At 61.1% G+C, this 107,645-nt stretch carries 127 protein-coding genes, 1 tRNA gene and 2 pseudogenes (2 of these 130 running past the window's edge); 51 read left to right on the top strand and 79 right to left on the bottom strand.

What is annotated here, in order from left to right; genetic code table 11:
- Both V6617_RS09655 and V6617_RS09660 read right to left on the bottom strand, forming a co-directional pair.
- Positions 1 to 419: the 5' portion of a type 1 glutamine amidotransferase domain-containing protein gene (locus tag V6617_RS09655; RefSeq protein WP_338606777.1), read on the bottom strand. Its footprint begins 142 nt before the window's first position; the window shows 419 of its 561 coding nt (coding positions 1-419); it begins with the start codon at positions 417 to 419; its stop codon lies beyond the left edge, outside the window.
- A gap of 140 nt (positions 420 to 559) precedes the next feature.
- Positions 560 to 709 (bottom strand): DUF1127 domain-containing protein, encoded by a 150-nt coding sequence (locus V6617_RS09660; RefSeq protein WP_338606778.1) that lies wholly within the window; start codon positions 707 to 709, stop codon positions 560 to 562.
- A gap of 141 nt (positions 710 to 850) precedes the next feature.
- Between V6617_RS09660 and V6617_RS09665 the strand changes: the two genes are divergently transcribed.
- On the top strand, positions 851 to 1,501 hold the full coding sequence (locus V6617_RS09665; RefSeq protein ID WP_338606779.1) for a glutathione S-transferase family protein: 651 nt from the start codon (positions 851 to 853) through the stop codon (positions 1,499 to 1,501).
- A gap of 65 nt (positions 1,502 to 1,566) precedes the next feature.
- On the opposite strand, the gene V6617_RS09670 is transcribed toward V6617_RS09665, so the two are convergent.
- Positions 1,567 to 1,716 (bottom strand): DUF1127 domain-containing protein, encoded by a 150-nt coding sequence (locus V6617_RS09670; protein WP_338606780.1) that lies wholly within the window; start codon positions 1,714 to 1,716, stop codon positions 1,567 to 1,569.
- Between the two features lie 463 nt (positions 1,717 to 2,179).
- The gene (gene uvrA, locus V6617_RS09675; protein ID WP_338606781.1) at positions 2,180 to 5,071 is read right to left on the bottom strand and encodes an excinuclease ABC subunit UvrA; all 2,892 of its coding nucleotides are present in this window, start codon (positions 5,069 to 5,071) and stop codon (positions 2,180 to 2,182) included.
- A 318-nt stretch (positions 5,072 to 5,389) separates the two neighbouring features.
- Here uvrA and ssb point away from each other — a divergent pair, with 318 nt between their 5' ends.
- Positions 5,390 to 5,866: a single-stranded DNA-binding protein gene (gene ssb / locus V6617_RS09680; protein ID WP_090832385.1), complete on the top strand. Its 477-nt coding sequence runs from the start codon at positions 5,390 to 5,392 to the stop codon at positions 5,864 to 5,866.
- A 57-nt stretch (positions 5,867 to 5,923) separates the two neighbouring features.
- Here the strand turns inward: ssb and V6617_RS09685 are convergent, their stop codons facing one another.
- The 3 genes from V6617_RS09685 to V6617_RS09695 form a co-directional block, all read right to left on the bottom strand.
- Entirely contained in the window at positions 5,924 to 6,448 is a 525-nt protein-coding gene (locus tag V6617_RS09685) for a hypothetical protein (protein WP_338606782.1), read from the bottom strand.
- Positions 6,432 to 8,690 carry an efflux RND transporter permease subunit gene (locus V6617_RS09690; RefSeq protein ID WP_338606783.1) on the bottom strand — a complete coding sequence of 753 codons (2,259 nt, stop codon included), beginning with the start codon at positions 8,688 to 8,690 and terminating at the stop codon, positions 6,432 to 6,434. Before V6617_RS09690 ends, V6617_RS09685 begins: the two co-directional genes overlap by 17 nt.
- Before the next feature lie 94 nt (positions 8,691 to 8,784).
- Positions 8,785 to 9,219 carry an Lrp/AsnC family transcriptional regulator gene (locus V6617_RS09695; protein ID WP_338606784.1) on the bottom strand — a complete coding sequence of 145 codons (435 nt, stop codon included), beginning with the start codon at positions 9,217 to 9,219 and terminating at the stop codon, positions 8,785 to 8,787.
- 117 nt (positions 9,220 to 9,336) lie between these two features.
- On the opposite strand from V6617_RS09695, the gene rocF reads away from it, so the two are divergent.
- Positions 9,337 to 10,263, top strand: coding sequence for an arginase (gene rocF / locus V6617_RS09700; RefSeq protein ID WP_338606785.1), 927 nt, complete (start codon positions 9,337 to 9,339; stop codon positions 10,261 to 10,263).
- A gap of 12 nt (positions 10,264 to 10,275) precedes the next feature.
- Complete coding sequence (rocD, locus tag V6617_RS09705) at positions 10,276 to 11,478, top strand: ornithine--oxo-acid transaminase (protein ID WP_338606786.1); 1,203 nt, start codon at positions 10,276 to 10,278, stop codon at positions 11,476 to 11,478.
- On the opposite strand, the gene V6617_RS09710 is transcribed toward rocD, so the two are convergent.
- The 3 genes from V6617_RS09710 to V6617_RS09720 form a co-directional block, all read right to left on the bottom strand.
- Entirely contained in the window at positions 11,475 to 12,404 is a 930-nt protein-coding gene (locus V6617_RS09710) for a YihY/virulence factor BrkB family protein (protein ID WP_338606787.1), read from the bottom strand. The two genes, rocD and V6617_RS09710, sit on opposite strands and share 4 nt — an antisense overlap.
- A gap of 4 nt (positions 12,405 to 12,408) precedes the next feature.
- Positions 12,409 to 12,864 (bottom strand): host attachment family protein, encoded by a 456-nt coding sequence (locus V6617_RS09715; protein WP_338606788.1) that lies wholly within the window; start codon positions 12,862 to 12,864, stop codon positions 12,409 to 12,411.
- A gap of 66 nt (positions 12,865 to 12,930) precedes the next feature.
- Complete coding sequence (locus V6617_RS09720) at positions 12,931 to 14,121, bottom strand: MFS transporter (protein WP_338610669.1); 1,191 nt, start codon at positions 14,119 to 14,121, stop codon at positions 12,931 to 12,933.
- A gap of 285 nt (positions 14,122 to 14,406) precedes the next feature.
- On the opposite strand from V6617_RS09720, the gene gyrA reads away from it, so the two are divergent.
- The 9 genes from gyrA (at position 14,407) to map (ending at position 24,095) form a co-directional block, all read left to right on the top strand.
- Positions 14,407 to 17,094: a DNA gyrase subunit A gene (gene gyrA / locus V6617_RS09725; RefSeq protein WP_338610670.1), complete on the top strand. Its 2,688-nt coding sequence runs from the start codon at positions 14,407 to 14,409 to the stop codon at positions 17,092 to 17,094.
- Positions 17,095 to 17,168: 74 nt separating this feature from the next.
- Positions 17,169 to 17,789, top strand: a complete 621-nt coding sequence (locus tag V6617_RS09730; protein WP_338606789.1) for a LysE family translocator — start codon at positions 17,169 to 17,171, stop codon at positions 17,787 to 17,789.
- A gap of 12 nt (positions 17,790 to 17,801) precedes the next feature.
- Positions 17,802 to 18,290, top strand: a complete 489-nt coding sequence (gene coaD, locus V6617_RS09735) for a pantetheine-phosphate adenylyltransferase (RefSeq protein WP_338606790.1) — start codon at positions 17,802 to 17,804, stop codon at positions 18,288 to 18,290.
- Positions 18,290 to 18,904 carry a peptidylprolyl isomerase gene (locus V6617_RS09740; RefSeq protein WP_338606791.1) on the top strand — a complete coding sequence of 205 codons (615 nt, stop codon included), beginning with the start codon at positions 18,290 to 18,292 and terminating at the stop codon, positions 18,902 to 18,904. Before coaD ends, V6617_RS09740 begins: the two co-directional genes overlap by 1 nt.
- A gap of 27 nt (positions 18,905 to 18,931) precedes the next feature.
- Entirely contained in the window at positions 18,932 to 19,408 is a 477-nt protein-coding gene (locus V6617_RS09745; protein WP_338606792.1) for a peptidylprolyl isomerase, read from the top strand.
- Positions 19,409 to 19,477: 69 nt separating this feature from the next.
- Positions 19,478 to 20,551: a tRNA preQ1(34) S-adenosylmethionine ribosyltransferase-isomerase QueA gene (gene queA / locus V6617_RS09750; protein ID WP_338606793.1), complete on the top strand. Its 1,074-nt coding sequence runs from the start codon at positions 19,478 to 19,480 to the stop codon at positions 20,549 to 20,551.
- On the top strand, positions 20,548 to 21,687 hold the full coding sequence (tgt, locus tag V6617_RS09755; RefSeq protein ID WP_338606794.1) for a tRNA guanosine(34) transglycosylase Tgt: 1,140 nt from the start codon (positions 20,548 to 20,550) through the stop codon (positions 21,685 to 21,687). The genes queA and tgt overlap by 4 nt, the downstream gene beginning before the upstream one ends.
- A 5-nt stretch (positions 21,688 to 21,692) precedes the next feature.
- Positions 21,693 to 23,333 (top strand): glucose-6-phosphate isomerase, encoded by a 1,641-nt coding sequence (pgi, locus tag V6617_RS09760; RefSeq protein WP_338606795.1) that lies wholly within the window; start codon positions 21,693 to 21,695, stop codon positions 23,331 to 23,333.
- 3 nt (positions 23,334 to 23,336) lie between these two features.
- On the top strand, positions 23,337 to 24,095 hold the full coding sequence (gene map, locus V6617_RS09765; RefSeq protein WP_338606796.1) for a type I methionyl aminopeptidase: 759 nt from the start codon (positions 23,337 to 23,339) through the stop codon (positions 24,093 to 24,095).
- Between the two features lie 37 nt (positions 24,096 to 24,132).
- Here map and V6617_RS09770 read toward each other — a convergent pair whose 3' ends face one another.
- The 5 genes from V6617_RS09770 to motA form a co-directional block, all read right to left on the bottom strand.
- Positions 24,133 to 24,663: a hypothetical protein gene (locus V6617_RS09770; RefSeq protein ID WP_338606797.1), complete on the bottom strand. Its 531-nt coding sequence runs from the start codon at positions 24,661 to 24,663 to the stop codon at positions 24,133 to 24,135.
- Positions 24,664 to 24,817: 154 nt separating this feature from the next.
- Positions 24,818 to 25,345 (bottom strand): hypothetical protein, encoded by a 528-nt coding sequence (locus V6617_RS09775; RefSeq protein WP_338606798.1) that lies wholly within the window; start codon positions 25,343 to 25,345, stop codon positions 24,818 to 24,820.
- A 3-nt stretch (positions 25,346 to 25,348) separates the two neighbouring features.
- Entirely contained in the window at positions 25,349 to 25,855 is a 507-nt protein-coding gene (locus V6617_RS09780) for a hypothetical protein (protein WP_338606799.1), read from the bottom strand.
- A 47-nt stretch (positions 25,856 to 25,902) separates the two neighbouring features.
- Entirely contained in the window at positions 25,903 to 26,799 is an 897-nt protein-coding gene (locus tag V6617_RS09785) for a flagellar motor protein MotB (protein ID WP_338606800.1), read from the bottom strand.
- A gap of 24 nt (positions 26,800 to 26,823) precedes the next feature.
- Positions 26,824 to 27,687, bottom strand: a complete 864-nt coding sequence (motA, locus tag V6617_RS09790) for a flagellar motor stator protein MotA (RefSeq protein WP_338606801.1) — start codon at positions 27,685 to 27,687, stop codon at positions 26,824 to 26,826.
- A 270-nt stretch (positions 27,688 to 27,957) separates the two neighbouring features.
- Here motA and V6617_RS09795 point away from each other — a divergent pair, with 270 nt between their 5' ends.
- Positions 27,958 to 28,254: a hypothetical protein gene (locus V6617_RS09795; protein WP_338606802.1), complete on the top strand. Its 297-nt coding sequence runs from the start codon at positions 27,958 to 27,960 to the stop codon at positions 28,252 to 28,254.
- Positions 28,255 to 28,320: 66 nt separating this feature from the next.
- Here the strand turns inward: V6617_RS09795 and V6617_RS09800 are convergent, their stop codons facing one another.
- The 3 genes from V6617_RS09800 to V6617_RS09810 all read right to left on the bottom strand — a co-directional run bounded on the left by V6617_RS09800 (position 28,321) and on the right by V6617_RS09810 (position 29,759).
- Entirely contained in the window at positions 28,321 to 28,539 is a 219-nt protein-coding gene (locus tag V6617_RS09800) for a hypothetical protein (protein ID WP_338606803.1), read from the bottom strand.
- Positions 28,540 to 28,779: 240 nt separating this feature from the next.
- A tRNA-Lys gene (locus V6617_RS09805) sits at positions 28,780 to 28,855 on the bottom strand.
- A gap of 88 nt (positions 28,856 to 28,943) precedes the next feature.
- Entirely contained in the window at positions 28,944 to 29,759 is an 816-nt protein-coding gene (locus tag V6617_RS09810) for a hypothetical protein (RefSeq protein ID WP_338606804.1), read from the bottom strand.
- Between the two features lie 159 nt (positions 29,760 to 29,918).
- On the opposite strand from V6617_RS09810, the gene glmU reads away from it, so the two are divergent.
- The 3 genes from glmU (at position 29,919) to V6617_RS09825 (ending at position 33,921) form a co-directional block, all read left to right on the top strand.
- Complete coding sequence (gene glmU, locus V6617_RS09815) at positions 29,919 to 31,265, top strand: bifunctional UDP-N-acetylglucosamine diphosphorylase/glucosamine-1-phosphate N-acetyltransferase GlmU (RefSeq protein ID WP_338606805.1); 1,347 nt, start codon at positions 29,919 to 29,921, stop codon at positions 31,263 to 31,265.
- Positions 31,266 to 31,276: 11 nt separating this feature from the next.
- Positions 31,277 to 33,103, top strand: a complete 1,827-nt coding sequence (gene glmS / locus V6617_RS09820; protein WP_338606806.1) for a glutamine--fructose-6-phosphate transaminase (isomerizing) — start codon at positions 31,277 to 31,279, stop codon at positions 33,101 to 33,103.
- A gap of 98 nt (positions 33,104 to 33,201) precedes the next feature.
- Positions 33,202 to 33,921 carry a nucleotidyltransferase family protein gene (locus tag V6617_RS09825; RefSeq protein WP_338606807.1) on the top strand — a complete coding sequence of 240 codons (720 nt, stop codon included), beginning with the start codon at positions 33,202 to 33,204 and terminating at the stop codon, positions 33,919 to 33,921.
- A 144-nt stretch (positions 33,922 to 34,065) separates the two neighbouring features.
- On the opposite strand, the gene V6617_RS09830 is transcribed toward V6617_RS09825, so the two are convergent.
- Positions 34,066 to 35,637 (bottom strand): ABC transporter substrate-binding protein, encoded by a 1,572-nt coding sequence (locus V6617_RS09830; protein ID WP_338606808.1) that lies wholly within the window; start codon positions 35,635 to 35,637, stop codon positions 34,066 to 34,068.
- A gap of 109 nt (positions 35,638 to 35,746) precedes the next feature.
- Between V6617_RS09830 and V6617_RS09835 the strand changes: the two genes are divergently transcribed.
- Positions 35,747 to 36,109, top strand: coding sequence for a DUF4180 domain-containing protein (locus V6617_RS09835; RefSeq protein WP_338606809.1), 363 nt, complete (start codon positions 35,747 to 35,749; stop codon positions 36,107 to 36,109).
- A 1-nt stretch (position 36,110) separates the two neighbouring features.
- Here the strand turns inward: V6617_RS09835 and V6617_RS09840 are convergent, their stop codons facing one another.
- The 11 genes from V6617_RS09840 to V6617_RS09890 all read right to left on the bottom strand — a co-directional run bounded on the left by V6617_RS09840 (position 36,111) and on the right by V6617_RS09890 (position 47,228).
- Positions 36,111 to 37,523, bottom strand: coding sequence for an MFS transporter (locus tag V6617_RS09840; protein WP_338606810.1), 1,413 nt, complete (start codon positions 37,521 to 37,523; stop codon positions 36,111 to 36,113).
- Between the two features lie 35 nt (positions 37,524 to 37,558).
- A complete protein-coding gene (locus tag V6617_RS09845) occupies positions 37,559 to 38,383 on the bottom strand; it encodes an MBL fold metallo-hydrolase (protein WP_338606811.1) in 825 nt (274 codons plus the stop codon).
- Positions 38,380 to 39,162 carry a TatD family hydrolase gene (locus V6617_RS09850; protein WP_338606812.1) on the bottom strand — a complete coding sequence of 261 codons (783 nt, stop codon included), beginning with the start codon at positions 39,160 to 39,162 and terminating at the stop codon, positions 38,380 to 38,382. Before V6617_RS09850 ends, V6617_RS09845 begins: the two co-directional genes overlap by 4 nt.
- On the bottom strand, positions 39,162 to 40,715 hold the full coding sequence (gene metG, locus V6617_RS09855) for a methionine--tRNA ligase (RefSeq protein ID WP_338606813.1): 1,554 nt from the start codon (positions 40,713 to 40,715) through the stop codon (positions 39,162 to 39,164). The genes V6617_RS09850 and metG overlap by 1 nt, the downstream gene beginning before the upstream one ends.
- Positions 40,716 to 40,722: 7 nt before the next feature.
- Entirely contained in the window at positions 40,723 to 41,754 is a 1,032-nt protein-coding gene (locus tag V6617_RS09860; RefSeq protein WP_338606814.1) for an AAA family ATPase, read from the bottom strand.
- The gene (tmk, locus tag V6617_RS09865) at positions 41,751 to 42,443 is read right to left on the bottom strand and encodes a dTMP kinase (protein ID WP_338606815.1); all 693 of its coding nucleotides are present in this window, start codon (positions 42,441 to 42,443) and stop codon (positions 41,751 to 41,753) included. Before tmk ends, V6617_RS09860 begins: the two co-directional genes overlap by 4 nt.
- 53 nt (positions 42,444 to 42,496) lie before the next feature.
- On the bottom strand, positions 42,497 to 43,663 hold the full coding sequence (locus V6617_RS09870) for a D-alanyl-D-alanine carboxypeptidase family protein (RefSeq protein WP_338606816.1): 1,167 nt from the start codon (positions 43,661 to 43,663) through the stop codon (positions 42,497 to 42,499).
- Between the two features lie 49 nt (positions 43,664 to 43,712).
- Entirely contained in the window at positions 43,713 to 44,774 is a 1,062-nt protein-coding gene (locus V6617_RS09875; RefSeq protein WP_338606817.1) for a septal ring lytic transglycosylase RlpA family protein, read from the bottom strand.
- A 173-nt stretch (positions 44,775 to 44,947) separates the two neighbouring features.
- The gene (locus V6617_RS09880) at positions 44,948 to 45,679 is read right to left on the bottom strand and encodes a 5-oxoprolinase subunit PxpA (protein ID WP_338606818.1); all 732 of its coding nucleotides are present in this window, start codon (positions 45,677 to 45,679) and stop codon (positions 44,948 to 44,950) included.
- Positions 45,667 to 46,569, bottom strand: a complete 903-nt coding sequence (locus V6617_RS09885) for a biotin-dependent carboxyltransferase family protein (RefSeq protein ID WP_338606819.1) — start codon at positions 46,567 to 46,569, stop codon at positions 45,667 to 45,669. Before V6617_RS09885 ends, V6617_RS09880 begins: the two co-directional genes overlap by 13 nt.
- Positions 46,566 to 47,228, bottom strand: a complete 663-nt coding sequence (locus V6617_RS09890; RefSeq protein WP_338606820.1) for a 5-oxoprolinase subunit B family protein — start codon at positions 47,226 to 47,228, stop codon at positions 46,566 to 46,568. Before V6617_RS09890 ends, V6617_RS09885 begins: the two co-directional genes overlap by 4 nt.
- Positions 47,229 to 47,328: 100 nt before the next feature.
- On the opposite strand from V6617_RS09890, the gene V6617_RS09895 reads away from it, so the two are divergent.
- From V6617_RS09895 to V6617_RS09910, 4 genes are all read left to right on the top strand, one after another.
- Positions 47,329 to 47,532, top strand: coding sequence for a hypothetical protein (locus V6617_RS09895; protein WP_338606821.1), 204 nt, complete (start codon positions 47,329 to 47,331; stop codon positions 47,530 to 47,532).
- An 84-nt stretch (positions 47,533 to 47,616) separates the two neighbouring features.
- On the top strand, positions 47,617 to 47,856 hold the full coding sequence (locus V6617_RS09900; RefSeq protein ID WP_338606822.1) for a hypothetical protein: 240 nt from the start codon (positions 47,617 to 47,619) through the stop codon (positions 47,854 to 47,856).
- Between the two features lie 98 nt (positions 47,857 to 47,954).
- On the top strand, positions 47,955 to 48,200 hold the full coding sequence (locus tag V6617_RS09905; protein WP_338606823.1) for a hypothetical protein: 246 nt from the start codon (positions 47,955 to 47,957) through the stop codon (positions 48,198 to 48,200).
- A gap of 117 nt (positions 48,201 to 48,317) precedes the next feature.
- Positions 48,318 to 48,617 (top strand): PRC-barrel domain containing protein, encoded by a 300-nt coding sequence (locus V6617_RS09910; protein ID WP_338610672.1) that lies wholly within the window; start codon positions 48,318 to 48,320, stop codon positions 48,615 to 48,617.
- 74 nt (positions 48,618 to 48,691) lie between these two features.
- On the opposite strand, the gene V6617_RS09915 is transcribed toward V6617_RS09910, so the two are convergent.
- Entirely contained in the window at positions 48,692 to 49,597 is a 906-nt protein-coding gene (locus tag V6617_RS09915; protein ID WP_338606824.1) for a LysR family transcriptional regulator, read from the bottom strand.
- A 102-nt stretch (positions 49,598 to 49,699) separates the two neighbouring features.
- On the opposite strand from V6617_RS09915, the gene V6617_RS09920 reads away from it, so the two are divergent.
- Positions 49,700 to 50,881: an MFS transporter gene (locus tag V6617_RS09920; protein ID WP_338606825.1), complete on the top strand. Its 1,182-nt coding sequence runs from the start codon at positions 49,700 to 49,702 to the stop codon at positions 50,879 to 50,881.
- 12 nt (positions 50,882 to 50,893) lie between these two features.
- Positions 50,894 to 51,928, top strand: coding sequence for an aldo/keto reductase (locus V6617_RS09925; protein ID WP_338606826.1), 1,035 nt, complete (start codon positions 50,894 to 50,896; stop codon positions 51,926 to 51,928).
- A 181-nt stretch (positions 51,929 to 52,109) separates the two neighbouring features.
- On the opposite strand, the gene V6617_RS09930 is transcribed toward V6617_RS09925, so the two are convergent.
- Positions 52,110 to 54,371 (bottom strand): S8 family serine peptidase, encoded by a 2,262-nt coding sequence (locus tag V6617_RS09930; RefSeq protein WP_338606827.1) that lies wholly within the window; start codon positions 54,369 to 54,371, stop codon positions 52,110 to 52,112.
- A gap of 4 nt (positions 54,372 to 54,375) precedes the next feature.
- Complete coding sequence (locus V6617_RS09935; RefSeq protein WP_338606828.1) at positions 54,376 to 55,482, bottom strand: ATP-binding protein; 1,107 nt, start codon at positions 55,480 to 55,482, stop codon at positions 54,376 to 54,378.
- Positions 55,483 to 55,607: 125 nt separating this feature from the next.
- Between V6617_RS09935 and V6617_RS09940 the strand changes: the two are divergent.
- The 4 genes and pseudogenes from V6617_RS09940 to tnpC form a co-directional block, all read left to right on the top strand.
- A pseudogene (locus V6617_RS09940) lies at positions 55,608 to 55,715 on the top strand (DUF2188 domain-containing protein); the annotation flags it as partial.
- Positions 55,716 to 55,779: 64 nt separating this feature from the next.
- Complete coding sequence (tnpA, locus tag V6617_RS09945; protein WP_338606829.1) at positions 55,780 to 56,190, top strand: IS66-like element accessory protein TnpA; 411 nt, start codon at positions 55,780 to 55,782, stop codon at positions 56,188 to 56,190.
- Positions 56,187 to 56,534, top strand: a complete 348-nt coding sequence (gene tnpB / locus V6617_RS09950; protein WP_338606830.1) for an IS66 family insertion sequence element accessory protein TnpB — start codon at positions 56,187 to 56,189, stop codon at positions 56,532 to 56,534. The genes tnpA and tnpB overlap by 4 nt, the downstream gene beginning before the upstream one ends.
- An 89-nt stretch (positions 56,535 to 56,623) precedes the next feature.
- Positions 56,624 to 58,252 (top strand): IS66 family transposase, encoded by a 1,629-nt coding sequence (gene tnpC / locus V6617_RS09955; protein WP_338606831.1) that lies wholly within the window; start codon positions 56,624 to 56,626, stop codon positions 58,250 to 58,252.
- Here tnpC and V6617_RS09960 read toward each other — a convergent pair.
- Entirely contained in the window at positions 58,240 to 58,464 is a 225-nt protein-coding gene (locus tag V6617_RS09960) for a hypothetical protein (protein WP_338606832.1), read from the bottom strand. The two genes, tnpC and V6617_RS09960, sit on opposite strands and share 13 nt — an antisense overlap.
- Before the next feature lie 45 nt (positions 58,465 to 58,509).
- Between V6617_RS09960 and V6617_RS09965 the strand changes: the two are divergent.
- Positions 58,510 to 58,629: pseudogene (locus V6617_RS09965) on the top strand (DUF2188 domain-containing protein); the annotation flags it as partial.
- A gap of 437 nt (positions 58,630 to 59,066) precedes the next feature.
- Here V6617_RS09965 and V6617_RS09970 read toward each other — a convergent pair.
- Positions 59,067 to 59,783, bottom strand: a complete 717-nt coding sequence (locus V6617_RS09970; protein ID WP_338606833.1) for a DUF3800 domain-containing protein — start codon at positions 59,781 to 59,783, stop codon at positions 59,067 to 59,069.
- A gap of 239 nt (positions 59,784 to 60,022) precedes the next feature.
- On the bottom strand, positions 60,023 to 60,856 hold the full coding sequence (locus V6617_RS09975) for a DNA adenine methylase (RefSeq protein WP_338606834.1): 834 nt from the start codon (positions 60,854 to 60,856) through the stop codon (positions 60,023 to 60,025).
- A gap of 164 nt (positions 60,857 to 61,020) precedes the next feature.
- Between V6617_RS09975 and V6617_RS09980 the strand changes: the two genes are divergently transcribed.
- The gene (locus V6617_RS09980; protein WP_338606835.1) at positions 61,021 to 61,785 is read left to right on the top strand and encodes a hypothetical protein; all 765 of its coding nucleotides are present in this window, start codon (positions 61,021 to 61,023) and stop codon (positions 61,783 to 61,785) included.
- A gap of 32 nt (positions 61,786 to 61,817) precedes the next feature.
- On the opposite strand, the gene V6617_RS09985 is transcribed toward V6617_RS09980, so the two are convergent.
- Together V6617_RS09985 and V6617_RS09990 are read right to left on the bottom strand one after the other, a co-directional pair.
- Positions 61,818 to 62,168, bottom strand: coding sequence for a hypothetical protein (locus tag V6617_RS09985; RefSeq protein WP_338606836.1), 351 nt, complete (start codon positions 62,166 to 62,168; stop codon positions 61,818 to 61,820).
- 4 nt (positions 62,169 to 62,172) lie between these two features.
- Positions 62,173 to 62,400 carry a hypothetical protein gene (locus V6617_RS09990; RefSeq protein ID WP_338606837.1) on the bottom strand — a complete coding sequence of 76 codons (228 nt, stop codon included), beginning with the start codon at positions 62,398 to 62,400 and terminating at the stop codon, positions 62,173 to 62,175.
- A 417-nt stretch (positions 62,401 to 62,817) separates the two neighbouring features.
- Between V6617_RS09990 and V6617_RS09995 the strand changes: the two genes are divergently transcribed.
- The 4 genes from V6617_RS09995 to V6617_RS10010 are packed head-to-tail and all read left to right on the top strand — an operon-like array spanning position 62,818 to position 64,323.
- Positions 62,818 to 63,510 carry an SOS response-associated peptidase gene (locus V6617_RS09995; RefSeq protein WP_338610673.1) on the top strand — a complete coding sequence of 231 codons (693 nt, stop codon included), beginning with the start codon at positions 62,818 to 62,820 and terminating at the stop codon, positions 63,508 to 63,510.
- Positions 63,507 to 63,899, top strand: a complete 393-nt coding sequence (locus tag V6617_RS10000) for a hypothetical protein (RefSeq protein ID WP_338606838.1) — start codon at positions 63,507 to 63,509, stop codon at positions 63,897 to 63,899. Before V6617_RS09995 ends, V6617_RS10000 begins: the two co-directional genes overlap by 4 nt.
- On the top strand, positions 63,899 to 64,075 hold the full coding sequence (locus V6617_RS10005; protein ID WP_338606839.1) for a hypothetical protein: 177 nt from the start codon (positions 63,899 to 63,901) through the stop codon (positions 64,073 to 64,075). The genes V6617_RS10000 and V6617_RS10005 overlap by 1 nt, the downstream gene beginning before the upstream one ends.
- Complete coding sequence (locus V6617_RS10010; protein WP_338606840.1) at positions 64,072 to 64,323, top strand: hypothetical protein; 252 nt, start codon at positions 64,072 to 64,074, stop codon at positions 64,321 to 64,323. The genes V6617_RS10005 and V6617_RS10010 overlap by 4 nt, the downstream gene beginning before the upstream one ends.
- A 39-nt stretch (positions 64,324 to 64,362) precedes the next feature.
- On the opposite strand, the gene V6617_RS10015 is transcribed toward V6617_RS10010, so the two are convergent.
- The 4 genes from V6617_RS10015 to V6617_RS10030 all read right to left on the bottom strand — a co-directional run bounded on the left by V6617_RS10015 (position 64,363) and on the right by V6617_RS10030 (position 66,349).
- Positions 64,363 to 64,521, bottom strand: coding sequence for a hypothetical protein (locus V6617_RS10015; RefSeq protein WP_338606841.1), 159 nt, complete (start codon positions 64,519 to 64,521; stop codon positions 64,363 to 64,365).
- A 339-nt stretch (positions 64,522 to 64,860) separates the two neighbouring features.
- Entirely contained in the window at positions 64,861 to 65,244 is a 384-nt protein-coding gene (locus tag V6617_RS10020; protein ID WP_338606842.1) for a hypothetical protein, read from the bottom strand.
- A gap of 58 nt (positions 65,245 to 65,302) precedes the next feature.
- Positions 65,303 to 65,578 carry a hypothetical protein gene (locus V6617_RS10025; protein WP_338606843.1) on the bottom strand — a complete coding sequence of 92 codons (276 nt, stop codon included), beginning with the start codon at positions 65,576 to 65,578 and terminating at the stop codon, positions 65,303 to 65,305.
- 63 nt (positions 65,579 to 65,641) lie between these two features.
- Positions 65,642 to 66,349 (bottom strand): lysozyme, encoded by a 708-nt coding sequence (locus V6617_RS10030; protein WP_338606844.1) that lies wholly within the window; start codon positions 66,347 to 66,349, stop codon positions 65,642 to 65,644.
- A 168-nt stretch (positions 66,350 to 66,517) separates the two neighbouring features.
- On the opposite strand from V6617_RS10030, the gene V6617_RS10035 reads away from it, so the two are divergent.
- Positions 66,518 to 66,739, top strand: a complete 222-nt coding sequence (locus tag V6617_RS10035; RefSeq protein ID WP_338610675.1) for a hypothetical protein — start codon at positions 66,518 to 66,520, stop codon at positions 66,737 to 66,739.
- Positions 66,740 to 67,113: 374 nt separating this feature from the next.
- Positions 67,114 to 67,305, top strand: a complete 192-nt coding sequence (locus tag V6617_RS10040; RefSeq protein WP_338606845.1) for a hypothetical protein — start codon at positions 67,114 to 67,116, stop codon at positions 67,303 to 67,305.
- A 43-nt stretch (positions 67,306 to 67,348) separates the two neighbouring features.
- On the opposite strand, the gene V6617_RS10045 is transcribed toward V6617_RS10040, so the two are convergent.
- From V6617_RS10045 to V6617_RS10060, 4 genes are read right to left on the bottom strand one after another with little or no spacing between them, the layout of a single operon-like run.
- Entirely contained in the window at positions 67,349 to 68,362 is a 1,014-nt protein-coding gene (locus V6617_RS10045; protein WP_338606846.1) for a late control D family protein, read from the bottom strand.
- Positions 68,363 to 68,365: 3 nt separating this feature from the next.
- Positions 68,366 to 68,587, bottom strand: coding sequence for a tail protein X (locus V6617_RS10050; protein WP_338606847.1), 222 nt, complete (start codon positions 68,585 to 68,587; stop codon positions 68,366 to 68,368).
- Positions 68,587 to 69,027 carry a phage tail protein gene (locus tag V6617_RS10055; RefSeq protein ID WP_338606848.1) on the bottom strand — a complete coding sequence of 147 codons (441 nt, stop codon included), beginning with the start codon at positions 69,025 to 69,027 and terminating at the stop codon, positions 68,587 to 68,589. The genes V6617_RS10050 and V6617_RS10055 overlap by 1 nt, the downstream gene beginning before the upstream one ends.
- 3 nt (positions 69,028 to 69,030) lie before the next feature.
- On the bottom strand, positions 69,031 to 71,358 hold the full coding sequence (locus V6617_RS10060; RefSeq protein ID WP_338606849.1) for a phage tail tape measure protein: 2,328 nt from the start codon (positions 71,356 to 71,358) through the stop codon (positions 69,031 to 69,033).
- 68 nt (positions 71,359 to 71,426) lie between these two features.
- Here V6617_RS10060 and V6617_RS10065 point away from each other — a divergent pair, with 68 nt between their 5' ends.
- Positions 71,427 to 71,864: a hypothetical protein gene (locus V6617_RS10065; protein ID WP_338606850.1), complete on the top strand. Its 438-nt coding sequence runs from the start codon at positions 71,427 to 71,429 to the stop codon at positions 71,862 to 71,864.
- Positions 71,865 to 71,988: 124 nt separating this feature from the next.
- On the opposite strand, the gene V6617_RS10070 is transcribed toward V6617_RS10065, so the two are convergent.
- The 27 genes from V6617_RS10070 to V6617_RS10200 form a co-directional block, all read right to left on the bottom strand.
- Entirely contained in the window at positions 71,989 to 72,348 is a 360-nt protein-coding gene (locus tag V6617_RS10070; protein ID WP_338606851.1) for a phage tail assembly protein, read from the bottom strand.
- Between the two features lie 61 nt (positions 72,349 to 72,409).
- Complete coding sequence (locus V6617_RS10075; protein WP_338606852.1) at positions 72,410 to 72,928, bottom strand: phage major tail tube protein; 519 nt, start codon at positions 72,926 to 72,928, stop codon at positions 72,410 to 72,412.
- Between the two features lie 60 nt (positions 72,929 to 72,988).
- The gene (locus V6617_RS10080; protein WP_338606853.1) at positions 72,989 to 74,215 is read right to left on the bottom strand and encodes a phage tail protein; all 1,227 of its coding nucleotides are present in this window, start codon (positions 74,213 to 74,215) and stop codon (positions 72,989 to 72,991) included.
- Between the two features lie 309 nt (positions 74,216 to 74,524).
- Positions 74,525 to 75,028: a hypothetical protein gene (locus V6617_RS10085; RefSeq protein ID WP_338606854.1), complete on the bottom strand. Its 504-nt coding sequence runs from the start codon at positions 75,026 to 75,028 to the stop codon at positions 74,525 to 74,527.
- A 240-nt stretch (positions 75,029 to 75,268) separates the two neighbouring features.
- Positions 75,269 to 76,261: a phage tail protein gene (locus tag V6617_RS10090; RefSeq protein WP_338606855.1), complete on the bottom strand. Its 993-nt coding sequence runs from the start codon at positions 76,259 to 76,261 to the stop codon at positions 75,269 to 75,271.
- An 11-nt stretch (positions 76,262 to 76,272) separates the two neighbouring features.
- Positions 76,273 to 79,512: a DUF4815 domain-containing protein gene (locus V6617_RS10095; protein ID WP_338606856.1), complete on the bottom strand. Its 3,240-nt coding sequence runs from the start codon at positions 79,510 to 79,512 to the stop codon at positions 76,273 to 76,275.
- 108 nt (positions 79,513 to 79,620) lie between these two features.
- On the bottom strand, positions 79,621 to 80,769 hold the full coding sequence (locus V6617_RS10100; RefSeq protein ID WP_338606857.1) for a phage tail protein: 1,149 nt from the start codon (positions 80,767 to 80,769) through the stop codon (positions 79,621 to 79,623).
- Positions 80,766 to 81,623: a baseplate J/gp47 family protein gene (locus tag V6617_RS10105; RefSeq protein WP_338606858.1), complete on the bottom strand. Its 858-nt coding sequence runs from the start codon at positions 81,621 to 81,623 to the stop codon at positions 80,766 to 80,768. The genes V6617_RS10100 and V6617_RS10105 overlap by 4 nt, the downstream gene beginning before the upstream one ends.
- Entirely contained in the window at positions 81,620 to 82,012 is a 393-nt protein-coding gene (locus tag V6617_RS10110) for a GPW/gp25 family protein (protein WP_338606859.1), read from the bottom strand. Before V6617_RS10110 ends, V6617_RS10105 begins: the two co-directional genes overlap by 4 nt.
- Entirely contained in the window at positions 82,009 to 82,188 is a 180-nt protein-coding gene (locus tag V6617_RS10115) for a hypothetical protein (protein ID WP_338606860.1), read from the bottom strand. Before V6617_RS10115 ends, V6617_RS10110 begins: the two co-directional genes overlap by 4 nt.
- Positions 82,189 to 82,202: 14 nt before the next feature.
- Positions 82,203 to 82,721 (bottom strand): baseplate assembly protein, encoded by a 519-nt coding sequence (locus V6617_RS10120; RefSeq protein ID WP_338606861.1) that lies wholly within the window; start codon positions 82,719 to 82,721, stop codon positions 82,203 to 82,205.
- Positions 82,722 to 82,741: 20 nt separating this feature from the next.
- Positions 82,742 to 83,551, bottom strand: a complete 810-nt coding sequence (locus V6617_RS10125) for a hypothetical protein (RefSeq protein WP_338606862.1) — start codon at positions 83,549 to 83,551, stop codon at positions 82,742 to 82,744.
- Positions 83,548 to 83,919: a hypothetical protein gene (locus tag V6617_RS10130; protein WP_338606863.1), complete on the bottom strand. Its 372-nt coding sequence runs from the start codon at positions 83,917 to 83,919 to the stop codon at positions 83,548 to 83,550. The genes V6617_RS10125 and V6617_RS10130 overlap by 4 nt, the downstream gene beginning before the upstream one ends.
- 3 nt (positions 83,920 to 83,922) lie before the next feature.
- Complete coding sequence (locus tag V6617_RS10135) at positions 83,923 to 84,399, bottom strand: hypothetical protein (protein WP_338606864.1); 477 nt, start codon at positions 84,397 to 84,399, stop codon at positions 83,923 to 83,925.
- A gap of 110 nt (positions 84,400 to 84,509) precedes the next feature.
- Positions 84,510 to 85,520, bottom strand: a complete 1,011-nt coding sequence (locus tag V6617_RS10140) for a major capsid protein (protein WP_338606865.1) — start codon at positions 85,518 to 85,520, stop codon at positions 84,510 to 84,512.
- 41 nt (positions 85,521 to 85,561) lie between these two features.
- Complete coding sequence (locus V6617_RS10145; RefSeq protein ID WP_338606866.1) at positions 85,562 to 85,942, bottom strand: head decoration protein; 381 nt, start codon at positions 85,940 to 85,942, stop codon at positions 85,562 to 85,564.
- 3 nt (positions 85,943 to 85,945) lie between these two features.
- Positions 85,946 to 86,362: a hypothetical protein gene (locus tag V6617_RS10150; RefSeq protein ID WP_338606867.1), complete on the bottom strand. Its 417-nt coding sequence runs from the start codon at positions 86,360 to 86,362 to the stop codon at positions 85,946 to 85,948.
- 125 nt (positions 86,363 to 86,487) lie between these two features.
- The gene (locus tag V6617_RS10155; protein ID WP_338606868.1) at positions 86,488 to 87,402 is read right to left on the bottom strand and encodes a S49 family peptidase; all 915 of its coding nucleotides are present in this window, start codon (positions 87,400 to 87,402) and stop codon (positions 86,488 to 86,490) included.
- A gap of 2 nt (positions 87,403 to 87,404) precedes the next feature.
- Complete coding sequence (locus V6617_RS10160) at positions 87,405 to 87,665, bottom strand: hypothetical protein (protein ID WP_338606869.1); 261 nt, start codon at positions 87,663 to 87,665, stop codon at positions 87,405 to 87,407.
- Positions 87,662 to 89,317 carry a phage portal protein gene (locus V6617_RS10165; protein ID WP_338606870.1) on the bottom strand — a complete coding sequence of 552 codons (1,656 nt, stop codon included), beginning with the start codon at positions 89,315 to 89,317 and terminating at the stop codon, positions 87,662 to 87,664. The genes V6617_RS10160 and V6617_RS10165 overlap by 4 nt, the downstream gene beginning before the upstream one ends.
- The gene (locus V6617_RS10170; protein WP_338606871.1) at positions 89,314 to 91,302 is read right to left on the bottom strand and encodes a terminase gpA endonuclease subunit; all 1,989 of its coding nucleotides are present in this window, start codon (positions 91,300 to 91,302) and stop codon (positions 89,314 to 89,316) included. The genes V6617_RS10165 and V6617_RS10170 overlap by 4 nt, the downstream gene beginning before the upstream one ends.
- A complete protein-coding gene (locus tag V6617_RS10175; RefSeq protein WP_338606872.1) occupies positions 91,299 to 91,901 on the bottom strand; it encodes a hypothetical protein in 603 nt (200 codons plus the stop codon). Before V6617_RS10175 ends, V6617_RS10170 begins: the two co-directional genes overlap by 4 nt.
- A gap of 148 nt (positions 91,902 to 92,049) precedes the next feature.
- Positions 92,050 to 92,637 carry a phage tail protein gene (locus V6617_RS10180; protein WP_338606873.1) on the bottom strand — a complete coding sequence of 196 codons (588 nt, stop codon included), beginning with the start codon at positions 92,635 to 92,637 and terminating at the stop codon, positions 92,050 to 92,052.
- Positions 92,638 to 92,754: 117 nt separating this feature from the next.
- On the bottom strand, positions 92,755 to 93,402 hold the full coding sequence (locus V6617_RS10185) for a hypothetical protein (RefSeq protein ID WP_338606874.1): 648 nt from the start codon (positions 93,400 to 93,402) through the stop codon (positions 92,755 to 92,757).
- 404 nt (positions 93,403 to 93,806) lie between these two features.
- Positions 93,807 to 95,579 (bottom strand): phage/plasmid primase, P4 family, encoded by a 1,773-nt coding sequence (locus tag V6617_RS10190; RefSeq protein WP_338606875.1) that lies wholly within the window; start codon positions 95,577 to 95,579, stop codon positions 93,807 to 93,809.
- Positions 95,576 to 96,808: a DUF7146 domain-containing protein gene (locus V6617_RS10195; RefSeq protein WP_338606876.1), complete on the bottom strand. Its 1,233-nt coding sequence runs from the start codon at positions 96,806 to 96,808 to the stop codon at positions 95,576 to 95,578. The genes V6617_RS10190 and V6617_RS10195 overlap by 4 nt, the downstream gene beginning before the upstream one ends.
- Positions 96,805 to 97,218: a DUF4326 domain-containing protein gene (locus tag V6617_RS10200; RefSeq protein WP_338610677.1), complete on the bottom strand. Its 414-nt coding sequence runs from the start codon at positions 97,216 to 97,218 to the stop codon at positions 96,805 to 96,807. Before V6617_RS10200 ends, V6617_RS10195 begins: the two co-directional genes overlap by 4 nt.
- A gap of 59 nt (positions 97,219 to 97,277) precedes the next feature.
- Between V6617_RS10200 and V6617_RS10205 the strand changes: the two genes are divergently transcribed.
- Complete coding sequence (locus tag V6617_RS10205; RefSeq protein WP_338606877.1) at positions 97,278 to 98,123, top strand: hypothetical protein; 846 nt, start codon at positions 97,278 to 97,280, stop codon at positions 98,121 to 98,123.
- A 20-nt stretch (positions 98,124 to 98,143) separates the two neighbouring features.
- Here V6617_RS10205 and V6617_RS10210 read toward each other — a convergent pair whose 3' ends face one another.
- Both V6617_RS10210 and V6617_RS10215 read right to left on the bottom strand, forming a co-directional pair.
- On the bottom strand, positions 98,144 to 98,635 hold the full coding sequence (locus V6617_RS10210; protein ID WP_338606878.1) for a GNAT family N-acetyltransferase: 492 nt from the start codon (positions 98,633 to 98,635) through the stop codon (positions 98,144 to 98,146).
- Positions 98,632 to 99,072, bottom strand: a complete 441-nt coding sequence (locus V6617_RS10215; protein WP_338606879.1) for a hypothetical protein — start codon at positions 99,070 to 99,072, stop codon at positions 98,632 to 98,634. Before V6617_RS10215 ends, V6617_RS10210 begins: the two co-directional genes overlap by 4 nt.
- 57 nt (positions 99,073 to 99,129) lie before the next feature.
- Between V6617_RS10215 and V6617_RS10220 the strand changes: the two genes are divergently transcribed.
- Positions 99,130 to 99,297 carry a hypothetical protein gene (locus V6617_RS10220; RefSeq protein WP_338606880.1) on the top strand — a complete coding sequence of 56 codons (168 nt, stop codon included), beginning with the start codon at positions 99,130 to 99,132 and terminating at the stop codon, positions 99,295 to 99,297.
- 17 nt (positions 99,298 to 99,314) lie between these two features.
- Here V6617_RS10220 and V6617_RS10225 read toward each other — a convergent pair whose 3' ends face one another.
- Entirely contained in the window at positions 99,315 to 100,877 is a 1,563-nt protein-coding gene (locus V6617_RS10225; protein WP_338606881.1) for an MT-A70 family methyltransferase, read from the bottom strand.
- Between the two features lie 104 nt (positions 100,878 to 100,981).
- Between V6617_RS10225 and V6617_RS10230 the strand changes: the two genes are divergently transcribed.
- Positions 100,982 to 101,914 (top strand): pentapeptide repeat-containing protein, encoded by a 933-nt coding sequence (locus V6617_RS10230; protein WP_338606882.1) that lies wholly within the window; start codon positions 100,982 to 100,984, stop codon positions 101,912 to 101,914.
- A gap of 11 nt (positions 101,915 to 101,925) precedes the next feature.
- Here the strand turns inward: V6617_RS10230 and V6617_RS10235 are convergent, their stop codons facing one another.
- Positions 101,926 to 102,165, bottom strand: coding sequence for a hypothetical protein (locus V6617_RS10235; RefSeq protein WP_338606883.1), 240 nt, complete (start codon positions 102,163 to 102,165; stop codon positions 101,926 to 101,928).
- Positions 102,162 to 102,653, bottom strand: a complete 492-nt coding sequence (locus tag V6617_RS10240) for a phage regulatory CII family protein (protein WP_338606884.1) — start codon at positions 102,651 to 102,653, stop codon at positions 102,162 to 102,164. The genes V6617_RS10235 and V6617_RS10240 overlap by 4 nt, the downstream gene beginning before the upstream one ends.
- A gap of 136 nt (positions 102,654 to 102,789) precedes the next feature.
- Here V6617_RS10240 and V6617_RS10245 point away from each other — a divergent pair, with 136 nt between their 5' ends.
- On the top strand, positions 102,790 to 103,176 hold the full coding sequence (locus V6617_RS10245) for a hypothetical protein (protein ID WP_338606885.1): 387 nt from the start codon (positions 102,790 to 102,792) through the stop codon (positions 103,174 to 103,176).
- A gap of 5 nt (positions 103,177 to 103,181) precedes the next feature.
- On the opposite strand, the gene V6617_RS10250 is transcribed toward V6617_RS10245, so the two are convergent.
- Positions 103,182 to 103,430: a hypothetical protein gene (locus V6617_RS10250; protein WP_338606886.1), complete on the bottom strand. Its 249-nt coding sequence runs from the start codon at positions 103,428 to 103,430 to the stop codon at positions 103,182 to 103,184.
- On the opposite strand from V6617_RS10250, the gene V6617_RS10255 reads away from it, so the two are divergent.
- The 10 genes from V6617_RS10255 to V6617_RS10300 form a co-directional block, all read left to right on the top strand.
- A complete protein-coding gene (locus V6617_RS10255; protein WP_338606887.1) occupies positions 103,429 to 104,229 on the top strand; it encodes an XRE family transcriptional regulator in 801 nt (266 codons plus the stop codon). The genes V6617_RS10250 and V6617_RS10255 overlap by 2 nt on opposite strands.
- 86 nt (positions 104,230 to 104,315) lie before the next feature.
- Positions 104,316 to 104,735 carry a hypothetical protein gene (locus V6617_RS10260; protein WP_338606888.1) on the top strand — a complete coding sequence of 140 codons (420 nt, stop codon included), beginning with the start codon at positions 104,316 to 104,318 and terminating at the stop codon, positions 104,733 to 104,735.
- Positions 104,732 to 104,920: a ribbon-helix-helix protein, CopG family gene (locus V6617_RS10265; protein ID WP_338606889.1), complete on the top strand. Its 189-nt coding sequence runs from the start codon at positions 104,732 to 104,734 to the stop codon at positions 104,918 to 104,920. The genes V6617_RS10260 and V6617_RS10265 overlap by 4 nt, the downstream gene beginning before the upstream one ends.
- Before the next feature lie 79 nt (positions 104,921 to 104,999).
- The gene (locus V6617_RS10270; protein ID WP_338606890.1) at positions 105,000 to 105,224 is read left to right on the top strand and encodes a hypothetical protein; all 225 of its coding nucleotides are present in this window, start codon (positions 105,000 to 105,002) and stop codon (positions 105,222 to 105,224) included.
- Positions 105,184 to 105,411 carry a hypothetical protein gene (locus V6617_RS10275; protein ID WP_338606891.1) on the top strand — a complete coding sequence of 76 codons (228 nt, stop codon included), beginning with the start codon at positions 105,184 to 105,186 and terminating at the stop codon, positions 105,409 to 105,411. The genes V6617_RS10270 and V6617_RS10275 overlap by 41 nt, the downstream gene beginning before the upstream one ends.
- Positions 105,408 to 105,911, top strand: coding sequence for a hypothetical protein (locus tag V6617_RS10280; RefSeq protein ID WP_338606892.1), 504 nt, complete (start codon positions 105,408 to 105,410; stop codon positions 105,909 to 105,911). Before V6617_RS10275 ends, V6617_RS10280 begins: the two co-directional genes overlap by 4 nt.
- Complete coding sequence (locus V6617_RS10285) at positions 105,908 to 106,480, top strand: hypothetical protein (RefSeq protein ID WP_338606893.1); 573 nt, start codon at positions 105,908 to 105,910, stop codon at positions 106,478 to 106,480. The genes V6617_RS10280 and V6617_RS10285 overlap by 4 nt, the downstream gene beginning before the upstream one ends.
- 81 nt (positions 106,481 to 106,561) lie before the next feature.
- Complete coding sequence (locus V6617_RS10290) at positions 106,562 to 106,726, top strand: hypothetical protein (protein WP_338606894.1); 165 nt, start codon at positions 106,562 to 106,564, stop codon at positions 106,724 to 106,726.
- A complete protein-coding gene (locus V6617_RS10295; RefSeq protein WP_338606895.1) occupies positions 106,723 to 106,941 on the top strand; it encodes a hypothetical protein in 219 nt (72 codons plus the stop codon). Before V6617_RS10290 ends, V6617_RS10295 begins: the two co-directional genes overlap by 4 nt.
- Positions 106,904 to 107,645, top strand: partial view of a tyrosine-type recombinase/integrase gene (locus tag V6617_RS10300; protein WP_338606896.1) — the 5' portion only. The gene runs 320 nt beyond the window's last position; 742 of the gene's 1,062 nt are visible here — the first part of the coding sequence; its start codon is at positions 106,904 to 106,906; its stop codon lies beyond the right edge, outside the window. The genes V6617_RS10295 and V6617_RS10300 overlap by 38 nt, the downstream gene beginning before the upstream one ends.

Genomic DNA, 107,645 nt, shown 5'->3' on the forward strand with positions numbered 1-107,645 from the left:
TTGATGACGTCGGTCTTGACCGAAGGGTAGGACGTCATCTTGCGGCCCTTTGCGATGCCCGTTTCGACAAGCAGCCAAGGGGCGTGGCAGATGGCGGCGACGACTTTCTTGTCGGCCCAGAATTTGGTGATGAAATCGAGGGCCTTTTGTTCAACCCGCAGCAGGTCGGGGTTGATCTGGCCACCGGGGAGGACGATGGCGTCGTAATCATCGGCCGAGACGCTCTCGAGCGTCTTGTCGACGTCGACGGCGCGGCCCCAGTCATCCTTGTCCCAACCCTTGATCTGGCCGGGTTCGAGCGAGATGACATGAACCGTTGCGCCGGCCTCGCGCAGCTTGTCACGCGGAACTTCGAGTTCGGACTGTTCGAAACCGTTGGTGGCAAGAACTGCTATGGATTTGCCTTGCAGGTTTTGCATGACTTTCCCTTTCTTTTTTGGAGAAAGGGAGAACGGGCAAGTGCCGCGCGATGTTCCTGAAGGCTAACCCGGGGCAAAAGAAAAAGGGCGCTCCATTCAAGAGCGCCCTTCAGACTGTCTGATCATTGCGGCCAGTGCGGTTAGAGCGCACTGGCATGGTCGCGAGCAATGCGCTGGATGTCCGAGCGTGCGATGCCGAGATCGCCCAGTTCGCGATTGCCGAGAGCGTTGAGTTCACGAACCGTCTGCTGGTAGGCCGACCAACGCTTGAAAGTCTTGCGAATGTCCATTTTGTATCTCCTTTCGTCTTACGCCCTTTAGCTAGTGAGAATCGGCGCCCATGTGCAGAGGGTAATTGTTCATTGCCGCCTTGCATGTTCTGCATGACTATTGGGCGGGCGATTCAGCCTTGCTTAACAAATGAGCTTTTTATGACGGATCTGATACTTTGGGGACGGGCGAGCTCGGCCAATCTGCAAAAGGCGCGCTGGGCGCTTGAGGAGACGGGGGCCTCGTTCGAATTGCGGGAAGTGGGTGGCCGATTCGGGGGGCTGGATACGCCGGAATTCGGCGCCCTGAACCCCAACAGGCTGGTGCCGGTGCTTCAGCATGGTGAATTGACGGTCTGGGAGAGCCATGCCGTGGTGCGTTATGTCGCGGCGGCGTTTGGCGGCACGGAACTGTGGCCCGAGGCGCCGAAGGATCGGGCGGCAATCGATCAGTGGACGGACTGGACGGCGACGACCTTTCAGCCTGCGTGGATACGCCTGTTCTGGCTTCTGGTGCGCACGGCACCTGAAAAGCATGACAGGTCGGCGATCGCGGCGGCCCTCGAGGAGACGGTAGCGGCGTTGCGGATGATGGACAGGCAGTTGGACAAGACCGACCATCTGGCCAGCGATGGGTTCAGCTACGCCGATATCGTTGCGGGGGTTTCGCTTTATCGCCTGACGACCATGGAGATCGAGCTGCCTTCATTGCCGGGAATCGAGGCCTGGCATGGCCGGCTCAAACAGCGGGCGGCCTTCGACAAGACAGTCTGCATTTCCTATGAGGAATTGCGGGCGCGCGCGGTGCCGTGAGTCAAAAAAGGCATCCCGGTCAAGGATGCCTTTTTCGTGTTCGGACGTTGGAGGTCGTCTGAAGCTTAAAGCTGGCTGGCATGATCGCGCGCGATGCGTTCGATATCGCCGCGGGTGATGCCGAGGTCGGTGAGCTCACGGTTGCCAAGCGAATTCAGTTCGCGAACCGTCTGCTGGTAGGCCGACCACTTTTGAAAAGTCTTACGAATACCCATGTGATGTTCCTTTCGTTTCGATGACCAGGATATAGCCCCTTAAAGACGACCTTTGCACTAGGGATTTGGTCATTTCGGGCATGCGGTTTTCGCATGGCTGGGCGAAGGGACAAATGGAGAGCGGCGCTCCGGGGTAACGGAGCGCCGCTCGTTGTCTTGCCGGACTATTCCTGGCGGTCGAAAAGGCCCTTGGTCATCTTGGTGAAATCCCGAACCGGGATTTCCAGATCGTCGCAGCCACGCCGGGGAACGGGGGCTATTCGGCGCAGACTTCGCGGGTCTGCGCCAGGGAATTTCGATTGTCTCCAGGCGATACGGACGAACATGGACTCCTCCATGCGGGTTGCTTGCACCCCACAAGGATAGGCCCGAATCACGACAGTGCGTTATCGGGCCACGCGCACGCCGCCCCTGCATGGGGCGCATGGCATCGGGTCTTCTGTGCGGCCCGATCCGCGGCAGTCTATTGCGCCGCGGTCATGCGCAAAGGCCGGCGCTCCATGATTTCCTTGAGGAAGTGGCCGGTATGGGAGCGGGGGCTCTCGGCAACCTGCTCGGGGGTGCCGACGGCGACGATCTCGCCGCCGCCATCGCCGCCCTCGGGGCCAAGATCGATGATCCAGTCGGCGGTTTTGATCACTTCGAGATTGTGCTCGATGACGATGACCGTGTTTCCGGTATCGACAAGCTGCTGGAGCACATCGAGCAGTTTGGCAACGTCGTGGAAATGCAGGCCGGTGGTGGGCTCGTCGAGCACGTAGAGCGTGCGGCCGGTGGCGCGTTTGGACAACTCCTTGGCCAGCTTGACGCGTTGCGCCTCGCCACCCGAAAGCGTGGTCGCCTGCTGGCCGATCTTGACGTAGCCCAGCCCGACCCGCTGGAGGGTGACGAGCTTGTCGCGAATGACGGGCACCGCGGAAAAGAACTCGGCACCTTCATCGACCGTCATATCGAGAACGTCGGAAATCGACTTGCCCTTGAACTGGACTTCGAGGGTTTCGCGATTGTAGCGATGACCCTTGCAGACATCGCAGGTGACATAGACGTCGGGCAGGAAGTGCATCTCGATCTTGATGACGCCATCGCCCTGGCAAGCCTCGCAGCGCCCGCCCTTGACGTTGAACGAGAAACGCCCCGGGCCATACCCGCGCGCCTTGGATTCGGGCATGTTGGCGAACCACTCGCGAATGTGGGTGAAGGCACCGGTATATGTGGCGGGATTGGAGCGCGGGGTGCGCCCGATTGGGCTCTGGTCGATGTCGATGACCTTGTCGAGCAGTTCGAGCCCGGTAAGGCTTTCGTGCGGGGCCGGATGCACGCGCGCGCCGTTGAGGCGGCGGGCGATGGCCTGATAGAGCGTATCGACGGTCAGCGTGGACTTGCCGCCGCCCGAGACGCCGGTGATGGCCACGAACATGCCGAGCGGGATATCGACCGAGACATTCTTGAGATTGTTGCCGGTTGCACCCTTGAGCGAAAGCTGGCGGCCCTTTTTGGCCTTGCGGCGCTCGGCGGGAACCGGGATGCCCATGCGGCCAGAGAGATATTGCCCGGTCAGGCTGTCGGGATGCGAGAGGATGTCGTCGGGCGTGCCCTGGGCGATGATGTGGCCCCCATGAACACCGGCGCCCGGTCCGATATCGAGGACGTGATCGGCGGTGAGAATGGCGTCTTCATCGTGTTCGACGACGATGACCGTGTTGCCCAGATCGCGCAGGCGGCGCAGGGTTTCGAGCAGGCGGGCATTGTCGCGCTGATGCAGGCCGATCGAGGGTTCGTCGAGCACGTAAAGCACGCCTGTCAGCCCCGAGCCGATCTGGCTGGCAAGGCGGATACGCTGGCTTTCGCCACCCGAAAGCGAGCCCGAATTGCGCGAAAGCGTGAGGTATTGCAGACCGACATCGTTGAGGAAGGCCAGCCGGTCGCGGATTTCCTTGAGGATACGCTCGCCGATTGCCGACTGGGTCTGGTTGAGATGGGCAGGCAGATCGGCAAACCATTCGGCGGCGCCCTTGATGGACAACTCGGACACCTGGCCGATGTGGGATCCATGAATCTTGACCGCCAGAGCCTCGGGCTTCAGGCGATAGCCGTTACAGGCCGGGCAAGGGGCGGCGGACATATAGCGCTCGATATCTTCGCGGGCAGCAGAGGATTCGGTTTCGCGATAGCGGCGCTCGAGATTGCCGATGACGCCCTCGAAGGGTTTCTGGGTCGAATATTTGCGCAATCCGTCGTCATAGATGAATTCGATCTTGGTCTTGTCGGTGCCGAACAGGACCGCGTGCTGGACCTCGAAGGGCAAATCCTGCCATGCGGTGCCGGTCGATGCCTTGAAGTGGCGGGTGACGGCCTGCAGGGTCTGCAGATAATAGGGCGAAGAGGTTTTCGACCAGGGCTGGACAGCACCGTCCCGCAGCGACAGCGAGCCATCGGGAACCACGAGATCGGGATCGATCTTGGCCTCGGTGCCGAGCCCTGAACAGACCGGACAGGCGCCGAAGGGGTTGTTGAACGAGAACAGACGCGGCTCGATTTCCGCAATGGTAAAGCCGGACACCGGGCAGGCGAATTTTTCCGAGAAGGTCAGGCGTTTGGGGGTGCCATCGTCCTCGGTCTGGTCCGCGTATTCGGTCAGCGCGATGCCATCGGCCAGACGCAGCGCGGTTTCGAAACTTTCCGCCAGCCGGCCGGCGATATCGCCATTGACGACGACCCGGTCGACCACGACCTCGATATCGTGCTTGAGCTTCTTGTCGAGGGCGGGCGCCTCCTCGATCTCGTAGAACGCGCCGTCGATCTTGACGCGCTGAAAGCCCTTTTTCATCAGTTCGGCGAGTTCCTTACGGTACTCACCCTTGCGGCCGCGCACGATGGGGGCCAGCAGATAAAGGCGGGTGCCTTCCTCGAGCGCCATAACCTTGTCGACCATCTGGGAAACGGTCTGGCTCTCGATGGGGAGCCCGGTTGCCGGGGAATAGGGGATGCCGACGCGGGCGAACAGCAGGCGGAGATAATCGTAGATCTCGGTGACCGTCCCCACAGTCGAGCGTGGATTGCGCGACGTGGTTTTCTGCTCGATGGAAATGGCCGGTGAAAGGCCCTCGATGCTTTCCACATCGGGCTTTTGCATCATTTCAAGGAACTGACGCGCATAGGCCGAAAGGCTTTCGACGTAGCGGCGCTGGCCCTCGGCATAGATGGTATCGAAGGCGAGCGAGGATTTGCCCGAGCCCGAAAGCCCGGTCATCACGATCAGCTTGTCGCGGGGCAGGCGAACGTCGATATTTTTGAGGTTATGCTCCTTGGCGCCCCGGATGACGATGTCGCGGTTGGGATTGGAAATGTCATTCATGGGCGATTATCCAAGGATAGCGGGCCGGGCGGGCGGCAACAAAAGTCTTAACGGGCGCGGGAGGCGTCCGGTTCACTTAAGCACAACTCCGCCCGCCTGCAAGGCCAGCTTATGCACAGCAGCTTTGCCAAGGAACATAATAGGAACAAATTAGATTCCGTCAAGCTTGACATTTCGCATTTATTCAGAACAAAATCAGAACAAACGAGTTGTGCATAGAACTTGCGGGCGCTGAACTTTTGCCGCCGATGGCTATATAGTGCGCTCAACGTGACTGGCCGGACCCTGGTCCGGCGGACAAGAGACAGGAAGGCGAATATGTCGGGAAGCGTGAACAAAGTTATTCTGGTGGGCAATCTGGGTGCCGACCCTGAAGTGCGGTCGCTGCCCAATGGCAACCCCGTGGTCAATCTGCGCATCGCGACGTCCGAGCGCTGGCGCGACCGCAATTCCGGCGAGCCACGCGAAAAGACCGAATGGCATCGCGTGGTGATCTTCAGCGAGGGATTGGCCAAGGTGGCCCAGAACTACCTCAAGAAGGGCGCCAAGGTTTATATCGAGGGCCAGCTCCAGACCCGGAAATGGGAAAAGGACGGCCAGGACCAGTACACGACCGAGATCGTGTTGCAGGGGTTCAATTCGACGCTGACCATGCTCGACGGGCGCGGTGAAGGTGGCGGCGACCGCGATAGCGGCGGCTATGGCGGCGGCAGCCGACAGGTCGAAAATCGCGGGCGGCCGTCCAGCGCTCCAGCCTTCGAGCCGGGGGGCATGGACGACGATATCCCGTTCTGAACGAACAAGGGCGCTGCGAGGCGCCCTTATCATATGCGGCAAAAGGGGTGCTTGCCGCTATTGGCTGAAGGGCACCTGGGCCGTGGTGATGCCGCCGGTCGAGAGATCGGTGATCTGGAGATCCATGCCGATCCGGGCGCCCTGAAGGGCCATTGCGGCCTCGATCTGGTATTCCTTGCCTTCGGCGTTGCGGTTTATGAGTTCGAAATTGACGTCGTCCCCGCTGCGGCGGCCAATGGCCAGGCTCTGGAAACCGGCAACCGAAGACATTGCGGCCTCATACTGGCTGGCCTGCTCGTTCCAGATCATCGTGCCGGCCACCGCGATGGTTCGACCCGCCAGCGTGCATCGGCCATCGAATGTGATGCGCGCCGCGCCGGTATCTTCAACGCTCATTCGGCAAACGACGGTTTCCTCCTTGCCGGTGGATGCCAATACGGCAGAGCCCCGACCGCGCCATTCTCCGACATAGCTCTTGAGCAATTCTATATCCTCGGGCGCCGCCAAGGCGGGTCCGGCAAGCGGCAGGCTCGCAAGGGCGATGGCGCAACCCGCAAGGGTGGATCTAAGCACGGATCTCATTTTTTCTTTCACTCCATCTGGCAAACATCATTCCGCCACCGATCAGCAGCGCGGGCAACACGATCAGATCGCCGATCAGCGCCGCAAGCAGCGTGATGATGGTCAAAAGGCCGAACAGGGCGACCTGGGGGAGAACCGAAACCGTGACCACGGCACATCCGGCGATCAGGATGAGCGTGGTTGCGATCAGGGCCGGGCCTACCCTGTCGAGGGTCGTATCGACCGCATGGGCAATGCTTTCTCCGCGTTCACGCGCCCGGGCGTAATGGGCAAGGAAGTGGATTGTGTCATCGACAGCGATACCAAAGGCAATCGTTAAGGAAATGACAGTCGTGAGCTGCAGGTGAATGCCCGATAAATAGAGGAACAATTCGGTCAAAAGGACCGGCAGGCTATTTGGAATCACCGCCACGAGCGCCATTTTCCAGGACCGAAAGGCGATGCCGATCAAAACGACAGACAAGAAAACCGCGAGCACGAGACTGATCTGCAACGTCGCGATCATATCGAGGCTGGCATAGGCGGTGAGCACGCGAAAGCCCGAGATTTCGGCACCTTCGATGCCGGCGGCGGCCAGTTCGGCGCGCATGGATTCGATAAGGGCCACCGTCTGCTGCGCGTTTTCCGATGTCGGAGAAAAGGCGGTTACCAGGGCCTGCATGCCGTCATCTGTTACAAAGCGTTGGCGCAGGAACGGGCCGACGGCCTCGAAAATGCGCTCGCGGGAAAATCCCAGGTCGGAATAGTGCCGGAAGCTGGCGGCCGAGATGGCCTTGCCGGCACCGAAATTGTTTTCGGCGATCTGGTGAACCTTTTCGACGGTGGCAAAATCGCCGTCGGTCATTTCGGTCAACCCGCCCTGGAGCGGTATGCGGATATAAACGGGCGCCACGCCGCCGACGCCAGCATCTATCCGCTCGCTGGTGGCGATGGCATCGCTGCCGCGGGGCAGGAAATCCTGGAAGCGGAACCGCGCTTCGAGCAGGAAATGGGGTATGAGCAACAAGCCCACGACAATGATTGCGGCAATCGCTGCCGGGCGCGGGGCGGCGCGGGCCAGGCGGCGAACAAAGGGTATGGGCGCGGTAAGAGCGGCGGCCGGTGCCTTGCGCATCTTAAAGCCCAGACGCACGGCGAGCAGCAACGACAGCGGCAGGAAGGTCACGAGGGCCAGAAAGGCCAGCGCCATACCCATGGCACCGGAGATGGCGAATTCGCGCAAGCCCTGTCCAGGCGCGAGGTTGAGGCTGGCAAAGGCGATGATCGTCGTGATGGTGGTCAGGGCACAGGCCGGGCTGACCTTGCGCACGGTCTCGACCAGCGCCTGGCGCTGATCTACGCCGGAATTGCCGGTCCGCATCCAGTAGAGGCAGAAATACATGCTTTCGGCGAACGCAATGACGAGCACCAGAGCGGAGACGATGTTGGTGAGAAAGGTGAAGCTGCCAAACACCAGAATGGTCATGCCGGTGACCCAGAAGGCCGTGACCACGGGGGCGAACGTGGCGATCAGGGCTCCCCAGAAGGTGCGGAAACTCAAAAATGCCGTGAAAAAGCCGAGCGCTACCCCGGCAAACATGAACATGAGCTGGTCGAAGCGCGAGGCGTTGAGCACTTCCTGTTTCCAGATGGACGGACCGGTCAGCTCGATCCGGATGTCCTCGCTCTCATAGGCGGCGATCAACTCGCGCATGGACGCGATCATGGCTTCGTCGCCGCGCTCGATCGAGATCTCGGGGTCGGGGAACATGATCATGACCATCCCCGCATTGTCTGCGAGAATGAGGTTGCTCATCAGCGGATCGTTGGCACGCAGATCATCAAGAGCGGCGGCCACTTGCGCGCGGGTCTCCATGCCCTCGGGAACGGCGGGCACCGAGGTGCCGCCTTCGGCCGGGCGCCGCAGGGAAAAGGGCGACATGGTGCCGGCGGCAAATTCGTTCAGTTCGAGTTCGAACCCCAGAAAGCGCAGGTCTTCGAGGGTTTCAGGGTCGGTCAGATTGTCCGATCGCACCAGAAGGTAGACGTCGTTTTCGAAGGTGCCGAAATTTTCGTTGAGCGCCATATAGCGGTCGTATTCGATGCCGGAGCCGCGATAGAGGCGCAAAAGATCGCCGTCGATGTTGAATTTGGTGAGCTGGAAGGTGCAAAGGGCCGTGAAGGCGAGGACCGCAATGGCCATGATGCGCGGGAACCGAAGGGTTAGCAGACCCAGTCGCTCAAGGCCAAATCCGATCGACACTTGGTTTCTCCTCCGGGCGAATCGCAGGGAAAAGGCGCGTTTGAATTGGTAAAGGCTTGAGCGGGCGGCGTCCACCGTGGAGGACTGACAGGCGCTAGCGGCGGAATCGGGCGGCGAGCAGGATATTGGTTTCGGTGAGGCTGATGCCTTCGATCAGCCTGATGGCGCCGAGGACGGAATCGAAATCGGGCAGCGAAGCGCTTTCGATTTCGGCGACGAGGTCCCAGCGCCCGTTGGTGCTGTAGAGTGCCCGCACCTGGGGCAGTCCCGAGAGGGCGCGGGCGACCTTTTCGGTTCCTCTGCCCTCAACCTCGATCATGGCTATGGCGCGGACGCGCTCGGCGTCGTCGGGTTCGCCGAGGCGAACGCCATAGCCCGAGATGGTGCCGTTGGCTTCCATGCGTTCCATACGGGTCCGGACTGTGGTGCGGGAAACGCCAAGGGTTGTGGCAAGGCTGGCGATGGGCAGGCGGGCATCGTCGCGCAGTAATGCCAGAATTTTGCGGTCCAATTGGTCGGTACTTGGCATTTCGCGCAATGGTCCTTGTCAGATCGGCCAATACTTGTGCCAGATTGCGCAGATTTGCAACTTTCCGTCTTCGCATTGCTTGGGCATGCTGGCGTGAGCATTTGGAGGCAAGAGCGCATGCGTGGACCACAGCCCAGGACAATCACCCTGATCGGAGCGCCCATCGAGGGCGGCGCGGGGCGGCAGGGGTGTTCGATGGGACCGAAGGCCCTGCGTATTGCCGGGCTGGCGGACGCCTTGTCGGGCCTCGGGCACACGGTGATCGACCGTGGCGATGTTGGGCCGCGGGACAATGATTTCGCGCTCGATGGGCTGGCGCACAATGTGGGCGAAGTGACCGGATTTGCGCGTTCGCTGGCCGATGCAGGGGAAGCGGCGCTTGCGGACGGGACCGCGGTCTATCTGGGCGGAGATCATGCGCTCTCGTTCGGCTCGGTGGCGGCGGCTCTGCGCCATGCGGACCGATTGGGCAAGACGCTGCATGTGCTCTGGCTGGACGCGCATGCCGATTTCAATACGCCGCTCAGTTCGACGTCGGGCAATATGCACGGCATGCCGGCAGCGTTTTTTTGCGGCGAGGCGGGGTTCGAGGGAATGCTCGAGTGCCCCAAGATGGAGGCGACCCGTTATCATCTGGTCGGTGCGCGCTCCATCGATCCGGCCGAGGTCGATCTGCTGGCGGCGCGGGGTGCCGATGTCAACGACATGGCCGAGGTCGACGAATATGGAATTGCCGCGATCCTGCGGCGCATCCTTGGCGCGGTCGAGGCCGATGACGCGCTTTTGCATGTGAGCCTCGATGTCGATTTCATCGAGCCCGATCTGGCGCCCGGCGTGGGCACGACGGTGCCCGGCGGCGCGACGGTGCGCGAGGCGCATCTGGCAATGGAAATGGTGGGGCGGTGCGGGCGGCTGGTCAGTCTCGACCTGGTCGAGCTCAACCCGTTTCTCGACGATCGGGGAAAGAGCGCCCGGCTGATGGTTGATCTGGCGGCCAGCGCCTTCGGGCGCCGCATTTTCGACCGTCCGACACAACCTGCATAATCGAGGAAGAACATGGCACTGACCGAGGATCTTATCGCGCTGGAACAGTCTCTGGGCGCACACAATTACAAGCCGCTCGACGTGGCGTTGGTGCGCGGCGAAGGCGTGTTCGTCTATGATGTGGACGGCAAGCAATATCTCGATTGTCTGTCGGCTTATTCGGCGGTCAATCAGGGCCATTGCCATCCCAAAATCTTCGAAGCGATGGTCGAGCAGGCCAGAAAGCTGACGCTGACCTCGCGGGCCTTTCACAACGACCAGCTCGCCCTATTCTATCAGGAGATCGCGGAGCTTACCGGATCGCACAAGGTGCTGCCGATGAACACGGGGGCCGAGGCGGTCGAGAGCGCCATCAAGGCGGTGCGCAAATGGGGTTATGAGGTCAAGGGCGTCGAAAAGGACAAGGCGGAGATCATCGTCTGTGCCAACAATTTTCACGGGCGGACCATGGGAATCGTCGGGTTTTCGACGGATCCGGATGCGCGGGGCGGGTTCGGGCCGTTCGCGCCCGGGTTTCGGATCATTCCGTTCGGCGATGCCGAAGCTCTGGAAAAGGCGATTACCCCGAATACCGTCGGGTTTCTGGTCGAGCCGATCCAGGGCGAAGCTGGCGTTATCATTCCGCCGGAGGGGTATTTCCGGCGCGTGCGGCAGTTGTGCACCGACAATAATGTGACGCTTATATTAGACGAAATTCAAACGGGGCTCGGCCGGACGGGCAAGCTGCTGGCCGAGCAGCATGAAGGCATCGAGGCTGACGTTACGCTGCTGGGTAAGGCACTTTCGGGCGGGTTTTACCCCGTATCCGCCGTGCTTTCCAATTCGGAGGTTCTGGGCGTGCTTCAGCCGGGGCAGCATGGCTCGACGTTTGGCGGCAATCCGCTGGCCTGTGCAGTGGCGCGGGCGGCGCTGCGGGTCTTGACCGAGGAGGGCATGATCGAAAATGCCGCCGCGCTCGGGCCGTATTTCCTCGACGGGCTGGCCGGCATCAAATCGAACCATATCCGTTCGGTTCGGGGGCGCGGGCTGATGCTGGCGGTCGATCTGCACCCCGAAGCGGGTGGAGCGCGGAAATTCTGCCATACACTTAAAGAGCATGGCATTCTGGCCAAGGACACCCACACCGACACGATAAGGATCGCACCGCCCCTGGTGATTACCAAGGGACAGATCGATGATGCGCTTGAAGTGTTCGACAAGGTGCTTGTGGGTTAGGTTTCCACATTGTCGGCGACGTAGGCGCCGCGCTTGCCCATGGGGCGGTCGGGGCCGACCGTGCTGTCGACGGCGGTCCGCAGTTCGATGCCAGCGTTGAGCGCTGCTCCGAAGACAAAGATCTGTGCGGAGATGAACATCCAGAACAGCATGACCACGGCGGCAGCGAGCGATCCGAAAGTGGCCTCGAACTCGCCGAAATATTCGACATAGAGCGAAAACAGCAGGCAGGCGGCGATCCAGACGAGGGCCGCCAATGTCGCTCCGGGCCAGATCCAGCGCAATTTGGCGCCACGCCTGTTGAGAGCGTAGCGGTAGATCAGAGCAAAGGCGACAACGGCCAGGGCGAGAAGTGCCGGCCAGCGCAATAGCAGGGCAAGCTGTTCGCTGGTGCCCGGAAAGGGAGAGAGAGAGGTGACAATGGGAATGGCCGCGATCAGCGTCAGGGCCACGACCAGAAAGACAGCGCCGAGAACGGTCGTGGCAAAGGCCACCAGCACTCCAATGAAAAAGCCGCGATCCGATGTCTCGCCATAGGCGACCGAGGTGGCGTGCAGGAGCGCATCGACGCCGCGCGAACTACTCCAGAGTATGACCACTATGGAAATGGCCAGTCCGACGCCGAACCCTGTCTGATCCTGGTTCATGAAGGAGTCGAGCTGATTGGCGATCAGCGAATAGGCAATGGCCGGCATGATGTCGGAAAATCTGTCGATCTCGGCCCGCAGCGCACCATAATCACCGAGGATGCCGACCAGCGACACGACGATGCCGATGGCGGGAAAGATCGACAGGAATCCGAAAAACGCAACCCCGGCGCAGCGAAGGGACATGTCCTTTTCGCTCATGGTCTTTATCGTATGGATCGCAACGCGCTTCCAGTCCCGCAACGAGAGGGCGAAAGGATTGTGCGCCGAATGGGTCACCTGGCTAGCTCGCGCTGAGAATACGTTCGATCTGATCCACAGGATGGTTGGTCAGCGTCTTGGGAACTTCGCCGATTACGCGGTCAGTGACAACCGCATGGAGTTCCTTGCGCAATTCGCCCAGGAGCCGGGGGGCCGCGCACAACACGATCTGCTTGTAACGATTCTGGTTGGCGTATTTGTAGAGCAGTTCGGCGGCTTCCTTGGCGAAACGCTCTTCGGCAAGCCGATGCCAGTCGGTCGGCTCCATCGCGCTCTTGTGGCCGGGACCGCTGTCGTTCATCCGGCCGGGCGCGTCGGTGCCCTGTTCCCGTGTTGGCGGATTGTCCTGTTCCATTTCGCGCACGACCTTGAAAACAGGATTTTTGCGCGTGCCCGTGTTTTCAAAGAACAAGGCTTTTTCGCCATCCGCGACAAGCACCCAGACCTTATTGTCGACCTTGAAATCCATTTCCTGCATGGGTGGCTCCTGTTCTTTCGAAATGCGAACAGGGAACGGGTCAGGGCGTCGTGGGTTCCGAGCGGATCACTCGGCGCTGAAATTGGCGTGGCGGGCCAGCCGGGAGAGGCCGAGGGTAACGAGAACAAGGGCCGCCGTGCCCATCAGAACCGGCGAAAAGCCCGTGTGCTCGGCGATGAAACCGATGGCGGATGGGGCGACCAGAATGCCCGAATAGCCCATGACCGTGACAATCGACAGCCCGATCCCCGAGGGGATGCCCGGGAGGTTTCCGGCGGCGGAAAAGGCGATGGGGACGATGTTGGAAATGCCGATACCGGCAATGGCAAAGCCCAATATGGCGAGTTGGGGCGTGGGGGCGAGTGCGGCAAGCATCATGCCGGTCAGCGCGAAGCCCCCGCACATGCGCAGGGTGACGACGGCGCCGAGCCTTTGCCGGATGAAATCGCCCGCAAAGCGCATGATGGCCATCGTCGCGGAGAAGGCGGCAAAGCCAAGCGCTGCAAGTTCGATGCCGGCCCCGTGCTCCTTTTGCAAAAAGAGCGCCGACCAATCGAGAATGGCCCCCTCGGGAATCATGGAGAACAGCGCCATGATGCCCACGAGATAGGGCAGGGGCGAGCGGGGAAATTTCAGAGGTGTCGCGGCCCGGGCCTCTGGCGTTGGTTGATCCTGAGCGAGGAGCGGGAGCGCGAAAAGGGCAGCGCCCGCGGCCAGGATCGTGAGAATGAATGCGTGAGCCAACTCGCCCAGCGCGCCGAGCAGAACGCCGCCCAGGGCGGCACCAAGCAAGGCACCCAGGCTCCAGAAACCATGGCATGAGGACATGATCGCCCGCTTCATGCGTTTTTCGACGGCCACCGCATTTGTATTCATGGCCACGTCCATGCCGCCGATGAGGCCGCCGAACACGAAAATGACCACCGCGGTGGTTATCAGTTCGGGAGCGATGGTGAGCAGCAACAGCATGGGCAGGACGCCAAGCGTTGCGGGCTTGAGCAGAGGGGCGGATCCGTGCCGTGCGGTCAGCGCGCCGATAACGGGCATGATGGCAATCGAGCCCAGACCGAAGACCAGAATCAGCAGGCCCATTATCGACTCGGTTATGTCGAGCCGCGCCATGAGCACCGGAATCTTGGGCGCCCAGCTTCCCACAAGAAAGCCATTGACCAGAAACAGGGCCGAGACGGCCAGCCGGTCGCCGCGCATGCCGAAATAAAGCGGCGCAGAGCCGCGGGACGTCGCCAGATCGGACATCGAAATCCACACTCGCAAAAGGGGATGGTCGTTGTCCTTCATTCAACCGATTGCGCCAATTTGGGCAAGCCTTTTTCTGTAATCGATGTCATCGGCGGCCCTTAGCAAGAAAACTGTGCCTCGAAGGTGTCATAAGGGCGCGCAAAACTGGCATCTGCGTTCGGAATCGACTAAACCCGGTGCCAGCAGAATCAGTGCAGAACGAGCATCGTGACAGATACGCCAGAAGATGACGCAGGCAGCGTAACGCCCTCCGACATCCACCCGATCTCGATAACCGACGAGATGCGCAAGTCCTACCTCGATTACGCGATGAGCGTGATCGTGAGCCGGGCCTTGCCCGACGTGCGCGACGGGCTCAAACCCGTGCATCGCCGCATCCTCTTTTCGATGCACGAGCAGGGGTACGAACACAATAAGCCCTATCGCAAATCGGCCCGCGTGGTTGGTGACGTGATCGGTAAATATCACCCGCATTCGGACGATGCGGTCTATATGTCCCTCGTGCGCATGGCGCAGACCTTCTCGATGCGCGTCAAGCTGATTGACGGGCAGGGGAACTTCGGTTCGGTCGATGGCGATATGCCGGCGGCCATGCGCTACACAGAAGCGCGCATGGAAAAGGTCACCGGCTCGCTGCTCGACGATCTCGACAAGGATACCGTCGATTTCCGAGACAACTACGACGCGAGCGAGCGCGAACCGACGGTTCTGCCGGCGCGCTTCCCCAATCTGATCGTCAATGGCGGCGGCGGCATCGCCGTGGGCATGGCCACCAACATCCCGAGCCACAATCTGGGCGAGGTGATCGACGCGTGCCTGGCCATGATGGACAATGCCGACATCACGGTCGACGAATTGATGGAAATCATTCCCGGACCGGATTTTCCGACCGCGGGGATCATCATCGGCAAATCGGGTATCCGCTCGGCTTATGAAACTGGTCGCGGGTCTGTGCTTATGCGCGGGCGGGTTACGGTCGAAGAGGTTCGCAAGGAACGCGAAGCACTGATCGTTCACGAGATACCCTATCAGGTGAACAAGGCGACGATGATCGAAAAGATCGCCGAGATGGTGCGCGACAAGCGCATCGAAGGCATCGCCGATATTCGCGACGAGTCCGATCGGCAGGGCATGCGCGTGGTCATCGAGCTCAAGCGCGATGCCGTGGCCGATGTCGTGCTCAACCAGCTCTATCGCTATTCGATGCTGCAGACCTCATTCGGCTGCAATTTCGTGGCGCTCAATGGCGGCAAGCCCGAACTGATGAACCTGCAGTCGATCCTGCAGGCGTTTTTGCGGTTCCGCGAAGAGGTGATCACCCGCCGCACCCGGTTCCTGCTCAACAAGGCGCGCGATCGCGCCCATGTGCTGGTCGGGCTGCTGGTCGCGGTCAACAATGTGGACGAGGTCATCCGCCTCATCCGTTCGTCGCCAGACCCCGCGACGGCGCGCCAGAAACTGCTGGAGCGCGATTGGCCGGCATCGGACGTGATGGATCTGATCGGGCTGATCGACGATCCGCGTCACCAGATCAATGACGACGGCACCTTCAAGCTCTCGGACGAACAGGCGCGGGCCATCCTGGCGCTGACCCTGTCGCGGCTGACGGCGCTTGGGCGGAACGAAATCGGCGATGAGCTCAACTCGCTTGGCGAGCAGATCAAGGATTATCTCGACATCTTGCGCTCGCGCGAGCGGGTCCTGGGCATCATTCGCGACGAACTCAACGAGATCAAGGATCAGTACGCAACGCCGCGCATGACACAGATCGACGAGTTCGCCGGCGATCTCGACGATGAAGACCTGATCGCGCGCGAGGACATGGTCGTGACCGTCTCCCATGCCGGTTACATCAAGCGCGTGCCGCTCTCGACCTATCGCGCGCAGCGCAGGGGCGGGAAGGGGCGTTCGGGCATGTCGACACGCGACGAGGATTTCGTCGCGAGACTGTTTGTCGCCAATACGCACACGCCGGTGCTGTTCTTTTCCTCGCGCGGCATCGTCTACAAGATGAAGGTCTGGCGGTTGCCGGTCGCCGCGCCACAGGCGCGCGGCAAGGCGCTGATCAACATGCTGCCGCTCGAAGATGGCGAGCGGATCACCTCGATCATGCCGCTGCCTGAAGACGAGGACAGCTGGGCAAGCCTCGATGTGATGTTCGTGACCCAATCGGGCAATGTGCGCCGCAACAAGCTTTCGGACTTCGTCGAGGTGCGTCAGAACGGCAAGATTGCCATGAAGCTCGATGAGGGTGACGGAATTGTCGGCGTCGAAACGGCTTCGGAAAGCGACGATATCCTGATCACCACGGCCAAGGGCCAGTGCATCCGCTTTGCGATCACCGATGTGCGCGTGTTCAAGGGGCGCGATTCGACAGGGGTGCGGGGCATCAACCTGGCCAAGGGCGATGAAGTGATCGCCATGTCGATCCTGCGGCATTTCGATGCTTCGGCGGAAGAACGTGCGGCGTATCTGAAGATGAGCCGTGCGGTGCGCGGCGAGGCCGACGAAAACGCGGAAGTCGCAGAAGCTGTCGAGGTCGACGAAGAGGTGGCGGGCGATGCACCGCTCGATCAGGACCGTTATGCGTCCATGAGTGCGGCTGAGCAGTTCGTTTTGACCATTTCGGAAAAGGGTTTTGGCAAGCGGACTTCGTCGTTCGAATACCGTGTGACTGGCCGAGGCGGCAAAGGCATCGTCGCCATGGCGGTCAACAGCCGCAACGGCAGCCTTGTGGGCTCGTTCCCTGTGGAAGACGAAAACCAGCTTATGCTGGTGACAAATGGCGGCCAGGTGATCCGCGTACCAGTCGATGGTATTCGCATTGTCGGGCGGTCGAGCCAGGGCGTCACGATCTTCCGTACGGCAACGGATGAAAAAGTGGTGTCGGTGGAACGCATCACCGAGCCTGAAAGCGCCGAGGGCGAAGAGCCCGAAGATGGTGCCGAGGCTCCTCCGAGCGAAGAGTAATCGAGCATAGCCATGGCTCTTGCCAGAATCCTGGGGCCATGGCTAGCTGAGGGCGCTTTCCCGTGGAGGGTGCCATGCCCGATATAACTTCGCTTCTCGCTTTTCTCGCGGCTTCATTTTTCATAGCGGTCGTTCCCGGACCGACCGTGACTGTCATCATTGCCAGCGCGTTGTCGCGCGGGACGATGGCCGGCATGGCCATTATTCTGGGCACGCAGTTGGGGTTGGTCTCGATGATCGCGGTTGTCGCCTTCGGCCTTGAGGCGGTGATGAGCCTGATGGGTTGGGCATTCGACTGGATCAAGCTGATCGGGGCGGCGTATCTGATCTGGCTGGGCTATCGCATGCTGCGCTCGAGCGGGGAGATCGAGACAGTTAAGGCCGAGCGGCACAGGAGCCTGCGCGGCTATGTGGTTCAGGGTTTTGTGGTCATCTGGTCCAATCCGAAGGCATTGCTGATGTTTGGCGCTTTCCTGCCGCAATTCGTGGTGGCCAGCGGTGCGGCGCTGCCGCAGATCCTCTTGCTGGGCGGATTGTTCATGCTGGCGACGACGCTGAGCGATTCCGTTTATGCGGTGCTGGCCGGACAAGCGCGCCACTGGATCAATGCGGCGCGGGTGCGGCTGGTCAATCGCGTTTCGGGCGCTGTGCTGATCGGGGGCGGCATCTGGCTTGCGCTCCAGCGCCGAGCGTGACAAAAACCGGCAATGACTGAGCGTGTGGGATTTTACCCCGGATCGTTCGATCCGGTGACCAACGGCCATCTCGATGTTATCGAGCGGGCATGCAAACTCGTGGACCGGCTGATTGTCGGGATCGGGGTGCACGCGGCCAAAAAGCCGATGCTGAGCGCGGACCAGCGGCGCGACCTGCTGGCGGAGACGGCAGGGGCGATCGGGACGCGCAAGGGCGTGGCAATCGAGATCGTCGAGTTCGACGGATTGATGGTTCAGGCGGCACAGCGCTGCGGCGCGGGCATGGTCATTCGCGGGCTGCGCGATACGACTGACTATAATTACGAAATGCAGATGGTGGGCATGAACGCGCAGATGGCGCCCGACATTCAGACGGTATTTGTGCCTTCGAGCCCCTATGTGCGCCATATTTCGGCAACTCTGGTGCGCCAGATAGCGGAGATGGGGGGCGATATTGCCCCCTTCGTGCCGCGTGCCGTGCTCAAACTTCTGGAGACATGATGGCTGATCATTCCGCCAAACCGGCCAACCGCATGGTTGGCTTTCTCGTTTTCGCTTTCGTTGCCGTTTTCGGCGTTATGGTTGCATGGCCTTATCTGCCATTCGGGCAGACCCCAGCCATGGCACAATCTGCCTCCGAAGCGCCCGCGGACGCCCCTATTGCCACGATGACGCTGGAGAGCGGCGATGTGACGATCGCGCTGCGTCCCGATCTGGCGCCCGAACATGTGGCGCGGATCACCGAACTGGCCAATTCGGGCTTTTATGACGGCTTGAAATTCCATCGGGTGATCGATGGGTTCATGGCCCAGACAGGCGACCCGCAAGGCACGGGAATGGGCGGGTCCGACCTGCCCGACCTCAACGCCGAGTTTTCAAACGAATCCTTCGTGCGCGGGACGCTGGGGATGGCGCGCTCGGCCAGCCCCAACTCGGCCAATTCCCAGTTTTTCATCGTGACAGCGGATTCGCCGCATCTGAACGGGCAATATACCTTGTTCGGCAATGTCATCTCGGGAATGGAGCTGGTCGACGGGCTGGAAAAAGGCTCGGCAAGCGCCAATGGTGCTGTCGCCAATCCCGACATCATGGTTTCTCTGCGCGTCGCAGAGTAACAATAATCAAGAAAAGGAAAGCCGCTCATGGCCGATATCAAGGATCCGGAAAACACAATCGTCATGGAGACATCGAAGGGCAATGTGGTCATCGAACTGCGCCCCGACCTGGCTCCCGGCCATGTGGACCGCATCAAGGAACTGGCCCGCGAAGGGTTTTACGACGGGATCGTGTTTCATCGCGTGATCGACGGGTTCATGGCTCAGGTCGGCTGCCCCAAGGGCAACGGCACGGGCGGATCGGACAAGCCCGATCTCAAGGCGGAGTTTTCGCAGGAAAAGCATGTGCGCGGCACGGTTTCGGCGGCGCGTTCGGCCAATCCCAATTCTGCCAATTCCCAGTTCTTCATCTGCTTTGGCGAAGCGCCCTGGCTCAATGGTCAGTATTCGGTGTTCGGCAAGGTGATCGAGGGCATGGACGTTGTCGATCAGCTTGAAAAGGGTGAGCCGGTTCGCAACCCCGACAAGATCGTTTCGATGAAGGTTGCCGCCGACGCTGCCTAGGCTGCAGATATCTGAAGTGCTTTGTGTACCCCGGCGCGAGCCGGGGTCGCTTTTTGTGGAAGACAGAAAATGAAGGTCGATCTCTTCGACTTCGATCTCCCTGAAGACCGGATTGCGCTGCATCCGGTTTCGCCCCGCGACAGCGCGAAAATGCTGGTCGTTGGCGAAGAGGGCGCGCTTTCGGATCGGGTCGTGACCGACCTTGAGGCGATCCTGCGCGCGGGGGACGTGCTGGTGGTCAACGACACGCGGGTCATTCCGGCTGAACTGCGGGGCACGCGGCATCGTGGCGAGTTTTCCGCCTCTGTGTCCTTCAACCTGCACAAGCGGGTGGACGGCAACACCTGGCTGGCCTTTGCCCGGCCGGCCAAACGGCTGAAAGCGGGCGACCGCGTGGTGTTCGGGGCCACTTCGGAGGTCTGCATGCTCGATGAACTGGCCGCGACCGCCAAAGCGGTCGAGGACGGGCAGGTAACGCTTGGTTTCGATCTGTCCGACGCGGTGCTCGATGAGGCGATCAAGGCTCGGGGCGCGATGCCGCTGCCGCCCTATATCGGGGCCAAGCGCGACATCGAGGAACGCGACAAGACCGATTACCAGACGGTCTATGCCGAACATGACGGCGCCGTCGCCGCGCCGACCGCAGGCCTCCATTTTACGCCCGAGCTGCTCGAGCGGCTAAAGAGCAAGGGCGTCGGAATCGAACATGTGACGCTGCATGTGGGGGCGGGGACGTTCCTGCCGATGAAGGCGGACGATACCGAGGATCATCAGATGCACGCCGAATGGGGCGTGGTCTCCCCCGAAACGGTCGAACGCATCAAGGCGGCCAAGGCTACGGGCGGACGGATTGTCGCCGTGGGAACCACGAGCCTGCGGCTGCTCGAAAGCGCCGCGCGCAAGAGCGGCACGCTTGAACCTTTCGCAGACGAGACCGATATCTTCATCACGCCGGGATTTGGGTTCCGGGTGGTCGATGTGCTGATGACCAATTTCCATCTGCCGCGCTCGACGCTGTTCATGCTGGTTTCTGCCTTTTCCGGCCTGGAGACCATGCACAAGGCTTATGAGCACGCTATCGATCAAAACTATCGCTTCTATTCCTACGGCGACTCTTCGCTGTTGTTCCGGGCTGACCGATGACCGAAAATTTCCAGTTCACGCTTTCCACCACCGACGGCATGGCGCGCCGTGGGCAGATGGATACGCCGCGCGGTGAAATCAGGACGCCGGCCTTCATGCCTGTGGGGACGGCCGGAACGGTCAAGGCGATGTATCCCGAGCAGGTGCGCGAGACCGGTGCCGATATCGTTCTGGGCAATACCTATCATCTTATGCTGCGCCCCGGGGCGGAGCGGGTGGCGCGGCTGGGCGGGCTCCATCAGTTCATGGACTGGCAGCGCCCGGTCCTGACCGATTCCGGCGGGTTTCAGGTGATGAGCCTGGCCAAGCTGCGCAAGCTCGACGAGAACGGGGTCACGTTCAAATCCCATATCGATGGGTCCTCGCACAGCCTGACGCCGGAGCGCTCCATCGAAATCCAGAAGTTGCTGGATTCCGATATCATCATGCAGCTCGACGAATGCGTGAGCCTGCCGGCCGAATATGACGAGCTCGAACGGGCCATGGAGTTGTCCATCCGGTGGGCGGAACGCTCGAAAAAGGCGTTCGATAACGCCAAGGGCAGGGCGCTGTTCGGGATTGTGCAGGGGGGCGATAACGCCGAGCTGCGGGCACGATCTGCTGCCGGGCTGATCGATATCGGGTTTGACGGGTACGCGGTTGGCGGGCTGGCCGTTGGCGAGCCGCAAGAGGTGATGTTTCGAGTGCTTGACGAAACGACGCCGCAATTGCCGAGCGACAAGCCGCGCTATCTGATGGGGGTTGGTAAGCCAGACGACCTTTTGGGTGCGGTCGGGCGCGGGATCGACATGTTCGATTGCGTGCATCCGACGCGCGCGGGGCGGCACGGGCATGCCTATACGCGGTTCGGCGTGGTGAATCTGAAAAATGCCCGCCACAAGGACGACCACCGGCCGCTCGATGAAGCCTCGCCCAATCCGACGGCGCGGCGGTTTTCGAGGGCCTATCTGCATCACCTTGTCCGGTGCGAGGAAATGCTGGGCGCAATGATCCTGAGCCAGATCAACCTTTCCTATTATCAGGAGTTGATGGCGGGGATGCGAAATGCGATTGAGAATGCGACTTTCGTCCAATATTGCGCAGAGGTCCGCGAAGGCTGGGCCAAGGGCGATCTGCCGGCGCTAGATCAGGGGTGAATACGATGTCGAACAAGGTTCGCAAGGCCGGCTTCGAAGTTTTGAAGAAACACAGAAAGCGCCTGGCCGATACCAGCATGCGCGAATTGTTCGCCCATGATGAGCACCGCTTTTCGGCCTATTCGGCAGCGTTCGGCGACATGCTGCTCGACTATTCCAAGAACCGGATAGACAGCCAGTCGATGGCAGCGCTGTTCGATCTGGCCCGCGAGACGGGCGTCGAAGCGCGGCGCGACCAGATGTGGGCGGGCGATCCGATCAACATCACGGAGCACCGTTCGGTGCTGCATATGGCGCTGCGCTATGGCGGCGATGAAGCGGTGATGGTTGAAGGCGCCGACGTGATGCCGGCGGTGCGGGACGTTCTGGCGCGGATCAAGGGGTTTTCCAACGATGTGCGTGACGGGGCGATCCGCGGTGCGCTGGGTGACCAGTTTACCGATGTGGTCAATATCGGCATCGGCGGGTCCGACCTGGGGCCGGCGATGGTGACACTGGCGCTGGCGCCCTACACCCGAGCCAATCTGCGTGCGCACTACGTCTCCAATGTCGATGGCGCACACATGCACGACACGCTCAAGGGGCTCGACCCGGCGCGGACATTGTTCATCGTCGCCTCCAAGACCTTCACCACCGACGAGACGATGACGAACGCGCATACGGCCCGCAAATGGCTGGCCGATGCGTTGGGCGAGCAGGCGGTCAACGACCATTTCGCCGCTGTTTCGACCAATATCGAGGGCTGCCAGGCCTTTGGCATACGCGAAGACCGCATCTTCGGGTTCTGGGACTGGGTCGGCGGGCGCTATTCGGTGTGGTCGGCCATCGGACTGCCGGTGGCGATTGCCGTGGGATACGACAATTTCGAGGCGTTCCTGCGGGGCGCCTACGAGATGGATCAGCATTTTCTCACCGCGCCGCTTGAAGAGAACCTGCCTGTCATCATGGGCCTTTTGGGCGTCTGGTACCGCAATGCCTGGGGGTTCGGGACCCATGCGGTGCTGCCCTACGATCAGCGGCTTTCGCGCTTTCCGGCCTATCTGCAGCAGCAGGACATGGAGTCGAACGGCAAATCGGTGACACTGAGCGGCAAGCAAGCACCTTGGGAAACCGGGCCGGTCATCTGGGGTGAGCCGGGGACAAATGGGCAGCACGCCTTTTACCAATTGATCCATCAAGGGACCTCGGTCATTCCCTGCGATTTTCTCGTGGCGGCCAATCCGCACGAAGACTTGCCGCCCCATCACGTCAAGCTCGTCGCCAACTGTCTGGCGCAGTCCGAGGCGCTGATGCTCGGAAAGAGCGAGGAAGAGGTCATAAACGAGCTCAAGGGAACGGGGCTGTCCAAGGCGGAGATCAAGGCGTTGACGCCGCACAAGGTGTTTCCCGGCAACCGCCCGTCCAACACTATTCTGTATTCCCGGCTCGATCCGGCGACGCTGGGCAAGCTGGTGGCGCTCTACGAGCACAAGGTGTTCGTTCAGGGCACGATCTGGAACGTCAATTCCTATGACCAGTGGGGCGTGGAACTGGGCAAGCAATTGGCCAAGGCGCTGCTGCCCAAGGTGGAGGGCGCCGAAACGGCCGAGCGCCATGACAGCTCGACCCGGGGGCTGCTCGATCATTTCCATGCTCTGAAAGGGTAAGCCATGACCATTACGTCCGAGGAAGAACTTGAACGCCTAAAGGTCATCGGCCGTATCTGTGCGATTGCGCGCGATGCGATGGCGAGTGCGCTCGAGCCGGGCATGACGACCAAGGAACTCGATAATATCGGACGCAAGGTGCTCGACGATCACGGCGCGCGCTCGGCACCGGAAGTGACCTACCAGTTCCCCGGTGCGACCTGCATTTCGGTCAATGAAGAGATCGCGCATGGGATTCCCGGAAACCGGGTCATCAAGGCAGGCGATCTGATCAATATCGATGTTTCGGCAGAAAAGGACGGCATTTTCGCCGATACGGGGGCGTCTTATATCGTTCCGCCAGGGTCGGTGCGCCGGCTCGAAAAGCTTTGCACCGATGGCAAGAAGGCCATGTGGGCCGGCATTCGCGCGGTGCGGGCCGGTGGGCGGATCGCCGATGTCGGCGATGCGATCGGCAAGTTTGCCGGCACGAACGGCTATACGCTGATCCGCAGTCTGGCCAGCCATGGCATCGGGCACAAACTGCATGACGAGCCGGGCGAAATCCCCACCTGGCCCGACCGGTCCGAGCGGCGGCGAATTTCGGATGGGCTGGTGTTTACCGTCGAGCCGTTCCTGTCGATGGGCGGGCAGATTGCCGAAGAAAAGTCCATGGACGATCCCTGGACCCTGGTCAGCGTGCCTTCGGCGCCGTGTGTGCAGTATGAGCACACGATCGTGGCTACGCGGCGTGGGGCGGTTGTTGTGACGCTGGCTGCCTGAGATTCATTTATGACTGTGATGGCCGAAGTCCCGGCGATCAGAGCCCGCCAAGCCCATTGGACAAGCGTTGAGCGCGGATGTCGTCGGCGTTTTCGGCGATGTGGGTCTTTAATTCATTGAGCCCTGTGAGGACATCGACCCTGGCCGTCGCACAGTCGGCGTCGGGGGCGTAGCCGTTTGGCGTGGACTGGTCCCAATCGATCACAGCGTCGATCGTTTCCAAGAGCCTTTCGAGATCGCCAAAGGCATAGAGGTTGATTTCAGACCCGATGACTTCGCTCAGCGCACTGAACAGCGCGGGGTCGCCATCGGGCGGGAGATCTGGGTTGCAGGCGATGTGGGTGCGGTAGCGCAACTGGCCGGCGTAGAACCAGAAAACCGCCTCGTCCTTATCGCCCCGGTCGTAGAGTCGCGAGGCGAGGACGTAGTAGGCGGATGGATGGGCGTTGGGCGCTTCGGCCCTGAGCTGGTCGACCGGCATGGTGTTGAAGTCCTGCGCGAAGGCGGGCACCGTCGACAGCAAAAAGAAAAAGGCAAAAGGGGAGAGGGCGCGATAGAGGGCGGCCATTGGGGTGCTCCTTGAACTGGCGCCATTGGCGACCTGCAATGCGACGCAAATTTGGCAATCGGCGTGCTGCGTCAGGATGCAGCGGGTAAATGCCTAGGGTCTGTACTCGATTATTTCGCATCCGCGCTGGAGACGAAATAGTCGCGTACATATCCTAGGGCAGATGGACCAGCATCAGGGGGGCGGCGATGAGGAGCGCGAGGATGGCGGCGATGCGGAATACCCATGAGGAGCGAAGCCATGTGGGCGAGAGCAGAGAGACCGCGAAGACGACAACGGGCGGGATAAGGGCGACCTGAAGAAAATCGAGCCGCATGAAGTTCTCAAAGCCCGCGAGGCGGAGCAGCACCCAATAGCCGGCGACAAAGCCTGCCAGAGCCGCCATGACCATGAGCAGCACGTCAGCGAAAATGGCGATCATCTTGTCGAGATAGGCGCTGGAAAACACCAGGACGATGGCTGTCGCGACAAGGAATGCGGCGGAGAGCGCGACCGGCAGGCGCAGATCCGACAGGATCGACACCGTGTCGTGCGGACGGTAGGCGGTGAGCGCCAAGCCGCCGGGCACAGTGAAGGGCAGGGCGGAAAGACCCCAGATCACGCCGAGCAAGGCCAACCCGCTCAGGGCAAAGAATGCGGCGGTGACTGCGATCGCCTTGAGCCTGCTTGCAACAGGGTTCATGGCCTACTCGGTTCCTTCCACGAACACCGAATAGGCGGTGTAGCAATAGGCGGCGTCGCAATCGACGAGATCGAGTTCGAGCGCGAGGCGGCCGTCGTCCTCGGAGACGAAGGAGACGATGGGGTAATAATCGTCATAGCGATCTTCGCCCAGCAGCTTTCCGGCGGCGTTATAGATGCCCAGATCGAGGTCGGTGCAGTCCTCGTCGCAATCGCCCATGATCTCGATGGCGGTGTTGGTGGGTACATCGAGCTCGATGCGCGTGGTCGCACCCTCATTGAGGCGAACCACGCCAAAGGAATCGAGGAAAAACCCCGGCTTTGTGTATTCGATGTTTTCGAGCACCTGTTCGTAAAGGCGCGAGATATGAACGTTCTGGCTCATGGCCGGAAGCGCTGCCAACGACAGGCCGGCCGCGGAAAGCGCCACGATGAAAGGCTTTGCGTGCAACATGGAATGGCGGTCCCTCGTCTTCTTGAGCCCGTCCCGCGCGGGGAACGGGTCCAGCATTAATGAGGCTCTGCGGCAACGGCAAGCCTCGCGCGGGTCAAAATCGGCTAGGGCGCCATGTTGAGCGGGATGGGCGAGGGCTCGTTGATGACCGTGATCCTGATCCGCTCATTGGCCGCCAGATAAGGATCGTTGGCAAAGAACGGTTCGCTGGTCGCCCGACCGGCGACCGAGTAGATGTGCTCATCGGACAGCCCGAACTCGCCCAGCAGAGCCCGCACGGTATTGGCGCGGTCGGCGGAGAGCTCCCAGGCACCATAGGCCGGATTTGAATAGACAACGCCAGCGGCCGTGTGACCGGAAATGCGAACCTGGTTGGGAAGGCGCTGGAGGGTCGGGGCAACTGCTGCAATGGCGCTGCGCATCCATTCATAGGGATATTTCGACCCCTCCTGGAACATGGGGCGACCACGCTGCTCGACGATCTGGATGTCGAGCCCGTTTTCGGTGACCTCGACGATGAGATTGTCGGCAATCTCGGTGATGTCGGGGAGCGCTTCCCAGGCCTGTCTTATGCTGGCGGCGGCACTGTGGAACATTTGCGGATCGGAGGCGGAAAGATCGAAGGCCGAGTCCTTTTCGGCGGCATCGCCATCGCTCACGCTGCCGGCGGCCGGATCGGTCGAGGCGTAGTCCTGGGCGCCTATGGTCGCGATGCCGTTGGCTTCGACACTCGAGGTCAGCGAGCCCTGATCGTCCATCGCGCGACCGCCCATTGCTCCACCCGAACCCGAAGTGCTTTCGCTGATGTTGGGGGGCGCGAAATAATTGGCGAGGCCTTCTTTTTGCTCGGGCGTGGTCATGTTGATGAGCCAGAGGAGCAGGAAGAAGGCCATCATGGCCGTCACGAAATCGGCGTAGGCGATTTTCCAGGCGCCGCCGTGATGGGCGTGTCCAGCTTTCTTGACCTTCTTGACGATGATCGAGCCCTGCTGACGCGACATGACGAATGCTCCCGATGAAAAAGGCTAGACGACGGCTTTGAGATCGGACGTAGCGCGGTCGACTTCGGCGAAACTGGGTCGATCTTCGGACATGACGGCCTTGCGGGCGAATTCGATGGCGATGACCGGCGGGTAGCCGGACACATGGGCCAGCAAGCCCGCCTTCATCGACAGGAAGTATTTCGACTCTGCCTCGTTGGTGTTGCGCAGGGCCTGGGCCATCGGGCCAAAGAAACCGTAGGCGACGAAAACGCCAAGGAACGTGCCCACAAGCGCGCCGCCAATCAGGTGGCCGAGCACTTCGGGTGGCTCGGAAATGGCGCCCATGGTCTTGATGACACCCAGCACGGCGGCGACGATGCCCAGGGCAGGCGTGGCATCGGCAAGAGACTGGACGGCGGTCACGACGCGCTCGGTTTCCTGATGGTGGGTCTCAAGCTCTTCGTCCATCAAGGATTCGAGTTCATGGACCGCATAGGTGCCCAGCGTGATCATGCGCAGGTAGTCGCACATGAATTCGACCGCGTGGTGGTTTTTTGCAAATGTGGGGAAGCGCGAGAACAGGTCGGACTGCTCGGGGTTTTCGATGTGCTGCTCGAGCACCAGCAACCCCTTCGACTGAACCAGTTTGAAGATCGAAAACTGCAGTCCGAGCAATTCGACGTAGGCTTGCTTGTTGTAACGCGGGCCTTTGAACAGCGAACCAAAGACACCAAGGCTCTGTTTGAGGATGGCCTTGGGGTTGCCGATGATGAAGGCGCCGATGGCCGCACCCAGGATGATGACGGCTTCAAAGGGTTGCCAGAGGACTTCCAGATGGCCGCCCATGGCGGCATAGCCCCCAAGAACCGAGACAAAAACGATTACGGCTCCGGCAATCAATCGCATGCGTTCTGCACTCCCGCGGTATCGGCGCCATTCTGCACCTAACCACCCTCTATACCGGTGCAAGGTTACTGAACTCTAAGTGCCTGCCGAGAGGGGGCATCGGACATGGGTGGAGACCAGTCCGTCCCTCCGCCTCCAAATAACCCCGTCATTTCCACGGTTCGGACCTATTGCCGCCTTGGTGTCGAGTAGGCTGTTCACAGTCTCGTGAACGGCGAGACGCGGGCCGCATACTCCGAATGCGGCTTAAACCGAAAACGGAGAATACAGATGAAAAAGACCATTATTGCTATTGCTTCCGTCGTTGGCCTCTCGATCTCGGGGGCCGCTCTCGCACAGGATCTCGATTTTGCCACGCTTGACGCCGACGCCAGCGGCGGCGTGAGCCTGACCGAGTTGCAGGTGGCCATGCCTGACATCACTGAGGAGGACTTCGCTTCCTATGATACCGATGCCAGTGGCGAGCTTTCCGAAGACGAGTTGGCCGCAGTGGCCGGTGTGGATGCGGGCGCCGACTCGATGAGCGTCGAAGGCGAAATGGACGCAGAGACGCCCGTCGTCGAGTAATGGGCCCTATATAAGCTTTGCCCATGGGGCCGCCTCACCGAAAGGAGAGGCGGCCCTTCTTGTGAGCTATTCGGCCGGGGAGGCGGCCTTTCGCCTGGAATTGAGGGAGACCACGTTCGAAGCGGGCTTGAGGGTTCTCGCCAACTCCGCAATCCGCCACTGAGTCAACAGAAAGAGCTGATCGAGTTGATGATCGTAGCCATTGCTGTTCTGGATCTGTTGCTGAAGATCGGCAAGACGCCAACCGGCGTCGAGCAACGTGTCCCGCTGGGAAGTCTGGCTCATCGTACGCAATACCGTTTCGATCTGGCGCGAGACATTCTTCTCATGATCGATACGCGTCCTGCGTACCGGAAATTGAGCGGAGGGAGGCGGTCGTTCGGCTTGGGGGCTCGCTGACCCGCCTCCCATCGGCGTTTGCACCGATGTGCCGAGAATACGGCAGGCACGCTGTCACGAACAAGCAGAGTTTTTTGCCCAAAATTGATCCAGGCCAAGAAAATCGCACGATTCGCAGGAAAAAATTGGTAGGCTCGCCGGGGCTCGAACCCGGGACAACTCGATTAAAAGTCGAGTGCTCTACCAGCTGAGCTACGAGCCCTTACCGAAGCGGTCGATATCGACCGGCTGGAGACGGGCGGAACATAGTGCCTGCCCCCGCCGAGTCAACCCGTTTATTGACTGGTGCTTCAGAGGGGCAGGGGTTCGCCCGAATAGGGGGTTGGCTCACAGGGCAGGTCGAGCCGTTCGATGCGGGCGCAAAGGGCCTGGGCCGAGGCGCTATCGGGCAGGGGTCCAAGGACGATCCGGGTTTGATCGGACCCTTCGGATGCGGCTGCCAGTGGCGAAGTGCCAAGAAGCAGCATGCCGGCGGTCTGGGTTATTTCGGCATAGAGCGCGGCCGATTGATCGAATGGAACACTGTGGCCAACCGCAACACCCTGAAGCGTGAGATCGACCGTGGGTTCGGCGGCCGTGACCGGCGGTTGCTCGGGGGTAAGCGGCGGGGGCATGGGCTGGTCCGCGACCGGTTGGGGCGCAGCGTCGTCAAACAGGGGGCTGTAGCGCACGACCATGGTGCCGCCATCGAACTCATAGACCTCCTCGGCGGACTCCGCGATCGAAGCGGTGAGCAGCGAGCGGTCGATATCGCTGGAAAGGGGCAGGGATTCGATCAAGAGCGGGAGGCTTTTTTCGAGCGCCCCAAGACGGCGGATGGCCTCATCGCTATCGTCATCGAGAAGGTTGAAACGGGCGAGTAGCGCCCGATAATCTCCCATAACGCGGTTGCGGTCTTCGGCGAGTTCGGCAAGCTGGGTGCGCAGCTGGTGATAGTTTGCGCCCTGGCGGTAGGGCGTATGCAAGCCGCCAAGGGTATCGGCGGGCAGCAATGCCGACAGATTGACCGCGGCGACGGCCATAGCGCCGCAGACAAGCGCGGCGATGCCCCATGGGGCGACATCGGCGTGGTCGGCTGGCAGGGAAAACCGTTTCGGCTTTGGCACCTAAATATAATCCCGCTATCAGGCGAATCAGATCAAAGCTGACTTTAGGCATACAAATGTAAACGGAGCGGTTACGCGGGTCTGTTAGGGGTTCTGCCAACACCGTGCTGCCATAAAGATGCGCAAGAGGGGCGGCAAGCAGAGGCTGGGGAAATATTCATGACCGAACTGATGGCAATCGTTCTGGCAGCGGGTGAAGGCACGCGGATGAAGTCCGCTCATCCCAAGGTGCTCCACAAGGTCGGAGGGCGCCCGATTGCCGGGCATGTGCTGGCCGCAGCGCGCGAGGCCGGCGCCGGGGCCATCGCCATGATTACCGGGCCAGGGCACGAGGCGGTGCGCAAGGCGATGGCGGCCATCGATCCCGAGGTCGCGTTTTTCGAGCAGACCGAGCGCAAGGGTACGGCGCATGCCGCCTCCATGGCGCGGCCGGCTTTCGCGGAAGCCAGCGGCTATGTGGCCGTGGTGTATGGCGATCACCCTTTGTTGCGGGGTGCGGATTTTTCGCGGGTGACCGAGCGGCTCGATGCGGGGCTGGATGTGGCGATCCTGGGGTTCGAGCCAAAGGATCCGACGGGTTATGGCCGGTTCATCACCGATGGCGAAAAGCTGCTGGCCATTCGCGAGCACAAGGATGCCAGTGAGGCCGAACGGGCCATTGGGCTTTGCAATGCGTGCATCCTTGCGTTTCGGGCCGAGGTGTTCAGGGCGCTGATCGACAAGGTGGGCACCAATAACGCGCAGGGTGAATATTATCTCACCGACCTTGTGGAGCTCGCCAACGCGGCCGGGCACAAGGTAGGCTATGCCGTGGCGCCCGAAGACAATGTGATGGGAGTGAACGACCGCGCACAACTGGCGCGGGCCGAAGCGGTGTTCCAGCAATTGCGGCGCGAGGATTTCATGGCGGCGGGCGTGACGCTGCACGATCCGGGATCCGTTTATTTCTCGTTCGATACGAAAATTGCGCCCGACGTCGAGATCGAGCCGCATGTGGTGTTCGGACCGGGCGTGGCAATCGAGAGCGGGGCCGTGGTCCACGCGTTTTCCCATGTCGAGGGCGCGCATATCGGTCAGGGGGCCAATGTGGGGCCGTTTGCGCGGCTGCGGCCGGGGGCGGATCTGGGCGAGGGGGCCAAGGTCGGCAATTTCGTCGAGGTGAAAAACGCCGATATCGGGCAGGGGGCCAAGGTGAGCCATTTGACCTATATCGGGGACGCGGCCATCGGGGCGGGCGCCAATATCGGGGCCGGAACCGTGACGTGCAATTATGACGGCTACAACAAGGCCAAGACGACCATCGGCGCGCACGCCTTTATCGGATCGAACTCTGCGCTGGTGGCGCCGGTGGAGATCGGGGACGGGGCCTATGTCGCGTCAGGATCGGTGATTACCGAGCCGGTGCCGGCAGACGCTTTGGGCATCGGGCGGGCGCGGCAGATCAACAAGCCTGGCTATGGCAAGGCGCTGAACGCGCGGTTCAAGGCCATCAAGGATCAAAAATAAGGGGCGGCGGCATGTGCGGTATCGTTGGAATCATCGGAGTCGAGCCGGTTGCCGACCGGCTCGTGGATGCGCTGCGGCGACTCGAGTATCGGGGCTATGACAGCGCCGGAATCGCCACGCTGACCGGCGAGGGGCTCGATCGGCGGCGAGCCGAGGGCAAGCTCAACAATCTGGCGGGCAAACTGGCTGCGGAGCCGCTCGAGGGGACGATCGGGATCGGGCATACGCGTTGGGCGACGCATGGCGGGGCGACCGAAGGCAATGCCCATCCGCATTTGGCGGGCAAGGTTGCCGTGGTCCACAATGGGATCATTGAGAACTTCAAGGATCTGCTCGAAGATCTTGCAAGAGATGGGTATTTTCCACAGAGCGAGACGGATACGGAATCCGTGGCGCTGTGGGTGACGCGGGAGATCGAGCGGGGGGCAAGGCCGCGCGAGGCGGTTGCCAACACGCTGCCGAAGCTGCGCGGTACGTTCGGGCTGGTGTTCATGTTCGCGGGCGAGGACAAGCTTTTGATTGCGGCCCGGCAGGGCTCACCCCTGGCGGTCGGGCATGGACAGGACGAGATGTATCTGGGGTCCGATGCGTTTGCGCTGGCTCCATTCACCAACCAGATAACCTATCTTGAAGAGGGCGACTGGGCGGTGATTACGCCCGGCAAGGTGGAGATTTTCGATTTCGATGGCGCTGTCGTCGAGCGGGCGCGGCAGGTGTCTTCGGCGTCGGCGGCCTTGGCCGACAAGGGCAATCATCGCCATTTCATGGCCAAGGAAATCTACGAGCAGCCCGAGACCGTGTCGCACACGCTGGCGCATTACATCGATCTGGCGGGCGAAACGGTCAAGCTGCGGGAAGAATTGCCATTCGATTTCGCAAAGCTGTCGCGGCTGACGATCACGGCGTGCGGGACGGCCTTTTATGCAGGACTGGTGGCCAAGTACTGGTTCGAGCGCTATGCGCGACTGCCGGTGGATGTCGATGTGGCGTCCGAATTTCGCTATCGCGAGCCGCCGCTGCCTGACAACGGGCTGACGCTGGTGATTTCGCAGTCGGGCGAGACAGCGGATACGCTTGCGGCGCTGCGCTATGCGGCAAAAGAAGGTCAGCACATTGCGGCGCTGGTCAATGTGCAGGAATCGACAATAGCCCGGGAAAGCCATGTGATCTTTCCCACGCTGTGCGGACCGGAAATCGCTGTCGCTTCAACCAAGGCCACGACGGCACAGCTTTCGATCCTCGCCAGCCTGGCGATTGCGGCTGGGCAGGCGCGGGGCGTGCTGAGCCCATCCGATGCACATGCGCTGGTGCAGGCCTTGATCGAACTGCCGCGCAACATCTCTGAAATGCTGCGATCTGAAGGGCGTATCGAGGAAATCTCGCGCAATCTCTCAAAATCCAAGGATGTGCTCTATCTGGGCCGCGGGCAGCTTTATCCGATCGCGCTCGAGGGTGCGCTCAAGCTCAAGGAAATTTCCTATATTCACGCCGAGGGCTATGCGGCGGGTGAACTCAAGCATGGGCCGATTGCGCTGGTGAATGAGGAGATGCCAGTGATCGTGGTGGCGCCATCGGACGAGCTGATGGAAAAGACGCTCTCGAACATGCACGAGGTTGCGGCGCGCGGCGGCAAGATCATTCTGATCACCGATGCCGAGGGCAAGGCTGTGGCTGGTGGCGGCATACACGACATCATCGAGATGCCGCGCGTTCACCCGTTCGTCGCGCCGATCCTTGCCGCGGTGCCGGTGCAGCTTCTGGCCTATCACACGGCGGTTTTCATGGGGACCGACGTCGATCAGCCAAGAAATCTGGCGAAATCGGTGACTGTGGAGTAGGGCGCAGGCGGCGACTCTCGTAGCCTTTGGGCATGTCGGATCATTTGCGATATGCCAGAGCCTCGCCGCGCGAGCAATGGGCCGCGTTGGACGCCATCGTGCGTGCCAATGCCGCTCTGATGAACGTGCTGGATATTTTGCGACTTCAAGCGTTGCCGCAGGCGCTGGTTGGTGGCGGGGCCGTGTATCAGACGGTCTGGAACGCGCTGACGGGGCGACCGGCCTGGTATGGGGTCAAGGATATCGACGTCATCTATTTCGACGATACCGACCTCAGCTATGAGGGCGAGGACACCGTGATACGTCGTGTTGGAGCGCTTATGTGCGATGCGCCAGTGCCTGTCGAAATCCGCAATCAGGCGCGCGTGCATTTGTGGTTCGGTGAAAAGTTCGGGTTCGATGTAGCGCCACTGAAATCGTCGGCCGAAGCGCTGACGCGCTACGCGTCGCGGACACACGCGGTTGCTGTCGCGCTGGAGGATGATCGCCACCTCAGGATCGAGGCGCCGTTCGGGCTGGATGACCTGTTTGCGTTCTGCGTGACACCGAACAGATTGGGCAAGAGTCGTCAGGCTCATATCGAAAAGGGCGAAAGAGCCCGGCGCGTGTGGCCGGAGGTCGAGGTTATGCCGTGGGCGGACGAGGACGGCAGGGGCGATTTAACCAATCCGGTGGTCGGGGAGCCTGAAACGAGGCCGGTCGTATCGAATATCCGTTATTCGCATAATATATATTATGGAACTTTTATCACGAACAACAAGTGCGGGCATGGCCGTGTGGAGCTGCAAAAAGCCTCTCTAGAGCCGTTCAGGATTTGATTGAATCAAATCCTTGGCTCTAAATCCTTGTTTTGTCGCGTGTCCGAACCGCAAAACCGTTTCCACTTTTGCTGGACACGCTCTAAGTGTTTGTTCGGTCACGTTTTTGTCGGGAATGCGGCATCCACCCTCCCGCAAAATGTCCTAGCGATCGACAGTGACCCAGCGCAGCATGAAGAAATTGTCGGGACGCTGCACGACTGATATCCCGTCGCGTGCCGCCCAGACGAGCGGTTCTTCATAGAGCGGAACGTATGCGACCTCCTCTTGCAGAATGCCGGCGATTTCGTCGAGCATGGACTGACGCAATTGGGGATCGAGTTCTGATTGGACCATGGGAAGCAATTCATCGATGCGGGCGTTCGAGTAGCCACCGTAGTTCCATGTGCCCAGAGTGTCGGTCGGCGTGTGTGCAAGAAAGCGGATCGGGTGCTCAGCGTCGAAGGTGCCCGGTGACCAGCCGAGCAGATACATATCGTAATTGCCTTCACGCAGCTCGGTCCAGTAATTGGCAACCGGAATTGCCTCGAGCTGCGCTTCCAGGCCGATCTGAGCGAGCATGGCAACGATGGCCTGGCAGACCTCTGAATCGTTGAGATAGCGATCGTTGGTACACTTGAAATTGAAGCTGAACCCGTCGGGATGGCCGGCCTCGTCCAAAAGTTGGGCTGCCCGTTCGAGGTCATATTCCGGGCGGTCGGAATGTTCTTGTGAATAGCCTGACAATCCGGCGGGTTGAAGCTGGCTTGCGGGCTTGGCGAGGCCGTTCATCAGGATTTGATCGATGGCCTCGACGTTGACCGCATGCGCTACGGCCCGGCGAACCAACACGTCCTGAAAGGGATTGCCTTGCACCGAGCCATCGCCGCCATAAAGCATGTCCTTGTCGTGGCCGAAGCCGAGCATGATAACGCGTGCCTCGATCCCTTCAAAGATCGTGATGCCCTCACTGGCCCGCAAGCGCTCGACGTCCTGGACCGGCACCGAAGCCAGCATGTCCACCTCGTTGGAGACAAGGGCGGCGATTGCGGTCGCGGCTGTGGTAATTGGATTGAAGACGGCTTGGGTGATGTTGTGTTCGGGGGTATCCCACCAGTCAGGATTGGGCACGAGCGTTGTTTGGACCCCTGGTTCCCGATCGACCAGCATAAATGGCCCTGTGCCGTTGGTCTCCAATGTAGCCGCGGTCTGCTGATCGCGGGCCGGGGCAATCGAGCCATTGGCCTGGGCCCAGTCGCGATCCATGATCATCCAGTTGGCGATGGAATCGGGGAAAATCGGGTTGGGCGCATTGAGCACGATCTCAACGGTGAGATCGTCCACTACGCGAACTTCAGATACCGGCGCGAACCATGAGCGAACGTCCGACTGTTCGGAGATCCCACGCTCGTAGGAAAACAGCACATCGTCGGCGTTGAAGGTCGAACCGTCATGAAACGTGACCCCTTCGCGCAAATGGAAGCGCCAGCCATCTTCATCCTCGAGCGGCTCCCAACTGGTGGCCAGAGAGGGTTCGAGCGCCATGTCCTTGCCGCGGCGGACGAGCCCTTCGTATATGTTGTTGAGAAACGAGGTGACCGGTGCCAGATTGGCCGCATGAGGATCCATGGTCGATGGATCGGTCGTGGCTGACCAGCGAAAGGTCTCGGCGTTGGCAATGCCAGCCATCGCAGATGTCGCTAACAGCACACCCGCTATAAGCCCTAATCTGGTCATACCGTTCTCCTTCCCAAATTGCGGCATTTTCTTTGCCTGAAGTCGGATACTACCTCAGAATTTGGGTGCCTGATACAATTGCACACCGTTTCAGCGTGAGATCACACACATGGGCCGTACCGCTATCTGGATCGCCAATCTAAGAACGTTTGTCGTCGATGAGGCGGAGAAGCTGCCAGCTGAGAATTTGGCCAATGATCTGATCGGGTTGGCGTGGGAGCATGAAGCGGAGCGTATCGTCGTGCCGGCCGGTTGCCTGCCGGACGAGGTGTTTGACTTGCGGTCAGGAATTCTGGGCGAAATGGCTCAGAAAGCGTCCAATTATCGCGTTCGGATGGTCATTATCGGGGATGTCTCTGGCCATGTGGAAGCGAGCAAAGCCTTTCGTGATTACGTTTATGAGACCAACAAGGGACTGACGCTCTGGTTCGTGGCCGATATGGCGGCGCTCGAGGCGCGGCTTGTGAGCTGATTCAGGAGGTTTCTCGCGCCCTGCCCTTTCCCACTCCGATGGTGCCGGCGGCTGCCAACGCGCTCAGGAAGGCCAGGCAGGCGGCTGCGGCCATGATCCAGCGATAGGACATACGCAGGGCCTCGGGTGGCAGGGTTGAAAGATCGGACCCACCAAAAGCAAAGCCAAGGGCAGCGACGGCGACCAGACCACCAATGCGCGAGGCAGCGTTGTTGATGCCCGAGGCGGTGCCGCCGGCATCGTCAGGGGCGGCGTCGAACACGGCAGTGGTGAGCGGCGCGACGGTTATCGTCATGCCCACCCCGATGATGACGAGGCCCGGGAAGAAGGCCATCCAATATCCGCCGAGGTCGACCATCAGGGCCAGGACCACATAGCCGACGCCGGTGGCTGCCGGCCCGGCGATCAGCATGATGCGGGTGCCGATGCGCTTGGCCAGCGCGCCGGCATAGCGCGAGCCCAGTCCGAGCAGGATCGAGAACGGCAACAGCGCGGCGCCGGCCATGGTGGCGCTGTAGCCGTTCGCGTAGATCAAGACGAAAGGCAGGATGAACAGAGAGCCTGAAAGCGAAGCATAGAGGGTTATGGTGAGCAAGTTTGCGCCGGAAAACTGGCTGTTGGCGAACAGCCCCATGGGCACGAGCGGTTCGCCGGCGCGGCGCTCAATGAAGAAAAAGGCTATGGCGAAGGGAATTGAAGCGGCAATGGCGAGGCTACCGATGGTTGTATTGCCCTCGCCGGCGGTGATGAGGCCGTAAGAGAGCAGGCCGAGCCCTGCGACCATGGCGATCGTGCCGGTAATGTCGAACTCGCGATGGGTGCGGCCAGAGGGTGCCGCGGCGATGCGCCAGGCCATGGCCAGCGCGGCGGCGGCAATGGGAATGTTGATATAAAAGATGGCCCGCCAGCCAACCGTATCGACGAGCCAGCCGCCAAAGGGCGGGCCGAGTGCGGTAGTCAGTGCTCCTGCTGCCGCCCACGTGCCTATGGCCTTGCCGCGTGCTTCGCCAGTGAAAGCAGAGCCGATCAGGGCCAGGCTGGACGGGACGAGGAAGGCAGCGGCGATCCCCTGGATTGTCCGCGCGACAACGAGGGCCAGTGGGGACGGGGCGAGCGCGCAGGCGATCGAGGCCAAGGCAAAGCCGACAAGGCCGAAAAGAAAGACCCGGCGCTGGCCGAAGCGGTCGCCGATTGTGCCGCCAAGCAGGATGAGGCTGCCGAGCATGAGCATGTAGCCGTTGACCACCCATTGGGCAGTTGCGAGCCCGGCATCGAGGTCGGACTGTATGGCGGGCAAGGCGACATTGACCACCGAGCCGTCGATAAAGCCCAGGCTGGAGCCCAGAATGGTGGCGGGAAGCACCCAGTGCGTGTCGCGGATGGGGGTTTGGGAACTGTCGGCAGGATTGCTCATGGCGGGCGCTCGCGTGAGACGAAACCGTAGCGGTCCTAAAGCCTGATGTCGATCTCCATGCCGTCAAAGGCCGGTGTGACGTTACCCGGGGTTTCGGCGCCGAGGGTCACATAGTCCAGATCGACGTGGAGATTGGTGAGTACGGCCTGTTGCGGCCGATGTGTTTCGATCAGCGCCAGAGCCTGTTCAAGATCGAGATGGCTCGGATGGGGTGTGTAGCGCAATGCATCGAGGACCCAGGTGTCGAGGTTCTCGATTGCCCAGTGCGACGTTTCGGGAATACCCGAAAGATCGCAGGAATAGGCGAATTTACCTATACGGAAACCGAGCGAAGTGATCGAGCCGTGCTGCTGTTCGAAGGGCCGTAGAGTGACGGTGCCCCCTGCCCCATCGATGACGATTTCCTCGCCGTCGGCAATGGAGTTCGTGTTGAGAATCGGTGGGTAGGAGCTGCCCTGGGGTGCTGTAAAGCAATAGCCGAAGGCTTCGCGCAGCCGCACTTCGGTCGCCGTCGACATGTAGGCGTCGACGCGGCGTTTGGCGTTGAGAGCCAGAACGCGCAGATCGTCGATGCCGTGGGTGTGGTCGGCATGTTCATGGGTGAAAAATACGGCATCGATCTCCGGCACCTGTGCGGCGAGCATCTGCTCGCGCAGGTCGGGTCCGGCGTCGATAAGAACACGGGTGATGCCGTCGGTATCGTCGCGCGTGCCGGTGATCAGCAGGGCGCAGCGCAGACGGCGGTTCCTTGGATTTTCGGGATCGCAGGCGCCCCAGACATTGCCGATACGCGGCACGCCGCCGGACGAACCGCAGCCCAGAATACGGGCGGTGAGCCGGGTGGCGGGTCTGTCGCTCATACGGTCAGCCCTGTCTTTGAGAACAGGCGAGCGAAATTGCGGGTCGATTGCTCGGCGATGGTTTCGAACGGAACGCCGCGCAATTCGGCCAGCTTTTCGGCGGTGTGGCGCACGAAGGCGGGCTGGTTGGGTTTGCCGCGATGGGGAACCGGCGCGAGATAGGGCGCGTCCGTCTCGACCAGGAACCGGTCGTCGGGGACAAATTTGGCGACGTCCTGGATTTCGGCGGCGTTCTTGAAGGTGACGATGCCGGAAAACGAGACATAACCGCCAAGCGCCAGGCCGCGACGGGCCAGTTCGGCGCCGGAGGAAAAGCAGTGCAGGACGAAGGGGAAGGCCCCCTGCCCGGTTTCGTGCTCGAGAATGGCGATCATGTCGTCATCGGCGGCGCGGGCGTGGATGACCAGCGGCAGGCCCGTCTGGCGGGCGGCGGCGATGTGATTGCGGAACCCTTGAGCCTGGGCGTCGCGGGGCGAGGAATCGTAGTGGTAGTCGAGGCCGGCCTCGCCGATGGCGACGCATTTGGGATGCTGGGATAAAGCGATTATTTCGTCGACGCTTACATCGAGTTCTTCATGTGCATTGTGCGGATGTGTGCCGACAGAGCAAAAGACGTTTTCATGCGTTTCGGCAATGGCGAGGAGCGCTTCAAAGCGCCGAATGCGAGTGGAGATGGTGACGCAATGGCTCACTCCATTGTCGCGGGCGCGCGAAATAACGCCGTCGATATCGTCGGCAAGGACGTCGAAATCGAGGTGGCAGTGGCTATCGACAAGCATCAGGCTGCGCCTTCGTCCTTTTCCACATAACGGGGGAATACGCCCTCTGGCGCGGGCAGTGCGGTGCCGGCGGCGAGGCGGCCGTAGGAACCCAGTTGCTCGAAAGAGCGGCCCTCTGCGTGCAGACCCAGAAGATCGAGCAGTTTTTCGCTCGATGCGGGCATCACCGGCTGGGCGAGAATGGCAACCTGACGGACCACCTCGATTGTCACATAGAGCACGGTGGCCATGCGGGCCGGGTCGGTCTTGCGCAGCGCCCAGGGCTCCTGCCCCGCAAAGTACCGGTTGGCATCTGCCACCACCTGCCAGACGGCGTTGAGCATCTGGTGGATGGCCTGATCGTCCATCGCGGTTCGGGACGTTTCGAGCAGGGCATCGGCGGCGCCAAGAATGGCGTTGTCTTCGTCCGTCAATTCGCCCGGGGTGGGCACCTGCCCTTCGCAGTTCTTGGCGACCATGGAGAGCGAGCGCTGGGCGAGATTGCCCAGATCGTTGGCGAGGTCGGCATTGATGCGGTTGACGATGGCTTCGTGATTGTACGAGCCGTCGCTGCCGAACGAGACTTCGCGCAGGAAGTAATAGCGCATGGCATCGAGGCCGTATTTCGCGACGAGTTCGAAGGGATCGACGACGTTGCCGACCGATTTGCTCATCTTCTCGCCGCGGTTGAACAGGAAACCGTGGGCAAAGACGCGTTTGGGCAACTCGATATCGGCGCTCATGAGGAAGGCAGGCCAATAGACGGCGTGGAAGCGCACAATGTCCTTGCCGATCATATGAATATCGGCGGGCCAGTATTTCCAGCGCTCGGCATTCTCATCGGGATAGCCCGCGGCGGTAATGTAATTGGTCAGCGCGTCGACCCAGACGTACATGATGTGCTTGGGATCGTTGGGTACGGGCACGCCCCAATCGAACGTGGTGCGCGAGATCGAAAGGTCGCGCAGGCCCGATTTGACGAAGCTGGCCACTTCGTTGCGCCGCTCGGCGGGCAGGATGAACCCGGGGTTTGCCTCATAGTGGGCGAGCAGTTTGTCGCCATAGGCAGAGAGGCGGAAGAAATAGCTTTCCTCTTCCACCCATTCGACGGGTGAGCCGAGCGGTTCGCGCCGGATGCCGTCCTCGCCGAGCATGGTTTCCTTTTCGTCGAAGAAGGCTTCCTGCCGGACCGAATACCAGCCGGAGTAGGAGTCGAGGTAGATATCGCCCTTTTCGACCATCTTGTTCCAGATGGCTTGCGAGGCCTTATGGTGCCGCTCCTCGGTTGTGCGGATGTAGTCGTCGTAAGAGATGTTGAGGGTCGCCCAGAGGTCCTTGAAGGCCTGCGAGTTTTTGGTCGCCAGCTCGATCGGGGTGATCCCCTCTTTTTCGGCGGTCTGCTGCATCTTCTGGCCATGCTCGTCGGTGCCGGTCAGAAAAAACACATCCTTGCCGTCCAGCCGGTGAAAACGCGCGATCACGTCACTGGCGATGGCGGTATAGGCATGGCCGATATGGGGGACGCCGTTGGGATAAAAGATCGGCGTGGTGATGTAGAAGGTCGGGCGGCTCATAGGAAAATCAGCTCACGGGCGTGGTTCTGCGCACATGGTCGCGCAGGAAATCAAAGACTGCGACCAGCGTCTGCCGCCGGTCAAGATTGTAGATATCGGCATCGGCGATAAGGGCGTTGGCCTTCTCCCACAGGCCATTGGCCGAAGCAAGGCGGAAACGCGCGGCAGGGCCGGCGCGCGCGGCGTTTTCCGCCTCGGTGGCAAGCCAGTCGCGGATCATGTCCTGGGCAAAGCCGAGTTCGGCCCCCTTGGATGCGGCCAGCCCGTCGGCAATCTTGAGATGGGCGCGCGTAGGGTGCGCCGACGGGTCTTTTAGCCAGGTCCGGAGCGCGTCGAGAACGTCGCCTTCCTCAAGCATGAGGGATTCAAAGCCCCGGCGGGGGCGACCGGCGGCAAAACTTACGGCGCGGGAGACATCTTGGGCCGCGAGCTCGGGGCGGATACGCGATATCACCTGTGCCGTATCGGGATCGGCGAGCGGGCGCAGGCCAAAACTCTGGCAGCGCGAGCGGATTGTGGCCAGCATGCCGCCGGGGCGATGGGACAACACGATGAACATTGTGTCGGCGGGTGGCTCTTCGAGGGTCTTGAGGAGCGCATTGGCGGAATTGGCGTTGCAATCGTCCACGCTGTCGACAATGGCGAGGCGGTAGCCCGCCCGGCCCCGGGTCTGGTGCAGGGAGTCGCGCATGGCACGCACGTCGTCGACACGTATGGCCGAATAGTATTTTTCGGAATTTGCGGGATCGGTGGTGCGGCGCAACAGGAACAGGTTTGGATGGGAAAGCGCAGCGACCTGGGCGCTTATTCTTTCCTCGGATTCATCGGAGGTGCGCGAGAGAACCTGACGGGCGATGTCGAAAGCGAAGGTCGCCTTGCCGATACCGCGCGGGCCGTGGAGCAGGATGGCGCTGGGCAGGCGATTGCGCTCGAGCGCGCTCAGAAGCGAGGCGCGCGCCTGGTCATGGCCGACAAGCGTGCCGAATTCGGGCGCAGGCACGTCGGTGATCTGATCGGCTTCGCGACGTTCTACACTCACCCGGTCAATCCTTCGCGGGCCAGATCGGGGAAATGATCGAGCACGGCGCGCCAGATCGCTTCGGTGAGGACGTCTTCTTCGGTATCGGCCGACAGGACAACGCAGCGTCCGGGATTGGATATCGCTATGGCAAGGAAATTGTCACGCAGGCGGCGATGGAAGGCGAGATCCTCTTTTTCGAAGCGGTCGGCGATGGCGGGCATGCCGTCTTCCGTGGCGCGTTTGCGCACGCGCTCAAAGGCGACGTCAGGATCCATGTCGAGGATGACGGTGAGGTCGGGCGTATGGCCGTTGAGGGCGAGATGTTCGAGTGCATCGATCAGTTTGTCATCGACACCGCCGGTCAGGCCCTGGTAGGCGCGGGTCGAATCGGCGAAGCGGTCGCAGATGACCCATTTGCCCTCGGCCAGCGAGGGCGCGATCAACTGGTTGACGTGATCGAGGCGGGCGGAGGCAAACAGCACAGCCTCTGCACCGACGCCCCAGCTTTCGGGCTTGCCCTGCAGGATGAAGGAGCGGACGGCCTCGGCCTTTGGCGTGCCGCCGGGCTCACGGGTGCGGACCACCGAAATGCCGTATTCGGACAGCCGGTCGGCCAGACGGCGGACCTGGGTGGACTTGCCCACGCCCTCCCCGCCCTCGAACGTTATGAATCGGGGTGTGATCGATCGGTGCTGATCTGCCGCCATCGTGTCCGTATCAAATCCTGTTGCGGCCGCCAGACCGGCAGATGCTGGGTTTATCAGAACCAGCCGAATGCCAGTTCCCACAGCGCATCGGTTGCCCGGCGCACGATATCCCCTTGTCCGACAGCCTCTGCCGCGTAAAGCGGCGCGGTCTGAATGATCAGGTCATCGCAAAGTATGTTGAGTTGCGCAAGCCTGTCGCCGGCGCGGACCGGGGGAAGGATCGGCGCGGCATAGGTGATACTGGCGGAAAGGCAGCGGCGGTTGCCGCGCGGCAGGTAGATATCGATGCTGCCTTCGCCGACCAGGCCAACGCTGGCCCGTTCGCCGCCATAGACGCTGGCTTCGCCAACGATTGCTCCGTTCGCGAAGGCGGGGATGCGCTCGAAGCTGCGGGAGCCCCACGTGATGAGGGCGCGCGCCTGCTCGTTGCGCTGGTTGACGCTGTCCATGCCGTGCAGAACAGCTATGAGGCGACGCCCGCCTTCTATGGTCGAAGCGACGATGCCATAGCCTGCAGATTCGGTGTGCCCGGTCTTGAGGCCATCGACACCGATGCCAAGCCCGAGAAGTCCATTGCGGTTGGATTGGCGGATATCGTTCCAGGTGAATTCTTCGATGGCGAAGACCGGATAATAATCGGGAAACTCACGGATGATGTAGCGGGCAAGATTGGCCAGATCGCGGGCCGTGACGTACATGTCAGGATCGGGCAGACCGCTGGCATTTGTGAAATGGGAATCGGTGAGCCCGATGTCGAGGGCAAACTCGTTCATGATATCGGCGAAGGCCGGTTCGCTGCCGGCGATGCCTTCGGCCAGCGCGATGGAGGCATCATTGCCCGACTGGATGATCACCGAGTGCAACAGATCATCGACACTGATTTGCGAACCGAGTTCGGCGAACATCGCCGAGCCACCCGAGGGCGCTCCGCCGGTTCGCCATGCGTGTTCGGATATGAAGAACTGATCGGTGAGGTTGAGCGCGCCGCGTTCGACCATGTCGAGGACGATTGCGACCGTCATCAGCTTGGCCATGCTGGCCGGTTCGATCCTTGTGTCGGCCTCTTTCTGAAACAGCACCGTGCCCGATTCATGATCGACCAGAATGGCGTATGGAGCGCTGGTGTCGAAATCGAGCTGGGCGTTGACCGGGTGGGCCAGAGCGGCGATGATGGCCAGTCCAACGAAGATTACGCGCCAGGTACGTTCCAGACGAACCATGAGAACCAGCCGCGTTGCGGCGCCCTTTTTTAAGCTAAGCCTTGGTCCCTCAATACAAAGTCGGGGAGGATAAGCCAAGTGATGTTGCCATATCCACGGCGTCGGTTTCGGTCACACCTTCGCGAAGATGGGTGAGCATGAGATGGGTGACTGCCTGATCGCCCTGAACCACCGTGGTGGTGTCGACGGCGCCAAGAAGAGCAAACCGAGTGGCGATGTCGCGGGCAGCCGCTTCATCATTCCAGGTGCCGAGCGCCATCCGAACGGGCGTTCCGTTGGGTTCGGACGTCGTTTCAAGGGATGTTGCGCCAGCGTAGGACAGGACCCGGAAGGGGATGTATTCGGGCGCGGCAATGCTGCCGGCGGCCTCCGAAGCCGTTGCGGGACGCGGAACTGGCGTCGGGGCGGCCGCGGGAGATGAGGCGGGTTCAGGGCTGGCCCGTGCGACCTGCACGGGTTCCTGATAGGCCATGCGCGTGTTGTTCTGGATCTCGTAGGGTGTCAACTGGTTGATCGAGGCGACGAGGAACTTGGTGTCGTCGCCCTCGAGCGGAGCCGGTCCGATATACTGCACGCGGACATTGGCGGTACCCTGCTGCTGGAAACCGAGAACTTCAGCGGCGCGGCGGGAGAGATCGACGGTGCGCTCATAGGAAAACGGACCGCGATCGTTGATGCGGACGATCGTCGAAGCGCCGTTATCGGCGTTGGTCACCCGGACGTAGGATGGCAGGGGCAGCGTCGGGTGAGCTCCCGAGAGCGCGTACATGTCGAAGACTTCGCCATTTGCGGTCAGCCGGCCATGGAAGGCCGGTCCGTACCAGGAGGCGCGGCCCGTCACGTCGAGGTCGGGTTGCTCGCGCGGCACGAAGCGGTTGCCAGCGACCGTATAGGGTTGGCCGACAACATAGCGACCGCCGCCCTTGGGGACGTTGCGCGAGGTCGTGACCCGGGGCGAGGCTTTGACGCCCATCGAGGATTCGGAGAAGAACTCATTGCCTGCAAACAAGTCTGCACCGGTGCATCCGGCCAGCAGCACGGCGGCGGCAACCGAGGTGCCAAAAGCGGCAAAAAGAGAACGGCGGCGCGCCGATCCGATATTCGAGCTCATACAATCTGACCCAATACTAACAAGATTGTCGTGCTTTCGAACCGCAAGGCCGGCTCAACCCGTGCTGAAAGCAATCCCATGCGATTGCCGGTGCCTTCGCGCATCGAACCTTCCAGAAACCATAGGTTTGTGTAGGTTTTCTTAACGCGGCGGCAAACTTTAGGGTCGGTGCGTTACATCAGATTGCGAGATCTGAGGGCATCGCGCACCGCGCGGGCATGTTCGAGGGCGCCCGATGTGTCGCCATGCAGGCAGATAGAGCGGGCGTCGGATTTGAAGGCCGTGCCGTTGATGGCGATGATTTCGCCCTGCTCGGCGAGCCGCAGGCATCGGGCGACGACGGCGGCGGTATCCTCAATGACGCCGCCCGGCAGGCTGCGGGCGGCCAGCAATCCGTCGGGCCTATAGGCGCGATCGGCATAGGCTTCAGCGATGACGGGGAGACCGAGTTGTTTCGCGGCGCTTTCCTGGGCGGAAGCCGCGAGGGCGAGAATGGCCAGACCTGGATACGCTCGGGCAACGCCAGCGAAGACGGCATGAGAAAGCGCTTCGTCCTCCGCAGCCATGTTGGCGAGCGCGCCGTGAAGCTTGAGATAGGAGATGGGAGCCCCCTCCTCCGCCGCGATGGATGCGAGGCGGGCGATCTGGGCCAGAACCTGATCGCGGATGGTCTCGAAGGGCAGATCGAGGCGAAGGCGGCCGAAATTGTCCGGGTCCTCGAAACCGGGATGGGCGCCGATGCGGACGCCATTGGCCTGCGCTCCACGGACGGCCGCGCGCATGGTTTGCGCGTTGCCGGCGTGGCCGCCGCAGGCGATCGAGGCGCTGGTGACGATTTTGAGCATAGAAAGGTCGTCGCCGATGCCCTCGCCCAGATCGGCGTTGAGATCGATCAGGGCAGCCATTTCGATATCCTGTGAGCGTGCGCCACGCTGACGGGTTCGAAGCGCACCATCTTGCCTGCGCGAATCTGGGCAAAGCGGTCGAGATCGGCATCGATGACCGTGCCGATGCGGGGATAGCCACCGGTCGGCTGGTTGTCGCGCATAAGGATGATCGGGGTGCCGTCGCCCAGGATCTGGACGTCGCCGGGGACGACGGCATCGGAGACGAGGTTGAGCAGTTTTGCGTCGGCGAAGACGGATCCGGTGTCGTCGAGCCTGACGCCCATGCGGTCCATGCGCGATGAGATGCGGAAATCGGAAGTGGTAAATGCCGAGCGGATCGGGGCTGGAAACAGATCGGCGTGAATGCCCCAGACGAAGCGGATCGGGTCGCCGGGCGAGGCGGTCTCAGGACGAGTCAGCTCGGGGCCGGTATCGATCAGATCAATCAGGCTGAGTTCGTCTCCGGCCGCCAGCATGCGGCCATCCAAGCCGCCCAGCCCTACCGTTGCGTTGGTTGAGCGGCTGCCGAGGATGAGCGGAACGTCGATCTGGGCCGCAAATCGCAGATAGGCGTAATTGCCCTGAGGACCAGGCTTTATGGAGATTTTCGTGTTTTCGACGAGGTCGAGGCGGGCCGGCCAAGGTCGAGGTTCACCATCGACAGTTAGCGTAAACGTTCCTCCGGCCATGCCGGCAGACAGCGGATCGCCGCGATAGGTGAAATCGAGACCGAGCGGCCCGATTTCGATGGCGGCACCGCAGAGCACTTCGGTGATGGCGGCGGCCATCGCATAACCGTTGCGGTCCATGGGGCCGGATGCACCGATGCCATGCGCAAAGAGACCGGGACGTCCGTCGTCCTGGATTGTGGTCATCGGGCCGACGCGGGTGAGAACGATGCGGCTCATGGGGCCGTCTCAAAGGTGATCGTATCCCCTGCCCGCAACCGCGTGGGCGGGGAAGCGGCCGGGTCGAAATTGATGAGGCTGGTCCGCCCGATCACGGCCCATCCGGTAGGCACGGGCGTGGCGGTAATCGCTGTCTGGCGGGCGGCGAAAAGGATGCTGCCGGGCGGAACCGAGCGCCTGACGGTCTCGCGGCGTGGCACGAGCAGGTCGTCGGCGTGCATGCCGCAATAGACAAATCCCGGGGCAAAGCCGACGGCGAGGATATCCAGACGCTCCGCAGCGTGCGCAGCGATGAAGGCGGGAACCGTCAGTCCGAGTTCTGCGGCCACCGCCTCGAGATCGGGACCATCCTCACCACCATAGGCAATCTCTATCCGGTGATTGGTCGGTGGTTCGGTGTTCTCGATGTCACGGTCGATGAGTCGCAACTCGCCGCACAGGCCGGCAAAGCCGATGCGTCGGGGATCGTAGCGCACCAGGACCGAGACGAGATTGGGGACGATTTCGACAACGCCAGGAATGGGGCTGGATTCGAGGTTTCTTGCGAAAGCGATGGCTGCCGCGTTGGCTGGGAGATCGAGGCGATCGGCAAAGCGCACGAGAACGCCGCTGTCGCCGAGCGGCATGAGTGTGGGAACGATCTCGATAACGCTGTCCACCGCGTGCCCCTGCCCTTTTTCAACGCCTGTCACGGCGTAGCCGGGTGTGCTTGCATTGGCAAGTCAAACACGACACCATGACCATCAGGATGGAGGCAAGATGCGGATTTTCATCATAGCGGCCAGTCTCGTCGTTCTGGTGGTTGCATTGCTGACGCTGGGGCTTTCGGCGGCGGAGTTCGGGTTCGTGATGCTCGGGGGTGCGCTGGTCGTGGCGGTTGTCATGTATATCATCACGCGGCGGCGCTATCAGCGCATGCCTGATAGCGACAAAAACGATCGTGAGCCGCCCAGTCTTCCCTAGAGATTGATCCTGCGCGATTGGATTTATTCAATTTTTCCGAAATGCGTTTGCCGGGTTTTGGCATCTTTATGGTCAGATACGGCCATGAAACCTATGCCATCAGAAACATTGCAGCAGCGCGCCCTATGCGGTCAGGCCGAGGCGGTTCTGGAGAATCTCGGCCGTTCGCAGAGCCTGCCGAGTTGCCTGAGCCTCTCGATCGAGGAAATCATCGAGCGCGCGTGGGAGCTTGCCTATAAACGCAATGGCGGCGAGCGCGATGGCAATGTGATCGTGGTGCCGCAATGGGCCTTTCGGCACAAGGGCGAAAGCAAACCGCGCTAGGGCCGGCCAAACGATCGCGGTGGCTGTCGAAAACGCTGGAAAGTTTCCATCGTTCCGGGCATAGGATCGACATCCGATCGAATGTCGAGACGCGCTTTATGAAACCTGCAGCTGCCGTCATTTTCCTTATTGTCCTTGCTGGATGTTCCTCGACCTCTTCGGGAAACCCCGAACTCGATGTCAGCCAGAAGATCGAAGTCGAGTGCGTGGCGAGCAATTTCGAGCCCAATGGCTGTACGACATCGCACAAGCTCGGCGTGGCCGCCACTTTCTCTACAAATCCGGGGACTCTGCCCAGCGCCGACGACCTGCGCGCGCCGGTTGCCGGCGAGTCCGAATTCTAGCTGAGCGGGCGTGAGGCGACGTCCGACGGGCAGTGGCGGCAAACAGGTGTTTACGACGGGAACGGACGAGGGGCTCGCAGGTTAACCCTGCACACTCAAAAAAGAGGAGCCTTAATGATGGATCACTCCAATCATGTTCGCCTCAGCGAAGCCGAGCTCAATGAAGCAACCTTGCAGGACGCCACCGTTTACGGCGCCGACGACCACAAAGTCGGAAAGGTGTCACACCTGCATGGCGTGGGTGCGAGCGCCCAGGCGGTGATCGATGTCGGCGGATTTCTCGGCATCGGGTCCAAACCCGTCGCCGTCGCTGTCAATCAGCTCGATTTCATGCGTGATGAAAATGGCGAGGTGCATGCGGTAACCGGCTGGACCAAGGATGCGCTCGAGGACATGCCCGAGCATCACCATCATTGATTGCATGACGCGAAGACGCAAAGGGCCCCTGCCTTGGCGGGGGTCTTTTTTGTCGGGCGTGTCCTGTCAAAGGGTCAGGCAACTCTTCCATATCTGGCGAGGAAATCGAGCAGTGCCCTGACACGCGAGGGGAGAGGGCCGCCCTGCCCCACATAGACGGCGTGGAAGGGTTCAGGGTCGCCAGAGACAAGGTGGCCGAGCACCGGGACGAGGCGCCCCGCTGCGATATCGTCTCTCACGGTAAAGGCAGCGAGCCTGGCGAGGCCTACGCCGGACAGAGCCAGCTGGCGCAAGGCCTCACCGTCGCTCACTTGCACACGACCCGTGGCCGGCACGACAACGGCTTTGCCATTCTCGCAAAGTGCCCAGCCGTCGACGGCGCGGGCGTATCCGAAACCGAGGCGGTCATGGTTTTGAAGATCAGCGATGCTGTGCGGTTCGCCGCGACGTTCGAGATAGGATGGCGCGGCAACGATCAGCAGCGGCGTTTCACCGAGCTTGCGGGCAACAAGGCTCGAACTTTTTAACGGTCCGGCGCGGATCGCGACATCCATACGTTCGGCCAGAAGATCGACCACGGCATCGGTTTGCACGATGTCGAGGGTGACACCGGGGTGGCGCGCGAGAAAGTCGGGCAGCAATGGTGCAAGGATATGGGTGGCGTAGGATGCGCTGGTGTTGATGCGCACCCGGCCAATCGCCTCCTCGCCAATGCTTGCTGCCCGTTCGGCATCTTCGAGATCAGCCAGAACGCGTGTTGCGCGCTCATAGAAGGTGCAGCCCTCGGGCGTCAGCTGGAGTTGGCGAGTCGAGCGATTGAGCAATCGGGCGCCGAGCCGGGCTTCCAGCCGCGCGATCAGCTTGCTCACGGCCGAGGGCGTCATGCGTCCGGCGCGGGCGGCGGGCGAAAAGCCGCCGAGTTCGACCACCCGCACAAACACTTCCATCTCGCCGGATCGGTTGACGTCAAGTCGCGCCATAATGACTTCATCTCACAAGTGCTATTCCAGAAGGCATTCTATTTCATCGCGTACCGAAGGTCTATCTTTCGGACATCAGTTTTGGATGGATAGAGATTTCATATGCCTTTGGCACTTTATGCCCTGACAGTCGGCGCTTTCGGCGTTGGCGTCACCGAATTTGTCATCATGGGCCTTCTTTTGGAGGTCAGTCGTGAATTGAACGTCACCATAGCGGCGGCGGGCCTTTTGATTTCGGGGTACGCGCTTGGCGTGACCGTCGGCGCCCCGGTGCTTACCGTGCTCACGGCACGCTGGCCGCGCAAGCGCGTGTTGATCGGGCTGATGGTGATCTTCGTCGTCGGCAATGCTGCGTGCGCTCTCGCTCCGAGTTATGGGTGGCTGATGGCGGCGCGGGTGCTCACGGCGCTGACCCACGGCACGTTCTTCGGCGTCGGCGCTGTGGTGGCGACGGGGCTTGTTTCCGAGGACAAGCGCGCTTCGGCCATTGCTATCATGTTCACCGGTCTGACTGTGGCGACTGTCCTCGGCGTGCCGTTTGGTACCTGGCTTGGCCAACACTATGGCTGGCGGGCAACCTTCTGGGCCGTCACTGGAGTGGGGCTCGTTGCCATCGTTGTTCTTGCCTTTCTGGTGCCCCAAGACCGAACACGACCGCAAGCATCGGATTGGCGGACAGATTTCCGTGCCATGGCCCGGCGTTCTGTGCTGCTTGGGCTTTTGACGACCGTGTTCGGGTATGCGGGTGTTTTTGCGGTCTTTACCTATATCGCGCCCTTGCTGACCGAGATCGGCGGGTTTGACGACAGTGCGGTCTCACCGATCCTGCTGGTGTTCGGGGGCGGTCTGTTTGTGGGGAATTTGCTGGGCGGCAGGTTCGCCGACCGGGGCCTTGTCCCCTCCATCTTCGGAACATTGGTGGGACTCACCCTCGTCCTGGGGCTGATGAGTTTTGCCTTCGGCAATCAATTTACCGCCGTGCTTTTCGCCGGCCTGCTTGGCGCGACCGGATTTGCCACGGTAGCGCCCCTGCAGATGTGGGTACTTTCAAGGGCCGAAGGGGCCGGCCAGAGCCTCGCATCGAGCTTCAACATCGGCGCTTTCAATCTCGGCAATGCCCTTGGTGCGTGGACTGGCGGCCTGGTTATCGACCACGGGCCTGGCCTCATCCTCGTGCCGGCCATCGCCACACTGTTTCCGCTTCTCGCCCTCGGCACCGCTCTGATTGCCGTTCGAACCGTCGGACGGCCCCTGGCGAAACCCGCTTGCAATCCTATCGTCTAAGGAGTTTTTATCATGGATTACAGACCGCTCGGCAAATCCGGCCTCAAGGTGCCGGTTCTCAGCTTCGGCGCCGGCACGTTCGGTGGGGCCGGCCCACTATTTGGCAATTGGGGCACTTCCGATGCCATTGAAGCCGGCCGCCTCGTCGACATCTGTCTTGAGGCGGGGGTCAATTTGTTCGACACCGCCGATGTCTATTCTGACGGCGCCTCTGAAGAGGTTCTGGGGCAAGCCATCAAGGGCAAGCGCGATGCCGTGCTGATCTCGACCAAGACCGGGCTTCCGATGGGGGATGGGCCCAATGACGGCGGATCCTCCCGCTTCCGTCTGGTTCGCGCAGTCGAGGATGCGCTGCGCCGCCTTGAGACGGACCATATCGACATACTCCAACTTCATGCCTTCGACATCGCGACCCCGGTCGAGGAGGTGCTTTCAACGCTCGATATGCTGGTCCGCGCCGGCAAGGTTCGCTATGTCGGAGTGTCAAATTTCTCAGGCTGGCAGGTGATGAAATCGCTGGCCATGGCCGACCGTCACGGTTGGCCGCGCTATGTTGCCAATCAGGTCTATTATTCGCTGGTCGGGCGCGACTATGAGTGGGAATTGATGCCGCTCGGGCAGGATCAGGGGCTCGGTGCGCTGGTCTGGAGTCCGCTGGGCTGGGGGCGGCTGACGGGGAAAATCCGGCGCGGGGCGCCGTTGCCGGAGGGCAGCCGTCTGCACGAAACCGCAAGCTTTGGTCCGCCGGTGGATGAGGAGCACCTCTATGGCGTTGTCGAGGCTCTCGATGCGGTAGCTGAGGAAACCGGCAAGACCGTTGCGCAGGTCGCGCTCAACTGGTTGCTACAACGCCCCACAGTCTCATCAGTCATTGTCGGGGCGCGCAACGAAGAGCAATTGCGCCAGAATCTGGGTGCGGTCGGCTGGAATCTGACCGCTGAGCAGGTCGCCAGGCTCGATGATGCCAGTGCCGTGACGGCTCCCTATCCCTATTTCCCCTATCGCCGGCAGGAGGGGTTTGCACGGCTCAATCCGCCAATGGTCTGATCTCTTGTATCTGGAAGATGGCGGGTGGGGGGAGTATGCGTTCAGCTATACAAAACAACAGCTTGGCAAGGCTAACCGGTCAAAGTCGCGCCTTTGTATCAGTTTGCCAATTTCGAAGATTGGCTCCCTAATGCGGAGTGAAGCCTACCATAGGAGTTGGCTTCAACGCGATGCGAGCGCATTAACTGAACACGTCGACTTCCAGTTCCTGATCGATGACGGCGCTCTCTACGTAAGAGCGCAAGCGTTGCGCCGTGGAATTATAGATGGCGGGCTCATCCGACTGCGACTCCAGCGTTAAGACAAACGCGACCGATTGTTCCCCGAGCTCCCTCTGGCTCGTCACTTCAAACTGAAACAGATCGCGGGCAAAGACCTGTGCTCGTAACCGGAAGCTGCTCCCTGTAAACTGGATCCCAGTTCGCTTGCTGAAGTCGCGCGCATGCCTCCGTACTGGGTACCACTTTGCTAAGTCGTCTCTAGCTGATTGCTCCGGATCTGTACTCTCCCGCATACTGCCAAGGAGATTGGCGACAGCACCCTTTGTATTCTTGTATTGGAGGGCTACCTGGAGACGGGTGGAAAAGTAATTCGGCCCGCCAGTCTCTGAAAGCAATGGATCAAGTATGGCCGTCAAACGTGCCTTTCCCTTCAGCTTTCCATCTACAATCAATTCCGGCGGGATTGGTATGTCATCCCAATGATATGCATACCCCGGCACCAACTCGGACTTCCATGCCATGGTGACGGATCCCGGCTTGCATAACCATGGTAAAGTGCCGTGGAAAGGCGTGCCCCATCCTTGCGTCCTTGAATGCTGCATCAACTCCGAGCGATCGATTAGCAACGCTTTTACGAGGTCTGGCGATGGGTTTTTAAGTACTGCGAATGTATGGGCCGCGAGGGAAGAAACCAGAGGTGTAGCATAGCTACTCCCTACACGAGGGTCTCCGCCACCGAGCATATTCACTCTGGAGAACCAAGACAGGTCGGGCTTTAACATTCCGTCGGGACCAGGCCCAAGCAGTGAAACAGAACAGTCTCCTGCAGGCTTGCCATCATGATCGTATTCGCGACCGCTAACAACTAGCGCCGCTTCGCAGTCCGCTGGCGGGCAAAGTTGATGTGAAGGATTTCCTGCCCCACGGTTGCCGACGGAAATTATTGGTAGAATTGCGAAGTCACGGGCCAATCGCGAAATTTCGTGACCTAAGTAGCTTACAGTTTCTAGCCCAAACTCTGGTAGCAGTTGATTAAATGAAAGGTTCCAGACTTTCGCTTCCGGGTACCGTCGGGCGATCTGGCGAAGATAGTCCACGAGCGCGTCTGGCGTTGGGGACTGATTTGAACTGGCCTTTGCAACTGCCGCGACAGTGCCAAACCGGCAATCCAATTGCGGCAAATTGAGCTTGTTATTCCAAGCGTATCCATGAACGACAAGGGAGGTGACCCTGTTTCCATGTGCAACATCAGCTATGCCCTGCGGAACGAGAGGGATTGCCTTCCAGGCCTCCAAACCAGCATACGAACGTGCACTGTGCCCGCCATCAACCACGGCAATTACTGGTTGCGTTAACGCAGAAGGTAATGGCGGCGCGGGATGGTTGCCTTCACTCGGTGCCGTCAGGCCCACTTTGGCGACCGGGTCAACGCGGAGGAGCGTTCCCGACGCCACTATTTGGCCCAACGCATCTATCGATGGGATGGTGAGAACTGCTCGTGCAGTGAGATGCTCACGATACTGCCGGACCACCCGGTTTAGTGCCGATTGGCTCTCATTCCGTACCGCTGGAGCACCTTCGGCCTGATCGCCTGAATTGAGCGCGACAGACGAAAAGCTTCTCAATATTCTGCGCCGTTCCTCCAAACCTACCAGCGATTGGACTACCGAACTTTTCGCGTGATGATCCCTAAACGGCCGAAGCCATACGGCAAATGCTTTGCCGCCCTCAACCTCTTCGGCCAGCTCCCACAGCGTCTCTATTTTTCTGCCGCGTGTGACAGCCTCCGCATCCAGCGCGCGGATGCTCCTAACGCGTGAGATTGCTGTCCGCGCTTCAATCGTTTGCGCTGTCAAAATCTGCTTTGCAAATCCTTCTAACCGATCCACAGGTATCTCGGCCAAATATCCCCGTGAAGCAGGCGCGACGAGTTTCGCGTCCCCAGCAAGCGCAACCAATCCTTTTGGAGTCCAGGTGGGCGCGAAAGAGTCAGAAAACATTTCCACTATCAGATGGATACGCCCCCCATGCGCCGAGAGGCTAGCGCTTTCGGCCGAGATGCGACGACACGATTCGGCCAACGCTACTCGTTGAGCCGAGAGACGACCCGCCACCACTCCCGCCTCACCCTGCCCACCAACAGGGGGTTCTTCGGGCACTGGGCCTTTTGTAAGGCGCAGTACAGGATTCAGCAGCGGGGCTTTTTCCGGCTCGCGGGCCATCTGTCTAATCCTTCAAATATGCTGCTACAGCCTGCCTCGAAACACCGAGTAGTCGCGCGGCTTCCGCGCCAGACAGCTTCAACTCTCCCACCAAGATGTTCGCCGCCTCTCTCTTGGCCTCGCTAGATATCAACCCCCGAGAGGGCAAGCCAACTCCGCTGCGCCTTCTCTGTATAACCGAGTAAGCTACTGCAGCGATATCCAAATCGTTACTATCTAAAACAGCATTTCGACGAACTGCCCATGCGATATTCTGGATATCGGCACCAGTTAAGCCATCCGATATTTTCCCTAACGTCAAGTGCACTTTATCCAAATCGGCGTCATTCAACAAAAAGTGGCGCCATAAACTGCTGCGCACTTCTTCATCTGGAAGACCAACTTCTATGCGATATGGAAACCGCCTGAAAATCGCTGGATCAAGCAACTGCGCGTGATTAGTTGCACCAATCACAACGGCTCTGTCATCGAGAGAATCTAAGCCCTGGATGACAGTATTAACAACGCGTTTCAGTTCGCCAAGTTCATGTTTGTCATCGCGCATTTTAGCAACGGCATCCATTTCATCGAGAAATAGGACTCCATCGCGACCGGGCACGTAGTCGAAAACGTTACGGATGTTCTTGGCGGTATCGCCCAGAAGTGACGAAATCACAGCATCAAGGCGTACCACATACAGAGGGCGGCCGATTTGAGATGCGATATGACCGGCAATCAACGACTTCCCTGTGCCTGGTGGCCCCGACAACAAAAGCGACTGTCGATTCGTGAGCCCCATTTTGCTCAGAAGCTCAGAGTTCTGGACGTCGTCGATGAACGAGCTGAAGGTAGCGGCAGCATCACCGTTTAGAAAAAGTGGCGTTGTTGGCCAGTCCTGCTCCTCCACTAGAGGTGCTCGCGATTTTGTGTCGACCGGCAGGGTTTCGGCATAACCTGATGCTCGAAGCGGCACCCCCTTCCGCCTCAGAAGGCTGCGAATTTTTTTCGCCCCATCTTCGTCGTCCGACATAAGAAATTGCGCAAGACGATTTGCGACCCGTCGGACGCGAGTATAGTCGGCTGCCAAAGCTGCATCGGTTAGTTCATAAATGTCGACTGAGAGTCTGCTCATAGGTTGGTTCCGTCAATTTATATCGCTCAGATGTAAACCGAAATCGGGCAATTGACAAACGATTTAGCGCATGCGTAAATCGATTTGCTGACATTGTGAGTCTACAGCAGAAAGGAGGTGATCAAATGTCTGGAAAGAATCAACACGTCGTCCCGCACGCGAACGGCTGGGCCGTTCGCGGTGCCGGTAACGTTCGCTCAACAGCGGTTCATGACACGCAAGCAGAGGCTATCTCGCGTAAGCCTCCGTTGAGGGCCGCCTTTGCCTGAGCGGCCGATCTGGTAGCAAACTATCGCTATGGATATCCTTACAGATAGAAGCCGTGTGGAGCGGCTCGAGATTGTGGACACAGGCCGGCGCCGGCGGTTCAGTGATGCGGAGAAGATCCGGATCGTTGAAGAAAGCTTGTCGGCCCCGCGAATGGGTTCGGCGACCGCACGACGTCATGGAATTGCGGTGCCATTGCTTTTTGCCTGGCGCAAGGCGTATCGCGACGGCCAGCTGGGCAACGAGGCGGCTTCGTTTTATCCGGTACGCTTGGATGGGATTGGGGGTCATGCCAGCGATGGCAGCCTTCCACCAGAGCCGCCCACGGATGGATCAGCCAGTCCTGTCGAGATCGTGCTGCGCAATGGTCGCCGCATGATCGTACGCTCCGATATCGCCCCGTTTGCGTTGGGACGCCTGCTCGATGTGGTGGACCGATGATCCCGGTTCCAAGCGGGACCCGTGTATGGCTGGCGGCGGGCCACACTGACATGCGAAAGGGGTTCAACTCTTTAGCGCTGGTGGTCCAGGAAGTGCTCAAGCGTGACCCTCATGGCGGACATCTGTTTGTGTTCCGGGGTCGCAAGGGCAATCTGGTTCGCATCATCTGGCACGATGGCCAGGGGGCATGTGTTTTTACAAAGCGGCTCGAGCGCGGCCGCTTCCTTTGGCCCTCGCCGGCCGATGGTGTTGTGACGATCTCGTCTGCCCAGCTCGGATATCTGCTTGAGGGGATCGACTGGCGGATGCCGCAAAAGACTTGGCGGCCACTCTCGGCGGGATAGTCATATTGGACCGCGACACGGTGACTCATCTGGTGCAAAACGGGGCATATCGGCTCGTGGGTGGGACCACATTCTGGTAAGGTCACGGCATGGTCGAACCTGCCGGAAACGCCGAGATTGCTGCCCTTCGCGCTGCACTTGCCGCAGCCGAACAGCGTGCCGATCTGGCGGAAGCCGAAGCGGCGCGGGTTGTTGCAGAAAAGACCGATGGCGACGCCGAGATCGCCCGCCTCAAGCTCGAAATCGAAAAGCTCAAGCGCAGTCTTTATGGACAGCGCTCCGAGAGGAAGGCCAAGCTGCTCGACCAGCTCGAGTTCGAACTCGAGGATCTTGAAGCGGCGGCCACCGAAGACGAGCTTGCCGCCGAAATGGCCGCAGCCAAGGCTGCACCGGTCAGAGCCTTTACCCGCAAGCGGGCGCAACGGCGCGCCTTTCCCGATCACCTGCCGCGCGAGCGCGTCGTGGTGCCAGCGCCGCAAGCCTGTGAATGCTGCGGGTCCGATCACCTGGTCAAGCTGGGCGAGGACGTGACCGAAACGCTTGAGGTGATCCCGCGTCAATGGAAGGTGGTCCAGACGGTGCGGGAGAAGTTCAGTTGCCGGGATTGTGAGAAGATCAGTCAACCACCGGCACCATTCCATCCCACCCCGCGTGGCTTTGCCGGACCCAATCTTCTGGCGACGATCCTGTTTGAAAAGTTCGGTCAGCATCAGCCGCTCAACCGCCAGTCCGAGCGCTTTGCCAGAGAGGGCGTGCCCGTCAGTCTCTCGACGCTGGCCGATCAGGTTGGCGCCGCAACGGTTGCGCTCAAGCCGCTCCATGATCTGATCGCCGATCACGTGATGGCTGCCGATCGATTGCACGGGGACGACACCACCGTGCCGATCCTGGCCAAGGGTCAGACCAGAACGGGTCGGGTGTGGACTTACGTACGTGATAACCGCCCCTTCGGCGGTATCGATGGTCCGGCAGCTCTGTTCTTTGCTTCACCCGATCGTAGGGGCGAGCATCCAAGGAGCCATCTTGTCGACTATTCCGGCATCCTTCAGGTGGACGCCTTCGCCGGCTACAACGGCCTGTTCGATCCCGAGCGTCGCAGTGAGCCTATCCAGCCGGCCTTTTGCTGGGCTCACGGACGACGACCCTTGTTCGAGCTTGCCGATATCGAAAGGGTCCGAAAAAAGAACGGCAAGGGCGGCGCCATCTCTCCGGTTGCGCTCGAGGCGGTGCGCAGGATCGACGAGATCTTTGCCATCGAACGCGATCTTTATGGCCTGCCGCCTGATCAGCGTCTTGCCGAGCGGCAGCGGCTTTGCGCGCCACTGGTTGAGGAGCTGCATGCCTATATGATGACCGAGCGCGAAAAGCTCTCGCGTCACGCTCCGGTGGCCAAGGCCATGAACTATATGCTCGCGCGCTGGACAGGCTTTGCCGCATTCCTTGAGGATGGCCGCATATGCCTCTCGAACAACGCAGCCGAGCGGGCGCTGCGCGGAATTGCCCTTGGCAGAAAAGCGTGGCTGTTCGCTGGTTCGGACCGCGGTGCCCGCCGGGCCGCGTTCATGTACACCCTCATTGTCTCGGCCAAGCTCAACGATATCGATCCCCAGGCCTGGCTCGCCGACGTGCTCGCCCGCATTGCCGACATGCCGCAGAACCGGCTGGGAGAACTGCTTCCCTGGAACTGGGTGCCGCAGGCCACGCGTCAGGCCGCCTGATCGTGCAGCGCAATAAGGTTCATGCCGTCAAAACCATCGACCGCGTCGCTGCCGAGCTCGGCGAGACGGTCGACCGCATCTTCGACATCGCCATCGAAATGGAAACGGAAGACGGCGTGATCTGGGTCTATAGTCCCGCCGATGACGGTGGCACGATCGCCTTTACTGAAGATGGGATCGAGTGCCTCCGAAATCTCATCGAAGAACACCAATCAGCCGGATCCTGAAAGCTCCGCGGTTCTCAACGGATGCTTACTATCTCGCGCGCCCGCGATATAGCCATGAATCAGCAATCGGAATTGCTGATTCATGGCCGAAATGGGCAAATCCGTGCCCGGGATAGCTACGGCAATGACCCCTATCCTCCCAAGGGATAGCACTTACCCAAACAGCTAATCGCCAGGGTGAATGGCGGTGAACTGCAAGGGACCACGCAGGAGTCGGGCGCATGTTAGTCGCGCCCGGCTCCATGTTCAAGGCTCTTGCCGCGCGGAACGGAGATGTCTTGTGATGAACAACTGTCCGTTTCAAAAGCCAAAGTCCTCGGCCTTCACATAATGATAACGGCTACGTTTGGTGAAGGTCGCCTTGCGCTGTGTCTGAACGACCTTTTTCAGTCCCGGCTGGCGCACTGTGATCTTACCGAAATCGGCAATCTCGAGATTGTAGGTTGTCAGGCTTACGAAGATTTGGCTGACTGCTAGCCTGAGAACTTATTGACGCGCCCGCTTAGCTTTCCTACCTTTCAGACTCTGACCGGTAGTGCATGAGCGCAAGCTGTGCCGAGCCGCGAGGCGCCGGTCGGGTCTCATGATTAAGGTTGCCAATTTGTCGTCACGGGCCAATTTCTGCTCTTGTGACAGGCATAAATTCCGCTTTGCTGGATGATGTCAGCGATGGCTTTTCGCCAATGGCTCTCATTGTTTTGCAGCGTGAATTGGCAACAATAGAGAAACACATCGGCCAGTTGAATCATCCGGCTATGGTGTGAGCGGGCAAAATGGACGGTATCGATGATGTTCTCGATGTCTCGCCCTGCAGCCCACTCAGTGCCACCTCGGCGGTACTTTGAAAGGCTTGTAACAGAGGGACCAACGGCCGGCTCGTCATAGTCGCCGAACAGCATTCCCAAAGTTTCCTTCTCACGAAAATACGCGTCAGCCTGCTCGATCAGATACATGAAAGCGATCTCGCTGGGGTCCTTCGGAGAGTATACAATATTTTGCGGATTGATCCTAATCCGGATGCGGCCCACTTTTTCGTCGGTCAGGATGTCCAGCAACTCCTTCAAAATGCCGAGCCGCTCCCCCCAATCTCGCCCTTTGAAATTTCCTTTGCCACGGCATAGCTCAAAGCCGTGAAATTCGGTTTCGCGACTGAGTCGGCGGTCGCCGAATGCCTTCAACGACAGGTCGTTTACTCGCTCTTCCAAGGCTGGCACGTGCTCATGGTGGACGCAAACGCCGCCCATCCAAAAGCTGCTCTGGACTGGCGGGTCATACTTAACTTCATCAAAATAAAGAAGGTGCACGAGCTACCTAGGGTTATTGAACACATCCCCAAATACCGCTTTTCGATTTCATCGGACAACCGAGGCGCTTGTCTTTGCACAGCCGATGCACCAGCTCTGTGCTGGGCGGCGCAGTCGCAGCGCGTGCAAGTCTGGCACGAGATCTCGTTCGGGACGAGGGGGCGGGTGTTCGAATCACCCTACTCCGATCAGTTGAACCGGGGGCTTTCGAGCCCCCGGTTTCGTTGCACCGGCAGAATTTACCCAAACAGGGGCAAGCTCGGCTCCGGAAATGTGTAGATCAGCACCTCGCCTACAGCTTTGGGTCCACCGCTCGCCTGCCCGATGGAATAGGTTAGATCGACAGCCTCCGTGCGAAAATTGCCGAAGGTGCGACGCACGCCCGGTGTATCGTTGAGGGAAACGATTGCCTTGCCTTGGAGCCGCTCGAGACGCTCTGCCATCTTGTCGAACTGCTCACGATCGAACAGCCCGGAGCCATAATCGTCTTCACAATCCCAATATGGAGGATCGAGATAGAACAATGTACTTGGTCCATCATAGCGATCGATCACCTCGGCCCAGTCGAGGTTCTCGATGACGACGCCGGCGAGACGCTCATAAACGTCCTCGAGCGCCGGCCCGATCTGGGTATAGTCGAACCGAGCCGGGCGGCCCGATGAAACACCAAAATTCTGGCCCGTCACTTTGCCGCCGTAAGCGGTGCGCTGCAGGTACAGAAATCGCGCAGCGCGCTCCAGATCGGTCAGCGTTGACGGATCGACGCGTGACAATCGCTCGAACTCGCGGCGCGAGGTCAGTTGGAATTTCAGGTGATCGAGGAAGGCCGGATAGTGCCGCTGCAGGATCCTGAACAGCGTCACCACATCGCCATTGCGATCATTGATGATTTCGGACGTCGGGCGATGGGTCCTGCGGAAGAAGATGCCGCCCATACCAATGAAGGGCTCGGCATACACGGTGTGCGGGATTTGCCCAATGCGCTCTATGATTTTTGGCGCAAGAAGGCGCTTGCCACCCATATACGGGGCGAGCGGAGACACCGGTTGAACCGGCTCAAGGTAAGTTTCCATTTAGGGATGTGCCTTAAAAGCGCCCTGCCCTCGAGGGTGGCGGGGCCAGGTTTTAAGGCTATGGTCTACTGGACCGGGGCGAGCACCAACTCAATACCCGGTAGAGCAGCGTTGGCGCGCTGCTCTCCCCGCATTGCGGGGAAAAGTGAACGTGGGGGTTCGCAATGACGCTGCGGAAACGAGTCGTCCGAAATTTTCGAACATTAGCGGTCAGGCTGGCGCTCCGGCGTCCAGGGCCGGAAAGCGTGCCGCTCACCGGAGAGGCCATTTTCCAAAGAAACTATCGCCACTGCTTCCTGACCGGCCCTGGCGGTAAGGCCGTGTTCGTTGCGCTCGAGGAGCACAAGAACGGGTTTACTGGCCGCTGGCTGCCGTCAGACAATCTACCAAGCAGCCCCTGCTCCGTGAGCAGGCGGGAGCTGTCGTATTTTGGCGTTGAAGTTAGAGAATTCTATTGCGAAATCCAGTGCGACTATCAATCCGCCGGTGACTATCTGATAAATTTCTGGTGGCGCCCTCGCCTTGCATTAGTCAAGTTCCGTATTCAAAAATGGCTTTTCGGGCGCCGCAAACTTGCCCACCATGGCCGCATGACGGTGTTGAGCCACATGTACCAACGTTACGTCGAGGAAAACGAGCCTGGTCTGAGTGAAGTCGGGCTTATGACAGACTTTTATGGACCGATGTGGGTTCATCATCCCGACGACGACCGGCTGCTCCGACACTACCGCCTGCTGTTACAATCCCTGGTGTCCAGCAACGACCTGGAGGTCAATCAAGGTATCTACGTCCTGGCCGCACGAGGTATATCCACCCTCGATTCGAGCGAACGGGATAATCGCCGACATAGGGATATGGTCATTATGCAGCGAATTATTGCGGCACTGACGCTCGCTTTGGTGCTCGTTGGAATTTTTCAGGCAATCTAAGCTTGGTCAGAGCAAGCCGGCTGCCCGGATGTTCAAAACCTGAAATCACCATCCGGCACATAATTGGACCGACTGCGCTCGGTAAATGTCTCGTTTTCCCAGGTCTGCACCAGCTTTTTCGGACCCGGCCGGCGCAGGGTGATCCTGCCGAAATCGGCGATTTCCGGGCTATAGGTCGTCACCCGAACGAAATCTGTCGTGCCGCATTTGCTGCAGGGAAACAGCGGTTCGAGCGCAAACCTGCTGCCGCCATAGACCGCTGCCAGATCTTCGGGCAGGAAATTGGCCGCGCGTCGGCAGGCGCCACAGCGCACCCGCACGATCTGGCCCTGGATGATCGCATCGTCGAGACTGAAATATTCCCCTGTCCGCCGCCGACCCATGTCGTCAGTCCTGGATGATCGTGAGCATATCACGATCGATATAGCGCAGCGTCGCGTACGGGATCGAGATATTGAACTCGCCCGTGTGCTCGTTGAAAATCGAAAACCGGATGCCGGCCGCCAGGGCCCCGCGCGCCTCCTCGAGGGTGAGCTGCGGCCAGGCCGCATCGCGGCCGTTCAGATGGATCGTGTAGCGGACCTGGTCGCTTTCTGCGGCGGGCAAAGCTGCCATCTTGTTCTCCTTGCCCCCGAGTCATAATATGAGAACAAAACTGGAACAAGTGGCAGGGGCGATCACAAAATGTCGCGCAGGAAAGGAGAGATGACTGCAGCGCGCATAGACCGGGAGTTCCCCTTCCAGGTCGCCCTGGCTGAAAGGCAGCGCAACTGGGCCTCGACCACGATCGAACAATTCTGCCGGATCCATGGTCTGTCGGTTGCCCCCTTCGGCCACGGCGTCTGTATCGACAATGACAGTTATGTGGTGACCTGCTTTGCCAGGCCCGAACACGCCGAGAAATTCCGCCGGGCGTTCGATGGCTATCGCTTTGACCCGCGCGACCGGGGTCGCGGTCACAACTGGATGAAGTGGACACCGAGGCAAATCCCGCTCACATTCATGCAAGAAGAGCTGATAAAGGACGCCGCCATGTGCAACCTCTATAGCCACACCTCGAACCGACAGGCGATCATCGATCTCGTCCGGGCCTTCCGCATAAGCGAGCGGATCGGCAACCTCGAGCCCCAGTCTGCCATCTTTCCCAATTACCACGCTCCGATCGTCCGCGTTGTGGACGGCGAACGCGAGCTGACGCTTGGACGCTGGGGCATGCCCAGCCCGTCCTTCGCGCTCCAGGGAAAGGCCTATGATCCCGGCATCACCAACATCCGCAACACCAAGAGCCCCCATTGGCGTCGCTGGCTGGGACCGCAGGCGCGGTGCGTTGTGCCGTTCACCAGCTTTTCCGAATACGACCACACCAAGGGTCCGGACGGAAAAAAACTGGGCGACACCTGGTTCGCGCTGGATGAAACCCGCCGCCTCGCCTTCTTCGCCGGCATCTGGACCAATTACACCAGCGTCAGGCGCATAAAGGGCGACGACGGGAACTATCGCAATGAGGAGATCACCGATGATCTCTATGGCTTTTTGACCTGCGAACCCAATGCCGAGGTCGGCAAGGTGCATGAAAAGGCGATGCCGGTAATCCTCACGACGGCCGACGAAATCGATCTCTGGCTTACAGCCCCTTGGGCAGAGGCAGAAGCCCTGCAGCGCCCCCTGCCCGACGGTACGCTCGACATTGTGGCCGTGGGCCAGAAATTCGACGAGGCAGCATGACAAACGACGACATGACCATTGATGCGCGCTTGGCCGCGGCGATCGATCAGGCGCTCGAGTATTACGGCCTGTTTATCGCCGGGCTGGATGAAGGACTGGATCCTGAAGAAGAGGATTACAGCGGGCCGGACATGCGGCTCGACGGATTTGTAGAACAGGCATCGCTGGCCCGGCTCTACAGTCTCTATCTCGATCAGGCCGGCTGGGCCGCCGGCGCTGACCTGCGCGATGAATTCCGGCGGGCTCAGGGTGGCACAGTCGGCAAATTTTCCAGCGCGGAGTTTGCCTTTGGATACTACCGGATCGGCAACGAACGCTTTGATATCACCGCCATTGCCGAAGCCCTCCGAACCCTCAACGCAGCTCTGGACCGGCCCGGAACCGACTGATGCGCGTTCCGTCCGTCGGCCCCGCAACAAAGGAGCGAGAGGCGCTGCTGTCCCACTACCGCAAGCGGCTGGCCGCGTTCGAACGCATCCCGCCCGGTCGGCGCGAGGCTGAATGCGCTGACGAGGGCGAGGCGACCTGTCGGGTAATGATCGCCGAACTGGAGCGGAAGAAATGAACATACCCACACCGCCAGCCAAGCTGATCGTGGTCATGGCCTTCGAGGGCGATGGCGAGGGCGGCATGCGTCCGGCGTTCGAACCGCGCGAACATCAGAGCGAGCAGCGCGCCAAAATCGAGGCCGGATCGCTCATCAACACTTACCCTGCGGTGATAGCCTGGGCGCGCGAGGCGCGGCCCGACATCGGCGAATATGGCGCGCCCGAAGTGCTGTTCAGCTTCGGGCCGGTGCCAGATATGGATTAGAGCGAGTGAAGCGGCGCAACCTCTAATTTGCCCCGGTCCCTATTCCCGCCTGACGCGCCATTCCTCAATCGCAATGCAAAACCGCCCCATGAAGACGTCCTGCAGGGCAGGAACGGTTTCTCCGTCAGGCGTGAACTCATAAGTGGCATCTGTATCGTCAGAGCCCCAGGTGCCGAGATACTCGCCATCCTTGGTCACAACGCTGCCATCCTCCAATAGATTAATTCGGTACTCCAATTCGAATCCCCCGCATTTGCGCTGACACGCTGGGGACACTATCACATGATAGAAGCTGATTGGATCGACCACAGATGGCCGCTGACGAGCCATCGGGAGAACCAATCATGCAAGATCTACAGGAACGCGTCATCACCTGCCCGGAATGTCTGGCCGACAACACTTTTGTCGCCGATTACGAGGTTGCGGACACACCGATCTATTGCTCGCGCTGCGGCGCCCTTACCGGCACTTGGGCCGACACAAGGATTGCTCTTGTACCTCGCGAAGCGCCAGGATCTGGGCAACATTTGGCGAATGCTAACCGCCATTCCACTTGCTGACGATCACGTCCCAGGCCCAATAGATGAATGCCCCGATCGAGGCGCCGGCGATCCCCACCATGGAAAGCACCGTCATGCCGGTGATCTTCCAGCGCCTCACCTCGTTGATTGTGGGCATGACGTCGGTCGAGAGCTTGCTGTCGAACCCGTCGAGCCGCTCGCGCACCTGCGCGTCGATGCCCGCGCTGATCTTTACATCAGTTTCGATCGCACCGACGCGTTCATAGAGAGCCTTTCGACTTTCGCTCGAAGCGACATTCTGCTCTCGTATCAGCCGCTCGATGGCCGAGAGATTAGCCTCGATCCCTTCCAGCCGTCCTTCGATGCGACCAATGTCGCGCTGTGTCGTGTCATCAGCCATAGAGCCCCGGCATGATCAGAATTGTCGATCGGGCGCACGAGGCGCGCGCCCGGCGAAATCAGCGGTTGCGCGTTTCGATGGGACCCGAGTAGCCGGTACGCGCTCGCGCCTCAGCCTCTGTCAGCACGGGAATTGCCGGCTTCTTGTTGGGAACGAGCCAGATCAGCGCCGCACCAATGCCGTTGATGATCGTGGTTGCGGTCGTCTGATCGAGCCCCAGATCGAAGCCGGTATACACCTGCACGAAATTGACCACGCCCATAGTGAGCGCGATCCAGAACTTGGCCGCAGCGAGGGGGCCGAACATGGTCAGAAGGTTGAGCAGTTTGCCCATGGTGGTTCTCCTACAAAAAGGCCGCCTCACAGGGCGGCGGGAAAGACAGGGGTTGTGGAAAGATCATCGGCGGGTGAAAAGCCAACCGGCAAAGCCCGCTATGGCCGCCACGATGATTGCGATGACGCCCGCAGCATTTGGCTTGGGCGAGAGCGTTGGCACTACGACCGGCGCATCGGGCTGCGGTGCCTGGTCGACAGTAACAGGCGGGGTTTTGGCGAAGGCATTGCGCAGCTCGGTCGCAACTTTGATCCGCCTGGCGCTCGACCAGTCCGGTGTCATGTTGGCGCCAACCCGGGTGTATTCGATCATCGTGCCGGTGTTGGACCACTTGCCGTCAAAAAACAGGTCGCGTTCTCTTTCCCGGCGCCCTTCGATCTCGGGCGGCGTGACCCAGTTCATGATGGCCCGCTTGGCTTCGTCCGTCTTTCCCTGTTTCCACAGTTTGACCCACGACGCCCTTTCGATAGCGCCGGTGTTCCAGTGGAAGGAAAGCGCCGCAGCGAACTGTGCCTTGGTCAGCTTATGGCCCGCGAAGGCCCGATAGACGCCAGCGGCATAGTTCTTGAGCGCCCACGCATAGACGTTCATGCAATGCTGGAGCGGCGCGGGGTTGCCGATATAGCGCTGGACGGTGTGGCCAGTGGCATTGGTCATGCCGACGCACCAGGTCAGGACGCCGACGCTGTCTTTGTATGTTTGACGGATCAGGGCTTCATGGGCCGCAACCTCAAGGGCCACGTCCGCGTCAACGGGTGGGTGTGGGGCCATACCGGCCTCCTGTAGGTTGGATTTGATGAAAGTTGAGTCGACCGTCCGCACCAACTAGCAACGGCCGCGCGGATACCCTGGCGCCTTGGGAGACGCACCATGCGGTCAGTACTTTCGAATATCGGTCTCGTATTGGCGGCGGGCGCAATCGGCTTTGCAGGCGTCTATATGTTCAGCAGCGGCGAGCCGGTGTACGGCCAGTTCACGGCCATGTTATCTGCCGAGTGCGACATCAAGGGCAACGTTAGCATCGGGTCAGGCGAGAAAATCTTCCATGTGCCGGGTCAGCGCTATTACGCCGAGACCATAATTCGCCCCGAATATGGTGAGCGCTGGTTCTGCTCGGAGACGGAAGCGCGAGCTGCCGGTTGGCGTAAATCGGGTGTCTAGCTGTGGTCAAGGAAGCCGAGTTTTCCAGTTTCGGCGGCTCAATCGCAACGGAAGTTGAAAATGCTTTCCGAGACACAGTCGCGCCCTGAGTTTCGTGGATCGAGATTGGACTTGCGGCCCTCATTCCTGCCGCGCTGATCGTCATTGCCGCGCACATGATCTGAGTGCGGCACTACCGATTAACCTCGGTGATGCAGCGCAACGATTTTGAATAGGAGCCGTTCAGGTCCGGGTGGCTTTGCAGTCGCTCCTCCCTGGCCGCTCGCCTCCTTCCCTCTACCCACAAGCGCCGAGGCGGGCGGCTTCGGTTTCCCGAAGGTGAGGCCGACTAAAGAAAGCACTACGCTTATGGCGCACCGCAATAGGAGAGCGCCATGAAGCCGGACACCCATGAATTTCCGCTCCGCATCGGCCTGGAGACCGCTGATGGCCTGCGGCGCTACCAGATCAAGCATGATCTGGAAACGATGGAGGACGCTGCCAAGGCGTGCCTGCGGGAGCATCTTTCAAACTATGGGTTCATCAAGTTAGAAGATCCGCCGTATCTCCAAGACGCAGGGCAATGATCCTTCGGCAGCTTCACGCTGCATATCCGACAGCGCCCATCGATCAGCGGGCGTCGGTACCTGCACCGCCAGCGGGTTGTTTGACCGAAATCGTCGTTGTCGCACCGCCATTGCGGTCCGACCGATGCGATACGCTATCGGCCCGGTAGGTGCCGTCAATGCCGGGCCGCGCCCCGATCAGCACCACGTCGCATTCGGCGCGGGCGCCGGGCGCCAGATCGAGGGTGATGGTTCCCCCGCCGGCCTCGCGTTCGCTTTCGCGTCCGCGCGCTTCGAGCGTGGCCTTAGCGTCGGACCGGGTCGCCTCGGCAAGCCGCAACACGTTGTCGCCGACGCCTTCGGTTCCCTCAAATTGGACGCGTTCGGTTTTGACTTCCCCGGCCTCCCGGTCGAAATAGCGCGTTTCGCCGGCTGCAAAGGTCCGGCGCGGATCGCGCGGTTTCAGGCTCCAGCCGATCAGATTGGCGCCATAGCGGGCCGTAATCACCGGCAAGGGCTGGCCGCTGGCCGAAAGGCCCTCTCCGCGCCGAGCCAACACCGCCCTGTCACCGCGCAGTTTGAAGGTGCCGCCAAACTGGCGAGCCAAGCGTTCCCCCAGGGACAGGAAGCTCTCGAACTCGGCCGACCAGTAGTCCCGCGCGATGCCCGCCAGGGCAGGATTGACGGTCACCGAAAACCCTGCTTCGGCCCCGGCCGCCTCGATGAACTCGCCAAGGGTGGCGTCGTCGAGATGAAAGCCCTGCACCGTTTTGGCGCCGCCGGCCGTATCGAAGCCCTTGGCACTGACCGCCAGCTTGCGGCCGTCGCTGCGTCCGCCGCTCGACGTCACGCTGTCGATCACTCCCTCGAACGCCGGTACCCGGTCAAGCAGCACCCTGATTTTCTGGCCGCCCAAGGGCAGGCGGATTTGCCCATCACTGTCATCGACATCGAGCGTGCAGGAATCGCTCGCGGTTCCCGCCTGATCGGTTATGGCGATCGAAAGCAGGTAGCGGCTCCAGGAGGATGTGAGGTCCTGATCATTGATTAGGACCTGCCAGTCAGTTTTCCACGCCATGGGTCACCCGAAAAGATCGACGACGGGCCGCGCGCCCGGCGACACGGTTGCAGGCCGTTCGGGAAGCACCACCACGGTCCCGATCGGCAGTTCGGCCCCTTTTCGAGCCAGCCCGGGATTGGCGTCCAGTACGCTTTCCAGAAGGCTCTGCCCGGTCGCGCCGAACCGGCGAAAGAGGATGAGGTCCAGGGTCGTGTGGGCCCGGGAGACATTTATAGTTTCCATCACAGCGCCTCGAACAGCCCGAGCATCATGTCGAAAATACCCGTCGCCCCGCCCAGCGAAGGCTCGGCCCCGTCGCGGAGCAGCTCGATCGTATAGGCGAGGGTGAAGCCGACGCCGAACCGGTCGAGGTTTGCGTGATCCTCTTCGATCCTGACGATGGCGTGCCAGCCGAACATCTTGCCGTCGCCGCGCATCACGGGAACGCGGGTGCCGGCCTCCATGAGGCCGCGCACCGTCTCGAGTTCGGTCAGCCCGCCGATCCGCGTGGGCAGAAGCCGGCCCGAAAGCGTGATGCGGTCTTCGCCCTTGCCCATGAATTCGAGCGGCGGGCGTGCGCCCATGACGCCCTTTTCGGCGACGGCCGCACCGCTGGCCCGCCGCATCGTGTCAGCGTTGAACGGCATGGTGTCGAGCGTTATCGGGCCGATCTGATAGAGCATGGCCTACCCCGCATATTCGATGTCGGTTTGCAGTCCGGCCAGCATGTCGCGCAGTTTTCGGTCGAGGGCGGCGATCACCGCGTCGACATCGGCTTCCTTGGTGACGTGTAGATTGCCGATCAGCGGCGCATTGATTGCGAGTTGAGCCATGCGGCCGGCCACCATCCTAGAGGTATCGGCGGCGGTGCTGATGTATCCTTGGCCACCTGGCGTGAAGAGTTCCGGCCCCTCCTCCCCAACCAGATAGGTTCGCCCACCCGCCACGGGGCCGCCTGCGGCACGGGCTGGAGCCCAAAGGCCATTCCATGCATCGCCGATGCCCTGTGCCATTCCGCTGGTCGCGTTTCCGACGCCCTCGGCAATTCCGCCCCCGAGCCCGACAATCGCACCCCCGACGTCGATCGTACCGATCGCATCGAGGATCATCTGTGGCCACTGGCCGAACCATGCGAGAATGTCCTGAAATTTTGCGACAAGTCCGTCGAATATCGCCTGCGCAATCTCAAGGCCGGTGTCGAAAAAGCCGGAAGCCCAACTCCGAAGGTCGCTGCCCCAATCGCGGAGTGTAACCACCATGAACTGGTTGATTTGATCGTTAACGCTGGCGACCCATCCCTGCACGGAAGCCCCTGCCTCTGCAAACAGCATCGGAATGGACTGGATCGCATCGAGAAGCCCGCGCAGGTTCTGGCCGGCAACGACCCCAAGCGCCGTCCCAAGATTATATGCCTCGGTTGAACTGGCATCCATCGGCCCCAGGAGCTGGGTGAACCAGCCCACGACATCCTGCGCCCAGCCGATGATGGGATCGAGTGCCGGCATGATCGGATCGATCGCCGCCAGGAAGCCGGCCCAGAGACCGGAAAAGAAAGCAGAAAGCGGCTCCCAATTGTTGTAGATCCAGACGCCCGCCATCGCGATCGCCACGAGGATCGCGCCAACACCGGTCGAGATCACAGCCAGACGAAGGGCGAAAAGGGCACCGCGCACCAGATTGAGCGGGTTGAGCAGCGCCAGGATTGCACCTGCCGCCCGGGTCGAGAACAGCGCGATTTCGAGCAGCCCGCCCTTGAAGAACAGCATCGCAAACCGGGCGGCGGCCGTCGCAACGCGGAGGGCGATAAGCCCTCCGACCAGTGAAGTGATCGTCACAACGAGCCGCTCGTTCTGGGTGATCCACCCACCGAGCGCAACCAGATGTGGGCCGGTTGCGGCAAAGAAGGCGTTGAGGGCCGGAAGCAATGCGTTGCCTATGGCCAGTGCGACTTCATTGATCTGGTTTTTCCAGCGCCGCGCGGCGAACTCGGTCGTTGCCGACCGCACCGCGAACTCCCGGGCCACCGAGCCCGCATATTCGGTTTCCTCGGCGACCAGCCCGAGCGTATCGCGCAGCAGGTCGAGATTGTTCAGCAGAGGCGCTAGCGCCCGCGCCTCGTCCCCGAAGATGTCGGTAATAAGCGAAGCCTGCAGATGTTCTGGCATCTGCCCCAACCGGTCGATGACCAGCATTGTGGTGGCAACGGCATCCTCCTGCATGGATCGCGCCACGCCGGCGGCGTCCAGTCCCAGCGCGTTGAGCGCATCTTTCTGCCGTGTGGTGGCGCTGGTGCCGCGCGTCAAGGCACGCCCCATATTGCGAAAGGACGTCGCGGCGACTTCCGCCTGCGCACCCGTGCCGATCATCGCCGAGCCGAAGGCTAGAGTTTCCTCACGCGTGAAGCCAAAGAATTCGCCTTGCGCAGCTACGCGCCGCGCGTAATCGACCAGATTTGGCGCGGTCGAAGCCGTGTTGTCGGACAGGTGATTGACCGCATCTGAATAGCGCTGCGTTTCATCGATCGTCATACCGAGTGCGGCCTGGATTTTTGCAAGATTCTCGCCGGCCTCCCCGCCCGCCATGCCCCAGGCCACGGCAGCCTCTGCCGTCATACGGGTAAAATGGAGTAGGTCGCTGTCGTCGATCCCGCTGGCGGCGGCGTTGGCAGCCAGGTCTGCGAGTTCGTTGACGGCCATTGGGATATCCGTCGCCGCCAGATTACGGAGGCCCATGCTGAAATCTGCCAGGCCGCCATCGTCGAAATCGGTCACCTTGCGGACATCGGCCATGGCGCTTTCAAACTCCATGGCCGCCTGCACCGGTTCACCCAGAGCCCTGGCAAACGCAATAGCCATAGCTGCAGCATCGAGCATCTGGCCACGCGCATTGGCCATGGCCCGGCTGTTGGCGGCCTGTGCACGCTCGAGGTTCTCAACCTGGCCGGCAATTGCACGCGCCGGCGCGCTGGCCATGTCGACAAGACGAATGATCAGCTCGGAAACCATGCTGGCCATGAGTGAGCCTTTTCAAGGGTTGGGCATGCCGCTACGCTCGCCCCGCTTGTCAGGAGGGGGCGTAATTCGTGAAACGGAAATACATTCTTGGTAGCGCAGCTATGCTCTTGGGCGCCGGGGCGGCGCATGCGGCCCCGCTGGACAATTACCGATCGGCGAAGGACGGCCTCGAACAGGCAGGTTTTGAGGTCGAGGACTCGCAGGAAATTCCCTGCAACAACCCGAACGCTTGCTGGGGGTATCTCGGACCAACGGTTCTTCAAGCGACCGGGCAACTGGTCGATATTCCGACATCGAGTTCGATCGATGCCGAGGATTACATGTTCATGTGTGCCGGGGCAGCGTCGGGTTTGTTAAAACGCGACGTCGCACAAGTTGCATCCACGATCGGCATCACGTTCGGTGTGGCCGAGGTGGCGGGTATCGCCCACCACGATTTTGGACCGGTCAAGATGGAAGTACGCGAGGACGGCGATACGCTTGCCTGCAATTTCCTGATCTACTGACCCTTGTTCTTAGGCCGTTCCGCCTTGAGCACCCGTTTGAGCGAATTCGAAAAGTCGATGACCTTGTCGATGTCCCAATCCTCGATCTCGTCAATCGGGGTGTTGGTGTGGCGGGCCAGCCCCGTTATGACGTCGCGCCAGTAACCGCCCTGGGCTTGTCCATCTCCCCCATCAGATCCGTCAAGCGCTTTCCCATCATTGTCGCGACGGCCTCCCCGACCGCCGCGACATCGACAGTGTCGAGTTCCTCGATGACCGCCAGCGGCACTCCGGCCAGGGCAGCGAACATGCGATAACCAGCCTTGACCTTGCTGCCTTCGTCCTCGGCGATGTAGCTATCGCGCGCCTTCATCCGCCGGATGGTGAGCTGATTATAGCTGCGCGGGCTACCCTCCCCCTCGATCGTCACCTCGATCGGGAATTCGAGAGGAACGACGATGCTGCGCGGCTTTTCTTCCCCTGCAGGGGCCGGTGTCTTGGTCATGATGATGGTTCCTTATCTTTTCGGCAGGATCCTGCCGCGCGAAAATGGCAGCGTGCTCGGACTAGATGCCCAGCGCCCGGCGCTGATCCTCGAACATGTCGGTCCCGTCGACGCGCAACACGCGCTCGAACACGTCGACATAGAACAACTCCCGCCCATCGATTGAAAACGCTATATGGGTCACTTCCTTGAAAGTATGGGTGCACCCTTGGAACTCGGCGGGATCGCTGTCATCGGGCTCCCAGCCCGTAATGGCGCCTTCGATAATGCAGCGGCCGGGAACAGGGCGGCCGCCGCCGGGTGCCTTGTTCACATAGGCTCCGGCAAATACCCAACGTTCGCGCTGGCCCATGCCGCGAAAAATCTCGATGTCGATCCCCTTGGCTTCGAACTTGGGCTCGGGGGCCTCTAGCCGCGGCTGGGTGAAATCCACTGCCATCACTGAACCGCCGGGATTGTGGCTGGCCGTGGCGAACGACAGGGAGGGAATCGACAGTTTGGAAATCGTCGTGGCGCGAGAGGTTTCGGGTTCGGTGGCGCGGCGCACGTCGACGGCGGTCAGCATGTAGAAGGGCTGCATTTTCAGGTCCTCGATGAAAAGTAGAACGAAAGAGACCGGGCGCGGACGCCCGGCGTTCGATCAAGCCGCGCTGGAAAGCCGCGCGACGATATCGGCAACCAGCCCCTCGACGGCTGGGCGGTAGCGGCGCACATCGTGTTCGGCCAGTCGGAAGGCCGGCGCCGGCTCGACCGCCAAATCGACCTTGAGCCGGCCGAGACGGATCTGTTCGGGGCTGTTCTGGTCGGCAAGGAACTGGACGTCATAGCCCAAAATATCGGTCGCCGCCTTGTGGTCTCGCAGCATGAATTTGAGCGAGTTGAGCCAGGCTTCCACAAGGTCGCCCGAAATCCGCCGCCCGAGGAAATTGCGCGTGATCTGCATGATCTTGACGGTCAGATAATCCGCCCCGCGCACCTGGTGGATTTGCCGCCAGAGCTCCCCGGTACCGGCGCCATCGGTACCGACGAAGACGAAACCGCCATCGGCAACCGCCGCATCGACGCCGCGCTCGCCGCGCGTCACGATCGAGACATTGCCTTCGAGCAATTGCTGGCCCTCGGTCGAGCCGTCCAGCAGCGAGAACGCCATGTCGCGCGACAGGCCCACAAGGCCGTTGACCACCCGATTGGCGATCGGGTCGAACGGCAATCCGCCGCGCCCGAAATCCTCGCGCATGAACAGGCCAAGGATCCTCGGCGCCATGGGCCGCGTGACGGCCACGTCGTCGTCAATGACCTTGGCAGCGATGCCCACCGGCATGATGCGCTGGGAATTGATTTCCTCGCGCTGGGCCAGCGTTACGACTGCGCTGGTGTCGTCGAGGTCGGCAACGGCGATCGCCAGCAGTTTTTCGCAGGCGGCGGGAAGTGCGGCCAGCGCCGGATTGTCGATCGGGTTTTCTTCGCCATCCAGGAGCTGGGCGGCGGTCCGCCCTGCCCAGATCAGGCGTGGCGTCGCGCCGACGGCGGGCGGAATGGCAGCGACATCGGCAAGAACCGCCACGATCGAAGCGACCGTTTCGGCTACAGTGCCGCCCTCAGTCACCCGGACCACGACGACGTCGGCTCCGGTCGTGAGCTGGTCGTTGATGCCCTTGACGGCATCGGCCAGCAATCCGGTGCCGAGCGCCGCCACGGCGTCGGTGTCGGATGTGGAAATCCGCACCGGCGTATCGACCGGATAGGTTTCCGCCGAAGCATCTTCGCTGGTTTCGATCAGCAAAGCCTTGGAAAAATCAGCCCCGAGAACCGGTACGGGTTCGGTCTCGGGACGCGTGAAAGTCATGCCGAAAGTCGGTGCCGACATCGGTGTCTCCTGTCTGGGGTTGAGTTTGGGCAGATCCGGATTTTTTGCCGCTAGTCAGCGGCGGTTGGTGCGGCGAGCATGCGCGTACCAAATCCATCCGAAAAACGTTACGCCGCAGAATATCACCACGGCCATGATGGGAGCTCCGCTCTCGGCGACGCACTCCGCAAGTTCAAGGTCAGCGGCCAATTTGTCAGCAAGGGCGCTATAGGCTGCATCGTGAGCATCACAGCAATGCCGCCAGTCTATTCCGGCCAGTCCGTCGATCCAGAGCGTACAGCCGTCGTTGGATTGGGTTTGCATTTCGCGTCAAGCCGGCAATTGGAGGGCCGACAGCCAGAGCTCATCGATCCCCTGTTCGGAAAGTCCTGTGGCCGAGAGCATGGCGGGATCGTTGAACAACGGGTGATTTCGCTCGTAGTAGGGTGCATAGCGCCAGTCGTTGAGCGCCAGCGCCCTTTGTGTCGCATCACCTATCGAGGCAACTGCCGTTTCGATGAAACCATCAGGATCTATCTGTCCAGCGACAATGAGCGCCGCATTGATCTGTCGCTTTGTAAGATGCCGTTCAAGCGGCGGCAGCTCGTCCTGGTCGATATCCGCCGCTGGGTTAGCCGAAACCAGGCCATGCTGAGCCGGGTCGCCCAGAAAGTCGACGACGAAGGGAGCATTTGGGCCGGTGTACCAGATTTCCCCTCGATGATCTTCGACGATCGCCCAGGCACCATCCTGCCAAATGGTTTGCTGGCCCTCGCTAGCTTCGGGGGGTTCCTCGGATACGCCGTCGGGCAACGGGCCAATTTCATCGATCATCACCTGTTTGCCATTGATCCAGTGAACCTCCCCTCGATGGTCCTCTGCGACCGTCCATGCATTCCCATTACGGACCGCTATATGTCCAGCTGGGACTTCGGGCGGCGTCTCTCTGGTCGCATTGGCTGGGACGATCCATACACCGGGCTCTTCGGGCGAAGGATCTGCACTGCCAATGCCGGTTAAAACACCGGTGCCAGGGTGAAAATGGTAGACGTTGGGCGCTGCCAAACTGGCCTCCTAATATTTGATGCAAGCGAGGAGCGCGATGTTGCGCGGGCGCGCTTCGTTTCCACCAGAACTGTCGATCGAGAGGACATGGGTGTGGGCGCCGCCGGAATTAATTGAAAGCGAGTGCGAATGACTGTCCGATGTTGTCGAGCGGTTCCAGGCATTGCCAGTAGTGGCGGTTGTATAGACCCGCCCTTGGCCTTGACCATTTATGTCGCTTGCCGCTGCCGGAACCGTGTGGTTATGGGAGTCGGTACTGGTTGACCCGGTGTGGCTGTGTGCGCCTCCAGACTCGGCTGAACCCGTATGCTCGTGAGACTTGTTCTGGTCGCTCTGGCTCGAGCCCAAACCGCGCCCGCCGTCGATACCGCGTCCATCATCCCAGCCACGAATGAATTCACCGCGCAGGTCGGGAATCTGAAACGTGGTGGATCCATTGCCTGCACCAAACGTTGTGCCGATCCGCGAAAACAGATCAGAATAGGCCGAACGGCTAACCGTAGCGCCATTGGCCTTCAACCATCCGTCCGGCGGAGTGCTTCCGGCAAAAAAGGTGATGGTGCCTGCCGATGTCGCCCGCTCGATGCCATCCGAGAGCGTCGACAGAGCCCCCGAAAGCCCGACAATGTCGCCCATTGCATGCTGGTGCTGGCCGATAGCGGCGGCCGGGGACAGGAAGGTCACGCCCAATTCCGACCTGGCAAGCACATAACCCAGCGGCACATCCGAGAGAGACGGCAAGCCCGACACTTCCTCGAAACCGATCAGAACGTCCTTGTCCCGCTTGGACGCGAGCAAGTGCTCCAGCCCCTCTATTGCGCCGATGGTGTGCCCATGACCGGCGTCTGCCTTGCCGCCGAGACTGGTGGCATAGGATGCAAGAATTGCATCGATCATGTCCAGGGCGGCAGCCGTCGCCAGAAAGGCATCGGCCACGCTTTCCTGCTCTTCTGAGCGAGAATCGGGCTTGGGCAGGTTCAGTAGATCGGTTAGGGCCGACATCGAAACTCCTCCTAAATGATGCCAGCGCCGAAATCGGCGACTAGAGGGCGGGCCGCCGGACCTCCGTTCAGCGTGATGCGAATGCGCAATTGCTGTCCGTCGATATCGGCCCGGAAGTTGCGTTCCACCCAGGCCGGGTCGGGCGAGATCTCGGTGGCGTGCAGCGGCAGGTCTTCCCAATCATCGTCGGCATAGTCGTAGTGCAGCGCCAGACTGGCTCCGGCCGGCACTGACGCCTTGAGATAGGCTGAGACCCGGATCGCATCACTGATGTCGATCGCCCGCGTCACATAGGTCGCCTCGGTGGCAATCTGGCCCGCGATCAGTTCGACCGGCGCGAACAGCACCGGCGCCAGTCGCTCGGTGCCTGTCAGAATGGCCCGCACCGTCACAGTCTCGGTAATGAATTCGTCGAGCTGGAGCACCTGCCAGGGCAGCAGCCTGAAGATTTCCCCTCCGGCCCGCTCGATTTCGAACACCACCGAACAGGCAGGGCTCGGCAGATCGACCACGGCCCGCACCTGCAGGTCGGAGCAATCGACGACATCGACAGTGCCCAGTTCCACCGTCTTGGTGGTCTGGGTATAGCGCGCCGCCACCAGCCGGAAGGCGAGCGCGTCGTTCTGATGCGCCGTCCAGGTCCGTGCATTGACCGAAGAGAGGCGCGGCCCGATCGGATAGGGGTGGACGGTGACCGGGCGCTGCACGTCTTCATCGAAACCGCCAAGGCTGGCAAAGCTGATCGCGTGTTCGCCATCGTCGGTCTTGATGACCAAGGCCCTGTCGAGGCCGGCAGATACCGTCACCGGCAGGCCGTATCGCGCCGAGATCCATCCGGTCTGTGCTCCCGTCATGGGAACAAAGGCCTCGGCCTCGACATCGGTTGTCGGCCAGCCCGTATCCACACCGACCTGGTGCACCAGGATATGGTTGGTCAGGTCGCCCAGCGCGCAGAGGTGGAAATCCACTCCGACGAGCTGCCGCGTTGAGGGCAGGTTGAAGATTTGCGCCTGCGGATCAAACGATCCGGTCTCGCGCATCCGACGCTCACCATTGGTTTCGCGATCATCATCGTCGTCGTTATCATTTCGCCGCCTCTGAATGACGGCGGCGTCCCAGCGCTCGACGGTGGTAACGCGACGCATGACGTCGGTTTCCAGTGCCCCCTGGCCGGTAAATGACGCAACCGCAAGCGTGCCCCCCTGCCCTTCGGCAATGATCTCCTTGGTGCCCGCTGGCACGTTCGGAGGGATCGTGAAACTGCCGATGATTTCGCCGTTCTCGTCGGCCACCTGTTCACCCGCCGGCTTGACGTCCAAAGCGTCGAACGTCAGCGCGTCGAGGATTTCGCCCTCGAAAAAGCCCGCAATGGTGAAATCCACCTCGCGCTGGCGCAGGAACGGCAGGTCCTGGGTGGTAGAGCCGACCGCTTGCGTCGTGGTGCTCGATTGCACCCGCGCGCCGGTCAGCGAAACGCCGCGATTGAATTCGATGGTCTGCGGGCTCGCCCATTCCGTGGCGCTTTCGGTCCAGAAATCGACCGCCGGCGTCAGCGTCAGGGCGCCCGGCATGGGCGAAAAGTTCTGGTACGGATTGATCTTTTCGCAGCCGGTCCGCAATTCCTGGGCAACGATAACCTCCTCGACGCAGTCGAGCGTCACCGGGGCAGAGAGGTCGAGATCGTAGAAGGTCGGATCGATGGCAAGCTGCATCAGGCCGTTGCCGATCGCCCCGCTCTGGGCTTCACCCACGTCGCGCTGGCTATCATCAACGAACGGATCGACGAACATGTTGCGCTTGGCCGCCGGGTCGCGCGCATCGACATTGGATTTTAGCCGCTCGAGCTGGATCAGCCGCGAGTGATCCTCGAGCAAGTTCATGAACCTGCGGTATTCGCTCCAGGTCGGTGCCCGCACGCCGGTGCGTATCCCGTCGGAAATGACGGCGGGTGAGCCAAACCAGTCATTGTGGATTTCGCCCAGCGGCAACACATTGGCCGGCGGGATCGGCGGCACGGGATTGGCCGTCGCCGACACCCCGCGCACATAGACCGCCGCCCCGCTCTTATCGAGGCACAGCATGTCGATACGCGGCAGCTTCCAGGTGTATGCGATTATGATATCGCCGCCAGTTGCCCCACCGGACACCTCGATCGTAGTGTCCGTCACCGCGTCAGGCACCACCGATGCGCGGTAGCGGTAAGTGACGTCATAGGAGGTCGAGGTGGCTGGCTCCGCGCCGGCCGAGGCCCAGTCGACCGTATCGCCCACCCTGTTGAAATCGGTCCCGGGCTCATAGGTCGTGGCGCCCTGTGTGACCGATATGATCTCGATCACCGAATTGTCCGGCAGGTTGTCGGCGCCGTTGCTGACGGGACCGCGCACCACGCTCACGGTCTTTTCCCTGTCGAGAAGGACCGAGGTAACCCCGTCGATCGGCGAACGCGCCACGGTCACCACCTGGCTGGGACCGCCATCATAGGTGTGGGTTTCGCCCGGCACCGCCGAAACGTCCCAATCTTCGACCTCGCCATGGCGCAGCGCCGTAAACCGGGTGCGCTTGAAGCCGTCGATATTGGCCTCGCCCTCCTCGATGGAGAACATCTGTGCAGCGCCGTTCCGGCCCAGCGCCGAAACCCGGCACCCTGAAACGATGTAATGGCCATATACCCGGTCGTAGGAGGCGATGGCCTGCACGATGCCCTGTACGAACGGCGGTTCGGGCTGATCGAGGATCGTGCCGTTCTGCAGAACATAGACCTGATAGAAGGCCCCCTCCCCGCCGTCGTCGGCCAGAGCCCAGCTGATCGCAACGATCTCGCGCGCCGCCCCGTCCTCGCCTTCGGCCAGAGAACCGGGCACCAGCCCGACAAGCGTCGGGTCATCCTCGCTGGTGATCCAGCTCCGCACCAGCCGCACGCCGATCTCGACACGCGCATCCATGGCTACGTTTTCGAGGACAGCCTCGGCCACGGGCAGCACGTCCCCGTCCACATAGATCCTGCCGGCCGTGAGATTCACTGTTCCCGCATCGCGGTCGACGATGGCCGCCGCCCCCTCGATCCGGTCGCCGTCAGAAGCGATCAACCGACTGATGCGACGCGAACGGGCCCGTTGTATGTCCTGGGCGTCGTGAAGGTCCGCCCCCTGGATGAACGGGCGGCGGCCGTAGTGAACCACGCCCTGCACGGACGGATCGCCCGCCGAACGCTGATAGGCGTAAGGCAGCCCCGAGGGATGCTCAAATGGCATTTGAAAACCTCGTTAAAACGAAAGCCGGCGCTTATGAGCGTGCGGCGTATGAGATGGCGATAAAGCTCGGCGGCTGGCCGCCCGGCGTGCAGCCGCACGCGGAATCGCTTACGGCGGAGCTGGCGCGGCCAGCGACAGCAAGAATTTTACCTGTTCGCGGACCGTCGTACGCAGACCGTGGCCGAATGGGCTCTCCGCCAGCTCGTGGCCGCCGACAAGCTCGGCGGGCTCCAGCCACAGCCGCCCGGGCTTCACATCCGGGCCGCGTGTTCCCCCAAAAACCAGAGCAACAGTGTCACCAACAACCTCGTCCACGTCGCCGAATTGCGTCAGCGCTTCGACATAGATGCGTGTCGCCAGGTCCTGACATCCATAGGTCGTCCCTGCAAACCGGTATTCACCATCGGCTTCCGACCAGACCCGGCGTACGACGCGGCATTTGCGATGCCCGACAATCTGGCCAGCATCGTCATAAAACCGCAGAAACAGTTCTCCGTCCGTCAATGCGGAAATGATCGCCCGCTCCCGAATGGCTTCGGCGCCACCACTCACCCACGGCGTGGCGACGCGGGTCCATGCCGTTTCGACGCCGATCCAAGCCGGCGAGGCGTCAATCGGCAACTGCCAGTCCGGCTCGATCCAAACTCCGGCCGCCTCGAGTTCAGCCTTGCCCAGTTCATAGGCAATTTCAGTCGTCCGGCCAAACGACCAAAGAGTGCCGCCCGGGGTTGTTGCGGTACCGCTCTCATGATCGAGATAGGAGGCATCAATGACGCTATGGTCTCCCTGCGCTGCCACGACATCATAGTGATGCACGCCGCGCCGAAGGTGCGAGCGTAGCGGGACCGACAGCCGAGTGACCGCTTCGATACGCTCCAGATCGGGCACATCCGCCACCGGCAAGGCGTCGAAGCGAAGCTGGAACGAATTCCAGAAGCGCCGCGCGCTCAACGCTTCCTCGATGGCGGCGCTGTAGCCAACCCAGCCCAACCCGATCGCCACGGCGCTGACCGTCCCGCGCAAGCGCTGCCATGTCAGTCCCTCATCGATCAGCTCGTGAATGCCGGGCACATAGGGCGTCAATTCCCCCAGCCCATACTCCCAGATAAGAAACGGCAGCATGGAGGTTGTCGGCTGGTTCAGCTTGGCCCCGACGATATCGTCGATCCCGGCCCCGATCGCGACGGCGGGAACCATGCCATCGGCAAGAACACGCTCCCACGGCGTCGAGCCCGAGGGCAGAAGCGCCGAGGTCAAAATGCTCTCCCGCGATTGTTGAGCGTGACCGTGCCCAGCCCGGCCGCCTGATCGAACGGCATGACGACGTCGGCGGCCGGCGTTGTGACGGCAACCCGCTGCACGCCATCGACCTGCAACATGGCGGTGATCCAGCTCATCGTGACATCGCGCCCCAGCGAAAGGTCGGCCCATGCCGTCACGAGACCATCCCGCGCCAGGGCGATCGTGCTCTCGGGCGCCTGCGGCAACAGCCAGATATCGGCGACCACATTGACAACCTGCTGGGCGGCACTGGCCACGACGATCACATCATTGACCATGCGCACGTCCGGCGCCTGCAAGGCCGCATCAACGGCCGCGAGAAGCAAAGGACTTGCCACCCCTCCCGCCTCTGTCGAAAACACGGCCACACGCACGGTGGGATCGCGCCCGACGGTATAGACGGCTGCATCGGCGACCCGGACGTCAGCACCCAGCGCTATCGCCCTGTAGCGCGCCTCCGTACCGCCCGGAGACCGCCCCTGAATGGCAAGAACGATCCGGCGCCGGAGCCGTTCATCATCCTCGCCCGCCAGGCGATAGACGTCATACCATTGCGCCAGAACATCGAGGTCCCCGCCCGCGGCATAGGCGAGAAAGGACGACCGGATCGCTTCGTTGACCCGTTGGCGCAACAGAACGTCCTGATACGCCGACACCTGCAAGAGAATCTGCGCCGGGTCTGTTTCGAGGTTTTCGACGTCATAGTCGATACCTGCTGCGGCAAACAGCGTAACGAGCCGGTCGCGCAAAATCTGTAGCCGGGTCTCATACCCGATCTCTTCGACGATCGACGGCGGCGGCAGGCTCGCCAGTTCGGGCGGCAAGGTCATGAGGTCACCCAGCGTTGCCCGGAATAGCGCAAAATCATCGTCCGTGTTCCCTCAAGCGCGAAATCGCCACGATGGGCGTTGGGACGCCAATCCACTTCGATTGCGATGCCAGCCTGCCCTGTTCGCACGGCATCGACCGAACCGGTAAACCACACTGCCCTGACTCGAAAACGCGGTTCCCAGACGTCGATGGCCGCCGCGATCAACACCATGACGACCGGGAAAAGGTCAGGGCGCATCAGCCGGCCAAGCAGCTCGACGATGCCAGCCCCGAACTGCCGGCGCATGACGCGCTCCCCGATCGGCGTTGCGAAAATGACTTCGACCGATTGGCAGGCCGATGCGAAATTGTCGATGGCAGCGCCCGTTCGCCGGTCGATGCCGCTCATTGACCGTCGGCCTTGCGACGGCGCCGGCGCTGGGGTATCGGCGCGGGACGGATACGTCCCAGCGCCCGATCGTATAGCGCCTCGGCATCGGTCAGCGAAACGCGCCCGGAGCGCGACACAGCGCGGCCATTGACCCGATTGACCCTTGCCGCCACGCTATAGTCTTTCTTGTCCATGATCCCGTCCTTGCCTATTGCGCCGAAACGACAGGGCTGCCCGTAACGATGGGCCATTGCCCGGCCGAGGATCCTGCGCCGATCTCAACGATATCGCCGACCCGCGCCACTGGCTGGCCACCCGCCCCGCCCAGATTGACCGTCGGGGCGTTGATTGTGACCGGCGAGGTCGCATCCACAATGAGCCCGCCATCGACGGCCGTAATGGTGAGCGGTCCGAACCCGAACCGGACAATTTCGGCATCATCGGCGATTGGAGGGTTCTGACCCGAAAAACCGCCTCGGATCAAAAACCCCTGGCGTGGATCGCCATTGGGATTGACCATGCCGACCACCTGCCCGACCGACAGCGGCACCCAGCTCGAATTTTCGCCACCCGATTCCGGATGGGGATACCAGGGCGAAAGAAAGGGGCCGTTTGCACCCTCCCCCAGTTTGATCCGATAGCCCCGTGAAGGATCGACCACGGCCACCGGCCCGACCTTGAGCGACGCGCCGAACGCCTGTTTGAGCCGCTCGATATCAATTTTCATGGCAAGCAGATCCGTCAGCATCACTTGGCCTCGCTTGTGCCGATACCGTCGACTTCGACCACGAGTGTCCCGGATTCGACTGGATCGCCTCCTTCGTCGAGCTGTTCGATCCCGCTCAGAGCCACCGATTCCGCGTCCGCCAGGCCTAGCGTTCGGCTGCGTTTCACCGATTGCAGACCGGCACCGGTACCGAGAGCGCTGCGAATAAGGCTCGCCTGCGCATCCGCTTCGCTCGATCCCAGGGCATCGAGGGCCAGCAGGAACCGGGAAAACGCGCCACCATCCTCCAGCTCTGTGCCGCGCACCGGATCATCGACAATCTGGCAGGTCATCTTGATCTGATGACCGGCCAGCCGGACCTGTTGTGCGTCGTCGGTGCGAACGCGATCGATCTTGACCACGACGGGGCAAAGGGCCCTCCAGATGTCGGCCCAGTCATTGGCCGGGTCAGACAGGGCGTCCATGATCTGCCGACCCACCATGTCGAGATAGAATTCGAAAGCCGCGTCGGTGCCCGGCACGCCGGCCATCACCTGCTGACGTTCCGTCTCGGGATCGCGCACCAGCATGGCTGCGGTAATCCCCATCTCGAACGTGATCTCGCAGGTTCCCCCCGTATGGAGCGCACGCGGCTCGTATTCGCGGATCAGTGCCTGGCCGTCATTTGTATAGACCGCCACGAACCGGCTCTCCGATTCCGCGACCAGCGATCCGTCCGGCCCCAGGCCGATGGCGCCGATTTCGCTATCGAGCACTTCGGTTCCTTCGAACAGACGCCCTTTGAGCGCATGCACGGCCGATATGCGGGCTGCGAGGCGAACGAGGCTCATGAGCCGGCCCGCCCGCTTTCCGAAAGATGACAGATCAGGCGCGTCCGGTTGCGTGTATCGGTACGCATCACCTCGAAATAGGCATCACCCCGCGCCGGCACCTTGATCTCGTCGCCCCGGGCAGGAAGGATATCCGGATAGCGCGCCCGGTCGACATAAAGCAGTGCCGAGGCGCCCGTGATTTCAACGTTCCATGCCTGCCCTCGCCCTCCCGCCATCGATTGCGCGACCTGCGCGGCCGTCCGCAGGACCGCCTCGATGTCCACCGGCGCCCGACCATCCTTCCAGATGATGCGGACGGGCTCGGCGAACACCCGATCGACGGCGGCGACCGTTCGGTCGCGCAGGGCGTGATAGCGGGCGGACACAGCTTAGCTGTCCTTTTGCCCGGATACCTTGGCCTTCTCTTCAGCGGCCTTTACGATGCTGGCCGCCTCGGCCTCGGCCGCTTCGATGATCTCCTTGGCCCTGGTCTCTGCCGAAGTGATCATCTCGGCGGCCCTGGCTTCGGCCTCTTCGCCGACCTTTATCGCCTTGGATTCGGCAGTGTCGGTGATCTCCTTGGCCTTCGTCTCAGCCGCCGCGATCGCTGCCTTGGCCCTTTCATCAGCGTCAGCCGCGACCTGGTCGCCATCGGTGGCCTGTTTGACCTTCGATGGCTTGCTCGGCGCGTCCTTTGCGTCCGGATCATAGGCGACCCTCTCATGGATGAGGTGGTCGGCATAATCGGCGGGCACCGCGACGGCCTTATGCGGCGGCACGGTCTGCTGTCTGCCGGTCAGCGAGTTTTCGCGGGCAACTATGCCGCCGGCTGGAAAGGCGATCTTCTTGGTCTTGGGTTTGGACATCGGAGGCTTCCTTTCGGTTGGGGGGATCGCATCCTTCAGATGCCATCGCCGCAAACGAAAGGCCCGGTACCAGGACCGGGCCTTCGCAAAATCGGTGCGGGTGTCCGCGATCAGGTCAGCGTTAGTCGCCGCAGGACCTTCGGACGCGTGCAGATAGAGATCGCGTTCATCTGCACTTCGAGATGCCGCCCCTTGCCGTTCTGGCTCGAATACTGCTTGGCGTAGAACGGCAGGCCTTCTGTATTCACGGTCTCTTCATAATCGGCCGGTGCGAACCGGGTGATGAAGAGCTCGGGAACGCCCTTGGGCACCACCCGGGCCTCGTTTTCCGCGATGTATGGCGAGCCGAGATCTGCTGTCGCTTTCGCTCCGGTACGGTAGCGTTCCCAGGTCGCCCCGCCAAATGTGAAAACATCCGGGACGTCCTGGCGGAGAACGGCGGCGCCACTATGATAGAGGAACGTGTCGCGCACAGATTTGTGTTGCCACAGCGCCTGATGAAACCCGCGACCGGTGAAGACGTGCAGTCCATCATACGGCTCGTCCAGGTCGTCCTCGATGCTGTAGGTGACATCTTGAAACAGCTTGGTCACGACCGTGGAATCGACGTCCAGCTCAAGCGAGACGGCGGCGGGTACCGCGATCTCGAACCGGCTGAACAGATTGTGCAGAACCTTGCCGGATTTGGACGTGACGACGCCCTTGATTGCCCCAACCCGCTGATGTTCCAGCGTCATGGTCAGATCACGCGCGTGCCGTTGAGCCTTGCGCTCGATGCGGCTCTGGAGGGTTTCGAGTTGGTCCTCGGTACCGAACTCGCGAACGTTCTGGACCTCGTCGGCCTTGATGAAGTCATCGCGCTGATAATGTTCGATATCGAACGGGATCTTGCGACGATCGTCGTCGCCAGTCGTTTCGCCGGCGCCGCCGCGAAGGGTCGGCTCAACCAGCGAGATTTTCCCGTCACGCTCCTCGATCGACACGCGCGTCGTGGTGACGCTGTCCTCTTCGAAAATCCCGGTCGCACTGACCTGACCGGGGCGGTAGGATTCCTTATTAATGGCGGCGGTAAGGCTCTCGATTGTAAAGCCATCGCCATCCCAGATGTCGGCTCCAGGCATCGACGTTCTCCAGATGTGAGTGAAAGTGAGATGGCCCGGCGTTACCGGACGATTATGCCGATCGCGGCGAGCTGGGCATGTTTGGCCGCGATCTTGGTGTCATCATCGACGCTGTCGTCGAAAACGAGCATGAGCTTTTTGACTTCGCCGTCGCGCGCCATAACCAGTGCCTCGACTTCGTCGTCGGTGGCATCGACGCCATAGGCGAGGATCGCCTTGGCCGTTTCCGCACCCTCGGAGTCCACGACTTCGGCATTGGCCGAAATTGTGTACGTCTCATCGGCTGTCACCATGCCCAGCACGGTACCGGGCACGAGCTTGCCCGAACCGGCTGCGATTGTGACAGTTTCATACGACCGCGTGCGACTGGATTCCGAGAGAACGAAACCCAGATTGCGGGGACGTTCGTGTTTGATGTCCATGGTCTAGCCCTTCGACTGCTTGGCGCGAGCCGAATAGATCTCGCTCCGGTTGATGGTGGCCTTCTTGGCGCCGGCGCGTTCCTGTGGCGCGGCAAGACCGGCGGCATTGAGCCGCTCGGCCTCATAGGTCGCAGGATCCTGCCCTGAAGCGCCCGCATTGGCCGCAACATTGGCGATCACATATGCCGAGACGTCGGCGGCCGCCATGGCGGGCGACTTGACCGCGAGGTCGAGCGCGGCCGCCATCCGGCCCCCGTCGCCCTTGATGCCCTCGGCACCGAGGACGTCGCCCAGACGAGTGGTTGCCTCCGTCGAGCCGGCCGCATGGCCTTCACCACGCGCTTTGTCCACGGCCGCCTCGTGCTCGGCTTCCGAAAGGCCCGCATTCTTGGCAGCGGGCTTGCCAGGGGTCTCGCTCATGGATTGTCCTCCTGGTTGCGAGTGTGCGTGCCCGCCGGGGGCGCGCGGTTCGTCCTCGACAGAGGACATCTCGACCGGGCCCGCGACGGCGTCGCGGACTGCGGCCAGCATCGAATTGGCCATGGTTAGGGTCTCCCGTTGACTTCGGCGATGAAGGTTTCGAACGCTTCCTGCGGATCGCCGACCGCATCGACCAGCCCGAGGCGGGCGGCTTCGCTGGCTTCGTAGGATCTGGCTTCGCTTTTGAGCGCGTCGGCTTTCGAATACCGCTTGCCGCGCCCCTGCCCCACAACCTCGGCAAAGCGCAGCCGTATGGCTTCAACCCGTGCCTGCCACTCGGCCCGAACCGCTTCGGGCAACGGCTCGTAAGGATTGCCGTCGACCTTATGTTTTCCGGCGTGGATGATCGTGACCCTTACGCCCTCGTTTTCCAGCGCTTCGCTCCAGTCGGCGTGCAGCGTCACGACGCCGATCGACCCGGCGCCGCCGAATTCGGGGACAATGATCTGCCGGCACTGGCTGGCCAGAAGGTACGCGGCCGAATAGGCAAAATCGGTCAGGATGGCGATGGTCGGCTTTTTGGCCGAAAGCTGCCGTATGCTTGCCGCCGTTTCGAACGCGCCATTGACCATGCCGCCGAAGCTGTCCACCTCGAAAACGGCTCCCTTGACCTCATCGCGACCGGCCCGGGCGATCTGGGTTTGCAGGCCCTGATAGGACGTTTCCCCCGACGACTGACCGATCCAGCTTCCCTTTTGAACAAGCGTACCCTCGATCGGGATGATGGCGACGCCGTCGATCATGTCGAACGGCCTTGCACTGTAGCGATCATAGGTCCGCCCGAGACGGTCACCCAGCACACCGGCCGACGCCCGCCCCCCTGAAAACGCCGTATGATCGACGCCGCCATCGCCATTGACGATCGTGATATTGGTCCCGGTCAACCTTGGTCCGAAAACCCGCACGAAAGTTTCCGCCTTGCCGGGGTGGTAAAGATGGGCCTGGTCGAACAGCGCTGCGCTGATGCGATCGAGCGACATGGTCATTGCCTCCAGCGGACGCGTCGGGCGCGACCGGCCATCCGCCCATTCGCCTTGTCGCATTCGCGTTGATAGATGCCGATGAGCTTTTCGAGGTGTCCGCCATTGGCGGCAGTGAACCGGACCTCGTCCTGGTCGAACCGCGTCATGGCCACCGATTCCCCCGTGGCAATAACCAGCTGCGCCTTCCTGAGTTCGCGCAGCACGTCACACGGCTTGTCGATATCGACCTCGACCCCGCCGATCATCACCACGTTGCTCATGACCGTTTCTCCGGTCGATCGTCGGAATCGTCAGGTTCGTCTTGTACGGTCGAGCTCGATCGGCTGCGCGGAGCGTAGGGGCTTTGCATGCCGGCCTCTTCATAGCGCTTATGCAGAGCGACGCGCTGGTCAAACAGCTCGTCCGGATCGACGCCCAGATCGCCGGTTTCGATCTCGATCGACGATGTCGCGTTCTGCAGCCGCTCGGTGCTCGCCTTGGCGCTTTTCCCGTCGTCGGCCGTGGGTTTGCTCGGCCCCTGCCATTGTGCCCAGAACATGGCCTGTTGATTGGCTTGGAAGGCCCGATAGCCGCCCTTGAACGGAATGCGGCCTTCTCCGACTTCTTCGTCCAGCCAGGCTTCGAATATCATCTGTTCCTGCGGCGCCGCGATCCGCTCGCGCCGGCGCATGACGACGGGCCAGATCGAGGAATTCTCCATGCGAACGCTCGAGTAGGTGGCGCCCCGATGATCCATGGTCAGCCCGCCATAGGTGGTGCCGATGGCCCGGGCCATGTCACGGCTCAACGCGGCCGAAAACGGCTGGTATTCGCCGCCGGGAGTTTTCGAACCGTGCAGTTCAAACCTCTCGCCCGGAGCAAGATGGCTCACCTGCGGATCACCGGAAAACGAGATCGTTCCTTCGCGCGCCGCCTCGAGCTGCGCGCCGAGCAGGCCATAGAAATCCTCGGCAACCGCCTTGCCATCGGCCGAAGCACCGTCGCGCATCGCTTCAATGGCCTCGAACGCCTCTGCAGTCGGCGCGCCGCTGGTCAAAGTCGCCGCAAACAGGGTTTGCAGGATCGCCGTCTGCAGCGTGGCATCGTCGAGCATCTCGTGCTGGATGTGCTTGCGGAACGCCGCCGCCATCACCGAAATGCCTCGAACGTCCGTTGCATCCACCGGATCGAAGATGTGCATCACGATGGCCCGTCCGCGCGCGTCGCGCGCCGGCCAGCGCCGTTTCGTGACAAAGCCCGTCTGGCGCTCCTCGAACAGATAGCCGGTGGGGCGGCCATCATCGTCGTGATAGACACCCTGGAACAGGTTTTCGAGCGACGAGGTGTCCTGGACGAGCCGCATGGGTGGCACCAGGCACACCTTCGTGCCGGTGGTAATACCGAGGCGCGCCCGCTTGGCCCTGCTCATATACGTGATGACGCCGGTGACCTCACCGAATGCCATGTTCCAGCGCAGGCCTATGTCGATCATTTGCGGCACGGTGAACTTGCCGCGATAATCGCATTCGCGCGGGTTCCACGCCCAGCGCTTCCAGCGCTGCTTGACCAGCTTGATCCAGTCGGCTCGCTCTTTTTCGCTATAGCCGAGCCGCGTCATGACGTCGGGGTCGGGCCGATAGTTGAGCGTCAGCTCGCTCCCTACGGTATCGGCGATCACCTGATCGGCAACACCGCGAAGGCGCCCCGAATTCTGGATGATATCCAGTGCCAGCGCCGCCGAACGACGCCACGCCACCCGGATATCGTCTCGGCTCTCACGCAGGGCCGATGGCCGCGTCATGAAGACACCGGATTTGGTATCGCGCAGATAACCGCCGCGCGCGCGCGGCGGCGCAAAGCCTGCGTCCGGTGACCGTCCGGCCGAAACCGGCAAATTTGCCGATTTAATCCGGCCAGTCCTGGGCACCTTCATGACCGCCGTCTCCATTTCTTTCGTTTTTCGGCGACGCTCGCTGCGGTCGGCGCGGACTGGGGCGCCTCGGCGCTCCTGGCCGCAACGGTTTCGGTCAGTGATGACAACAGATCGAGCGGCTGGCTCGGGACGATCCGTGCCCGCAACTGCGCCCAACCGTCCCTGGTCAGTTTCGACATGCCGAGCAGCTCAGCCATGGCCATCGCGTAGATACGTACGTCGAGCCAGTGATTGTCCCGGCGGATTTTTTCCCAGCCTTCGCGCAGCTTGCCCTTCACCAGCTTGCGCTCGAAATACTCGGCGGTGAGCTGCTTGAAATACGCCTCGTCATGAAACTGGGCGAAATGGCAAAAGCCCGCCGGGTCTTCCGGTTCGCCCGAATGCACGCCGAGCTTGTGCAGATTTCCCATCAGTTCGCCCTTGAGCCCCCAGGTGCCGACCGGCCAGACCTTGGCGCTACCAATACGGGAGCGCTTGCCGTTCTTTCTGATCGAAACCTTTTGAGGCGTTCCGATCGCGGGAATTCCGCGCCCGGGCATGCCTTTGACCGCATAGGCCAGCGGTCGCGAGGCGCACCAGCTATAGACTTGGTTGGCCCGCAAGCCGTCGCCCGAGTCCACGGCCATCGCCTCGATACGGCGATCCTGCCCATAAGTGTCCTGAAACGCCGTGTTCAGGAACGCGTCCAGTTTCAGCCAGGCACCGGCGTTGACGTTGTCCGTCGGGCCGTCGAGATAGGCGATGGTGACCGACCAGCTCTGGCGATCCTCGCTAAACGCCACGGCCTCGACCATGATGTTGTCGTGGTGGACGTCGGCTCCAGCGACGAAAATCAGTCCTCTGGCCGGAACGATCCCTTGCGAATAGGTTTCCCTGCGCTCGTATAGCCGCTTGTGATCGGGCGCATCCCCCTTCATTGCATAGGGCAGGCCGCCAACCAGGTTGGTGAAATTCTTGGCGCCCTCTTCGCCGTGCTTTTGCTGTTCCAACCAGTCCTCGGCGATCGCCTCATAGCTCATCATCAGCGAGATGAACGCATCGACGTGAAAGCCGGGGTGGCGCGCTTCGCCCTCGGCTGTCGGAACGAACTGCCCCGCCCTGACCGCCGGTACCCGCTCCATTTCGCTGATGTGGTGGCCGCAATGCGGGCACTCATAGCTCGATTTGTGCGGGTGCGCCCTGTCGAGGACGAACCCGTCCATCTCCTGATAGAAGTTGTTCCGACACTCGGGGCAATCGATGAACCAGAACCGCTGGTCGCTGCGCCGAAAGCTCCGATCGATCCGGCAATGGCCCGGTTCGTCTCCCATCGGGTCGCCGCTGTCGACTTCCGGCGTCGACAGCTCGAGGATTTTCCAGAGCTTCAGACGCCGGAATGCCGTGAACCGACCGAAAAACAAAACCTCCGGATCGTCGCCATTGGGGCTGTTGCCCCACTTGGAGACTTCGTCCTTTACCCCGTATCGCGCCGTGTCGCCCGAAAGGTCCATGACCGAATTGGTATTGGCAAGGCTCAATGACCCGCCGGCGAACCGCTTTTCATAGGTGGTCGATCCGCTACCCGACCGCGAGACGTTGGGCAGGATGATCCGCTTTTTCGTCTCCCGCTGCCATGCGTCTATCATCGGCTGCAACTTTTTGCCGTTGACGTCCTGCAGAGCGTCGATGCCCGGCACCGCGTAAAGGATGTTGTCCGGGGCCGTCTCGGCCAGATAGAGCGACCAGGCGAGCGCCAGGATCGAAACGCCGGTCTGTTGCGACTTGCGGATCGAAACCAGATTGGCCGGATGATCGATATCGAGGACGTCGGCGATCGGCCCGAGATAGGGCGCGTCGGCCTCGCTCCAGAATTCTCCCTTCTTGGGCCCGTCGACAAGAACGATATTGGCGGGCAACCACTGCCGGAACGGCATCGGCGGTACGGGCCGCGTCGCCGCGCTCAACCTCTCCGCCACCATGCGTGCCGCGCCGGGATGAAAATTCATTCGTCCGCCCCCGCGATCACCTCGTCGGTCTCGGGCGCGGCTTTCGCCATCTCGGCTAGCGCGTCGGCAATGCGGGTGTTTATCTCCTGGGCGATCTTGCGCAGTTCCATCCGCGCCCCGCTCGTTCCCTCCTTGGAAACCGCCAGCGCGATATCGTCGGCCCGGTTCTGCAACCGGTTGACCTCGCTCTGGATGGTCCGTCCGGCCTGCGCCAGCGCCTCGGCCAGTTTGTCGGCCCTCACGAGACTGCCCTGCTCTTCGGCGTGCCGCAGTTTCTCGCGCTGCAGATTGAGCCAGGCCTGTTGCCGCAGGGCTTCGTCGCGCGAATCCTTGAGCCGTTGCGGTTCCGCCCCGCCCTCTTCCACGCCTTTGGGGGCCTGGGATTGCGCGGTGTTTCCAAAAAACCCCCGGTGATGATCGTAGTGCGCCAGGCTGACCTTGATCACCCGGTTCCGCGCGTCGCGCTCGACCGGAATATCGTCATGGTCGCGCAGCAGCTTGGCCAGCGTCTTGCTCACCGCCTGCTTGGACACCCCGTCCCGCGCCGCGATCTCTCCCGGGCTGTACATGACAACCGTGCTGTCAACGCCAGTAGCCATTCTGACAACCCTGACAACCGTTCGCCCGCGCCTGAGAAACTGACAAAATCTCGGGCCGCTTCCGCACCGCAGGCTGGGAGGGGAAAATACGGTCCCTAAAAGCGTTGCCGGTCCGCCACAGCCCCCAAAGCCCCGGAAATCGGTGAGATCAGGCGAAGGCGCCGCCGGTCAGGCGGTTGATTTCGTGTGCGAAGCGCACCGGCAGGATTTGCCGCACCGCACTCTCGAATGCCTTAGCGGTTTCCCCCTGCACCATCTCGGCGGGGATGATCACACCGGATTTGAGCTTGGTGATCGGCGTGCGCTCGCGCCCGTCGCGTTCGAACACATGACCATGAAAGCGCGGAACGGCCACTCGATGGGGGAAACGCCCGCCTCGCATGAAGCTGGACGCAAACACCTCGCGTTTTCCGAACGGGGCTGCGCTCACACCCTTTCGCGTTTCGCGCGGCTTGAAATATTTGAGCGAGATATCACCGCCCTTGGCCCGCATAACATAGGCGATCCGATCATAATTGGCCCGCGTGGGCTTAACCGCCTTGCGCAAAAGCTTTTGCTGCAGCCCGGTTTGCCCAGCCAGCGCCCGCACCACGCGCGTGCGCGCCATGTCGCCGGTGCGATTGACCGCGCGCCGCGAGGCGTTGGCAAATTCGAACTGGCTCCCGACCATGCGGGCCGCGCGCTCGAACATGCGCATATTCTCGATATCGCGCCACTGGATTTCCATGGAGTGCATGGCGCCCCCCGAAACGGCAAAACCCGCCGGGCTTTCGCTGGCGGGTCGGAATCAGTCCTAATCTGTTGTCCCGAACATTGTCAAATTCCCAATGACAGTCAATCCCCCAGATGGGCGTCAGGCGCGGCGGACCATCTTGCCTTCGATTTCGACATATTCGCGGGTCCCGCGTTTCCTCGGCTTTTCCCGGCTCTCCAAGGGGCCATCCGGAGTGTGGATAACCGGCTTTTCCTCAAGCCACGGCTCAAAGGGGGCTTTGGGCCCGGTTGCCTCGTGGGTAGCCATCACCGTGTTGAGATGTGTGGCCAGATCCTGCAGCCCGACCCACCACAACCGATAGGTTGCGCGGAAATATTCCACCTGTTCCTTGCGCCAGCCAATAAATTCCATCACCGGCTTTCTCGGCGAGCGATAATCTCCCGGCTTTTCGAACACCCATGCCAGCTTGCCGTTTGCCGATTTCTTCTGAACGAAATCCCCCACGCCCTCCTCGCACCAGTCGGGTCGCTGGCCGATCCGGCCGTGTCGGATGATCAGTTCGGCGACGTCCGGTGCCATCGCGTCGATCCCGGCCCGAACCAGAAGGGCGTCATCGTCGCTTTGCAGCGAGACCGATGGCGTCGAAATTCCCGAGGTATCGATCCGCGTTCCCAGCGTCATCAGGTTGCCGCCCGAACTCTGCCCGGTCGACCAGCCCAGACCCTGGTCGAGCAGTGCCCAGGTCACCAGCCGTTCGATATCGACCTGCTCTTTAGCTTTTTTCACTCTCGTTCCCCTCATGAGGGTTTGTGACAGTTGAAACAAACTGTCGGAGACAGAAAAGGGCGAGGGTTCAATGGGTTATGACAGTCGTGACAGCTCTGACAGTTTACCGTGCATATAAGGCTGAAATTATTTCCGGCGACAGCCTTGGGACCACCCGGACCCCCTCACAGCTATTATACGCGAAGGGAACTGTCACAACCGTCACGAAATTTGCGTAACACGCTGTTTTTGCTATTGAAATTGCAACCTGACAGTTGCATTCAATCTGTCGAAAACTGTCACAACTGTCATGTCGCCGCGCGGCAGCGCGGGTGACAGTTGTGACTCCGCTCTTATCTTGTGAGGGGGGTGCGGGGCGGCGGCAAAGCGGCGGGTTGGACGCCGGGTCAGTCAGCCGTTAATCGTCAGTCCTCTGGCAATGGCGGCTCGGGGCGTTCATCGTCGCGGGGATCGAATTTATCGGTCAGGTCGACGAAGATGACGTCGAGATAATCGACATGGCTGCCCCGCTTTTTCTTGTAGCCCAGCGAGTTCATGCGCCGGCCAAAGGCCGTTTGCTGGTAGGGCTTGATGCCGTTGGCGTGGCACCATTTTTCAAACTGGGCGTGCATGTCGCCGGCGTTGATCCTGTTGCCAGGCTTGGGCGCGAGGCAAGCGGCGGCGAAAGTTCCGACCGGATCGCGTTCCTCGCGATAGTCATCGGTGAACTGGGTTACCGACATCGGGATGTAGGGCGTCAGGCCGTGGGCCAGGTAAAGTTTTACCCCCTCGATCAGCCAGTTGAGGATACCCGATCGCTCCTCATCGAACATGGCCAGCATGTCCCCGAACGGGCGCTGGTTCTCGGGCGGTATGGTCACCGCCCAGTGGATGATCAGCAGGCGGCGCCAGATTCCGTAATCGGTGCCCGACACTGTCGGCATGTCGTTGCCGCTCATTACGGCGACGAATTCGGGATCGAACTCGAAGATTTCCTTTTGCAGGAAGCGCGCCACCATGCGTGTGCCGCCGGTCAGGGCCTTGATGAGGTTTTCCTTGAGCGGTACGTCGCGCGGCAATTCCTCGATCGTGGCCAGTCGGGTCGAAACAAGGCGGGCAACGTCTGAATTGGCTTTCGATCCGTCGCGCTGGGCATCGCCGGTAATCGTTGCAGGATCGACAACGGCCCGATAGGGCCCTGCCATACGGCCGATGGTCTCGATAAACACCGATTTGCCGTTGGCGCCGCCACCGTAGTGATAGAACAGCTTCTGGGCGTCGTTGCCGCCGACCAGAAGCGCAAAGCCATGGCTGACCTGCAGGAAGGTCCGGATATCGGCGTCGGGCTGCATCTGCTCGAGGAATTCTATCCATCGCGGGCATTCGGCCTTGGGGTCGAACGCCACGTCTGCCGTCTTGGTGATCATGTGGGCGCGATCGTGCTCGATCAGTTCGCACTGCCCGACGTAGCGTGGATCCTCGGGATCGGATTCCTCATCCTCGACTCGAAAAAACTTCAGCGTCCCATTCTGGACGTTGAACAGTTTCTTGTCCTTGTCGAGCCGCTCGGGGTTTGTCGCCTTGCGGCTGGCGGCCTGTTTGAGCATGGCGTCCGTTTTTCCCGAATTGCCCGAGGACACGCCGAAGGTGCGGCGGGCACTGCGCTTCTTGCTCAAGGCTTTGCGAGCCTCGAGCGACTTGTTGAGCACGTCCACTTCCTCGCCCGTGCGGTCGGCCGCAGGCTTGAGGGCGATCTTGTCGGCGAGCGCAATCAGCCGCCGGACGCCGGGCGTCGGCTCGATGAACCACACTTCGCGCTTGATCCAGTCCACCAGGTCCTGGGCTTTGAGGCGGACCGCCAGATCGGCTTCGTCGCGCTCCCAATGGCTGCCCCTGAATAACAGCCACCCCATGCCGGGAACATAGGCCAGGTCGAGCCCGTACCAGATGATCAGCCGGCGGCCATTGTCGCGATCGTTCTGATCGAGTTCGGCACAGACCCGCAGATTGTCAATTTCCTCGGGCGTGAGCATACCGAGTTCATGGCCGCGCTCATTGCTGCTGTCGTCGCCGGCATCGAGTTGCGCTCCATCGTCAGCCCGCTGGTCATTCGCCGCGCTACCATAAAGCCCGAACCCCTCGTCCTCGACTGCTTCGGCCTGTTCGAGCTGCCCCTTGATGATATTCTTGCCGCTCAAGTCCCTGCCCCATTTGCAACGCCGGCCGGAGCCCGGCCGGAGCCAATCTCGGCCGCCATGGCCATTGCCGCGTCGTTGAAATCCTGACCCTGTCCCGGTGCCGGGACGATGAAGCCCTTAAGGCCGGGCCGCAGGCGCCTGGCACGCCGCAAGCCCCGCGTGAGCTTTTCTTTGAGTTTTGAACCTGGCCCGTCGCCATCATCGAGATAGAACAGTTCCTCGCACCACTCGGGCGGCACGAAGGCCTCATCGTCGGCCATGTCGGGTTCGTCCTGAACGAATTTCCGCGTTTCGAGGCGCAAGGCCCGGCCGGCCATGTTGTTCGAATTGACCAGCGCCCAATAGGCAGTGTCCGGCTCGAACCCGTAAAGCATCACCGAAACGGTCGTTTCGATCCCCTCCCCGCCCACGAGCCGGCGCGGGTTCGGCGGCGTAAAGAGCCGGATGGCGCCGCGCTTTTGCGTGCCCAGTACCTTCTTGGTGTCGCGTTTCTTGCCGCCCGGCCCGTCGGGAAGGATCAAGCGCCCCTTGGGCTGGGTCAGGTCGATCCATGTTCGGTGGGCTCCGCAGAACACCCCATCCGGATCCTGTATGCCTGCGACCATGGCGTCCGCCTTGGCGATGATGTCATAGCCGCCATCGGCGCGCTGTTCGGCCCAGTTGAGCATCGGCGCATACCGCAGGCAGGTCAGAGCATCGGGAAAGCGCGCGAGGAACGAACGGACATCGAGGCCGCGCACCATGAAATACTCGAAAATCTCATGGCCGGGCTCCCAATGGACCTTATGCGTACTGTCCCAGATCTTGCGCCCGGCCCTGATTGCCTTCCGGCGCTTTTGCTCGCCGATCTCGATCTGCTTACTCTTTTGCTGCTCTGCTTCTCTGGCGAGCTGCGCGGCGCGGTCGGAATCGATCGGCTCGTCGGCCGTCCGGCCAGTGATGATCTCGCAGGCAGGGATGAAATCTACATCTCGGACTTCCATGACCAGCCTGATCACCCCCTCTCCCTTGATGCCGCAGCGGCGACAATTGAAGACGTTCTTCTGGGTGTTGATCGAGAACCGGTCGGACCCGCGCTCACCCTTTTTCGGGTCATAGCCGCATTTCGGGCAGGGGCCGACACGCTCGATACCGGGCGAGAGGTACCAGCGGCTGCGGATCGCCCAGCTTTCGCAGGTTGTGCGCAGCGCTTCGTTCTTGAGGGCTTCGAGATGCGGCGGGAGGGTCAATTTGCGAACTCCAGCAGCACGTCGCAATGGCAAGCCATCTCGGGATCGCACCAGCAGGCGAGATTCCTGCCGCGCAGGTAGATCGGCGCGACATCGACAACGGAATGAGCGCCAAAAGAATATGCGTCGCCACCGCGATCCGGCCTCGGCATTCGAGTGTAGGGAACAGTGACAAATCCCTCTTCGGCCATTCGGCGATAATGGACCACACAAGCGGCGTGCTGCTCTCCGCGATCGGTCAGATGTGCCCATGGGGCGCCAAAAGCGTCGACGCGATAGGGATTTCCCCATTTGGATGGTCGCGCACAGTTAACGGCGGGCAGCCCGTTTATGGCAAGGGAATGGGCTTGAAGATCAAAGCCCTTGGCGCGGGAAAGGCGCAGGCGCACGGGGATCATATGCACGCCCATTTGACTTGATGGCTGGAAAAGGCCCAAATCGGCAGCGAGCTTGGGGGACTAGATTGCGCATGCCGACATTTGGATGGCTGGTTAAGAGAACTTATCTGTACGTGATCATTTTTATGATCGGCGCATGCACAGGAATTGCCCTTTTGATCCTTTTTCCAGGGGTCGCCGTTCCTATGCCCAAGCCGATTGACTTCCCTCTGACCAATCTTACAGCCCAATTGATGATGGCGAGCGCTGCCTGGCTGGCCATCCCAATAACAGCCGCCTCGGTGGGCATTGGGCTGTACAGCCTCTTTCTCATCCGCGAGAACCTGATCGAAGCGCGCAAAATCAGCCACGAGGCCGTTCGAAGCGCTGATGCTGCCGAAAAGGCTGTAGCTGAGGCAGCAATAATGGCCGAAGTCACGGAGACCATGGGAAGAAAGCAGGTCAGAGCTTATCTTGGGGTCAGAAACGTCGTTATCGCGCGCGAGATGAGCCTTTCGGACCGCGAAAGAGGCATCTTTCTCAGCTGCGAGGTTTTTAATTCCGGCCGAACGCCAGCGCGCATCGCCAGTGTCACGGCTAAGGTCACTGTCATGCCACGGAGCGCACAAAATTGGGTGGGTCCCGAAACAGCGTATTTTGAAAGGACTTACCCGCTGTCCAACATTCCAGCGGACGATACCGAACAGTTCGACAAAGAATTGGAGGGATTTCACCTCTCGCCGGAATGTGTCGCCGCGTGCGAGTTGAACGGCGCCACCTTTCGCGCAGAATTGGCGGTGCACTACACCGACGTATTCGGGGACCGGCACGAGAACCCCGATGATACGGTAGAGTATCATCTTCACAAGTCGAAGCCGTGGACGCCCCCCACCAAAATGAATCGAACACTGATCCGGTACGATCGAAGTCAGCTTTGACGAGGGCACTCTCGATACACTCATTCAGTCCCCCAGTTTTCGTCGTAACCGAGACTGGCTCGGCCGGCACCAACGGTGCGGTTTCGAATCGATTCGCCCTCCCCGACGTCCAGCGACATGATCGTGTAGCGCTCGCAATAGCCGACGCTGGCGGCGAGGCCGCGCATGGCGGCGTTGTCGAGCTGTGTGCCGAATTCGAGGCGGGTCAGTGCCATGTTCGCCGCCTCGCGCCGCGCGGCGGCCAGCAGCTTTTTGCCAAGCCCCTTGCCGCGATAGGCACCCTCGACCCAGACAAGGTCGATCCAGGCCTTTCCGTGGCCGGTCTCGTAAAAGGTCGCAAAGCCGATCGGCGTCTGCCATTGCGTCACGGCCAGGACGCAGCATTCGCCGCCCGTCGGGCCGTCTCGATCGAGCGGAAACGCGCCCACGGCCTGCCCGAACGCAAAACTGCTGGCGACATAGGCCAGGGCGCTAGCGTCATCGGCGAGCGGATCGAGGAAACGAATGGTCATGCTCTTGCCCTCTCTTCGGCGTAGCCGCCCCATTGGGTCGCCAGCGCCTTCGCCATTCCGGGAAAGAAGCGGCTGCGCTCATGGCCGCGATTGGCGCTGCGCGGCATGCGCCAGACCCGATTCCAGGCCTTCCATTCGTCGGTGCCTCTCTCCGGTTCAGCCAACCGATCTGTCGGCTGCAGCGGATTGAGACCGCGCAGATACCACCCGGTCGCCTTGTATTCGGGATGGCCAAACCAATGCGGCTGGACGGTGTGAGGTTTTGGCAGATCCTCGGGCATGCGCGATTTGGCGATGTCATGCATTTCGGGGTTCTCGATCGCCACCCGTTCAATTGGCGCTCGCCAGCAGGCTATGAACAGATCGAGACCCTCTTCGAACTCGGCCTTCATGCTGTCCCAGGTCCGTCCGACCGGTAGTTTTTTGGGCGGTGTCATATGGCCCGGCCCCGACAACCAACGGCGACCCGACCGGCAGAGACGGGTGCAAGGGGGATGGGCAACCACAAGCAGATCCCAACCGTCATCCAGATGATCACGGACATCGCCAACGATATGACGATTGCTGCGATCCTCGGCTGGCAGCAGGTCGCAAGACCATGCGTCATGCCCCAGCGCCGCAAAGGCGCGCCGCACTATGCCCGAATACTCGCAGGCAACTAGAACGGTAAGAGATCCGGTCACGCCGCCCCTCCCCGTTCTGCATTGAGTTTGGTCATATTCTGCCGCGCCGCTGCCCGCTGGCGTTCTGGATCGGACAGGCCAAGCCGCTTGGCGCGCATCTTCACGGCGCTGCGGCCGAGGCCCGTCAGAGCCATCAATTCAGTGATTGAAGCATCGCGGGCATAGCCCTCGGTGATGATGGCGTTGATATCGGTGGGGCCGGAGGCGGATATGGGAGCTTCCGCCTCCGGCGAGGCGCTTTCATCGGCGGGGCGCGCTTCGATCCCCGAGGAGGAGCCGTCATGCACGGCTTCCGATTCCGTGTCGGGGGCTTCGAGCCCCCATGCATCCCAGCCCGGCCGGGCAGCGCGGGCATTGAGTTCGATCTTGGGCAGATTCGGGAAATAGGCTTCGATCAGCTCGGCAAAACGCGCCGGTTTTTCCGAATGACGCAGGGCGGGATGATCGATGACCGAAGGAAACTGTTCGCCCATGGCCGGGGCCACCACCTTGCCGCGCGTGCCGACCAGGAGCAATTCGTGGCCGTTGCGGAACCAGTAGCCTGTGCCGAGCATCAGACCGTCGTCCCCAGCCTTGCGCCAGATGGTGTGGGATTTGTAGGCAAAGCCCCAGGACGCCATGACGTCGAGCGCCTGGGGCAGCATGGGGGCTGTAGCCCACAAGAACAGCACGCAGTCATCGGCGGCGATCGCCGCGACCTCGCGCGCCTTTATGTCGGCCAGCTCCGAGGTCGGATAGTGATTGTCCGCCGCCCGGTCCAAGCCGGTTTCCCGACTGTAGGGCTCGAACTTCCATTCGGGGTCGGCATAGATCACGCCATAGCGCTTATCGGGTAGCGCCCGCTGGCGCCCGGCCAATTCGGCCTCGCGAACCTCGCGGCGCTGCTTTTTCTCGGCAGTCTTTTTCGCCTTGTCTTCCCTGATGATCGCATAGAGCGCGGCAGGATCGGCCGAGCGGATCAGCTCTTTCTGCTGGTCCTTGGGCAGTCCCGCCAACCCCTCGGCTTTCGAGACGGCGATTTCGCCGCGCTCGACGGCCGCCACCAGTTCATCATCGCCCTGCTCGATCACCTTACGGGCCGAGCGCACCGAGCGCTCGGAAACGTGCATGGTCTCGGCGGCTTCGACCTGGGTGACTCCGTGTGTAGCGGGAATCGCCTCACCGCCCTGTTCCACGTAAGAAGAATCCGGCAAATCTGCCGGTTTTTTCCAGAGCGATGGCCGACCGGGTTCCAGCGTGGCCAGTTTGGCGGCCACCATGGCGCGCTGGCTTTCCGAAAGGTGACGCCGGTGCAAATTCTTCGACAGCACCCAGACCAGAGGATCCTTCGGCGCTGCACGGGTGAAGGAGAGGTGGTCGAAATCGATTGTGTCGCGGAACCGGTCGAACCGGTTGAGGGCAACCAGCGCCCGATACCGGTTGCGCCCGTCGAGAATTTTCCCCTCGCGCAGGACGATCTTTTCCTGCAAGCCATGCTCGTTGATATCGGCAACAAGCCGGGAGAAATCCTCGCCCTCGATCAGCGGAAACAGATTGGCGATCGGGTGATATTCGAGCATCACGCGAGCCCTCCGGCGAGTTCCCCGTACGATGCCGTTGACAGTCTCCGGAGCCGCCCTACAATTTGAACAGTCGAATGGGGGCGATGATGAAGAAACGGCCAGTGCCAGACGCCGACCGGCTGGAGCGGATGCGGCGCAACATCCGCTCTATGCCTGCAGAGAGTCCGGGCAGAATACGACGGCTTTTCAGATGGATACGTAGTCCTGGCGGTCGCGATACGATTGCCGTCTTGGAATTGGTGGGCTTCCCCTTTGTCGCAATTACCCTTGTCCTGACCCTGCTCCAGTCGTTCGCGACCAATGAATCGTTGGCCGAGCAGCGCCGATTGGGCGGATATCAGATCCTTGCAAGTGATGGGGTGTCCACCGACGGCATTGCTCACGCCATAACCGCCGTAGCGGAGCCCGGGCTCGCGATCTATGACATTGAGTTTCCCTGCTTTATTGAACCACAGCAGATGGAAGCGGAACGAACATGTGGCAGCGTACTCAACTGGACGCTGGCGGGTGAAGGCCTCTCGCACGTCGCAATATATGGCTCTCGGCTCTGGGGAGCAGATTTTATGGCCGCCGCTATCGATCGCGTGATCTTTCGCGGTGTGGATTTCTCGGACTCGGCGCTTCGTGAAGGTGCTTTCACTAACAATGCCGTCTTTTCCTCCGACATGCGGCGTTTCAACTTCGAGAATGTTGATCTCGAGGGATCGTACTTCCTTGATGTCGACATGCGGGATGCGGCCTTTGAATCGGGAGCCTTTGGCAGTTTCACGATCGAAAACAGCGACATGTCCGGTGCATCGATCTGGGGTGGCAGCTTCGAAGAGCTTACCTTGCGCAATGTCGATCTGAGCGGGCTCAAATTCTGCCTCCTTTCGACTTGCGAAATTGATTTTGGCGCCATCAAACTTGACAAGGTTTATTACCGAGATGGCAGTCCTCCAGTGGGACTGGAAAACACGCCCATTGATCCCTCGGAAATTTATGTCTGCCCGCCGTTCACGTTTGACTTCGGTCCCGGCTGCAAAGCGGGGTAGGTTCCCGGTCATCAGAACTCCCCCAGCGTGCGCGTGACGCGATTGGTCAGGTTTGTATGTCCATCGATGCGCATGCCTTCGGTTTCGAACGCTTCGATGGCGCGCTTGACGCGCTGTACTTGGTCGGCCGGCAGGGTCAAAACCCCGCTCATGCCGAGATCGATTTCTAACTCGTGCAATCCGGACGGCTCGAACTTGCCCCGGGCAAGCATGGGGTTGGGATTGGCGCGCAACGGGACCTGGCGGTTCATGGCAAATCCTCGCTTTCGGCCATCTGGGCCACTTCGCGGCGCATCTTGACCAGTTTGGTAATCAGCTCTGAAAACTGCGGATCGAGTTTGCGGGCTTCCTCCGCATCAATCGTGCCATCGGCCCGGGCCTCACCCAGCTCCGTCAGCATTTGCCCGAAACTCTGGACAGTGCGCGCCGTGATGACGTCGATCCGCGCCGACGATCCGGCGACGGCCGGCAGCGGGATCAGAACGTGATCGGCCAGCTCGGCAAGTTTGCGGGTGACGGTCTGCTGGCCGCATTCGGCTTCAAGGTCCGCCACAACGTCCATTGGGGCGAACACGTCGACGAAATCGGGCTGGGTGGAGCCGTAGCGATCGATCTGCTGATGGGAAACGCGGGTGATCCGCTCTGCGGCGCGCGTGCCGCCTACCAGTTGCACGAGGGCGCGGAACGCCGCCTTGAGCGCGTCATAGTCGCGCTTGGGAAGGTGACGGGCCGAGCTCATGGTGCCACCTGCCCTGCGCCGCCACCATGACGGCCGCTGTTTTGACCTGTTTGGTGCTGCGATCTCAAACCAACGATCATTGGACACCGGTCCTGATGAGCGCTTTGATGGCGCTTTTTGCCATGGAGATGAAACGATGAAGGGTATTCCGAGGCGCGGGCCGAACCCCATGGAGCCGCTCAACCGCGCCATCATCGACAGCGCGCGCGCCCAAGCCCTGTTCAACGTCGCTTTGTGGCTGGCGCTCAACGCCGCCGACACACCCGAACGCCGCATGAGTGTCCTTGGCCTGCTCGACGGCATTGCCACCGGTCCCCGCACCTGGGACCCCTTCCCGATCGATTACGACCCAGCCACTGGTGATCCAGCGCCCGCCGATCTTGCGCATGAGTGGAAATTTGCCGCGCCGCCGGCCGACCGCATTCCACTTAACGCCTTGGCCCGCAGCGCCATCACCGAGGACATAAAGGCGCTTCGCGAGTTTATCGCGAACCCGCCGCCAGAATGGGATGATGAGGCATGAACGGGTCATTGGGCGACCTGCTGGGAAAGCGGCCGATCGAAATATCCTGGCCAATCGGTATCGGCGGGCCAGTTCTCGGACAGCCAAATCAGGAGCGAATCGAGCAGCCGAACCGTGATCGACGCCTTGCCATCGGCGACACGTGCGATGCGACGCTGATCACGAAACACCTGATAGCTCACCTGTTCGCGGGTCATTCCGGACCGGGCACAAAATTGATCAACGATGGCGAGGAGGCGTTCGGTGTAGGTCATGGCGCAACAGTTCATGTATTTTTACATGACTGTCAAGCGTCTTTACACGACCAATTTGCGTACCGATGCGTGTAAAGTTACACACATGGAAGATAAAGCCCGGGAATTGCTGATCGAACGCATCCAGGAGCGCTGCCGCGCACTGGGGATAACGATCAATGCCGCATCCGAACGGGCGGGATCACCTTCCATGATTCCGAACATTGTTTATGGCCGGTCAAAGCACCCGCGCATGGACACGCTGCAGCGGATCGCCGAAGCACTCGAAACCACGACGTCATACCTTTCCGGGTTGACTGAAAGCCCGGCACCCGATCAGGAGGCTGAATTCAGCATCGCCGGTGTTCCGCTGCCCAACCGCGCGGACCTCAACGACAATCTACCCGTCCTCGGAACGGCAGCCGGTTCGTTGATCGAAACCGCCGACGGCCATGCATTCGAGGGCTTCGAGATCGAAAGCCGTGTTGTGCAATATGTCCGCCGGCCGCCAGCTCTAAAGGATATGCCCGAGGCATATTCCATTTTCGTTGACGGCGATTCCATGTACCCGATGCACCCGGCCGGCGAACTGCGCTTCGTCAATCCGCACCTTGCCGTTTCGCCCGGTGACAGCGTCATCGTCCAGACGCGCACATGGGAAGACAAGCCGGGACAGGCCTACATCAAGACCTACCGCCGACGGGCCGGCGGCTACCTCATGCTCGAGCAGCTAAACCCTTTCGCGACCATCTCGATTCCGCAGCAGTACGTTCTGACTGTGCATAAGGTGATGACCGTCAACGAGTTGTTCGGCCTGTAGCGCTGTTTGTATTTTTACATGATCATGTATTGACCGTGTAAAAATACAAGACTATCGTCCCTCCAGTTTCACCACTGGAGGCAGACATGCTGCACACCCAACAGGCCGGCCCCGTCCAGCCCATTCCCAAACCCTCACTTCCTGTCGCCGAACGCATCGCGGCGATCATGATCGACCTGCAGGCCGAGGGCGCGGCTACCGAAAAACGCATCCTCGAGCGCATGGCGCAGGAGGGTCTGACCGAATTCGATCTGGCCATGTATGGGGCGCAGGCCGGCGGCATCGCCAATGAGCGCTTTATGCGCCGTGAGGATCACTCGGCCGCCAAACGCGCCAATCGCATCAAGGAAGCCGCGCGCCTGATCGGGCACCTCGTGCCTTCGACACAGGAAATCTGCGCCGCCCTGCAATCGCGCAGCTTCACCAAGCCCGAACTCGAAGACATCCTCCCCGAGGCCATCGCCTCGGCCGCCGACGCCTTCGCACACGCTGGCGGTGCCCAATGAGCCGCATTCTCACCATCCACCTGCCCGACGACACCGAAGCGCGCATGGAAGCCATCGCGCGCGAGCTCGGCCGCAATATTTCCGAACTGGCCGAATGCGCCGTCGCGGAAAGCGCGCTCGATTATTTCCGGGGCCGTCCGACCGATCAGGATCCTGCCCGCCAGCGCAAGAGCGTGGCGGCATGATCGAACTTCTCCAGACCGCAGCGCTCGCCATCGCCATCGTGGGCTTTGTCTGGGCCTGCGCCATCGAAGGATTCCGCCCATGAAGCGCCAGTCCCAACCCGTGCGCGGCACTATCCAGCGCAACCGGCCGGTATTTTTCGGCTGCGACGAAATCAACGATCCGGTGACCGGGCATGTCCGCTTTTCGCGGCCGCTGCGATCACCGGGCAGCGCGACACCGCATTTCCGCGTGGCCGTCGAATTATCCGATGGGAGGGCCGCAATTGGCTATTGGACGCCCGGTCGTCCTGTCGAGCTCACGTGAGGGCCTGACCATGGATCAGCCCCTCACCACCTTCCGCGTCCATCTCTCGGCCCAGCGCGGCACCGCCATGGTGCCGGTCACCGTCGATGTCACCGCAAAATCGCCCAAAGAGGCCCAGGCGCGCGCCAAGGCCCAGCCGGGCAATGAGGATGCCATCGTTCTCAAAACCAAGCAGGTGCGCTCATGAGCATCGTTCTCACCAATCAATGCTGCCCGTTCGACTGGGCGGACGAAGGCGTGCCCGAGCTTGGCACTTCGCCGTCCGATTTCATCGTGGAGCGCGACGGCATGCCTTACCTCGTCATGCTGGAGGATCGCGAAATGTTCCTCGACGGCACGCTGACGCCGGAGACCTGGCACATCGAGCCGCGTCCCCTCGCCATCGGCGACGAGATCGGCTTCGGCTATACTGAGAGTTTCGGCCATTTCCAGTATCTGCTCACTCCTGGGCCTGATGGTCTCGGGGTAAAGGTTCTGGGCGATTACCCGCCCCACGCCAATTTGTTTGGCAGTCCGTCCGACCTCATCATTGAGGGGACACCCGAGGAAGCGGGCCGCGAAATGGCCGAGAGCGGCGATTTCATCTCCACCATGGCCATCTGGTACTGGTCTGACGAGGTCACCTATGTCGTCACGGTCGACCCTGCCGGTTCCTTTGGCTTTGCGCGGAAGGGGCCGGTGCAATGAGCGAGCTTTCCCCCTACTGGATCAACATCGCCGGCGGAATCGCCTTCGATATTGCAAGGCCGACTGTCGCGATGATCGAGCCGCACGGCATCATGCACCATCTGGCGATGATTTCGCGCTGGGGCGGCAATGTTGCCTGGCCCTATTCGGTGCTGCAGCATTCTATCCTTGTGGCCGAAAACCTTACGCAGACCGAAGACAAAATCTACGGCTTGATCCACGACTGGCCCGAGGCGCTGCTGGGCGGCGATGTCGCCACACCATGGAAGCTTTATTTCCATTCCAAGGGGCTGGACGTGAACGCCATCGAGCGCCGTTTCATGAATTTGATCTATCAGCGCCTCGGCATCCCCGCGCCCTCGCGCGAGACGGCCGAACGCGTACACGAAGCCGACCAGCGCGCCCTGGCCACCGAGTTCCGCGACGTGGTGCACGGCAAGACACCCCACTGGTGCCCGCTCGCCCCGCCCTATGGCCGCGCCATCAAATACGTGCCCTGGGACAAGAATCTCGAACGGGCCTATGTGGCGCTCGACAGCTACCTCTATTTCGCACGGGAGTCAGCCTGATGACCCCGGAGCAATATGCCGAACAGTCCCTCGGCGGGCGCGTTGATATTCGCTTACCGTTGGCGGATCAGGAGAAAACCAATGGCTGACTCAAACCAGCATCTTTCGGTTCACCGCGAAATCGAAGCCATCAAGGAGGCCGTTGCGCTGAAGTCTATCAACGCCTGTGCCGACTGGCTGCGCGATCGCGGTCATCCCGAACTGGCCCAGGAGTTGCTCGACGACATGATCGAGGCAGCGCAATGACCCGGCCCGCCGTCTTCACCCAGGGCGATATCTCGAAGCTGCTCAAGGGTGCAAGGTCGGCAGGCTATTCCGTTTCACGCGTCGAAATTGACCCCACTGGCAAGATCGTTGCACAGTTGGGAGAAGGCGGCGCCCCCTCCCTGGAGAATGGCGACGATGAGTGGGGAAACGCGATCAGTGCCAAAAAAGAACGGGCTGCCCAGGAACGTAACTGAATTTCAGGACAGGCACGGCCGCTGGCGACTGCGGTTCCGTATCAAGGGCAAGCCGACATATTACTTCAAATCCCGTGCACACACTCCTGAATTCTATCAGGAACTGGAAGCCTGCCGGTCGGGCGTTGCAATGGAACCCCAAATTGCGGTGCGTACCGCCCAGCGCGTCAAGCCTGGCTCGATGTCTGCGCTGATAGCTCACTATTACAACAGCCCGGAGTTTCGCGGGCTCAAGGATTCCACCAAGGTGACCTACCGAGGCATCCTGGAGCGCTTCCGCGAGGATTACGGCCATCTTTCTGTCGCCGGCTTGCAGCGCACCCACGTGCGCGCGATTATTGGCGAAATGGAGGATCGTCCTGCCGCTGCCAACAACCTCCTGCGCCGCCTCAAGATGTTGATGTTGATCGCCATGGATGATGGCTGGCGGACCGATGATCCGACCTATCGTGTCAAGGGATTCAAGATCGATAGCGATGGCTTCCACACCTGGAGCGATGATGAGATCGCCCAGTATCGCAAACGGCACCCGGTGGGCTCGAAAGCCGACCTCGCCCTGACCCTGCTGCTCTACACCGGCCAACGCCGCTCTGACGTCGTTAAAATGGGTTGGCAGCACATTGATGGCGACCGGATTCGCGTTCGCCAGACCAAGACCGGTGCGTTCATTTCGATTCCCATGCACTCCGAACTCAAGGCGGCAA

Origin of the sequence: Pelagibacterium nitratireducens (genome assembly GCF_037044555.1) — a bacterium.
In the GTDB taxonomy this organism is placed as follows: Bacteria; Pseudomonadota; Alphaproteobacteria; order Rhizobiales; family Devosiaceae; genus Pelagibacterium; species Pelagibacterium nitratireducens.

What these genes read in the sequence shown, in the direction of transcription:
- V6617_RS09660 (WP_338606778.1), bottom strand. Translation starts at nt 709, where the DNA reads ATGGACATTCGCAAGACTTTCAAGCGTTGGTCGGCCTACCAGCAGACG.
- V6617_RS09665 (WP_338606779.1), top strand. Translation starts at nt 851, where the DNA reads ATGACGGATCTGATACTTTGGGGACGGGCGAGCTCGGCCAATCTGCAA.
- V6617_RS09670 (WP_338606780.1), bottom strand. Translation starts at nt 1,716, where the DNA reads ATGGGTATTCGTAAGACTTTTCAAAAGTGGTCGGCCTACCAGCAGACG.
- uvrA (WP_338606781.1), bottom strand. Translation starts at nt 5,071, where the DNA reads ATGAATGACATTTCCAATCCCAACCGCGACATCGTCATCCGGGGCGCC.
- ssb (WP_090832385.1), top strand. Translation starts at nt 5,390, where the DNA reads ATGTCGGGAAGCGTGAACAAAGTTATTCTGGTGGGCAATCTGGGTGCC.
- V6617_RS09685 (WP_338606782.1), bottom strand. Translation starts at nt 6,448, where the DNA reads ATGAGATCCGTGCTTAGATCCACCCTTGCGGGTTGCGCCATCGCCCTT.
- V6617_RS09695 (WP_338606784.1), bottom strand. Translation starts at nt 9,219, where the DNA reads ATGCCAAGTACCGACCAATTGGACCGCAAAATTCTGGCATTACTGCGC.
- rocF (WP_338606785.1), top strand. Translation starts at nt 9,337, where the DNA reads ATGCGTGGACCACAGCCCAGGACAATCACCCTGATCGGAGCGCCCATC.
- rocD (WP_338606786.1), top strand. Translation starts at nt 10,276, where the DNA reads ATGGCACTGACCGAGGATCTTATCGCGCTGGAACAGTCTCTGGGCGCA.
- V6617_RS09715 (WP_338606788.1), bottom strand. Translation starts at nt 12,864, where the DNA reads ATGCAGGAAATGGATTTCAAGGTCGACAATAAGGTCTGGGTGCTTGTC.
- V6617_RS09720 (WP_338610669.1), bottom strand. Translation starts at nt 14,121, where the DNA reads ATGTCCGATCTGGCGACGTCCCGCGGCTCTGCGCCGCTTTATTTCGGC.
- gyrA (WP_338610670.1), top strand. Translation starts at nt 14,407, where the DNA reads ATGCGCAAGTCCTACCTCGATTACGCGATGAGCGTGATCGTGAGCCGG.
- V6617_RS09730 (WP_338606789.1), top strand. Translation starts at nt 17,169, where the DNA reads ATGCCCGATATAACTTCGCTTCTCGCTTTTCTCGCGGCTTCATTTTTC.
- coaD (WP_338606790.1), top strand. Translation starts at nt 17,802, where the DNA reads ATGACTGAGCGTGTGGGATTTTACCCCGGATCGTTCGATCCGGTGACC.
- V6617_RS09740 (WP_338606791.1), top strand. Translation starts at nt 18,290, where the DNA reads ATGGCTGATCATTCCGCCAAACCGGCCAACCGCATGGTTGGCTTTCTC.
- V6617_RS09745 (WP_338606792.1), top strand. Translation starts at nt 18,932, where the DNA reads ATGGCCGATATCAAGGATCCGGAAAACACAATCGTCATGGAGACATCG.
- queA (WP_338606793.1), top strand. Translation starts at nt 19,478, where the DNA reads ATGAAGGTCGATCTCTTCGACTTCGATCTCCCTGAAGACCGGATTGCG.
- tgt (WP_338606794.1), top strand. Translation starts at nt 20,548, where the DNA reads ATGACCGAAAATTTCCAGTTCACGCTTTCCACCACCGACGGCATGGCG.
- pgi (WP_338606795.1), top strand. Translation starts at nt 21,693, where the DNA reads ATGTCGAACAAGGTTCGCAAGGCCGGCTTCGAAGTTTTGAAGAAACAC.
- map (WP_338606796.1), top strand. Translation starts at nt 23,337, where the DNA reads ATGACCATTACGTCCGAGGAAGAACTTGAACGCCTAAAGGTCATCGGC.
- V6617_RS09770 (WP_338606797.1), bottom strand. Translation starts at nt 24,663, where the DNA reads ATGGCCGCCCTCTATCGCGCCCTCTCCCCTTTTGCCTTTTTCTTTTTG.
- V6617_RS09775 (WP_338606798.1), bottom strand. Translation starts at nt 25,345, where the DNA reads ATGAACCCTGTTGCAAGCAGGCTCAAGGCGATCGCAGTCACCGCCGCA.
- V6617_RS09780 (WP_338606799.1), bottom strand. Translation starts at nt 25,855, where the DNA reads ATGCTGGACCCGTTCCCCGCGCGGGACGGGCTCAAGAAGACGAGGGAC.
- V6617_RS09785 (WP_338606800.1), bottom strand. Translation starts at nt 26,799, where the DNA reads ATGTCGCGTCAGCAGGGCTCGATCATCGTCAAGAAGGTCAAGAAAGCT.
- motA (WP_338606801.1), bottom strand. Translation starts at nt 27,687, where the DNA reads ATGCGATTGATTGCCGGAGCCGTAATCGTTTTTGTCTCGGTTCTTGGG.
- V6617_RS09795 (WP_338606802.1), top strand. Translation starts at nt 27,958, where the DNA reads ATGAAAAAGACCATTATTGCTATTGCTTCCGTCGTTGGCCTCTCGATC.
- V6617_RS09800 (WP_338606803.1), bottom strand. Translation starts at nt 28,539, where the DNA reads ATGAGCCAGACTTCCCAGCGGGACACGTTGCTCGACGCCGGTTGGCGT.
- glmU (WP_338606805.1), top strand. Translation starts at nt 29,919, where the DNA reads ATGACCGAACTGATGGCAATCGTTCTGGCAGCGGGTGAAGGCACGCGG.
- glmS (WP_338606806.1), top strand. Translation starts at nt 31,277, where the DNA reads ATGTGCGGTATCGTTGGAATCATCGGAGTCGAGCCGGTTGCCGACCGG.
- V6617_RS09830 (WP_338606808.1), bottom strand. Translation starts at nt 35,637, where the DNA reads ATGACCAGATTAGGGCTTATAGCGGGTGTGCTGTTAGCGACATCTGCG.
- V6617_RS09835 (WP_338606809.1), top strand. Translation starts at nt 35,747, where the DNA reads ATGGGCCGTACCGCTATCTGGATCGCCAATCTAAGAACGTTTGTCGTC.
- V6617_RS09840 (WP_338606810.1), bottom strand. Translation starts at nt 37,523, where the DNA reads ATGAGCAATCCTGCCGACAGTTCCCAAACCCCCATCCGCGACACGCAC.
- V6617_RS09845 (WP_338606811.1), bottom strand. Translation starts at nt 38,383, where the DNA reads ATGAGCGACAGACCCGCCACCCGGCTCACCGCCCGTATTCTGGGCTGC.
- V6617_RS09850 (WP_338606812.1), bottom strand. Translation starts at nt 39,162, where the DNA reads ATGCTTGTCGATAGCCACTGCCACCTCGATTTCGACGTCCTTGCCGAC.
- metG (WP_338606813.1), bottom strand. Translation starts at nt 40,715, where the DNA reads ATGAGCCGCCCGACCTTCTACATCACCACGCCGATCTTTTATCCCAAC.
- tmk (WP_338606815.1), bottom strand. Translation starts at nt 42,443, where the DNA reads ATGGCGGCAGATCAGCACCGATCGATCACACCCCGATTCATAACGTTC.
- V6617_RS09870 (WP_338606816.1), bottom strand. Translation starts at nt 43,663, where the DNA reads ATGGTTCGTCTGGAACGTACCTGGCGCGTAATCTTCGTTGGACTGGCC.
- V6617_RS09875 (WP_338606817.1), bottom strand. Translation starts at nt 44,774, where the DNA reads ATGAGCTCGAATATCGGATCGGCGCGCCGCCGTTCTCTTTTTGCCGCT.
- V6617_RS09880 (WP_338606818.1), bottom strand. Translation starts at nt 45,679, where the DNA reads ATGGCTGCCCTGATCGATCTCAACGCCGATCTGGGCGAGGGCATCGGC.
- V6617_RS09885 (WP_338606819.1), bottom strand. Translation starts at nt 46,569, where the DNA reads ATGAGCCGCATCGTTCTCACCCGCGTCGGCCCGATGACCACAATCCAG.
- V6617_RS09895 (WP_338606821.1), top strand. Translation starts at nt 47,329, where the DNA reads ATGCGGATTTTCATCATAGCGGCCAGTCTCGTCGTTCTGGTGGTTGCA.
- V6617_RS09900 (WP_338606822.1), top strand. Translation starts at nt 47,617, where the DNA reads ATGAAACCTATGCCATCAGAAACATTGCAGCAGCGCGCCCTATGCGGT.
- V6617_RS09905 (WP_338606823.1), top strand. Translation starts at nt 47,955, where the DNA reads ATGAAACCTGCAGCTGCCGTCATTTTCCTTATTGTCCTTGCTGGATGT.
- V6617_RS09910 (WP_338610672.1), top strand. Translation starts at nt 48,318, where the DNA reads ATGGATCACTCCAATCATGTTCGCCTCAGCGAAGCCGAGCTCAATGAA.
- V6617_RS09915 (WP_338606824.1), bottom strand. Translation starts at nt 49,597, where the DNA reads ATGGCGCGACTTGACGTCAACCGATCCGGCGAGATGGAAGTGTTTGTG.
- V6617_RS09920 (WP_338606825.1), top strand. Translation starts at nt 49,700, where the DNA reads ATGCCTTTGGCACTTTATGCCCTGACAGTCGGCGCTTTCGGCGTTGGC.
- V6617_RS09925 (WP_338606826.1), top strand. Translation starts at nt 50,894, where the DNA reads ATGGATTACAGACCGCTCGGCAAATCCGGCCTCAAGGTGCCGGTTCTC.
- V6617_RS09930 (WP_338606827.1), bottom strand. Translation starts at nt 54,371, where the DNA reads ATGGCCCGCGAGCCGGAAAAAGCCCCGCTGCTGAATCCTGTACTGCGC.
- V6617_RS09935 (WP_338606828.1), bottom strand. Translation starts at nt 55,482, where the DNA reads ATGAGCAGACTCTCAGTCGACATTTATGAACTAACCGATGCAGCTTTG.
- tnpA (WP_338606829.1), top strand. Translation starts at nt 55,780, where the DNA reads ATGGATATCCTTACAGATAGAAGCCGTGTGGAGCGGCTCGAGATTGTG.
- tnpB (WP_338606830.1), top strand. Translation starts at nt 56,187, where the DNA reads ATGATCCCGGTTCCAAGCGGGACCCGTGTATGGCTGGCGGCGGGCCAC.
- tnpC (WP_338606831.1), top strand. Translation starts at nt 56,624, where the DNA reads ATGGTCGAACCTGCCGGAAACGCCGAGATTGCTGCCCTTCGCGCTGCA.
- V6617_RS09975 (WP_338606834.1), bottom strand. Translation starts at nt 60,856, where the DNA reads ATGGAAACTTACCTTGAGCCGGTTCAACCGGTGTCTCCGCTCGCCCCG.
- V6617_RS09980 (WP_338606835.1), top strand. Translation starts at nt 61,021, where the DNA reads ATGACGCTGCGGAAACGAGTCGTCCGAAATTTTCGAACATTAGCGGTC.
- V6617_RS09985 (WP_338606836.1), bottom strand. Translation starts at nt 62,168, where the DNA reads ATGGGTCGGCGGCGGACAGGGGAATATTTCAGTCTCGACGATGCGATC.
- V6617_RS09990 (WP_338606837.1), bottom strand. Translation starts at nt 62,400, where the DNA reads ATGGCAGCTTTGCCCGCCGCAGAAAGCGACCAGGTCCGCTACACGATC.
- V6617_RS09995 (WP_338610673.1), top strand. Translation starts at nt 62,818, where the DNA reads ATGTGCAACCTCTATAGCCACACCTCGAACCGACAGGCGATCATCGAT.
- V6617_RS10000 (WP_338606838.1), top strand. Translation starts at nt 63,507, where the DNA reads ATGACAAACGACGACATGACCATTGATGCGCGCTTGGCCGCGGCGATC.
- V6617_RS10005 (WP_338606839.1), top strand. Translation starts at nt 63,899, where the DNA reads ATGCGCGTTCCGTCCGTCGGCCCCGCAACAAAGGAGCGAGAGGCGCTG.
- V6617_RS10010 (WP_338606840.1), top strand. Translation starts at nt 64,072, where the DNA reads ATGAACATACCCACACCGCCAGCCAAGCTGATCGTGGTCATGGCCTTC.
- V6617_RS10020 (WP_338606842.1), bottom strand. Translation starts at nt 65,244, where the DNA reads ATGGCTGATGACACGACACAGCGCGACATTGGTCGCATCGAAGGACGG.
- V6617_RS10025 (WP_338606843.1), bottom strand. Translation starts at nt 65,578, where the DNA reads ATGGGCAAACTGCTCAACCTTCTGACCATGTTCGGCCCCCTCGCTGCG.
- V6617_RS10030 (WP_338606844.1), bottom strand. Translation starts at nt 66,349, where the DNA reads ATGGCCCCACACCCACCCGTTGACGCGGACGTGGCCCTTGAGGTTGCG.
- V6617_RS10035 (WP_338610675.1), top strand. Translation starts at nt 66,518, where the DNA reads ATGTTCAGCAGCGGCGAGCCGGTGTACGGCCAGTTCACGGCCATGTTA.
- V6617_RS10040 (WP_338606845.1), top strand. Translation starts at nt 67,114, where the DNA reads ATGAAGCCGGACACCCATGAATTTCCGCTCCGCATCGGCCTGGAGACC.
- V6617_RS10045 (WP_338606846.1), bottom strand. Translation starts at nt 68,362, where the DNA reads ATGGCGTGGAAAACTGACTGGCAGGTCCTAATCAATGATCAGGACCTC.
- V6617_RS10050 (WP_338606847.1), bottom strand. Translation starts at nt 68,587, where the DNA reads ATGGAAACTATAAATGTCTCCCGGGCCCACACGACCCTGGACCTCATC.
- V6617_RS10055 (WP_338606848.1), bottom strand. Translation starts at nt 69,027, where the DNA reads ATGCTCTATCAGATCGGCCCGATAACGCTCGACACCATGCCGTTCAAC.
- V6617_RS10060 (WP_338606849.1), bottom strand. Translation starts at nt 71,358, where the DNA reads ATGGCCAGCATGGTTTCCGAGCTGATCATTCGTCTTGTCGACATGGCC.
- V6617_RS10070 (WP_338606851.1), bottom strand. Translation starts at nt 72,348, where the DNA reads ATGACCAAGACACCGGCCCCTGCAGGGGAAGAAAAGCCGCGCAGCATC.
- V6617_RS10075 (WP_338606852.1), bottom strand. Translation starts at nt 72,928, where the DNA reads ATGCAGCCCTTCTACATGCTGACCGCCGTCGACGTGCGCCGCGCCACC.
- V6617_RS10080 (WP_338606853.1), bottom strand. Translation starts at nt 74,215, where the DNA reads ATGTCGGCACCGACTTTCGGCATGACTTTCACGCGTCCCGAGACCGAA.
- V6617_RS10085 (WP_338606854.1), bottom strand. Translation starts at nt 75,028, where the DNA reads ATGATCGATGAAATTGGCCCGTTGCCCGACGGCGTATCCGAGGAACCC.
- V6617_RS10090 (WP_338606855.1), bottom strand. Translation starts at nt 76,261, where the DNA reads ATGTCGGCCCTAACCGATCTACTGAACCTGCCCAAGCCCGATTCTCGC.
- V6617_RS10095 (WP_338606856.1), bottom strand. Translation starts at nt 79,512, where the DNA reads ATGCCATTTGAGCATCCCTCGGGGCTGCCTTACGCCTATCAGCGTTCG.
- V6617_RS10105 (WP_338606858.1), bottom strand. Translation starts at nt 81,623, where the DNA reads ATGACCTTGCCGCCCGAACTGGCGAGCCTGCCGCCGCCGTCGATCGTC.
- V6617_RS10110 (WP_338606859.1), bottom strand. Translation starts at nt 82,012, where the DNA reads ATGAGCGGCATCGACCGGCGAACGGGCGCTGCCATCGACAATTTCGCA.
- V6617_RS10115 (WP_338606860.1), bottom strand. Translation starts at nt 82,188, where the DNA reads ATGGACAAGAAAGACTATAGCGTGGCGGCAAGGGTCAATCGGGTCAAT.
- V6617_RS10120 (WP_338606861.1), bottom strand. Translation starts at nt 82,721, where the DNA reads ATGAAAATTGATATCGAGCGGCTCAAACAGGCGTTCGGCGCGTCGCTC.
- V6617_RS10125 (WP_338606862.1), bottom strand. Translation starts at nt 83,551, where the DNA reads ATGAGCCTCGTTCGCCTCGCAGCCCGCATATCGGCCGTGCATGCGCTC.
- V6617_RS10135 (WP_338606864.1), bottom strand. Translation starts at nt 84,399, where the DNA reads ATGTCCAAACCCAAGACCAAGAAGATCGCCTTTCCAGCCGGCGGCATA.
- V6617_RS10140 (WP_338606865.1), bottom strand. Translation starts at nt 85,520, where the DNA reads ATGCCTGGAGCCGACATCTGGGATGGCGATGGCTTTACAATCGAGAGC.
- V6617_RS10145 (WP_338606866.1), bottom strand. Translation starts at nt 85,942, where the DNA reads ATGGACATCAAACACGAACGTCCCCGCAATCTGGGTTTCGTTCTCTCG.
- V6617_RS10150 (WP_338606867.1), bottom strand. Translation starts at nt 86,362, where the DNA reads ATGAGCGAGACCCCTGGCAAGCCCGCTGCCAAGAATGCGGGCCTTTCG.
- V6617_RS10155 (WP_338606868.1), bottom strand. Translation starts at nt 87,402, where the DNA reads ATGTCGCTCGATCGCATCAGCGCAGCGCTGTTCGACCAGGCCCATCTT.
- V6617_RS10160 (WP_338606869.1), bottom strand. Translation starts at nt 87,665, where the DNA reads ATGAGCAACGTGGTGATGATCGGCGGGGTCGAGGTCGATATCGACAAG.
- V6617_RS10165 (WP_338606870.1), bottom strand. Translation starts at nt 89,317, where the DNA reads ATGAAGGTGCCCAGGACTGGCCGGATTAAATCGGCAAATTTGCCGGTT.
- V6617_RS10170 (WP_338606871.1), bottom strand. Translation starts at nt 91,302, where the DNA reads ATGAATTTTCATCCCGGCGCGGCACGCATGGTGGCGGAGAGGTTGAGC.
- V6617_RS10175 (WP_338606872.1), bottom strand. Translation starts at nt 91,901, where the DNA reads ATGGCTACTGGCGTTGACAGCACGGTTGTCATGTACAGCCCGGGAGAG.
- V6617_RS10180 (WP_338606873.1), bottom strand. Translation starts at nt 92,637, where the DNA reads ATGCACTCCATGGAAATCCAGTGGCGCGATATCGAGAATATGCGCATG.
- V6617_RS10200 (WP_338610677.1), bottom strand. Translation starts at nt 97,218, where the DNA reads ATGGGCGTGCATATGATCCCCGTGCGCCTGCGCCTTTCCCGCGCCAAG.
- V6617_RS10205 (WP_338606877.1), top strand. Translation starts at nt 97,278, where the DNA reads ATGCCGACATTTGGATGGCTGGTTAAGAGAACTTATCTGTACGTGATC.
- V6617_RS10210 (WP_338606878.1), bottom strand. Translation starts at nt 98,635, where the DNA reads ATGACCATTCGTTTCCTCGATCCGCTCGCCGATGACGCTAGCGCCCTG.
- V6617_RS10215 (WP_338606879.1), bottom strand. Translation starts at nt 99,072, where the DNA reads ATGACACCGCCCAAAAAACTACCGGTCGGACGGACCTGGGACAGCATG.
- V6617_RS10220 (WP_338606880.1), top strand. Translation starts at nt 99,130, where the DNA reads ATGGGCAACCACAAGCAGATCCCAACCGTCATCCAGATGATCACGGAC.
- V6617_RS10225 (WP_338606881.1), bottom strand. Translation starts at nt 100,877, where the DNA reads ATGCTCGAATATCACCCGATCGCCAATCTGTTTCCGCTGATCGAGGGC.
- V6617_RS10235 (WP_338606883.1), bottom strand. Translation starts at nt 102,165, where the DNA reads ATGAACCGCCAGGTCCCGTTGCGCGCCAATCCCAACCCCATGCTTGCC.
- V6617_RS10240 (WP_338606884.1), bottom strand. Translation starts at nt 102,653, where the DNA reads ATGAGCTCGGCCCGTCACCTTCCCAAGCGCGACTATGACGCGCTCAAG.
- V6617_RS10245 (WP_338606885.1), top strand. Translation starts at nt 102,790, where the DNA reads ATGAAGGGTATTCCGAGGCGCGGGCCGAACCCCATGGAGCCGCTCAAC.
- V6617_RS10255 (WP_338606887.1), top strand. Translation starts at nt 103,429, where the DNA reads ATGGCGCAACAGTTCATGTATTTTTACATGACTGTCAAGCGTCTTTAC.
- V6617_RS10250 (WP_338606886.1), bottom strand. Translation starts at nt 103,430, where the DNA reads ATGACCTACACCGAACGCCTCCTCGCCATCGTTGATCAATTTTGTGCC.
- V6617_RS10260 (WP_338606888.1), top strand. Translation starts at nt 104,316, where the DNA reads ATGCTGCACACCCAACAGGCCGGCCCCGTCCAGCCCATTCCCAAACCC.
- V6617_RS10265 (WP_338606889.1), top strand. Translation starts at nt 104,732, where the DNA reads ATGAGCCGCATTCTCACCATCCACCTGCCCGACGACACCGAAGCGCGC.
- V6617_RS10270 (WP_338606890.1), top strand. Translation starts at nt 105,000, where the DNA reads ATGAAGCGCCAGTCCCAACCCGTGCGCGGCACTATCCAGCGCAACCGG.
- V6617_RS10280 (WP_338606892.1), top strand. Translation starts at nt 105,408, where the DNA reads ATGAGCATCGTTCTCACCAATCAATGCTGCCCGTTCGACTGGGCGGAC.
- V6617_RS10285 (WP_338606893.1), top strand. Translation starts at nt 105,908, where the DNA reads ATGAGCGAGCTTTCCCCCTACTGGATCAACATCGCCGGCGGAATCGCC.
- V6617_RS10290 (WP_338606894.1), top strand. Translation starts at nt 106,562, where the DNA reads ATGGCTGACTCAAACCAGCATCTTTCGGTTCACCGCGAAATCGAAGCC.
- V6617_RS10295 (WP_338606895.1), top strand. Translation starts at nt 106,723, where the DNA reads ATGACCCGGCCCGCCGTCTTCACCCAGGGCGATATCTCGAAGCTGCTC.